Source organism: Actinophytocola algeriensis (assembly GCF_014203735.1).
Taxonomy (GTDB): Bacteria; Actinomycetota; Actinomycetes; order Mycobacteriales; family Pseudonocardiaceae; genus Actinophytocola; species Actinophytocola algeriensis.
In genome coordinates this window covers 793,607-906,065 of sequence record NZ_JACHJQ010000003.1, presented here as the reverse complement: position 1 = coordinate 906,065, position 112,459 = coordinate 793,607, and the positions used below count along the sequence as shown (strand labels likewise).

Sequence of the window (112,459 nt, the reverse complement as noted above, 5' to 3'; positions counted from 1 at the left end):
CAGATGGCGATGACGCCGGCGATCATCAGGATCACCGCCGCGATCGACCAGCGCACTCCGTTGCCCACTACGCGCGTCCCGGCTTGTACCCGTTGTGCACGCGTTCTGCCAGGTCGATGAGGTGCGGCGCCTCCGGCCCCTTGACCAGCTTGACCGCCTCCTCGAACTCCGTCGGCCCTGCGCCGAACGACGGGCAGTCCTTGGCGAGCACGCACGCGCCGCAGGCGGGCTTGCGCGCGTGGCACACGCGGCGGCCGTGGAAGATCACCCAGTGGGACAGCATCGTCCAGTCCTTCTTGGGGATCAGCTCGCCGATCTCGTGCTCGACCTTGACCGGGTCCTCCTCCTTGGTCCACTCCCAGCGGCGGACCAGGCGGCCGAAGTGCGTGTCGACGGTGATGCCGGGGATGCCGAACGCGTTGCCGAGGATCACGTTGGCGGTCTTGCGGCCGACGCCCGGCAGTGTGACCAGGTCCGCCAGCTTGTTCGGCACCTCGCCGCCGAACCGCTCGACGAGCGCGGTCCCGAGACCGATCAGCGACGTCGTCTTGTTCCGGTAGAAGCCGGTCGGGCGGATCAGCTCCTCCATCTCCAGCCGGTCGGCGCCCGCGTAGTCCGCGGCCGTCACGTAACGCTTGAACAGGGCGGGAGTGGTCAGGTTGACCCGCGCGTCGGTGCTCTGCGCGGACAGGATCGTGGCGACGGCGAGTTCGAGCGGGTTGGTGAAGTCCAGCTCGCAGTGCGCGTCGGGGAACGCCTCGGCCAGCACTCTCGTCATCCGCCGGGCACGGCGGACCAGCGTGGTGGGGGGCGGTGTTTCGGGGGTCGCGGCACGGGGTAGCTGTCGAGTGGCGGGCGGCACCCCGCTAGCCTACGGGCCGCCGCACAACCACATCCGTGCCATGGACGTCCATCAAGTGAGGGACACGCCGGACCCCGGGTCCGCGTCGCCCGACCCGAGTTGAGCGAGGATCAACACACTATGGCTGTCTGGTTCGTGTTCGCCGTTCCGATCGTCGTGATGTTCTTCGCCCTGTTCATGGAACGGGTGGAGGCCAGGCTCCGGCACGTCGCCGTCCAGGAGGACGAGGTCGAGGCGTTCCTGGACAACCCCCGACCGGATGAAGTTCGCGCGCTGTACGGCCACGGCATCGGCCGCGCGCTGGAGCTGTTCCGGCTGCGCCGGAAGGGCAAGGTTCCCGCGCGTGTCAGGAAGGTCATGAACGCGCCGACCGTGCGCATCTCCAGGGCCGACCTCCCCAAGAAACTCGGCTGACGACATACCCGTGGTACGCCCTACGAGGTGATCCACCGCACACGCTCTACACTTCCCAAGGGTGATCAGGGCGCCGTTGCCGCTGTTCACCGCACGAGTCTGATTGGGAGGGACGCAGGTGGACGAGACCCTTGCCAGGGCCGGCATCTTCCAGGGTGTCGAACCGGCTGCCGCTGAAGCGCTCGCTCAGACGCTGGAGACCGTCGAGTTTCCGCGTGGGCACGTGATCTTCGCGGAGGGCGAGCCCGGCGACCGTCTTTACATCATCCAGTCGGGCAAGGTGAAGCTCGGCCGCAAGTCACCGGACGGTCGCGAGAACCTGCTGGGCATCATGGGGCCCGCCGACATGTTCGGCGAGCTGTCGATCTTCGACCCGGGCCCCCGGACGTCGACCGCGACGACGGTCACCGAGGTCGTCGCGCGCACCATGGACCGCCCGGCGCTGCGCCAGTGGATCGCGACCCGCCCGGAGATCGCGGAACAGCTGCTGCGGGTCATCGCCCGCCGCCTGCGCAGGACGAACGGCATGCTGGCGGACCTGATCTTCACCGACGTGCCCGGCCGGGTGGCGAAGGCGCTGCTGCAGTTCGCACAGCGGTTCGGCAGCCAGGAGGCGGGCCTGCTGCGGGTCATGCACGACCTCACGCAGGAAGAGATCGCCCAGTACGTCGGCGCGTCCCGCGAGACGGTCAACAAGGCCCTCGCGGACTTCGCGCACCGCGGCTGGCTGCGGCTGGAAGGCAAGAGCGTGCTGATCCTCGACCCGGAGCGGCTGGCCCGCCGCGCCAGATGAGTCACGCCTGAAAAGGCCCGCGCCGTCCCGGTGCCGGGTCTTTTCGCATGCCCGGGTTTCGGCCTCCGGCCTGCCCTTGGACAGCAAAGGAGCCGGGCGCCGCCCCCGACGCGGCGCACCGGCTCCTTGCCTTGCGTGAACCATCCCCCGACGGCCCACGCTCCCCGCCCTCCGAACCATTAGGCCCCGACCCATGTCTGCCGGAGGGAGCTTCTTCAGTTGAACGCGGCTCCTCGGCGATTCGTTACCCGCCTGCGGGAGCTTTCACATACGAGGACTGGTTCGAGTACCCATCCGTTGTGCCGTTATCCCGTCTCGTTACCGAACCGTTACCGATGAATCGATTGGTACGCAAGTACCAAAATTTGTCATACTGGTACGCGTGTCCCACTCCGCCGGTCTAGCCGACTTCCGCGCTGCGCTGACCACGCCAGGCGCGCGCACTCCCGTACTCACCTCTCTGCTGGCCAGGATGCCGATCGCCATGGTCGGCCTTTCGCTGCTGCTGTACGTGCAGCGCGAGACCGGCTCGTTCACGGTCGCCGGCCTCGTCTCCGCCGGCTCGCTCATCGGCGTCGCCATCGGCGCGGTCGCGCAGGGGCGCATCATGGACCGGCTCGGCCCGACCCGGCCGCTGCTCATCGCGTCCGGCCTGCTCGTGGCGACCGTCACAGCCGCGATCATCGCCATCGAGACCGGTCAGTCCGGCCCCGCGATGGTCGCGCTGGGCTGGCTCATCGGCCTCACCGAACCGATGGTCGGCGCCGCGTCGCGGGCGCTGTGGACACACCTGGTCCCGCCAGGGCCGATCCGCCACGCCGCGTTCGCCTACGAAGCGATCAGCCTCGAGGTCTTCTTCATCCTCGGGCCCGCGCTCGCGGGCATCATGGTCGCGGCGCCGTGGGCAGGCACGGGACTCGTGTTCAGCGCGGCGTGCATGGTGGTCGGCGGCGTCGGTTTCGCACTCACCACCGCCGTCCGATCCGTGCGGCCCGCACCGCGCCGCGGCGGGCGCCTCCTCGGCGCGCTCGCCACACCGGGCATGCGCACGGTGGCGCTGGCCGCGCTCGGGTTCGGCGTGACCGTCGGGTTCGTCGAGGTCGCCATCCCCGCGGCCGCGACGAACGCGGGCCACGCGCCGCTCGGCGGCGTCATGCTGGCCGCGTGGTCGCTGACCTCGGTGGTCTTCGGCGTGTACTACGCGGGCCGCCCGTGGCCGCGGTCGATGGCGCTGCGGCTGCCGTTCCTGCTGGGCATGTTCGCGCTGTTCGTGATCCCCCTCGCCAGCACGTCGAACCTGCTCTGGCTGGCGGTGCTGTCGCTGGCCGCGGGCATGTGGATCACTCCGCAGTCCACGACGCACTCGACCGCGATCGAGCTGGTGGCGCCGGAGGGCACGGCCACGGAGGCGTTCGGCTGGATCGTCACGTCGGTGACGCTGGGTCTCGCGGCGGGCCAGTCGGCCAGCGGTTACCTGGTGGAGCACGTCGGCGTGTGGTCGGCGTTCATCGCGGCCGGCGTCGCGGGCCTGCTGATCGCCGGGCTGGTCCTGGCCCGCAGGAACACGTTCACCGAGCAGCACGATCCGGCGCCGGAACTGGTCGCCGTGAGCTGACGCGGAAATTGTCGGTGGCCGGGTCTACCTTGTGGCCATGGACGTCACCGTCACCACAGCGGCACTCGCCGGCGCGGCATCCGCGCTGGTCAAGCTGGTTCCCGGCAGGCTGATCGACCCGGTGCTGTCCGGGCTGCTGCTCACCGCGACGGCCGAGGGGGTCTCCCTCGCGGCCAACGACCGGGAGCGGGCGGCCCGGGTGCACCGGGACGCGCTCGTGCACACCGAGGGCCGCGTGCTGGTGCCCGCGAAGCCGCTCGCCGACACGTTACGTGCGCTCGAGCAGGAACAGGTCCGCCTCGTGGTGGAGGGGTCGAAGCTGGCGATCCGCGCGCCGGGCGCCCGCTACGCGCTGCCACTGCTGGACGCGGACGTCCACCCCGGAGTCGGCTCGGCGCCGACGGCGGCGGGGACCGTCGACGGCGCGATGTTCGCGTCCGCTCTGGCCACGACGGTGCTGGCGGCGTCGCGGGACGACGCGTTACCCATGTTCACCGGCGTCCGGGTCCGCTCGGAGGACGACCGGTTGATCATGGTCGCGACCGACCGCTACCAGATGGCGCTCGCGTCGCTGCCCTGGCACGCGCAGGGCTCGGTCGACGCGCTGGTCCCGGCGAACCTGCTGAGCGAGCTGGCGCGCCGGCTCCCGGCGACGGAGGTCACGGTGTACGCCGACCGCGACCGGTTCGGCCTGGGCTGGCACGGCGCGCTGACCACGACCGCGGTGCTCGACGGCTCGTTCCTGCACGAGTCGAAGATCCACCTGTCGGACGTCGACACGACGGTGACCGTGGACGCGGACGCACTGGCGGGTGCGGTCCGCCGGGTCGGCATCTACACGGACGCCCGCGGTGTCCTGCTGGTGGAGATCGGCGATGGCGAGATCCGCCTGCGCGGCGCGGACGCGAAGGCCGGTGAGGCGGAGGAGTCCGTGAAGGCGACTGTGGACGGTGGCCGCACCGGCCAGGCCTACCAGTCCCGCTTCCTCACCGACGCGCTCCGCTGCTTCGGGGGTCAGCAGGTCCGCATGGAGATCCAGCCGGGCATGCGCGCGACCGTCTTCTCAGCTGTCGAACCGACGGAACCAACCGTCCGCTACGTGGTGATGCCCATGCTGCCGCCCAAATAACGCGGTCAGAACACCTCACCGGTGGTGGCGAGGTAGTCGAGCTGTGTGCGGACCGACCACTCGGCCGGTCCCCACAGCGACTCGTCCACGTCGCGGTAGACGTGCTCGACGACCTGGCGTGCGGTGGCGCCGGGGCCGAGCTCGCGCAGCGCCGCGCGCACCTGGTCGAGTCGCGCCTCGCGGTGGCCGAGGTACTCCCGCGCGGTCGCGGCGATGTCCGGCAGCTCCGGACCGTGACCGGGCAGGGCGACGGTGCCGGCCGGCATCGTGATGAGGCGGCGGAGCGTCCCCAGGTACGCACCCAGGTCCGAGATCACGGTGGTGCCGCGGCCGAGCACGGTGTCACCGGTGAGCAAAGCCCCGTCGACGGCGAGGCACACCGAGTCGTCGGTGTGGCCGGGCGTGTGCAGCACGCGGATCGAGATGCCGGCGGCTTCGACGACCTCGTCGTCGGTGAGAGCGCCCGCGTCCGCGCACAGGGCCGGGTCGAACGCACGGATCGGTGCCCCGGCCCGGCGGGCGAGCCAGGGCGCGCCCCGCACGTGGTCCGGGTGGTGGTGGGTCACGAGGATCAGCGCGACCTCACCCGCCGCCTCGACGACCCGGGTCAGGTGCGGCTCGTCCTCGTAGCCGGGGTCGACGACGACGCACGCCGGTGAGCCGGGGGCACGCAGCAGCCAGGTGTTGGTGCCTTCGAGCGTCATCGGGCCGGGGTTGTCCTCGAGCAGGACGGCGGCCGTGTCCGTGACCGCCCGAAGCTCGCCGTACGCGGGGTGCCCGCTCATCGCCCGATCCGGTCGTCGGGCCGCGCGTCGAGGTGTGCTGGTGAGCCGTCGTACAGCGGATCACCGGGCAGGACGATGCGCAGGGTGTCGCCGTCGCGCGCCACCTTGGGCATGAGCACGCTGATCTCCCGCTCGACGACCATCGCCTCGGCGACGGTCCCGCAGTCCTCCAGCTCGGCGAGGGTGGTCCACGTGGGAGGCAGGAGCCCGTCGCGCCCGGCCTTCCAGTCGTCGAGCGCGTCACCGGGCCGCTGCCAGCGCGTATCCGAGGCCTCGGAGGTCTCGCCGTCGGCCAGCTGCCCCTCGGGCAGCCGGGCGAGGAAGAACCGGGTGTCGAACCGCCGGGTCTCCTGCTCGGGCGTGAGCCAGTTGGCCCAGGGCCGAAGCAGGTCGGCCCGCAGCACCAGCCCGGCCTCAGCGAGGAACCCGGCCAGCGAAAGCTCCCGGTTCACGAGCTGCTCCCGGGCCGCCGCGAACGGCCGCACGTCGGCGACGACGCTGTCCCCGTCCGGCCCGGCGAGCAGCACCCCGGACTCCTCGAACGTCTCGCGCACGGCAGCACACACCAGTGCCCGGGCGAGCCCCACATCGCAGAAGAACCGCTCAGCCCACCACTCCGGCGCGGGCCCATGCCAAGCGATGGACGTGTCCGCGTCCCGCCGATCGACCCCACCACCGGGAAAGACAGTCATCCCCCCGGCGAAAGCCATGCCACGAACCCGTCGCTGCAGGAAGACCTCGAGCCCGGCGGCGGTGTCCCGAACGAGCATCACGGTGGCCGCGTCCTTGGGCGTCACCGGCGGGTCGGGCGGTTCAGGAGGCACCAACCCGGACGGCAGGGTCAACTCCTTCGGCAGCTCACGCACAGGGGGAGCCTACTTCGGCACCACGGCCGAAGAGCCCCACGATGAGGCGCAGCCCACGAACGTCCGTCCCCCGCGCGGATGCCGCCACGCCCACCCGCAAAGCCCCGGCCCAGGCGCCGGGGCGGCCTCCGGCCCCCCGAAATCCAGCGTAACGACAACCACCGACAAAACCGCCCCGCGAGGCACGCACCTGTGGACAACCCGGCCGCGGACACCCGGCCTGTGGACAACTGCCTTACGCAGCACGGAAATGTCGGCACCCCAAGCTAGGGTGGAAATCGGGGGCCGGAGGCCAAGCCCGGCCACGGGCGTCATGCCGCGAGCTGGAAACCGCGCCAGAGCGACAGCCTCCCTGTGAACCCGAGGGGATGCCGTCCGTGACGCTGGAGTCGCTGGTTTGAGGGCCTCGCCCGGCGTCCCCGGGTGCCTTCACCCCTCACCCCGAGCTGGGCCGCCGCCGGACGAGAGCGCGTGCGGACACGTCTCGCGGCCGACCTCACCCGCAGGCTTCACCCCAAGCCCGCCGTGGCGGGACGGGACTCGCTACGCAAGCGGGCTCGCCAGGTGACGTCACGTGCTGGGCGGCAGCAGCCGCCCACAGTCCTGTTTCCGAGGAGGCTCCGCGTGAACACCTCGGGATGGCGAAAGGTCGGCCGGAGACCGCGCGCGGCAGGATGGGCCCATGAGTGAAGACGTGCTGCGTATGGGGCTTGTCGGGGCTGGGCAGTGGGCGCACAAGGTGCATGGGCCAGGAATCGCGGCTCACCCGCGGACCGAGCTGGTCGCCACCTGGGCCCGGCGCCCGGAAGCGGCGGCCGAGGTCGCGGCGTTGGGCAAGGCGACACCGTTCGCCGACTTCGACGAGTTCCTCCAGCACGTCGACGCGGTCGCGTTCGCGGTGCCACCCGCCGTGCAGGCGCCGCTCGCGACGCGGGCGGCGCAAGCCGGGAAGCACCTCGTGCTCGAGAAGCCCGTGGCGCCTTCGGCCGACGAGGCGGCGCGCCTCGCGCAGGCCGTGGCGGACGCCGGGGTCACCTCGATCATGATGCTCACCTTCCGGTACGACCCCGCGACCCGCGAGTGGCTGGACGAGGTGCACCGGACCGGCGAGTGGGACGGCGGGCTGGCGCGCTGGTTCTCCGGCACCCTGCTCGACACCAAGTACGAAAACTCCCAGTGGCGGCACGACGGCGGTGCGCTCGCCGACATCGGGCCGCACGTGTTCGACCTGCTCGACGCCGCGCTCGGGCCGGTCGTCAGCGTCGAGCAGGTGCGGTTCGACCGCCAGGTCTGGCACGTCCTGCTGGGCCACGAAACCGGCCGGCTCAGCGCCGCGACGCTGTCGATGCACACGCCTGTGTTCCCGGCCGTCACCGACTTCGCCGTGCACGGGCCGCACGGGTTCCTCGCGTTCGACGCCAGCGGGGACGCGACGTCGCGGTACGCGGTGTTGCTCGACGACTTCGTTCGGCTGGTCGGCGGCAAAACGGCCGAGCACCCGCTGGACGTGCGGCGTGGGCTGCACCTTCAGCGGCTGCTCGGCCGTGTGACCGATCAGTTGGCGGGCGGGTAACCCCGGCCCTCCGCGTGCGGCGGGACCCCGTTGATGATCATCGGGCCCGTCGTCTGGTTCGGGTGGTCGAAGGGGCCGGCCGTGGCGGGTTTGCCGTGGCGGCCGGACCTGTCGACGGTCCACGAACCGGTGTTCTGCGCAGGCGGTTCCTGCTGCTCGCGCCGCGCCAGCTCATCCTGGAGCTCGCGCAGGAGGTTGCGCTCCTGCGTGTTGAGGATGTCGTCGACGAACGCCTGTGAGTGCTTGTCCACCCCGTTCGCCGGGGCGAGATGGGGGCGGGACGGCGGCTCCTGCGGCGGCTGCTCGTCCTGCGGCGGCTCGACGCGGTCAGCACGGTCAGCACGGCGGCGCGGCGTCGGCGACGGCTGCGAGTCCGTGCGGGTCTCCTCGCGCAGCGCGGACGGCGGCGGGACCGGCGCGGGCGGCGGCTCCTCCGGCATCCGCTCCTGCTCGAACTGCGGCGCGGACTGGGCCGGCCGCTCGAACGGGTCGTTGCGCACCGCCTCGACGCGCGGAGGCTCCTGCTCCTCGAGGCCACCGGCCGCCGGGGTCATCATCGTCGGCGGGTCGACGCGCGGGCCCTCGTGCGGCGGCTCCGTGAACGCGGGCTGGTCGCTGAACGGCGGGTCCTTGCGGACGGGCAGCGAGTCGACCCTCGGCGCGTCGACCGCGGGCGGGTCGATGCGCTCCGCCTGCACGGCGCTCACCCTCGGCGGCTCCGGCTGGACCGCGGACAGTCGCGGCAGCTCCGGGGCCGGTTCCGGACGGCTCGGCGGCTCGGGCATCGAGGACAGCGCAGGCATCGCCATCCGAGGCGGCTCCGGCGCGGGCGTCAGTCGCGGTGGCTCGACGCGGGGCGGGTCGATCCTCGACGGCTCTGGCACCGCCGACATCCTCGGCGGCTCGACCCTGGCCGGTTCCACGCGAGCGCGTGCCGGCTCGATCCGCGGCGCCTCGTACGCCGGCTCCACCCGCGGCCTTCCGGAGCCGTGACCATCAAAAGGGACCTGTCGCGCGCTCCGCATCGCCTCCCGGTGGTACTCGCCGGGCTCGACGCCGTCCATCAGGACCTCGACCGACGCGCGGATACCGGCGCGCCGCAACGCTTCGTCGACGCGGTAGGCCGTCGCCGGCGCGAAACCGCCGGGACCGATGCCCACCAGGACCAGCAGGTGCGGGACCGGGCCGGACGCCGGGCCTGCCGGGGTCAGGCGCCACACGCACCACATCGACCGCACGTCCGGCAGCACGCCGAGCACCGAGCGCGCCGCGTCGGCGACGCCGCGCTCCGGCTCCCGGCCGTCGACCGAGCCGAACGCGAACCGGTGCCTGCCGGCCTCGACGCGGTCGGTGACCATCACGCGGTCGATGACCGACGGGTCGAGGTACATGTCGGCGAACAGCGACTCCAGCTCCGTGTGCTGCTCCCGGGTCAGCACGATCCGGCCTGCCGCCAGGCAGCCGGCCATGAACTCGAGCGACCGGTCCAGCTCGGCGGACGCCAGCATCTGGCGCACGTCGCCCAGCGCGTCGTCGTCGAGCCGCCCTGCGAGCGTCAGCACCAGATCATGTATTCGGATCGGCAACGCGATACCCGGCCGGTTCGCGCCACCTGGTCCTACCCCCCGCGCGACCTGTGTCACGTCGGCTCCTTCCCAGCTCTCGTCGGCATCGACGGCTTGTGCTGGGGAGCAGATTCACCCCTGGTGCACGATCACCCCGGGCAGCAGCGGCTCGGAGGCCGCCAGTGCCGCACGGTGATAGGGCGGGAGGTCGATGCCTTCCGGCATGACCTCGACGCCAGGCTCGTGCGTTCCAAGAGCACGCAGCACTCGCTGCAGCTCCCCGGTCAACCGAGCGCAGTCCGTCGATGCCGTGACGAGCACGATCCTGGTGGTCGGTCCCATCCCGGATCGGTGTCGCCGCCAGCTCCCACGCACGTCGACCAACTCGGAACGACCGTGGAGGACCGCTCCGAGCACTACTGCTTCGGAGTCCCCCGCGTTCACCCGTTCGGGCGACTCCGAGGTGAATGTGTAGTCGACTTCGTCGATTTGGTCCACCCAGGGCACCGCGTGTAGCCGTCCGGCGTCGGCTCCTGAGTCGAGCAGGGCCGTGTTGAGCAGCAGTGATTCACGCGCTGTGATCGCGACCCGTTCTCTGAGCAAAGTCAGCGGCAGCGCGCGGGCCAGCGCGTCGATGGCGCCACCCGCGAGCCAGTCACGCAGCCGCCACAGCTGCCGGTCGGGCAGCCGGCCCGCCAACCGGAGCAACAGTTCGTGGCACGCGTCGTTGCGCTCGTCCACATCCGTCATGACGCCCCCTCGCAGGCTCGGTGCCGTCCTCCGCATCGATGACTCGCTCCGCAAGCTCCGCTCATGCGCTCTCCCCAACCTCGACAGTCAGCTCGACCTCGACCGGCACACCGAGCGGCAGCTCGGCGACCCCGACCGCGGAGCGGGCGTGCTTGCCTGCGTCCCCGAACACCTCACCGAGCAGCTCGGACGCCCCGTTGACGACCGCGGGCTGGCCGGTGAAGCCCTCCGCGGACGCGACGAACCCGACGACCTTCACGACGCGCACGACCCGGTCGAGACCGACGAGCGCGTCCACGGCCGCCAGCGCGTTCAGCGCACAGGTGCGGGCGTGCGCCTTCGCCTCCTCGGGGCTGATCTCGCGGCCGACCTTGCCGGTCGCGGCGATCTTCCCGTCGACGAAGGGCACCTGGCCCGCCGTGAACACCAGGTTCCCCGACTGGACCGCCGGCACGTACGCACCGGCGGGCGCGGGCACCGAGGGCAGCTCGACGCCCAGCTCCGCGAGCCGGCCCGTCCAGGTCATGACCGCTCCTCGCAGGCTCCGAGCGGTCCCTGCGCCAATCGATTCGCTCCGCAAGCTCCGCTCATGACGCCTTCGGCCGCTTCAGGTAGGCGACCATCTGCTCACCGGTCGGCCCTGGCAGCACGGTGACGAGCTCCCAGCCGTCCTCGCCCCACTGGTCGAGGATCTGCTTGGTCGCGTGGATCAGCAGCGGCACCGTGGCGTACTCCCACTTGGTCATGGTCCGCGACTCTAGCCGCCGTCCCGGTACGGTGTGGCGCGTGGAGGGTTGGCGGCTGATAGCGGGCGCGCTGCTGGCGATGGCCGGGATCGTGCTGATGCTGCTCACGATGGCGAAGGTGCGCGAGCGGAACGGCTCGACCGGTGGCGACGTCGCGGTGGCGGGCGCGATCTCGTTCGTGGTGCTGCTGATCCTGGTCGGGCTCGTGCTGCTCGTGCTGCCCGCGACCATCGCGTGGGGCGTCGTCGTTGTGGTCGGCGGCACTGTGACCGTGATGATGCTCGCTAGTTGAGCCGGTCCATGAGCGCAGGCCGGTTCTGTCCACTTACTCTGAAAACGTGAGCACTCCCGTCGTCGGTTGGACCGACCAGGTCGCGCGGGCGCGGCTGCACGTGGTCACCGGCAAGGGCGGAACCGGCAAGACCACCGTGGCGGCCGCGCTGGCGCTGGCGCTCGCCACGGGCGGGCGCCGGGTACTGCTGGTCGAGGTGGAGGGCCGCCAGGGCATCGCGCAGCTCTTCGACACCAACCCGCTGCCCTACGAGGAGCGCAGGATCGCGTCCGCGCCCGGTGGCGGCGAGGTCCGCGCGCTGCACGTGGACGCGGAAGAGGCGCTGCTCGAGTACTTCGCGATGTTCTACAACCTGGGTTTCGCAGGCCGGACGCTGCGCAGGATGGGTGCGATCGAGTTCGCCACCACCCTCGCGCCGGGCCTGCGGGACGTGCTGCTGACCGGCAAGGTCAAGGAGACCGTCGGCCGCACCGACGACAACGGCCGCCACATGTACGACGCGGTGGTGCTCGACGCGCCGCCGACCGGCCGGATCGTGAAGTTCCTCGACGTCACCAAGGCCATGGCCGAGCTGGCGAAGGTTGGCCCGATCAAGGGCCAGAGCGACGGCGTGGTCCGGCTGCTGCACTCCGGCGACACCGCGGTGCACCTGGTGACGCTGCTGGAGGAGATGCCGGTCCGCGAGACCATCGAGGCGGTCGCCGAGCTGGACGGCGCGGACCTGCGGCCGGGCGTGGTGTTCCTGAACCGGGTGCGCCCGCCCCGCCTGCCGGCGCGGTCCGTGACCCCGGCCGCCGGTGGCCGCGTGGACGCGTCCCGGGTGCGCAACGGGCTCACCTCCGCCGGGCTGGACCTGTCCGAGGAGGACCTGGACGGCCTGGTCGAGGAGACCGTCGAGCACGCGATCCGGGTGCTGGCCGAGCAGAACGCCCGCGAGCAGATCGCCGAGGTGGACCTGCCCGCCGTCGAGCTGCCCGACGTCACGGAGGGCATCGACACCGCAGCCCTGTACGAGCTGGCCGAGGCCATGGTCGAGCAGGGGGTGCGATGACCGAGCAGCTGGACGTCGACTCGCTGATCGACAACCCCGACATCCAGGTGATCGTCTGCTGTGGCTCCGGTGGCGTCGGCAAGACCACCACCGCCGCGGCGATCGCGGTGCGTGCCGCCGAACGCGGCCGCAAGACCGTGGTGCTGACGATCGACCCGGCGCGCCGGCTCGCGCAGGCGCTCGGGCTCCGCGAGCTGGGCAACACCCCGAAAGAGGTGGAGGTCGACGGCTTCGAGCCGGACGGCCAGCTCTCGGCGATGATGCTCGACATGCGCCGCACGTTCGACGACATGGTGCTGGCGCACGCGGGTGAGAAGCGGGCGCAGGAGGTGCTCGCCAACCCGTTCTACAAGACGATCTCCTCGTCGTTCTCCGGCACGCAGGAGTACATGGCGATGGAGAAGCTGGGCCAGCTCGCGGGTGAGGGCCGGTGGGACCTGATCGTCGTCGACACCCCGCCGAGCCGCTCCGCGCTGGACTTCCTCGACGCGCCGCAGCGCATGTCGACCGCACTGGACGGCCGGATGATCCGCCTGCTGTCCGGGCCCGCGCGCAGTGGCGGCTGGGGCATCCGCAAGGTCGTCGGCGCCGGGGTGATGCTGTTCGCGAAGGCCGTGTCGACCATCGTCGGCGGGCAGCTGCTGGCCGACGCGTCGGCGTTCGTGCAGGCCTTCGACTCGATGTTCGGCGGCTTCAAGCAGCGCGCACGCAAGACCTACGAGCTGCTGCGCTCGTCCGGCACGTCGTTCGTGGTGGTGGCCTCGCCGGAGCCGGACGCGCTGCGCGAGGCGAGCTACTTCGTGGAGCGGCTGGCGTCCGAGTCGATGCCGCTCGCCGGTCTCGTGATCAACCGGACGCACCCGGTGCTGGCCGGGCTGTCGGCGACCAAGGCGACAGCGGCCGCCGACGGGCTCGATTCCCGCGGCGCGTCACCGCTCGCCGCGGCCGTGCTGCGCCTGCACGCGGACCGGGTGGCCGTGCGGGAGCGCGAACGCCGGTTGCTGGCACGGTTCACGAAGGCGCACCCGAGCGTCCCGGCGGTCAGCGTGCCGGCCATGCCGTCGGACGTGCACGACCTGCCCGGTCTGCGCACGATCGGCGAGCAACTGGCCGGGACTGGGCTGCCTGCCCGGAATTGAGGTGCTGGTCCCGACCCTGGTGTCCTGAGTGGTTGGCTCAGGACACTGGGCCTCTGGACCTAGCCGACGCGGACTTCTTCTTCCTCGTCCACGTCCAGGTGCTGACGCTTCGCCTCCGTCAGCAGCTCCTGCCAGGACGAGACGTCCGGGCGACGACGGAGCAGAGCCCGTCGCTCACGCTCGGTCATCCCGCCCCACACTCCGAACTCGATGCGGCCGTCCAGCGCCTCGGCGAGACATTCCGTGCGCACCGGGCACGCGATGCACACCAGCTTGGCCTTGCGCTGCTCCTTGCCCCGGACGAACAGCCCGTCGGGGTCCTCGTCGCGGCACGACGCGTTGACTCGCCAGTCCGCCTTCTCAATCTGCTGCATAACCCCCGCCCCTAACCTGTCTCGACCCAATCCACCCCGGGTCCCCCCTTAGGCCCCGGAGCGCCGGCGGTCGGCCACCTTGTCGTGGTCGCCCTGCCCGGCTCATGTCGTTTGAGACGTTGACGGACTCTAGGGCCCACCGGTTCCCACGAGAACGCCCGGGGGCACAGGCGTTACAGAAAGTCAATAACTCCCTCGGCCAAACCGGCGGGTTGTGGGGCCCTCCGCGTACTCTGACCTCCGTGCGAGTCGGAGACGGTCTGCTGAAGATGTTCGGCCTCTGCCTGTTGGCCGGTGTCCTGATGGCGGGGATGCTCTTCCCGGTCGTCGGCGCCCTCGGGGTGGCGTCCAACCGCGCGAGCGACACGATCGACAGTGTCTCCGCGGACCTGGTCACCACGGACCCGCCGCTGATCACGCGGATCACGGACTCGCAGGGCAACGACATCGCGTACCTCTACAACCAGTACCGCCTGCCGGTGACGTCCGAGCAGATCTCGCCGACCATGAAGGCGGCGCTGATCTCGATCGAGGACCGCCGGTTCTACGAGCACCACGGCGTGGACTGGAAGGGCACGATCCGCGCCGCCATCAGCAACTCGTCGTCCTCCGACACGCAGGGCGCGTCGACGCTCACACAGCAGTACGTCAAGAACTACCTGATCAACGTGGTCTACCGGGACCAGATGGGGGCCGAGGAGGACCCGGAGAAGGAGATCGGGCGGCAGCGGGCGCAGGAGCAGACCGTCACCCGCAAGCTGCGCGAGGCGCGCCTCTCGATCCAGCTCGAGCAGAAGATGTCCAAGGAGGAGATCCTCACCGGCTACCTCAACGTCGTCGAGTTCACCGACCGGGTGTTCGGCGTCGGGGCGGCCGCGAAGGCCTACTTCGACACCACGCCGGACAAGCTGACCGTCCCCCAGTCCGCGCTGCTCGCGGGCATGGTCAACAACCCGAGCCTGTACAACCCGTGGAAGCGGCCGGAGGAGACACTCAAGCGCCGCAACCTGGTCATCGACACGATGGTCCAGACGAACAGGCTGTCCGAGGAGGACGCGGCGGCGGCGAAGAAGGAGGCGCTGGGCGTCCGGCCGGAGGGGCCGAAGAAGCCTGCCGCGAACTGCGTCGGCGCGGGCCCGGAGTACGGCTTCTTCTGCCAGTACGTCGAGGACTACCTGATGAAGATCGGGATGTTCTCCGAGGACCAGCTGTACTCCGGCGGCTACACGATCAAGACGACGTTCGACGCGCGGGCCACGCAGATCGCGAAGGCGGCCGTCGAGCACCAGGTGCCGAAGAACACCGAGGGCATCGCCAACACGATGTCGATCGTCCGGCCCGGCAAGACGCGCCACGAGGTGGTCGCGCTGGTCGCCAACCGCGACTACGGCCTCAACGGCGACGCGGGCCAGACCACGATCTCCTACCCGTACGGCGTGATGAACAAGTTCGGCGCCGGGTCGACGTACAAGATCTTCACCGCGGCCGCGTACCTGGAGAAGGGCGGCGGCATCAACCACGTCATCGACACGCCCAGCTTCCACTCGTCGAGGCTGTTCTTCGGTGGCGCCGAGCGGTGCCCGGGCACCGGCAAACCGAACACCCGGTGGTACTGCCTGTCGAACGCCACCGACAACTACCCGTCGAAGATGACGCTGCAGGAGGCGCTCGCGACCTCGCCGAACACGGGTTTCGTCATCCTCGAGGAGCGGCTCGGCAGCACCGACCCGGTCGTCGAGATGGCCAGCAGGCTCGGTCTGCGCGAGACGATGGCCACCAACATGAGCGGCCAGACCCCGGACCCGGCGTCGAAGAACCCGAACGTCAACCAGACCCAGTCGCAGTTCTTCCGCAGCAAGCCGGGCAACCCGGGCAACGCGTCGTTCACGCTCAGCCCGGCGCCGGTGAGCACGCTGGAGATGGCGAACGTGGGCGCCACCATCATGAGCGGTGGCGTGTGGTGCCCACCGACTCCGCTGATGGAGATCCTGGACCGCCGCGGCAAGAAGCTTGACATCACCCAGTACGAGGAGCCGTGCGAGCAGGTCGTCGCCGAGCCGCTCGCCAGGTCGCTCGCCCAGGGCCTGAGCAAGGACGATGTCGGCAGCGGCACCTCAGCGGGCGCCGCGCGGATGTTCAACTGGACGCGTCCGATGATCGGCAAGACCGGCACGACGCAGAACTACCGGTCCGCCGCGTTCGTCGGTGCCACCCCGCAGCTGGCCGCGTCGACGATGACCTTCAACGACGGACCCCGGCCGAGAACCATCTGCGACTCGACCGTGTCCGGCAAGCCGCCGTCCCTGTGCGGTGACGGGATCATCTACGGCGGCCGGGCCCCGGCGAGAACGTGGTTCGAGGCCATGAGCCAGATCCTCGGTGACGCACCCGCGCTGCCAATACCGCCGGGCGACCCGCGCTACATGGACGGCGGACCGGAGAGCCGGGTGCCGAACGTCGTCGGCGACGGCGAGGCCGATGCGATCGCGACCCTGCAGAACGCCGGCTACAAGGTGACGGTCAAGCGCACCAACCGCTCCGACCCGAAGGGCACCGTCGTCAACCAGACGCCCCGCGGCGCGGCACTGCCCGGCGAAACGATCACGATCTACGTGAGCACCGGTTACGTCCCGCCCGTCCAGACCGAGGAGCCCTCGGCACCGCCGAGCAGCGGGACACCACCGCCGAGCAGCGGCACGCCACCGCCTGGTGGCGGGGGTGGGGGCCCCGGCGGCGGGGGCGGTCCAGGCGGCGGGGGCGGCGGCACTCCGCCGGGTGGCAGACCGGGCGGCGGCTGACAGTCAGGAGGCCGGGGACTCGAACGAGTCCCCGGCCTCTTCGTCACTTCTGCAGGAGTGCCTTCACGGCGGCGGCCACCCGGCCACCCTCGGCGCGGCCCGCGACCTTCGCGTTGGCGGCCTTCATGACCTGGCCCATCTGCCGGGGACCGGGCGCCTCGCCGAGCTGCCCGGTCACCTCGGCGACGGCGTCGGAGACCAGCGCGGACAGCTCGTCGTCGGACAGCTGCTTCGGCAGGTAGTCGGTGAGCACGGCGGCCTCGTCCCGCTCGGCCTGCGCCTGCTCGACGCGCCCGGCGCCCGCGAACGCCTCGGCGGCCTCCTTGCGCTTCTTCACCTCGCGGGTCAGCACCTTCTCCACCTCGCCGTCCGACAGCTCGCGAGCCTCGTCCCCCGCCACCTCCTCGGTGGTGATCGACGCCAGCGCCATGCGCAACGCCGCCATCCGGGTCGTTTCCCGGGACTTTATGGCCGCGGCCAGGTCCGTCCGCAGCCGTGCCTTGAGGTCAGCCATGGCGGGAACACTACTGGTCAGCGGGATCCTGCTCACGGCGGTTTCCGGTCACCCCGGCCGCGCATCTAGGCTCGGGGACGTGGGTAACTTCGCGCGCAACATCGGCCGGACGGCACTCGGCGCGACCGCGGTCGGCACCGCGACGCTCGCGTATGCCGCGGGGATCGAACGCAGGCACTGGACGCTGCGACAGGCCACCCTGCCTGTGCTCGCCGAAGGCGCCCGGCCGCTCAAGGTCCTGCACATCTCCGACCTGCACATGACGCCCAACCAGACCTCCAAGCAGCGCTGGGTCGCCTCGCTCGCGTCGCTCGAGCCCGACCTGGTGGTCAACACCGGCGACAACCTGGCGCACCAGAACGCCGTGCCCGCCGTGCTCCGCGCCCTCGGGCCGCTGCTGGACGTGCCGGGTGTGTTCGTCTTCGGCAGCAACGACTACTACGCGCCGCGCCCCAAGAACCCGGTGCGGTACATCACGAAGTCGAAGAAGCGCATCCACGGCATCCCCCTCCCGTGGCGCGACCTGCGCGCGGCCCTGGTCGAGCGCGGGTGGCACGACCTGACGCACGTGCGCCGCCTGCTGGCCATCGAAGGCCAGACCATCGCCGTCGCCGGCGTCGACGACCCCCACCTGCGGCGTGACCGGTACTCGGACATCGCGGGGAAGCCGGACCGCACCGCCACCCTGCGGCTCGGCGTGACGCACTCCCCCGAACCCCGGGTCCTGGACTCCTTCGCCGACGACGGGTACGACCTGGTCATGGCCGGCCACACCCACGGCGGGCAGCTGCGGGTACCCGGGTACGGAGCGCTGGTGACCAACTGCCAGCTGGACCGCACCCGAGCACGCGGCGCGTCCCGGTGGGGCGCGCACACGTGGCTCCACGTGTCGGCCGGCCTGGGCACGTCACCGTACGCACCGGTGCGGTTCGCGTGCCCGCCGGAAGCGTCGCTGCTGACCCTCGTACCCCGCCCTACCAGCGGATCTGGGCGGGACGGTGCGGCAGACAGTGCCCGCTTCGGAGCCGGCGCGGACGTCGGCTAGACTTCTTCCCGTACCACCGGGGTGTGGCGCAGCTTGGTAGCGCACTTCGTTCGGGACGAAGGGGTCGCAGGTTCAAATCCTGTCACCCCGACGGTGGCAAAACAACAGATCAGGGCCGGTTTCCGTGACGTGGAAACCGGCCCTGATTCCGTTGCGGGCCTTGGCCGGGAGAATCCGGAACAGCGCGCAGACAGCCTGAATGTGCCGCGGTTGTGCGTGGGTCAGGAACAATCAGTGAGTGGTGACCGTCCTCTCGGCGGTGTCGCTCCTGTTCGCCGTGGTGCTCCGGTTCGCGCACCGGCGTGCTCGGGTCGGCCCGGAACTGACCCCGGCGACCGCGGGGTTGCTCGCGAGTGGGTCCAAGCGCGCGCTCCAGGCGGCACTCATGACCATGCGTCTCCGCGGGGAGATCGGTATCGAGAAGCCGGTGTCCTGCGGCGCGCGGGCGGGCTGGCCGAGACTGATGACGCGCTCGAACGCTCCGTTTTCCGGGTTCTCGCCTACCCGCTCGGGCTCTCGGCGATCCGCGCCCACCGGCGCACGATCGAGACGTTCGACGCGGTCCGGCGCAGCCTGGTCAGGGCCGGGTTGCTGCTGCCCAGATCCGGCTGGTGGCTACTGCGTCTCCTGGCGGCTGCGGCACTTGGCCTGAGCGTCGCCGGGTTCGTCGCGGGTGACCGCGCGGTCGCCGGTGTCGTCGCGGGACTCGCCGTGGTCAACCTGTTGTTGCCCCGCCGCACCCTTGCTGGGTCGCGGCTGCTCCGCGAACTGGACCGGGCGTTGCCCGGTGAAGACGAGCGGCTCGACCCCGCCACCGCCGGTATCGCGGTGGCGCTCCACGGCATCGGCGCCGTGCCCGGCCTGCGCGGCTTCGTCGAGCGCGGCGGAATTGTCGACGGCGGCAGCTCGAACAGCACCGCCGGCACGGACCCGACGATCAACTCGCCGAACGTCCCGCTGAACGCGGATCCCAACCGCTGACCGACGGACTCGTCGGACGGACACTGTCCATTCGCCTGTCCCGCGCCTCTCGTGGTTGTGATCTTGTTGAGCCTTCTGGGTGATCGGAGGTTGCTTCCTGTAACGGGGGTGAGTGGGGGCGCGACGTGGGCTGTGGTGTCGGCTTACGGGAGTGGATGGGGCTATGCGCAGAGCGCTCGTCGCGGTTCTTGTTGTGCTTGCCGGGCTTGTGGTGCCTGGCGTGGCCGTCGCCGCTCCGCCTGATCCCAGTGCTGTCACCCTCGGGGCAGGCGACGTGGCTCCCGGCGGCACCTTCACCGCGTCCGTCGAGCTGTACAACCCACAGAACTTCACCGTGACCGGGGCCAACGCCCAGTTGCGGGTCGTCGAGGCACCCATCACGTCGGTGTTCGAACTGGTTTCTTGTTCTGGTGGGGCCTGTTACGAGTACTCGCCCACCAGTTACCGCGGGGTGGTCGGGGACATCGCGCCAGACGCCGGCGCCACCGTGATCTTCACGTTCCGGGTGAAGCACGACGCTCCGCTCGGGAACTACACGCTCGAGCACCAGTTCGTGGGCGGTAACTACTCGTTCGCGGCCGGCACCGGGCCCGTGGTTTCCGTTGTGGGGGCGGCCCAGATCGCTGATCTCGCGGTTTCACTCGGCGCCTCGCCGCGGGGGATTCTCACCTCGCGGATCACGTACACCGTCTCCGTGGTGAACAACGGGCCTGCCGACGCTTCCTCGGTCCGCATCGGCGGCACCTACGCCGCCGGGCTCGCCTGGAACAGTGGCAACGGGTGCGCTCGGGACGGGAGCCGGAGCGTGGTGTGTGCATTCGCGTCGATCCCGGTGGGACAGACCGCTTCCGCTTCGTTCTCCGTCAACGCCGGGCTGCTGACCATCGGGTCGTTCTCCGCCTCCGTTGCCCGGGTTTCTTCCTCTCCTTCCGATCCCGACAGTGGTAACGACAGTGCTCGCCGGTCCTGCGCGGCCTTGACTGGGCTACTCGTGCGGTGCTGACGGATCGATCCCTGACCAGGCCCCGGCCGCGTTCTTCGCGGGCGGGGCCTGGTCGTTTCGCGGGCGACCCGATCACTACGACGTGCTCGACCCCGAGGGGAACGAGTTCTGCGTGTTCTAGTCCTCGTCGAGCTGTCCTTGCTTCCTGGCGCGTTCCACCAGCTTGCGCACGTTCTCCACGCTGCCGCAGCCCGCGTCGATCTGGCGCTGGCGTTCCGCCAGGAACTCACGGCCGAGTTCCGCCCGCACCTGGGGGCCGACCTCGTCGCGGGCCGGGTTGAGGATCGTCAGCTCCTCTTCCGCGATGTGGTGGTTGATCTTGCCGGACAGCTCCTCGACGGCGTCGGAGAAGGCTTTGGTGTCCGTTCCCTTGAGTTCGAGCACCTCCAGCAGGGCCTCGTGGCCCTCCGCGTGCTCCTCTTCGCCGTGTTCGGCTTCCTCCTCACCGACGGCGTGGCGTTTGCGCAGCTTCGGGTAGACGAACCTCTCCTCCGCCTCCGCGTGGGCCACGAGCACCGTGGCCAGCGCGGTGCGGACCTCGTCGCGGTCCGAGGACGCGTCGCGCAGCGCACGCAGCAGTTCCTCGAACAAGCGGTGGTCGGTCAGGATCAGGTCGATGACGTCGCCCGCTACTGGGCGGTGCAGGTCCAGGACATACCCCATGCCGGTGATTACCCGGGAAACACGATCACTAACTCGCGTCCACCACGAAAGTCCGGACGTCCTTCACCGTCGACTCCCACGGGCGGGTCAGCTCCGCCAGCACCTCGTGGCGGCCCGCGGCCGCGACCAGCAGGACGAAGACGCGCTCACCCGCCCCGCCGGGGGCGGTGCCGGACGGGAAGTACTCGTCCGACACCACCGCCAGCGGGCTGGTCAGGCGCCAGCGGAAGCCGGTGGCCGGGTTCTCCGGCAACGCCAGGGTCACCGTCCCACCGACCCGTGCCGTGATCACACCAGGAGCTGGTCGATCCGGCCGGCGGCGTCCTCGTGGTAGTCCACCGGCAGGTTGCGGTCCGTCGCGAGGGTCGCGAGCAGGCACAGGTGGCTGTGCCCGTGCTCCGACACCGGCGACAGGCGCTTCCAGCCGATGCCGTCGACCCACACCCAGACACCGGTCACGGCGTCGTAGGACCACAGATGGGTGATCATGCGGTGGTGGACCCAGCCGACGGTCAGACCGTCGCCGATCGCGATGCCCTGCTCGTCGAGCGACGGGGGCGCGGGCGCCAGCATGTCCTGCGCCGTCGTCGCTGCCGCCATCATCGCCGCCGGTGCGGGCGGCGGGGTGTCCGGGCCTGCCTCGGCGGTCGCCGGCGCGGGCGGGGCCTGCGCCGCCTCGGCGGCCGTCACCGTCGCCGGGACCGCCTTGCGTGGTTTGCGGGCAACCGGTGTCGCCATGTCGATCAGGTCCTCTCAGTCGGCGACGAGCACCGAGCTCAGCTCGGCGCCGTTGATGAACGGGCTGACCTGGTGACCCGTGCCCCGCGCGTGGGTCAGCTCGGCCAGCTTGTTGGTCGTGGTGTGGGCACCACCCGCGAGGTGCGCCCAGCCGTAGTTCTCCAGGTACGCCCAGCCGTTGGCGTCGTTGGCCGTGGCGAACAGCCGCAGCGTGCGCTGCGCGGGCAGCCACGCCCGCAACGTCACCGACGTGCAGCCGAACACCGTCGGCCGCGTGCCCGGGTAGTCCTCGATGAACGAGTCGCCGTACGCGATGCGGAAGAACCCGCCGTCACCCCAGCCGGTGCCCCAGGAGTTCTTGCCGAGCCAGCAGCCCGCGGCGTCGTCCCAGCCGATCAGCGCGACGCAGTGGCCACCGGCGACGTCCTCGGTCGTGTGCCGGTAGACGCCGCTGCGGTAGTGGAAGAAGTCGTTGTAGACGACGAAGCACGCGACCACGCCGCCGTAGCTGTAGATGTGCTGCTTGATGGCGGCCGGGTTGCCCGTCAGGTTCGCCGTGCCGACCGCCTTCGCCAGGCGGTTCGGCCAGTCCGCGTTCACGGCACCGGTACCGGCGTCGCTGTACGGGTAGTAGTCCTCGAACGTGACGCCCTTAGTCACGCAGTCGGAGTACAGGTCGTCCGGCCACGAACCGGACGCGCACGTGTAGCCGCGCGCCTTCGCGTGCACGAAGTACAGGTGCGCCTCGGACAGGTTCAGCGCAAGGCCGGGCGCGCCCCGCGTGTACGACGCGGTGCTCTCCATCGACGCGAGCGTGCCGAACGCCACGCACGAACCACATCCGCCCTGGTCACGGATGCCGGTGACGTACGAGCGGCCACCGACGTCGCGCAGGTCGAACGCCGAGGGCAGCGACGCGCTCGGTGCGCCCAGCGCGGACACGGACTGGCCTGCGGCGCCCCGCGCTGCCGCTGCCATCGACTCCGGCTGACCCGCCCGCTCGGCGATCTCGTCGCTGGTCGGTGCGGGTACGCCCAACCGGGCCGCCCGCCAGTCCTCCGGCAGTCTGCTCATCCGGGTCTCCGCCGCCTGCCACGGGTTGCCGCGCTCGGCGAGCGTGGACCGGACGGCGGCGAGTTCTGCGATGTGAGGTCGTTCTGGACTCATGGCTCCTCCCCTTCGGGGGATGGGGGTGGACACCTGATTAGAGCCCCGTCCACCTGCTATGGATACCGATATCCCTTGTGCAATAAGGGTTTTCCCCATACCGGCGGTCACGAGCGGCGATTCACCGACGAGGTGTGCGCTACATCTGGACTGGCTGTCCGAACTGCCTGCGGTTTGGCAGGATCAGGGGGTGAGCAACCACCCGCCCGCCGAGGTGCCCGACCGACTGTTCGCCGACGACGCCGCCGAGACCCGGTGGCGTGACCGGTTCACCGCGGCCCGCGTGTCCCTGCCCGACTGGGCACGCGACGCGCCGGACCGGAACATCTACGTCTCCAACGCGAGCGGCGTGTTCGAGATCTACGCGTGGGACCGCGCGACCGACACGCACCGCAAGGTCACCGACCGGCCCAACGGCACCTACAACGGCGCCATCAGCCCGGACGGCGAGCACGTGTGGTGGTTCTCCGACAAGGACGGCGACGAGTTCGGCAGCTGGGTGCGTGAGCCGTTCGCCGGCAGGCCCGCCACCGAGGAGCCGGCGGCCGCGGTGCCCGGCGGTGTGCCCGGCTACCCCGCCGGCCTCGGCATCGGCAGGACCGTGATCGCGCTCGGCGTGTCCGGCGACGACGGCACCACGGTGTTCGTCACCAGGAACGGCGCGCCGGCCGAGGTCGTGTACCGGAACGAGCACGACGGCGGCGTCGCCGCGCTGTCCCGCGACGAGACGCTGCTCGCCATCGAGCACTCCGAGCACGGCGACAACCGGCACTCGGCGCTGCGGATCCTCGCGGTGGCCGACGGCGCCGAGGTCGCCGAGAAGTGGGACGGCGAGGGCAAGGGCCTCGACGCGATCGGCTTCAGCCCGATCGCGGGCGACCAGCGCCTGCTGGTCCGCCACGAGCGCCGCGGCCGCGACGAGCTGCTGGTCTGGGACGTGACGGCCGACACCGAGGTCGAGCTGGCCATCGACCTGCCCGGTGAGCTGACCGCCGACTGGTACCCGGACGGCAGCGCGATCGTCGTCGTGCACACGCACGAGGCCCGCAACACCGTGTACCGCCACGACCTGCGTTCCGGCGAGCTGACCAAGCTCGCCACCCCGCCGGGCACGATCGGGGCCGTGGACGTGCGGCCGGACCACACGGTCGAGTACTCCTGGTCCAACGCCGCCAAGCCGGGCGTGGTGCGGGCGCTGTACACCGACGGCACCGAACGCGTGCTGCTGGCGCCGCCGGGCCACCGCGCGCCGGAGTCGACCGAGCTGCTGGACGTGTTCGTGCCGAGCGAGGGCGGCGAGGTGCACGCGCTGTACGCGCGGCCCGCCCACGCACCCGACGGGCCGCTGCCGACGGTGTTCGCGCTGCACGGCGGGCCGCACTCGCACGACGAGGACCGGTTCTCCGCGTACCGGGCGGTGTGGCTGGACGCCGGGTTCGCGGTCGTGCACGTCAACTACCGCGGCTCGTCCGGGTACGGCTCGAAGTGGCGGGACGCCATCGAGGGCAGGCCGGGGCTGACGGAGCTCGCGGACGTGGCCGCGGTGCACGAGTGGGCGGTGGAGAAGGGCCTGGCCGACCCGGCGAAGTGCGTGGTCAACGGCGCCTCGTGGGGCGGTTACCTGACGCTCCTGGCGATGGGGACGCAGCCGGGGCTGTGGGCCGCGGGGGTGGCCGGGGTGCCGGTGGCGGACTACCTCGCCGCGTACGAGGACGAGATGGAGCCGCTGCGGGCGTTCGACCGGGCGCTGTTCGGGGGTTCACCCGAGGAGGTGGCCGACCGCTACGTCGAGTGCTCGCCGATCACGTACGTCGAGCACGTGGCGGCGCCCGTGCTGGTGGTGGCCGGGGAGAACGACCCGCGCTGCCCGATCCGCCAGATCGAGAACTACCTCGAGAAGCTGGCGGACCGGGACAGCCCGTACGAGGTGTACCGGTACGACGCGGGCCACGGGTCGCTCGTGGTGGCCGAGACGATCAAGCAGACGGCGATCGAAGTCCACTTCGTCCGCCGTCACCTGGGCATGCCCTGAAAGCGTCTTTCAGGGCATTGGGCGCCGGGTCAGGCGGTCTGGGCCTGCCACATCCAGTGCTGCTTCTCGAGCTCGGCCGCGATCTCGATCAGCAGGTCCTGGGTGACCAGGTCGGTCTTGTCGGTCTCCTCGATGCGCTCGCGCAGGCGCTTGATGACCTCGCCGAGGATCTCGACGATCGCGGCGACGGTGGCCTCGACGGTCTGCCAGTTGGCGGGGTAGTCCGGGATGCCGGAGGACTTGACGACGGTCTTGGCCTTGCCGTTCGGGGAGACGCCGATGGCGTTGGCGCGCTCGGCCACGTCGTCGGTGTACTGCCTTGCGGCCGACACCAGCTCGTCGAGCTGCAGGTGCGCGCTGCGAAAGTTCTGGCCCACGACGTTCCAGTGGGCCTGCTTCGCGATCAGGGAGAGGTCGATCAGGTCGACGAGCGTCGCCTGGAGCACTGCGCCGGTGGCTTCCTTCTCGGCGTCACCGAGCGGGCTCGTGATGGGGGACTTGGTCATCTCACATACCTCCTCAGTACACCTGTGCAAACCGTGGTGTACCCAAGGGGATTCCTGGTCACACGCGTGCTGTGGCGAACTCCACGACCTGCAACCCGATCGTGCGGAGGTTCTCGGCGACCTGCTCGTCGGAGCAGTCGCCGTCCGGCCCGAACAGCACGTGCGCGGAGTTCACCGCCGCGCCGAGCGGGGTCGGCCAGCCGCGCAGCGCGTGCACGATCGAGCGCAGCGAGGTGAGCGTGGTGACGGCCGCCTGCCAGCCGCGCGCGGCCGCGACGCAGCCGACGGCCCGGCCGTCGAGGTACGGGCGCGAGTCCTCGCGGAGGTCCTCCACGTAGTCGAGTGCGTTCTTGACCAGGCCGGAGACGGTGCCGTGGTAGCCGGGCGAGACGAGGACCACGCCGTCGGCGCCGCGCAGCTCCTCGACCAGCCGGTACGCGGCCGGGCTGCGGCCGGGTTCCGCTGGATCGTAGAACGGCAGGACCAGGTCGGCGCCGGTGATGACCGTGGTCTTGGCGCCCGCGCGCTCCGCGCCGTCGAGCGCGATGCGCAGTGCGCGTTCGGACTGCGAGTCCGTCCGCAACGAACCGCCGATGCCCACCACGCTGACAGTCACCGTTCTCCTTCCGTCACCCAGATCATCCTCCATTCTGGCGACCGATGGCTCCACTCCCGGTAGTTCCACCGGCGGTCTGGCCACGGCGGGGAACCCGTGGTAGTGGAGTTTCGGCACGGCGGGTGACCATGGACACGTTCACCGGATAGCCTCCACCCGTAGCCGCCCGGGGAGGCGTTATGGCGAGTGTGATGGACAGGGTTCCGCTGCCGGTCCAAGGCGCGGCGCTGCACGCGGTGTTCGCGTTGCCTCGGCCGCTGCGGCGGCTGATCGCGGGGGCGCCGATCAGGAGGGACGGGCTGGAGCTGGCGCTCGACGCGCAGCTGCTGCTGCGCATGCTGGCCCTCACCGACACCAGCCTCGCGGGCGGGGACCACCTCGACGCGCGGGCACAGCTGGAGCTGCGGCGCGGGCTGGTCGGTCCCGGGGTCACCGGCGTACGGACCCGCGACCTCGACATCCCGTCCGACTCCGGTGGACCGGTGCCCGCCCGGCTGTACGAGCCCGTGAGCCTCGGCACCGGGTCACCGCTGCTCGTGTACCTGCACGGCGGCGGCTGGGTGATCGGCAGCATCGAGACGCACGACGCGACCTGCCGCTACCTGGCCCGCAACGCCCAGGTCCGGGTGCTGTCGATCGGGTACCGGCTCGCGCCGGAGCACCACTTCCCCGCTGCCGCGGAGGACGCGCTCACCGCGTTCCGGTTCGCCGCGCGCAACGCCGAGTCGCTGGGCGCGGACCCGTCGGCCATCGCGATCGGCGGCGACAGCGCCGGCGCGAACCTGGCCGCGTCCGTGTGCCTGCAGACAGCGCAGACCATGGGCAAGGGCCCTCGGCCGGTCTTCCAGCTGCTCTTCTACCCCGCCACGGACGGGACCACCCGCCGCCGGTCGCGGGACCTGTTCGCCGACGGCTTCTTCCTGACCGACGACGACATGACGTGGTTCCTCGACCACTACTGCCCGGACCTCGACCTGCGGTCCGACCCCCGGCTGTCGGTGCTGCTCGCCGACGACCTGCGCGGGCTGCCGCCCGCCTACGTGGCGACCGCGGGGTTCGACCCGCTGCGTGACGAGGGCAACGCGTTCGCCGACCGGCTGCGGGAGGCGGGGGTGCCGGTGGTGAAACGGCAGCACGACGACCTCATCCACGGGTTCGTCAGTTTCGTGAAGCTCGGGACGCGCTTCCGGGAGGCGATGTCGGAAGCGGCGGGTGCGTTGCGCACGGGTCTCGCGCTGCGGTCCCGCGCGAATGTCGTCGACCTGTTCCGGCCGACCGCGTAGAACGACTCCCCGGGCCTATTCGGAACGGGGTCCCGTGTGGTTGCCCGGCCGGCAGTCCGGGCAGACGCCCCAGAAGACCACCTCGGCCTCGTCGATCACGAACCCGGCCGACGCGGTCGGGCCGACGCAGGGCGCCTCGCCGACGACGTGGTCGACGTCCTCCGTGCGGCCGCAGACCCGGCACACGATGTGGTGGTGGTCGTCCCTGACGCGGGTCTCGAACCGGGCGGGTGAGCCAGCGGGTTCGATGCGCCGCAGCAGGCCGGTCTGGGTGCACGCGTTCAGCACGTCGTAGATCGCCTGCGTGGACACCGACCCGAGCCGGGCCCGCACGCCCTTCGCCACCTGGTCGGCGGTCGCGTGCGGGTGGGCGGCCAGCCAGTCGAGGGTGGCGACCCGCGGCGCGGTGACCCGCAACCCCACGGCCCGCAGCTGTTCGGCCCGGCTGTCGTTCATGTCTCCACGACACCATCTTCTCTGGAACAGGTCAAGAAACGTGCGGAACTGTCGGTGACCGGTCGTAAATTAGTTGCCGATCGTCGTCGCGAGAGGTCACATCCAACCATGCAGTTCTACCGCCGAACGCTTGCCCTGCCCGGCGTCCGGACCCTCCTGGTGCTCGTGTTCTTCGCCCGCATCCCGGGCACGGCCGCCGGCATGGCCCTGACCCTGCACATCGCCGTGACGATGGACCGCGGCTACGGGGCGGCGGGCACGGTCGGCGCGGTCGCGACCATCGGCATCGCGCTCGGGGCACCGGTGCTGGGGCGGGTCGTCGACCGGTACGGGCTGCGGCCGATGCTGGTGGTCACCACGATCGGCGAGGCCACGTTCTGGGTGTTCGCGCGGTTCATGTCGTACCCGATGCTGCTGGTGTGCGGGTTCGTCGGGGGCCTGCTGGTGCTGCCCGCGATGTCGATCGGGCGGCAGGCGATCGCCGCGCTGGTACCGGAGGACCTGCGGCGCACGGCGTACTCGATGGACTCGGTGTCCACCGAGCTGTCGTTCATGGTCGGCCCGGCCGCCGCGGTGCTCGTCTCGACGCAGTTCTCCACGCAGACCGCGCTGATGGCGATGGCGGTGGGGATCGTGGTCGTCGGGTGCGCGCTGTACGTGGTGAACCCGGCGGTGCGCAGCAAGGCGGAGAAGGCCGCGGTGGAGAAGGTGCCGCGCCGGGTGTGGCTCACGCCGCGGCTGGTGGGTGTCCTGCTCGTCGGTGCGGGCGCGGTGTTCATCCTCGCGGGCACCGAGGTCGCGATCGTCGCGCAGATGCAGCACAGCGGCGAGCTGTCGTGGACGGGCGTCGTGGTGATCGTGTGGTCGGCGGGGTCCGCGGTGGGCGGTCTCGTGTACGGCGCGCTGACGCGGTCGTACCGCCAGGCGACGCTGATGGCGTGGCTGGGTGTGCTGACGATCCCGATCGGGCTGGCGGGCGGGGAGTGGTGGTGGCTGATGCTGGCGCTGGTGCCCGCCGCGTTCCTGTGCGCCCCGACCATCGCCGCGACGGGTGAGGAGGTGGCGCGGCTGGCGCCGCCCGCCGCCCGTGGGGAGGCGACCGGGTTGCAGTCGTCGGCGTTCACGCTCGGCGCGGCGGCCGGTGCGCCGCTGGTCGGGTTCGTGGTGGACCACGCGTCGCCGGGGTGGGGTTTCGCGATCGCGGGCATCGGCGGTGTCCTGGTCGCCGGCCTCGCGTGGGTGCTGGCCGCGCGGCAGAAGGAGGAGGCGCCGATCGTCGTCAGCCCGGACACGGTCGCGGCCAAGCACTGAGCCCCCGGCGAGGCTGGGTGGCGCCAGTCAGGTGATCGCTCTGCGGAGGCGGACGTAGCCGGTGCCCTGGTGACCCGGGCGGGTGTGGCCGTCCGGGCGCCAGCCGTGGCTTTCGTAGAACTCGCGGGTGGTCTCGTCGGCGGACGGGAGTTCCACCACCCCGACGGTGACGCCGCGCGCTCGCCACGTGGTCAGGCACGCGTCGTGCAGGCGGGCGCCGATGCCCTGGCCGCGGTGGCCAGCACGCACCTCGAGCCGGTACAGCTCGCCGACCCACGGGCCGAAGATGCCGCGCGGCGGGCCCGCCATCGCCGTGCCGACCACCTCGCCGTCGACCTCCGCGTGCCACACGTCGCGGGTGAAGCGGCCGTCCAGGTCGCCGAAGTGGGCTCGGCGGAGTTCGTCGTGGCCCGCCTGGGTGTGCGTGATCTTCATTCCGTGCCGCTCACCACCGTGTTCCTCCCGGCGCGCTTCGCCCGGTACATCCGCTCGTCCGCCGCGTGGACCAGGCCGTCGACCGTGACCGACGCGTCCGGGAAGCATGCCACGCCCACCGACGCGGAGAGATCGGTGATCTCGTGGGTCGCGTCGCCGACCGACACCGTCACCGTCAGGTCGCCGACGGCGGTGCGGATGCGTTCGGCCACATCGCAGGCGCCCTGTTCGGCGATCTGCGGCAGCAGCACGACGAACTCCTCGCCACCCCAGCGGCCGACGGAATCGTAGGCGCGCAGCTGGCCGGTGATCGTCGTCGCGACGGTGCGCAGTACGGCGTCGCCCGCGACGTGGCCGTAGGTGTCGTTGACCTTCTTGAAGCGGTCCAGGTCCACCATCAGGACACCGAACGGCTCGCGGGTCCGCGCATTGCGGACCAGTTCGGCCGCCACTCGCGTCTGCCACTCCTCTGCGGTGAGGAGCCCGGTCTTCGAGTCCTGCGCGGCCTTCTCCTCCAACTGGCGCATGAGGACGTTGCGGTGCAACACGATCACCGGCAACAGCATGAACGCCACCAGGGCAGGCTGTGTCACGAGGACGATCGCGGTGACGCCGCCGAGGCTCAGCGTCGCCAGCTCGAGCGCGTTCTCCGCCTTGGTGCCGAACGTCTTCCGCCACGGCCGGGCCGGGTGGTGCAGCTTCACGGCGACCGCGACCGGTGCCCCGTTGACCGTCGTGTACACCAGCAACGACACCACGAGCGCCAGCAGGACCCGGCTGCCCTGCCAGTCGGCGCGGAGCACGTCGTCCGCGCCGAACAGGCGCAGCACCGGCTGCACCGAAAGTACCGCCAGCAGAACCGTGGCCGCGGAGAACACGACGCGGTACGCGGGCCTGCCCTGGATGGGCCACCACACCCGCAGCCACAGGTGCAGGTACGTGATCACGGTCAGCGCGACCGCCATCGCCGCGGGCAGCACGACCGCGCCGCCGAACATCCACGCCGACGTCATGTTGATGTGCGGCCGGTCGGCGAGGTAGCGGCGCGCCTTCTCGGTGCCGAGCGACAACTCGGTCTGCAGACACGAAACCACAAGCAGCGCAAGGGAACGCACCCAGTCCTGGTCCGTCGGCGCGTGCCCGGGGAACGCGGCGACGAGCACGACCGCCGCCAGCCCGACACCCAGGTACAGCGGCAGCACTCCCCGCGGCGCTTCGAGGATCGCCCACCGGCCCCGTGGTCGGGTTGCGGTCATGCTCGTCGCTCCACGGTGTTCTCGTCCCCGAGCCAGAAGGCCTGAAGGTACCGGAAACCCCGTGTGCCTCACCGTCTTGGGCGACGGTCACCAACCATTCGGATTAACGCCGCGCGGAAAATGGAACTGGCGGGCACCACCGTCGCGGACTTGCGCGACGGGGTGGACCCGCCAGTACCCGAACTCGGAAGAACAGACCAGGGAGTGGCTCGCTCAGCGCTGAGCGAGCGCCTCCGCGATCTCGTACGTGTTGAGCGCGGCACCCTTGCGGAGGTTGTCGCCGCACACGAAGAAGTCGAGGGTGTTCGGGAAGTCCAGCGCCTGCCGGATGCGGCCCACGTACGTCGGGTCGCCGCCGACCACGTCGGCCGGGGTCGGGAACACGCCGTTCTCCGGATCGTCCTGGAGCACGATCGACGGCTGCGCCTCGAAGACCTCGCGCGCGGCCGCGACCGTCACCTCGGACGCGAACGTCGCGTGGACCGCGAGCGAGTGCGTGGTCACCACCGGCACGCGCACGCAGGTCGCCGACACCTTCAACTCCGGGATGCCGAGGATCTTCCGCGACTCGTTGCGGACCTTCAGCTCCTCGGAGTACCAGCCGTCACCCTTGTAGGACCCGGCCGACGGGACCACGTTCAGCGCGAGCGGGGCCGGGAACGGCGAGTCCGCCAGCGGCAGCCCCGCGGCTTCGAGAGCCTCTCGCACGTCCCCCGCACGCAGGCCGACGCCCTTGCCGACCACCGCGGCCAGCTCGGCGTACAGCCGCTCGACACCGGCGACGCCCGCGCCGGACACGGCCTGGTACGACGCGACGACCAGTTCCTTCAGCTCGAACGACCGGTGCAGCGCGCCGAGCGCGGCCATCATCGACAGCGTCGTGCAGTTCGGGTTCGCGATGATCCCGCGCGGCCGTTCGTGGATCTTGTCGAGGTTGCACTCCGGCACGACGAGCGGCACGTCGTCGTCCATGCGGAACGCACCCGAGTTGTCGACCACCACGGCACCGCGCGCGGCGGCGATCGGGGCCCACTCGGCGGAGATCTCGTCCGGCACGTCGAACATCGCGATGTCGACGCCGTCGAACGCCTCCGGCGACAGCGCGACGACCGTCTTCTCCTCGCCGCGCACGGTGAGCTTCCTGCCTGCCGACCGCTGCGACGCGATCAGCCGCACGTCGCCGAACGGGAAGTCCGGCCGCCCGTTCATGATGTCGATCATCACCGAACCGACCGCGCCGGTGGCGCCGACGAGAGCCAGACGGGGCTGCTGCGGGACACCCGCACCCGGGGTAGCCATCAGCGACCACTCCCCGCGTACACCTGGGCGATCTCGTCGCCGCCGAGCCCGAAGGCCGAGTGGATGGCCTGCACGGCCTCGTCGAGCTGCGTGTCCCTGATCAGCACCGAGATGCGGATCTCCGAGGTGTTGATGATCTCGATGTTCACCCCCGCCTTCGCGAGCGCCTCGCAGAACGAGGCCGTGACGCCGGGGTGCGACCGCATGCCCGCGCCGACCAGCGACACCTTGCCGACGTGGTCGTCGTAGAGCACCGACTTGAAGCCCAGCTCTTCCTTGATCTTCTCCAGCGCCGCCACCGCGGTCGGGCCGTTGTCCTTGGAGAGCGTGAACGTGATGTCGGTGCGGCCGGAGACCGTGCTCGACACGTTCTGCAGCACCATGTCGATGTCGATCTCGGCGTCGGCGACCACCCGGAAGATGCGGGCCGCGAAGCCCGCCTGGTCCGGCACGCCGACGACGGTGACCTTCGCCTCCGAGCGGTCGTGGGCGACGCCGGTGATCATGGCCTGTTCCACGGGAATGTCCTCCGTTGAGCCGGTGACGATGGTGCCCGGCTTGTTGGTGTACGACGAGCGGACGTGGATGGGGACGCCGTAGCGGCGGGCGTACTCGACGCAGCGCAGCATCAGGACCTTCGCCCCGGACGCCGCCATCTCCAGCATCTCCTCGTACGGGACCCGGTCGAGCTTGCGCGCGTTCGCGACGATCCTCGGGTCCGCGGTGTAGACGCCGTCCACGTCGGTGTAGATCTCGCACACGTCCGCGTTCAGCGCGGCGGCCAGCGCGACGGCGGTGGTGTCCGAGCCGCCCCGGCCGAGCGTGGTGATGTCCTTGGTGTCCTGGCTGACGCCCTGGAAGCCGGCGACGAGGCAGATGAAGCCGTCGTCGAGCGCCTGCTGCACGCGGCTGGGCGTGACGTCGATGATGCGGGCGCGGCCGTGCGTCGAGTCGGTGACCACGCCGGCCTGCGAGCCGGTGAACGACAGGGCCTCCGCGCCGAGCGCGCTGACGGCCATCGCGACGAGCGAGTTCGAGATGCGCTCCCCCGCGGTGAGCAGCATGTCCATCTCGCGTTCCGGCGGGACCGGGTTCACCCGCTGCGCGAGGTCGAGCAGTTCGTCGGTGGTGTCTCCCATCGCGGAGCACACGACCACCACGTCGTTGCCCGCCTTGCGCGTCGCCACGATCCGCTCGGCCACACGTTTGATCCGGTCCGCGTTCTCGAGTGATGAACCGCCGTACTTCTGGACCACGAGCGCCACTGTCGGCTACCTCCCGTTCCGGCCGCTCCTCGCAGGCTCCGAGCGGCCGCTGTGTCAATGCTCGCTCCGCAAGCTCCGCTCGAAGAGTCGAGACGAGCCTAACCGAGGATGCGAATCGATTCGGTCCTGCGTGTGGCGCCCGCCACGTGCGGGAACAGCCGCCCTACCCTGTAACCCGAGAGCCAGCCGAGGTGGGCGGAAGGATCGGGGTGTCGGCGACGGACGTGACGCGTGCCGAGGCGGAGGAGTCCTCCGTTCCGGACGACGTACCGGTTGAGTCCAGTCAGCGCGAGCACGGGTGGACCGTCCGGAGAGTCGGCGCGCTCCTCGCGCCTGCGCTGATCTTCCTCGGCATCCGTGAGCTCGGGCTGCTGGTGCTCACGTGGATGGCGAGCCGCAACTTCGGTTCGGTGTCCGAGGCACTGCGGTCGTGGGACGGGCAGTGGTTCCTGGCGATCGCGGGCGGCGGCTACGACGGAGTGCCGGAGGGCCTTGTCGACGCGTTCGGGCAGCGCAGCGCCGAGACGCCGCTGGCCTTCTTCCCCGGCTACCCGATGGTCGTGCGGTGGTTCGCCGCGGTCGACGGGCCGGGCGGGATCGGCCTGGTCACCTCGGCCCTGACCGTGACGATCGTCTCCGGCGTCGTGTGTTCCTACGCACTCGCGCGGCTCGGGCAGCACATCCGCGGCGGTTCGCGCCGGACCGGCCTGATCCTGGTGGCGCTGTTCGCGGCGACGCCGATGTCGGTCGTGCTGTCGATGGCCTACTCGGAGGCGATGTTCTGCGCGCTCGCCGCGTGGGCGCTGGTCGGGGTGCTCGAGAAGCGGTGGCTGCTCGCCGGGGTGTGCTGCACGCTGGCCGGGCTGGTCCGGTCGACCGGCGCGGCGCTGGTCCTGGCGGTCGCGCTGGCCGCGCTGCTCGTGGTGATCAGGAACCCGAGGTCCTGGCGGGCGTGGCTCGGCGGGGCGATCGCACCGCTCGGGCTGGTCGGGTACCTGGTGTGGGTCGGGACGCGGACCGGCGAGTGGAACGGCTGGTTCGCGCTGCAGGAGCGCGGGTGGGGCACCGGGTTCGACGGCGGTGCCGCGACGCTGCGGTTCTCCCTGGACGCACTGGCCGACGCCCGGTCCGTGCTGGAGGTCACGACCGTCGGGCTGATCGTCGTGGCCCTGGTCCTGCTGGTGATCATGATCGTGCGGAAGGTCGAGTGGCCGCTGATCGCCTACTCGGCCGCCGTGCTGGCGATGGACCTGACGTCGAACGGGCTGATGAACTCGAAGGCGCGCCTGATGGTGCCCGCCTTCACGCTGCTGATCCCGATCGCGCTGGCCCTGGCGAAACGGCGGGTGTCGACGTTCGTGGTGGCGTTGTGCGCGCTCGCCGTGGTCAGCTCCTGGTTCGGGGCATACGCACTGACGTCGTGGGGTTACGCCATCTGATGAGCGACAGCGATGACTGACAAGGACGCCGAGACGAGCGTGCCCATCCACCCGCTGCTGGCGGCCAGGTGGAGCCCCCGCGCGCTGGACCCGGCCGGGGTGGTGACCGACGAGCAGCTGCGTGCGGTGCTCGAGGCCGCGCGGTGGGCGCCGTCGAACGGGAACACCCAGCCCGCGCGGTACCTGGTGGGGCGGCGCGGCGACGAGACCTACGCGCGGCTGTTCGACCTGCTGTCCAGGCGCAACCAGGGGTGGGCGCACCCGGCCGCGATGCTGGTGCTGGTGTGCGCGGTGACGGTCAACGAGAAGGGCACGATCCCGATGCCCGAGTACGGCGTCGGGCTCGCGGCCGAGAACCTGGTACTGCAGGCGGTGGCCGAAGGCCTGGTCGCGCACCAGATGGGCGGGTTCAACCGGGAGGGCGCGAAGCTCGTGTTCTCGCTGCCCGCCGACGTCGAGCCGCAGACGGTGATCGCGCTGGGCACGCTCGGCGACCCCGCGCTGCTGGACGAGGAGCGGCGCGCGAAAGAACTCGCGCCGCGGCGGCGGCTGGCCCTGGACGAGATCGCGTTCACGGGTGAGTGGGGAAACCCGGTGTTCTAGTGGCCCGCGACGAGCTCCGCGAGTTCCTTCGCTCACGGCGCGCGCGGCTGACGCCCGCCGACGTGGGCATGCCGTCGGCCGGCACGCGCCGCACGCCGGGGCTGCGGCGTGAGGAGGTCGCGGTGCTCGCCGGGGTGGGGGTGTCCTGGTACACGTGGCTGGAGCAGGGCCGGGACATCAACGTGTCGGCGGAGGTGCTCGACGCGATCGCCCGCGTGCTGCGGCTGACCGAGCCGGAGCGGGCGCACCTGTACCTGCTGGCCGGGCTCAACCCGCCGCGTGCTTCGCGCTCGGACGCGGCTGTCACGCCGGAGCTGCGGCGGCTGCTCGACGCGTGGCCGCACCCGGCGCTGCTGCGGGACCGGCAGTGGAACCTGCTGGCGGTCAACGAGCGGGCGCGGTCGGTGTTCGGGCTCGACGGCGACCGCAACTGCCTGGTCGCGTTCTTCACCAACGAGCGGTACCGCGACCTGCACGTCAACTGGGCGGCGGTGGCGCCGGGCGTGGTCGCGGCGTACCGGGCCGACGCGGTGCACACGGACGGGGTGGTGGCGGAGCTCGCGGCGGCGAGCCCGGAGTTCGCGGCGCTGTGGGCGCGGCACGACGTGGCCGCGTCGGAGCAGATGGTGAAGTCGGTGCGGTCGGCAGAGGGTGAGCTGCACTTCGACCTGACCACGCTGGCGGTGACCGACCACCCGGGCTGGTACGTGGAGCTGTACAACCTGGTGGTGGCAGACCCACGATGACTGCGCCCTGTCAGGGGCGCGTGCGGGTGTCCACGCTGGACCCATGACACGTTTCGACGGCAGGACCGCGCTGGTCACGGGTGGCACGAGCGGAATCGGAATGGCCACGGCACAGCGGTTGCGGGCCGAGGGCGCACAGGTGATCGTCACGGGCCGCGACAAGTCCCGGTTGGAGTCGTCGGAGTTCGTCGCGGTGCCCGGCGATGTGGCGAACCTGGCCGATCTGGACACGCTCGCGGCGGTGGTCCGGGAGCGGTTCGGACGGCTGGACGTGGTGTTCGCGAACGCGGGCGTGGCGACCTTCGGCCCGTTCGCCGAGGTCACGGAGGCCGAGTACGACCGGGTCATGGGGATCAACGTGAAGGGCGTGTACTTCACGCTGCAGAAGCTGGCCCCGCTGCTGGCCGAGAACGCCGCGGTGGTGATCAACGCGTCGTGGACGCTGCACCGCGGCCTGGCGGGCGGCTCCCTGTACTCGGCGACCAAGGCTGCGGTGCACAACCTGACCCACACGCTGGCGGCCGAACTGGCGCCGGTCCGGGTGAACTCGGTGTCGCCCGGCTACATCGCGACCCCGATGTTCCACGCGAACGTCGAGGTGGCGGCCCAGCCGGGGGTCCGGTCCGCGATCCCGCTGGACCGCTTCGGCACCGCGGAGGACGTCGCCGGAGCGGTGGCTTTCCTGGCGTCACCGGAAGCGTCCTACATCACGGGCCAGGACCTGATCATCGACGGTGGCCTGGTCACCACGCCGTGGTGACCATCGCGGCTCGGGCCGCGGCACCTGTCGGCTTCCCGAAATCAGCCTCGTGCTGTGTCCACATTCGTTGGCCGGGTTCGGTTGGTCTTCTGGTCTGGTTTGTCCTCGAACCCACCCGGCCAACCTAAGTGGACACAGCACTAGCCACCACCGACAATCCGGCGAGTTGTCCACAGGCCGCCACCGCGTAACCCCGAAAATGTCGGTGGCCCGTGAGAGGCTGGTCACCGGGGGCCGGGGGCCAGGCCTGCCAGCAGGTCCTGCAGCAGTCGCCAGCTCTCGTCGTCGTCCGCCGAGCCGTCGTGCGGGCGGGCGAAGCCCGCCGCGAACTCGGTCAGGTCGGTCAGGTCCCAGTGCAGGCGGTACATCGCCAGCAGGTCCGGCTCCGGCCGCACGCCGGTCGCTTCCTCATACGCCGCAAGGGTTTCCGGGGTCGCCAGGTGCCACAGGTCGCGTTCCGGTGGGGCGATCTTCGCGGTGTCCCAGTCGATCAGGCGCCAGCCGTCCGCGGTCAGCATCGTGTTGCCAGGGTGCGGTTCTCCGTGGGTGAGGACCATCCGGGACCGGTCGACCCGCGCGGCCAGCTCCCATAATCGGGTGTGTGCCCACGCGATCGCCGACGCGTGCGAGGTCAGCAGAGCCGCGGCCGGTCGCGAGTACGGGCCCTCGTCCATCGGGATCGGCGGCAGCGCCACGGTGCAGTCGTCGGTCAACGCGTGCCGTGCGGGGGTGCGGTGCACCGCCAGCACCAGGTCCAGCGCGGCCCGCAGATGGGCGGCGTCCCGGAACTCACCCCACTCGAACGACTCGCCCGCCACGAACGGGTACACCGTCACCGCGAACCGGCCCGCCCGCACCAGCGGTTCCCCATCACGCGTGAACAGTGGCGCCACCGCCACCGGGACGTCCGCCGCCGACCGCAGTGACGCCTCGAGCTGCCGGAAGTCGGGGTCCTCGTCGACCGTCACGAAATGGTCCCCGGCCGTCCAGTGGTGGCTGCCGAACCCCACCGGCTGGTACTGGACCGGGCCGTCGACACCCCATGCCGCCAGCGCCGCCACCAGGTCAGACGACGTGAAACCGCTCGGCGGGCTCAGCACTCAGGCACCGTAGACCGGCACCTCCGGCGGCGTCTTCGCGATCAGCGCCGCCACCGCGGCGCCGACCTCGTCGACCGGCCACCGGCTGCCTCTGTCCACTGTGGTCACCCGCTGGTGCCCGGACACCACGGTGATCTTCCCGGCCTCCACCTCGAACACCCGGCCCGTCACCCCCACCGACTCCGTCGAACCCAGCCACACCACCAGCGGCGCGACGTCCTCCGGCCCCGGCAGGTCGGGGAACAGCTCCTCCGTCATCCGCGTCCGCGCGGACGGGGCGATCGCGTTCACCGTCACGCCGTACCGCGCCAGCTCCGCCGCCGCGACCAGCGTCAGCCCAAGGATGCCCGCCTTCGCCGCCGAGTAGTTCGCCTGGCCGACGCTGCCGAACAGGCCCGCGCCCGAACTGGTGTTGATCACCCGCGCGGAGACCTCCTCACCTGCCTTCGACCGCGAGCGCCAGTGCTCCGCCGCGTGCCGCATCGTGAGGAAATGGGCCTTGAGGTGCACGCGCACCACGTCGTCCCACTCCTGCTCACTGGTCGACACCAGCATGCGGTCCCGCACGATCCCCGCGTTGTTGACCAGCACGTCGAGCCGCCCGTGACGCGAGACCGCCAGGTCAACCAACGACTTCGCACCGTCCCACGTGGACACGTCGGCGTGGTGGTCGCCGCCGTCGACGTCGTTCACCACCACGTGCGCGCCCTGGCGCCGGAACTCCTCCGCGTGCGCAGCGCCGATCCCGCGCGCGGCACCGGTGATCGCCACGACCCGCCCCGCGCAGATCACGATGGCTCCACGGCGTTCGAGGCCGCCAGGAACGCGGGCCGCTCGCCGCCGCCGTGCACGGTGATCGTGCTGCCGCTGACGTACGCGGCGCCCGGCGACGCCAGCCACAGGCACGCCTGCGCCACGTCCGCGGGCACCGCCATGCGCCCCAGCGGGATCGTCGAGCCGACCGAGGAGACTCCGGCCGCGTCGCCGTAGTGCAGGTGTGACTGCTCGGTGTCGACCGGCCCCACCACCACCGTGTTGACCCGCACCTTCGGCGCCCACTCGACCGCGAGCGACGTCGCGAGGTTCGCCAGGCCCGCCTTCGCCGCGCCGTACGCGGCCGTGCCAGGTGACGGCCGGGTGCCGCTCACGCTGCCGATCATCACGATCACGCCACCCGTTTCCTGTTGCTGCATCACGGTGTTCGCGCGCTGCGACACGTGCAGCGGCGCGACCAGGTTCAGCTCGATGATCTTCGCGTGCAGGCGCGGGGACGCGGTGGCGGCGTCGACCGGCGGCGCGCCACCGGCGTTGTTGACCACGACGTCGAGCGTCCCGTACCGGCTGAGCACGGCGGACACCAGACCGTCCACTTGCGACAGATCGCGCACGTCCGCCTTGATGAACTCCGCCTCGCCCATGTCGTTCGTCGGCTCGTGCCTGCTGCACGTCACCACGTCGTAGCCCGCGTCGAGGAACCCGCGCACGATCCCCAGCCCGACGCCGCGTGCGCCGCCGGTCACCAGCACGGTCGTCACAGGCGCTCCAGGATCGTCACGTTGGCCTGCCCGCCGCCCTCGCACATGGTCTGCAGCCCGTACCGGCCGCCGGTGCGCTCCAGCCCGGCGAGCAGTGTGGTCATCAGCCGCGCGCCGGTCGCGCCGAGCGGGTGGCCGAGTGCGATCGCCCCACCCGCGGGGTTCACGCGGTCCGGATCGGCGCCGGTCTCCTTGAGCCAGGCCAGGACCACGCTCGCGAACGCCTCGTTGATCTCCACGAGGTCGATGTCGTCGATGGACAGCCCGGCGCGGCGCAGCGCGTGGCCGGTGGCGGCGATCGGCGCGTCGAGCATCACGACCGGGTCGCCGCCGCGGGCCGACAGGTGGTGCACACGGGCCCTCGGCGTGAGCCCGTGCTCGGCGAGGGCCCGTTCGGACACGACCAGCAGCGCGGCGGCGCCGTCGGAGATCTGGCTGGCCAGCGCGGCGGTCAGGCGGCCGTCCGGCAGCAGCGTCGTCAAGCCCGCCATCTTCGACGGTGACGTGTCACGGCGCGGGCACTCGTCGGCGACGACGCCCTCCAGGGCCGCGAGCTCGCCGTCGAACCAGCCGCCGTCGATGGCCGCCACCGCGCGGGTGTGGCTGCGCAGCGCGAACTCCTCCATGTCGCCGCGCGAGATGTCCCACTTCGCGGCGATCATCTCGGCGCCGCGGAACTGGGAGATCTCCTGGTCGCCGTAGCGGGCGAGCCAGCCCTTCGACGTGGAGAACGGGTCGGGGAAGCCGTGGTCGCGGCCCGCGTACATGGCCGCCGAGATCGGGATGGCGCTCATGTTCTGCACGCCACCGGCGACGACGACGTCCGCGGTCCCGCTCAGCACCGCCTGCGCGGCGAAGTGCACGGCCTGCTGCGACGACCCGCACTGCCGGTCCACGGTCACGCCCGGCACCTCCTCGGGCAGCCCGGCCGCGAGCCAGCACGTCCGTGCCACGTCCCCGGCCTGTGGACCGATCGTGTCGACGCAGCCGAAGACCACGTCGTCGACCACAGCGGGGTCGAGCGGGGTTCTGTCGAACAGCGCACGCAGCACGTGCGCGCCGAGGTCAGCCGGATGGACACCCGCGAGTCCGCCGCCGCGCCGGCCTACCGGCGTGCGGACCGCGTCGACGATGTACGCGTCTGCCACGGTGCTAGGCTACCAAGCTAGCGCTTGGGTGCGGGAGTGGAGAACATGACGGAAACGCGCGGCAAGCCCTCGGCACGGCGTGCCGACCTGGTGCGCATCGCGGCGGAGCTGTTCGCGGAACGCGGCTACCGGGCCACGACGGTCCGGCACATCGGCGACGCCGCCGGCGTGCTGTCCGGCAGCCTGTACCACCACTTCGACTCCAAGGAGACGATCCTCGACGAGCTGCTGTCGAGCTACCTCGACGAGCTGCTCACCACGTACCGGGAGATCGCGGGCGCCGAGCCGGTCACCGCGCTGCGCGGCCTGGTCACCGAGGCCTTCCGCTCGCTGGGCGAGCACCGCGCGGCGATCACCGTGCTGCAGAACGAACGCACCTACCTGCGCTCGCTCCCCCGCTTCGGCTACCTCACCAAGGCCGACGACGAGGTCCGCCGCATCTGGACCACCGTGCTGCGCGACGGCATCGAGGCTGGCGCCTTCCGCGCGGACCTCGACCCGGCGATCACGTACCGCTTCCTGCGCGACTCGGTGTGGGTGGCGGTGCGCTGGTTCCGCCAGGACGGCAGGCTCTCCCCCGAGGAACTGGCCGAGCAATACCTGAAGATGATTCTGGACGGCATCACCGCCTGACTACGATCACGCCGTGACCGGGGACGAGACCCTCAGCGCCAAGCAGGCGTCGATCGGTGGCCCCTGGTCGCGGGGGATGCTCCGCTCCTGCGCCGTGCTGCTCTGGCTCTCGTCCGCGATCCCGCTGGCCATGGCCTTCGCCGAGGGCATGCCGTGGTGGGCGACAGTGCTCGTCGAGGTGCTGCTGCTGGTGACCATCGTCCCGCTCGGGTTCGTGCTCTGGTTCGACGCGGCGGAGCACCGCGAGCACACCGCGCGGCTGCGGCGGGCCGGCCGCCCCGCGGTCGCGGAGATCACCGACGTGGAGCACGTCGACCCCGGCGACGACACCGGCACCGTCGTCGTGCTGCGCCTGCGGATCAGCGGTGACGACGTGCCCCCGTTCGCGGCGACCTACCGCGGCAGGCCCGACCCGGAGTACCGCGTCGGCGGGCTGCTGTACGCGACCGTCGACCCGGCGGACAACCTGTTCACGCTCCGGCGTCTCTGAGCACCCGCTTGAGCACCTTGCCGGACGCGTTGCGCGGCAGCGCTTCGGTGAACTCGACCTGCCTCGGCACCTTGTAGTTGGCGAGCAGGCGCCTGCAGTGCGCGATCACGTCCTCAGTGGACAGTCCATTCGCGACGACGAACGCCTTGCCCACCTCGCCGAGCCGCTCGTCCGGCACGCCAACCACCGCGGACTCCGTGACGCCGGGCAGCCTGGCGAGCACCTGCTCGACCTCCGCGGGGTACACGTTGAAGCCGCCGCTGATGTACATGTCCTTGAGGCGGTCGGTGATCGTGAGGTGGCCGCGGTCGCCGACGGTACCCACGTCACCGGTGTGCAGCCAGCCGTCGGCGTCCACGGCCTGCGCTGTCGCGTGTGGGTCGTCGAGGTAGCCGAGCATGACGTTCGGGCCGCGCAGGAGGATCTCGCCCTGGTCACCGATGCGCAGCTCGAACCCGGCGGTGGGCCGGCCGCACGTGGTCGCGACGGTCTCGGCGTCGTCGTCGGGGCCGCACATCGTGGCGACGACCGCCTCGGTGAGCCCGTAGGCGGTGAGGACGGTGCCGAACTCGCGTTGCATGCGTTCGACGAGCGTCACCGGCACGACCGCGGCGCCGGTGACGGCGAGGCGCAGCGTCCTCAGGTCGGCGCCGGGCAGGTCGAGCATGGACTGGAAGATCGTCGGCGGGCCGGGCATCACCGTGATCCGCTCGCGCCGGACCAGCTCGGCGGCCTGTTTCACGTCGAAGGTCAGCTGCGGGACGATCGTGGCGCCGGTGAGGAGGCAGACGAGGATGCCCGCCTTGTAGCCGAAGCTGTGGAAGAACGGGTTGATCACGAGGTAGCGGTCGTCCTGCGTGACACCGCCGAGTCCGGCCCATGCCCTGGCGACGCCCAGCGCCTGGCGGTGTGCGCTCATCGCGCCCTTGCTGCGGCCGGTGGTGCCGGAGGTGAAGAGGATGTCGCTGACGTCGTCCGGGCCGGTCCCGACGTCGGGTGCCGCGTGGTCGAGCGGCTGCCACGGCGTGCCGGGGTCGATGGTCATGACGTGGCCGGGGATCCGGTGGCCGTCGTCGCGGAGTTCGCGGAGCCGGTCCCTCCCGAGGAACTCACCGACCACGACCAGGGACTTCGCGCGGGTGCGGTCGAGAATGTCGGCCGTCTCGGCTGCGGTGAAGCGGGTGTTGACCGGGACCAGGGTGGCGCCCGCGGTGAGCGCGCCGAGAGCCGCGAGCACCCAGTGGTGGGTGTTGGGGGCGCAGACGGCGACCCGGTCGCCGGGCTGGACCCCGTTCTCGGCGAACAGTCCGGCGGCAGCGCGGACCTGGGCCCCCAGCTCACGCCAAGACATCCGCACGGGCCCGTCGACCAGGGCCTCCGCGTCGCCGAACCGGTGAGCCGCCGCGGCGACGACAGCCGGAATCGTGTCCACGGATCAACTAGAACACGTTCTATAAAGTGTGCGCAAGACCCGGTGGCGCCCCCCACCAGAGGGCGCCACCGGCGAACGCTCACCACGCCCGGACGGCCGGCAGCAGGACTGGGAACCCCCGACTGGCACCCAGGACAGTTGCGCGACTCACGCCAGGCGTCGGATCAGGCGTGACAAAACCGAGGACACGATCAGCCAGAACAGCGCCGCGAGCCCGTAGTTCACGAGCACCCGCAGCTGCGTGTTCTCCGGGGTGAAGAGGTCCTTGAACGCCAGCGCGAGCGGTTCCGCGACGGACGAGAAGAACCGCGTGATGCCGTTCGCCGGATTGGCGTTGCCCACCGTGAGGAGAACGTGCACCACCAGTACGACGGCGAATGCCAGTCCGGCCCAGCGGACGGCGCCTGCCAGGACTCCCACCACGTTCGACCGGGTCACGGTGGCCATGGTGGGAGTCTGGCACGTTCGTCATCAGGATACGACTCGCGCGATCAAGCCGGCGACGAGCAGCCAGAACACGGCGGCGAGACCGTAGTTCACGATTGTCTCGAGCGACTTGTTGGCGAAGGTGAACAAACCGGGGAAGAACAGCGCCAGCGGTTCTGCCATCGACTGGATGAAACGGAAGAAGGCGTTGCCCGCGTTCGCGCCGAACAGGTTCAGCAGGATGTAGACGACCTCGATGAGCGCGAAGACCGCCCCGATGAGCTGGACGACACGCGCAGCGGTCCCACTTCCCGTGCGGCTCCATCTACGAGTTGTCATGCAGGGTGGATGCCCAGCATGCGTGTGACGAAACTCTTTCACCGGAGCAATCCGGGTAGTCCGTTCGGCCCACGATGTGAGAGGGCCGCTTCGTGTTCGCAGCGATCCCTGGCTAGGCTGTCGGCCGTGGCACGTGCTCTCCTCCTTCGTTGCCGCGACGGGGCCTGACCAGACCGGCTCCCCGCCGCGGGGCGAAGCCTTGCCGGTCGTTCGTCCGTAGACCCGCAAGCAGGAGCTTTCCGACATCATGAGCATTCCCGACGTACAGCGCGCCGCCACCAGCAACATCCGGATGCCGAGCAGGCCCGCGCCCGACAACCAGCCCACGTGGAACACCCAGCGGGGCACGTCGATGCCGGTCCACCGCTACCAGCCCTTCGCCCAGCTCATCGAGCCGATCTCGGTGCCCGACCGCACCTGGCCGGACAAGGTGATCACCAAGGCGCCCCAGTGGTGCGCGGTCGACCTGCGCGACGGCAACCAGGCCCTGATCGACCCCATGTCGCCCGCGCGCAAGCGGCGCATGTTCGACCTGCTCGTGCGCATGGGCTACAAGGAGATCGAGGTCGGCTTCCCCGCCGCCTCGCAGACCGACTTCGACTTCGTGCGCGAGATCATCAACGACGGCGCGGTCCCGGACGACGTGTCCATCCAGGTGCTGTCGCAGTGCCGCCCCGAGCTGATCGAGCGCACCTTCGAGGCGCTGCAGGGCGCGCGCAAGGCGATCGTCCACATCTACAACTCGACCTCGATCCTCCAGCGGCGCGTGGTGTTCCGCGAGGAGCGCGAGGGCATCAAGAAGATCGCCACCTCCGCCGCCGAGATGGTCCAGGAGCTGGCGGGCAAGTACTCCGACACCGACTTCCGGTTCGAGTACTCCCCCGAGTCCTACACCGGCACCGAACTGTCCTACGCGGCCGAGGTGTGCAACGCGGTCACCGAGATCTGGCGGCCGACGCCCGACCGCCCGGTGATCATCAACCTGCCCGCCACCGTCGAGATGGCGACACCGAACGTGTACGCCGACTCCATCGAGTGGATGAACCGCAACCTGGAACGTCGTGACTCCGTGGTGCTGTCGCTGCACCCGCACAACGACCGCGGCACCGGGGTGGCCGCCGCCGAGCTGGGCTACCAGGCCGGCGCGGACCGCATCGAGGGCTGCCTGTTCGGCAACGGCGAGCGCACCGGCAACGTGTGCCTGGTGACGCTGGGCATGAACCTGTTCAGCCAGGGCATCGACCCGCAGATCGACTTCTCCGACATCGACGAGATCCGCCGCACGGTCGAGTACTGCAACCAGCTGCCGGTCGGCGAGCGCCACCCGTGGGGCGGCGACCTGGTGTTCACGGCGTTCTCCGGCTCGCACCAGGACGCGATCAACAAGGGCCTGGACGCGTTGCAGGACGCGGCGGATCGGGCGGGTCACCCGGTCGAGGACCACCCGTGGGAGGTCCCGTACCTGCCGATCGACCCGAAGGACGTCGGCCGCACGTACGAGGCCGTGATCCGCGTGAACTCGCAGTCCGGCAAGGGCGGCGTCGCGTACGTGATGAAGACCGAGCACCAGCTCGAGCTGCCGCGCCGCCTGCAGATCGAGTTCTCGCAGGTCGTGCAGCGGTACACGGACACGGAGGGCGGCGAGGTGTCGCCCGCGCTCATGTGGTCGACGTTCTCCTCGGAGTACCTGGAGCACGGGGCGCCACTGGTGCTGCGTGAGCACCGCATCTCCGGCTCCGACCCCTCGGACGGCCGCGGCCACGACGAGATCAGCGCGGTCGTCGAGGTCGAGGGCGACCGGCACGAGATCACCGGTGCCGGCAACGGCCCGATCGCCGCGTTCGTCGACGCGCTGGCCTCGGTCGGCTTCGACGTGCGGGTCCTGGACTACACCGAGCACGCGCTCACGGCGGGTGACGACGCCCGCGCGGCGGCGTACGTGGAGTGCTCGATCGGCGAGCGCACGCTCTGGGGCGTCGGCGTCCACAGCTCGATCGTGACGGCGTCGCTGCGTGCGGTCGTCTCGGCGGTCAACCGCTTCTCGCGCTGACGCGCTTGGGGGCGGGCCCGGCAACCCCTTACGAGACCCGCCCCCGCGCGTGATCGTTCCGGTTCGCGCTGGAGATCCAGTCGAGCGCCGCAAGTGCCGCGGGGTACGGGGCACCACCATGCCGCCAGGACTGGTCCGGACCGGATGTCCATCCCGGCGACTCCCGTTCGTAGTGGAGGCATGATCCTCGACTGGACCCGCGACGAACGCCTCAGCCTGGCCGACCTCTTCGACAGCCTCACCGACCACGAGTGGCAGGCGCCCTCCCTGTGCGACGGCTGGACCGTGCTGCACGTCGCCGCCCACATGACCATGTCGACACGCACCACCGGGTTCGTGATGTTCACGGGCATGCTGAAGGCCATGGGCGACTTCGACCGCATGGTGGACAACTTCGCGCGCGACCGCGTGGCCCGTTTCAGCAGGCAGGAGCTGATCGCGCAGCTGAGGGAGACCGCGGGCTCGGCCCGCCGCACTCCCGGCGCCGCGCCGCTGGACCCGCTGGTCGACGCGATCGTGCACGGCCAGGACGTGGCCCGGCCGCTCGGCGTCGCCCGCCCGATGCCGGTCGAACAGACTACCGCCGCACTGGAACACGTCCGGACCAGCAGGTTCTACGGCGCCCGCAAACGGTTCACAGGCGTGCGCCTGGTCGCCACCGACTGCGACTGGTCCGCGGGTGACGGCCCCCGCGAGCTGCGCGGCCCGGTCGGCGACCTGCTGCTGGTCGCCACCGGCCGGCCTGCCGGCCTCGCCACGCTCACCGGCTCAGGCGTCGGCCTGGTGACGGCCGCCCTGTGACCGGCCGCTTCGCCCGCGGCGGGTTCCTGCGCCGGGCCCCGGCCGGTGGGTGGCTCCACCGGCCGGGTGCCAGGCACATCGTCGCGGTCAGGGGCCGAGCGTCTCCGTGACGGACGCGGGGCCGGCCAGCGAGGCGTCGTCCGGGGCGTCCCATTCCATCTCGACCAGCTCGGGCTTCACCTCGTGTGCCCGGATCTTGCCGTCGCGGATGTCCTCGGCCCAGTGGCACGCCACGCGGTGGCCCGGCGTGATCTCGCGCAGCGCAGGCCGCTCGGTGTCGCACTTCTCCGCCTGCTTCCAGGGGCAGCGCGTGTGGAACCGGCAGCCTGTCGGCGGGCGCGCGGGCGAGGGCAGGTCGCCGGCCAGGAGGATGCGCTCGCGGCGGTCCTCGACCACCGGGTCCGGCACCGGCACGGCCGACAGCAGCGCCCGCGTGTACGGGTGCAGCGGCTCGGCGTACAGGTCGTCGGACGTCGCCTCCTCGACCAGGCCGCCCAGGTACATCACGCCGACGCGGTCGGAGATGTGCCGGACGACCGCCAGGTCGTGGGCGATCACCAGGTAGGTGAGGCCGAACTCGTCCTGCAGGTCCTCCAGCAGGTTGATCACCTGCGCCTGCACGGACACGTCCAGCGCCGACACCGGCTCGTCCGCGACGATCAGGTCCGGCTCGACCGTCAGCGCGCGGGCGATGCCGATGCGCTGGCGCTGGCCGCCGGAGAACTCGTGCGGGTACTTGCGCAGCGCGGTGCTCGGCAGGCCGACCGCCGACAGCAGCTCCCGCAAACGCTTGCCGGTCGACTCCTTGCCCTTGTCGAGGTTGTGCGCGCGCATGCCCTCGACCAGCAGCGACTCCACCGACTGGCGCGGGTCCAGCGACGACATCGGGTCCTGGAAGACCATCTGCATGCGCCGCCGCATGGTGCGCAGCTTCTCGCCCTTCATGGCCGACAGGTCGACCCCGTCGAACAGGACCCTGCCGCTGGTCGGCTCGGTGAGCTTCAGCATCGCGCGGCCGAGCGTGGACTTGCCGCAGCCGGACTCGCCGACCAGGCCGTACGTCTCACCCCGGTTGACCACCAGGTCGACACCGTCGACCGCGTACACGTGGCCGACGGTCCGGTCCAGCACGATCCCGCGCTTGATCGGGAAGTGCACCTTGATGTCGTCGGCCTCGATGAGGGGGTGTGCGGCCGGTGCGGCCGGCTCTGTGGCTGGCGCGGTCACGCGGGCACCTCCTGGGCAACCGGGTTGTGGCAGCGCAGCAACCGCTCGCCCCGCACGGAACCAGCACCGTCGGGCACCATCTCGGGCGTCACCTCGACGCACGTGTCGGTCGCGTTCGGGCACCGGGGCGCGAACGCGCAGCCCGACGTCCACGGGATGTTGTCCTGCACCGACCCTCGGATCGGCGACAGGCGCTCGCCCTTCGGCGCGTCCAGCCTGGGGATCGACTGCAGCAGGCCGTAGGTGTACGGGTGCCGGGGCACCTGGAACAGGTCGTGCCGCCCGCCGCGCTCGACCACGCGGCCGCCGTACAGCACGTTGACCTCGTCGCACAGGCCCGCGACCACGCCCAGGTCGTGCGTGATCATGATCAGTGCGGTGCCGGAGTCGCGCACCAGCTCCGCGAGCAGCGCCAGGATCTGCGCCTGGATGGTCACGTCCAGCGCGGTGGTCGGCTCGTCCGCGATCAGCAGCCGGGGCTGGCACGCCAGCGCGATCGCGATGAGCGCGCGCTGCCGCATGCCGCCGGACAGCTGGTGCGGGTACTCGTCGAGCCGCCGCCTCGGGTCCGGGATGCCGACCCTGTCGAGCAGGTCCGCCGCCTCGACCATGGCCTTGCGGCGGGACATGTCGCGGTGCCGCTCGAGCACCTCGGTGACCTGCAGGCCGATCGGGATGACCGGGTTCAGCGACGACAGCGGGTCCTGGAACACCATGGCCAGGTCGCGGCCGCGCCGGTCCCGCATCTGCCGGTCGGACAGCGTGAGCAGCTCGGTGTCCTCGAACTTCGCCGAGCCGGTGACCTTGTTGCCGCGCTTGGGCAGCAGACCCATGATCGACATCGCGGTCACGGACTTGCCACAGCCGGACTCGCCGACCAGGCCGACCGTCTGCCCCGGCTCGACGTCGAAGTCGACGCCGTCGACCGCGGTGAACGGCACCTCGCCCTTGCGCTGGAAGACGACCCGCAGGTCGCGTACTTCGAGTAGAGCCACTATCGGTTCCTCCTCGCAGGCTCCGAGGAACCGCGGTGCTGATGGTTCGCTCCGCAAGCTCCGCTCACTAGCGCCTGCTCTTCGGGTCGAGGGCCTCGCGCAGCGACTCACCCATGAGCGTGAAGCCGAGCGCCACCACGATGATGCAACCGGCAGGCCAGAAGGCGAGCTGCGGGTGGCTGTCGATCACGTTCTGCGCCCGGCCGAGCATCTGCCCCCACTCCGGGATCCGGTCGTCGGGGTTGCCGAGACCGAGGAACGACAGGCCCGCCGCCTCGATGATGGAGATCGCGAGGACCAGCGTGGACTGGACGATCACCGGGCCGAGCGAGTTCGGCAGCATGTGCCGGAACACGATGGCCCGCTGTTTCACGCCGAGCGCACGCGCGGCCAGCACGTGGTCGCTGTGCCGTTGCGCGAGCATGGAGCCCCGCAACAGGCGCGCGAAGATCGGTATCTGCACCGTCGCGACGGCGACGATCAGCGTGTAGATGTTCGGTTGCGCGAACAGCGCACCGATCGACACCGCCAGCAGCAGGCCCGGGATCGACAGCATGACGTCGACCGCGCGCATGACCAGGCTGTCGACCCAGCCGCCGAGCGCACCGGCCAGTGTGCCGAGGATCAGCCCGCCCGTGAGCCCGATCAGCGTGGCCAGCACGCCGACCAGCAACGTCTGCTGTGAGCCGACCAGAAGCCGGGACAGCAGGTCGCGGCCCACCTGGTCACCCCCGAGGGGGTGCCCCTCCTGCGACTCCGGGATCTGGTTGCGGGCCTTGACGACCTGGTCGCCCAGCATCGGGTCGGTCGGGTCGTGCGGCGCGATGAACGGCGCCAGGATCGCCAGCACGATGAACGCGGTGATGATCACCGCGCCGGTGAGGAACACCGGGTTGCGGCGCAGCCTGCGCCACGCGGCGGCGGCCACGCTCACGCCGGGGTCGTCGCCGATCTTGCCCGCGGTCGCCGCGAGCGCGTCGATCTTGGACTTCGTGCTCATCACCGGGCACCACCTGCCGTGCGGATGCGCGGATCGATCAACGCGTAGGACAGGTCGACCAGCATGTTGATCAGCACGAACACCCCGGCGGCACAGAGGATCAGCAACAACAGCACCGGATAGTCACGGCGTTCGAACCCGAGCGCCAGCGCCTGCCCGATACCGGGGAACGCGAACACCTTCTCGGTCAGCACCGCGCCGGCGAGCAACGCACCGGTCTGCAGGCCGATGGTGGTGACCACCGGCAGCATCGCGTTGCGCAGCACGTGGCGGCGGCGGATGACCGGGGTGGTGAGGCCCTTGGACTCCGCGGTGCGGATGAAGTCCTCGTCGAGGACGTCGAGCACCGCCGCGCGGGTGATCCGGAAGATCACCGAGAACGGGATGCTCGACAACGCGATCGCGGGCAGGATCAGATGTCTGATCGCGTCCCACGCCGCGTCCCACTCCTGCGTCAGGACCCCGTCGAGGACGAAGAACCCGGTTACGCGCGTGGCGTCGAGGCCGCCCTCCTGGCGTCCCGCCGTCGGGAACCAGCCGAGGTCGACGGCCAGCACCTGCTTGAGCACGAACGCGAGGAAGAAGACCGGCACCGCGACGCCGACGAGCGAGCCGACGATCGACAGGTTGTCGAGCCAGCCACCTCGGCGGCGGGCGGCGAGGTAACCGAGAGGGATGCCGACGGCGATCGCGATGACGATCGCCAGGAACGACAGCTCCAGCGTCGCGGGGAACCGCTGGAGGAAGATCTCGGACGCGGTGTCACCGGGCTGCACGCCCGTCGACACCCCGAAGTCCCCCGACGCGGCACGCGTGAGGAACTTCCAGTACTGGACGAATATCGGCTGGTCCAGACCCAGCTCTTGGGTGAGCCGGGCCCGGCTCGCAGCGGTCGCCCGCTCGCCCAGGAGGGCCGAGACCGGCCCTCCTGGGAGCGAGCGGAGCCACGCGAACAGCAGCAGCGACAGCACCCCGACGACGATTACGAGCTGCAGCAACCGCCGAACCGTGTAGCGAAGCACCTAACTTTGTCCTGTGGTGGTGGGAGCTGGACTTCGTCAGCCGAGGCTGACGGAGTCGAAGCGCTCGTCGGTGAGCGGGCTGGCGACCAGCCCCTTCACGTTCTCGGCGACGACGATCGCAGGCGGACCGTGCGAGATCGGGATGGCAGGCAGGTACTCCGCCTTCAGCTTCTTGTTCAGCTCCTCGTACATGCCGTTGCGCTTCTCCTCGTCGGGCTCCGAGTCGGCGGCCTGGATCTCCTGGGACAACGTCGCGCCCCACGGCGAGTTGCCGGTGCCGAAGCGGTTGTTCGGGTCGGAGAAGAAGTTGCCGATGAAGTTGTCCGCCGTGTTGTAGTCACCGTTCCAGCCGAGCAGGAACAGGTCGGCCTTGCCGGAGTCCACGTCCTCCAGGTAGCCACCGTTCCACGGCTTGCTGACCACGTTCAGCTTGATGCCGACGGCCTCCAGGTTGCCCCGGATGAAGCCGAACATGTCCTGCGGGTTCGGCATGTACGGACGGGTGACCTCGGTCGGCCAGTAGATGTTGACCGTCAGGTTCGACTGGCCCGCGTCGGCGAGCAGCTGCTTGGCCTTCTCCGGGTCGTAGTCGTACTTCTCGACGTCGTCGGTCCAGCCGTCGACCGTCTTCGGGTAGAAGTTCTCCGCGACCTCGGAACCCTCGGGCAGCTGCTGCTTGACCAGGCCCTCGCGGTCGATCGCGTGGGCGATCGCCTGGCGGACCTTCAGGTCGCGCAGCGCGGGCACGTTCTTCTGGCCGATGCCCAGGTAGAAGACGTTGAACGCCGGGCGGATCATGACGTTGTAGCCGTCGTCCTTGAGGCCCTGCCAGTCGGCGGGCGACGGGAGGTCGTAGCCGTCGACGTCACCGGACTGCAGCGCCTGCTTGCGGGCGGTCTCGTCCGGGATGGCGCGCAGGATCAGCTTGTCCAGCTTGGCCTTCTCGCCCCAGTAGTCCTCGTTGCGGACCAGCTCGACGGTGCCGTTCGCCTCGTCGTACTTCGAGAACTTGAACGCGCCGGTGCCGGTCGGGTGGTCGGTCGCGTACTCGGGGTACACGAACGAGTCACCCTGCGCCTGGACGTCGTCGGCCTTGTACTGCTCGAGCGCCGTCGGGCTCTGCATCGCGAACGACGGCAGGCCCAGGATGTCCGGGAACTTCGAGGTGGAGCGGGTCAGCGTCACGACGGCCTTGTTGCCCTCCGCGACGCACGACTTGAACAGCGACGGGGTCGCACCGTCGGAGAAGCCACCGAAGTTGTCCTGCCAGTAGCCGGACACGGCCGGGCTCTGGCCCGCGCCCTTCTGGTTGTACCAGCGGTCGAAGTTGGCGCAGACGGCCTCGGCGTTGAACTCGGAGCCGTCGTGGAACTTCACGCCCTCGCGGAGCTCGAAGTTCCAGGTGAGGCCGTCCTCGCTGTGGTCCCACTTGGTCGCCAGCGCGGGCTCGGCATCGGCGGTGCCTGCCTTGAACTCGATCAGACCCTCGAAGATCTGCTGTGAGGTGCGGAAGGTGGCACCGTCGGTGGCGAAGAAGGGGTCGAACAGCTTCGGCGCACCCTCGGTCGCGAAGGTCAGTGTGCCGCCGGTCTGGCCGCCACCTTCGTCCTGGGAGTCGCGCTGGGATTCAGCGCACGCGGTCAGCGCGACAGCGGCGGCGAAGCCGAGTGCCGCCAAGCGGACCGTGCGGGGGTTGACCATTACGCACCTCAGAGGGTTGTGTCTCACACTTTGGTCGCCGACCTTATCCCCTCGGGGTGCTCGGACGTGAAGTCCTGCTCTGTAACGACTCGGTATCCGATCAGCTGTTCACCACGTCCGCACGCGCTTTGGTCTGGTCCACCGCGAACCAGCCGCGCTCAAACGCCTGCCAGGTCAGCAGGTGTTTCCTGACCTGTTCCCCGTCCCGGGCCACCGCCCGTTCCAGTCGAGTGGTCTCGTCAGGAAGCTCACACCAGACCAGCAGGGACAGCGTGTCGGAGATCGATCCGCGACCGGCCGAAACACCCTCGATGACCAGCACTTCCGGTACTTCGATCCGGCGTTCCGCGCCGAGGAAGGGCTTGCCGTCCGCCCACTCCGTCCGCCGATAGGTGGCGGTTTTTCCCAGTTTTATGGGAATGAGGACGTCTTGTACCAGGCGTGGCCACCACGACACGGGCTGTTCCCAGGTCGCGAAGTCGTCGGTGCTCACGACCGTCGCGCCAAGCTCTGCCGCCAGCCGTGCCGCGTAGTGGGTCTTGCCGGAACCGGACGGCCCGTCGACCGCGATCAACGTGGTGCGGCCGAGGCGCGGCGGCCGCACACGGTGATCCAACGCTCGCTCCGCTGTTCGCTCCGCTCAGACCGCGCGACGCCCGGTCAGCGCCCGGCCCAGCGTCAGCTCGTCGGCGAACTCGAGGTCGCCGCCCATCGGCAGGCCCGACGCGAGCCGGGTGACCGTGAGTCCGGGGAAGTCGCGCAGCATCCGCACCAGGTAGGTGGCGGTCGCCTCGCCCTCGGTGTTCGGGTCGGTCGCCAGGATGACCTCGGTGATCTCCTGCCCGCCGATGCGCTGCAGCAGCTCACGCACCCGCAGCTGGTCGGGACCGATGCCGGACAACGGGTCCAGGGCGCCACCCAGCACGTGGTAGCGGCCCTTGAACTCGCGGGTCTTCTCGATGGCCAGGACGTCCTTGGGCTCCTCGACCACGCACACCGCGGACGGGTCGCGGCGCGCGTCGCGGCAGATGCGGCAGGTCGGCTCCTCGGAGACGTTGCCGCAGATGTCGCAGAAGACCACGCCCTCCTTCACCTTCTGCAGCGCGAGCTGCAGCCGGGCGATGTCGGCGGGGTCGGCGCCGAGCAGGTGGAACGCGATGCGCTGCGCGCTCTTCGGACCGACGCCGGGGAGTCGCCCCAGCTCGTCGATCAGGTCCTGGACCGGTCCCTCGTACATGCCGGGATCACATACCGGGCAGGCCGAGCCCGCCCATGCCACCCGCGAGCGGCCCCATCGCGTCGGCGGCCAGCTGCTGCGCCTTGCCACTCGCGTCGCGGACCGCGGCGACCACCAGGTCGGCCAGCGTCTCCACGTCGTCCGGGTCGACGACCTTCGGGTCGATCGTGAGGGACTTCAGCTCACCGGAACCGGACACGACCGCCGTGACGAGACCACCGCCGGCCGAGCCGGTCGCCTCCGCGTTGGCCAGCTCCTCCTGCGCGGACATGAGCTGTTCCTGCATCTTCTGCGCCTGCTGCAGGATCTGCTGCATGTCGGGCATGCCACCACCGGGTTGCACCATGGTGTCCTCTCGTCGGTTGCTCCCAGCGTAGTCGCGCTTCCCTGTGGCAGGGTGAGCGCCGTGCGGAGACCTGTACTCGCGGTGATCGCCCTGCTGGCGCTCGCCGCGTGCGGCGACCAGCCACCGGCCGCCCCGTCCACGACGACGACCACGACGGTCACCTCCGCCAGCACGACCACGACGTCGCCACCGCCGCCGGTCACCACGACGACGACCACCACCACTGCGCCGGCCACGACGGCGCCACCCGGGAAGCCCGCACCGGTGGTGGTCCTCGACCCCGGCCACAACGGCGCGAACGCGGCGAACCCCGGCGAGATCAACCGCCAGGTCCCCGCAGGCCGCGGCCGCGTGAAGGCCTGCAACACGACCGGCACCGCCACCAACGCCGGCTACCCGGAGCACGCGTTCACGTGGGACGTGGCGGTGCGGGTCCGCGACCAGCTCACCGCGCAGGGCGTGCGGGTCGTGCTGACCAGGCCGGACGACGACGGCGTCGGCCCGTGCGTCGACCGCCGCGCGGCCATCGGCAACGAGTCGGGCGCGGCGGCCGTCGTGTCGATCCACGCGGACGGCTCGACGAACCCGTCCGCGCACGGCTTCCACATCGCCTACTCGGCCCCGCCGCTGAACGACGCGCAGGGCGAGCCGTCCATGCGCCTGGCCACGACCATGCGGGACACGTTGGTGGCCAAGGGTTTCGCGACGTCCACCTACATCGGGTCGGCGGGCCTGTCGCCCCGTGACGACCTGGGCGGTCTCAACCTGTCGGAGCGCCCCGCGGTGCTCGTGGAGTGCGGCAACATGCGCAACGCCACCGAGGCGGCCGCGTTCAGCACCCCGGACGGCCGGGCGTCGTACGCGACGGCCATCGCGGCCGGGGTCCTGGCGTACCTGAACTAGCGCTTGATGATCGGGCGCGCACCGAGCTTGTCGGTGAGGAGCTTGACCATGTCCTCTTCCGGGTTGCTCTCCGGCTCGGGCGGCGCGGCGGTCGTCGGGACGCCGTCGTCCTCGTAGTAGTCGTCGTCCGGTGGCTCCGGCAGCGGTGGCTCGTCAGCGGGCGGCGGCGGAGCCGGCACGGCGGGCCGGGGCGGCGGCGGTTCCTGGTGCTGTTGCGGCGCCGGTTGCTGTTGCTGCGGCGCGGCGGCGGGCTGGTTGGGCCGCGTGAACGTGGGCGGATCGTTGCGCGGCTTCTGCTGCACCGACTGGGTGGCGGTGTTCTGCGCGGCGTGCACGCACTTGACCTGCCACTGCCCGCCGAGCACCTCTCCGAGCGCCTTGGCGATGGCGTCCACGTTGCGTGGCTCACCCAGCCGCCGGGCCAGCGGCGCAGCGGTGTGCGCGATCGTGACCGTGTCGCCCTCGATGGACTGCACGGTCGCGTTGGTCAGCATGGCCTCGGTGCTGCGGCTGTTCTTGCGAACCGCACCGAGCAGCTCCGACCACAGCCTGCGCACCGCGGTCGCGTCGATGGCCCCACTCGCGGCGGGCGCGGGCGCGGGGGCAGCCGCGGGCGCGGGTGCCGGTGCCGAGGTGGTGACCGGAGGCGGCGGCGCCACCGGTGCCCGGTCGGCGGGCGTAGGAGCGGGCTGACTCGCGGCGGGCGTCCGAGCCTCTGGCCACTCGGCGGGCGGCGGCGCGGCAGGTGCCGGTGCGGCCTGTGCCGGTGTGGCGGGGGCCGCCTGTGGCGCGGGGGCCGCCTGCGGTGCGGCGGGCGGAGCCTGGGCGGGCGCGGGTGCCGCGGCCGTCTGCCCGGCGGTCACCCGCCGCTCCATGCGCTCGAGCCGCTGGAGCACCGCCGAGTCGGCGGCCGCGTCGGTGGGCACCGCACCCGGCAGCAACATCCGCGCGCACAGCAACTCGAGCAGCAGCCGAGGCGCGGTGGCGCCACGCATGTCGATCAACCCGGTGTGCACGATCTCCGCGTACCGCGTCAACGTGGCGGGCCCGAGCCGCTGCGCCTGCTCCTGCATGCGCTCCAGCTCGTCCCCGGGCACCGCCACCAGCCCACGCGCCCCGGCGTCGGGCACCGCACGCAGCAACACCAGGTCACGCAGCCGGTCGAGCAGGTCGGAAGCGAACCGCCGGGGGTCGTGCCCGGCGTCCACCAGCCTGTCCACGGTCCCGTACACGGCGGCCGCGTCGTCGGCGGCGAGCCCGTCGACCATGTCGTCGATCAACGCGACGTCGGTGACCCCGAGCAGGGCGACCGCACGCTCATACGTGACGCCCTCGGCTCCCGCCCCGGCCAGCAACTGGTCAAGGATCGACTGCGTGTCCCGGGCCGACCCCCCACCAGCCCGGATGACCAGCGGATACACCGGAGGAGCGACAGTGGCGCCCTCGTCGGCGACGTTCCGTTCGAGCAGCTCCCGCATCGCGCTCGGCGGGATCAACCGGAACGGGTAGTGGTGCGTCCGGGACCGGATCGTCCCCAGCACCTTCTCCGGCTCGGTCGTCGCGAAGATGAAGACGAGGTGCTCCGGCGGCTCCTCCACGATCTTCAGCAGAGCGTTGAAACCCTGCGTGGTGACCATGTGCGCCTCATCGATGATGAACACCCGATAACGCGACGACGCCGGTGCGTAGAACGCGCGGTCCCGCAGCTCACGGGCGTCGTCCACACCACCGTGACTGGCGGCGTCCAGCTCCACCACATCGACGTTGCCCGGCCCCTCGGGCGCCAGCGAGATGCACGAGTCACACTCGCCGCACGGATCCGGCGTCGGCCCCTGCTCACAGTTCAGCGAACGGGCAAGAATCCGGGCGGACGACGTCTTGCCACACCCACGCGGCCCGGAGAACAGGTAGGCGTGGTTCACCCGCTTCGCGGCCAGCGCCGTCCGAAGCGGATCGGTGACGTGTTCCTGCCCGACGACCTCGGCGAAGGTAGCCGGCCGGTACTTGCGGTAAAGGGCGAGCGCCACGCCAGGACCATACCCGCCACCACCGACAGGCCGGCCCCCAAGGCCGCCCGGTACACTGAACGCGGACCCCATGCGGCGTTCATCTCGTGAACCTCCCCAGGGCCGGAAGGCAGCAAGGATAAGCGAGCTCTGACGGGTGCGTGGGGTCCCTCGACCTCTGGCCGACCCTGCTCGGTGCTTTGCACCTTCGCGGGGTCGGTCTTCGTCGTTGTTTGGGGGGCCGAGCCCCCCAAGCCCCCCACGGTGCGGTTGCTTGCCGACCCAGCGTGGGCCCGCACCCCTCCTCTCTCTCGCGCCCACCGTGCGGTTGCTTGCCGACCCAGCTTGGGCCCGCACCCCCACCTCTCACGCCCCCACCGTGCGGTTGCTGCCGACCCAGCTTGGGCACGTATTTCGCGCCTGTCCTCCACAGCGTGGGTGCTTGCTGACCCAGCGTGGGAATGGGGTGGGCCTCGTCCTGCCTGTGCGGTCTTCTTGCCCGGGTTCGCTTCCTTGGGCCGGTGGAGTTGGTGGTGGGGGCGTTCGGGTGGTGGATCACGCTCTGTGGGTGGGTGTGGTTCGGCTGGTCGGGCGATCACTGGCATCGTTCGGGTGTTTCTTCCTGGTGGGGGTTGGCTCGCCGGATTCGCTTTGGTTGCCTGCTTGTGGGTCGCCACGGCGGAAGGGGCGTTATGCAGCCGTTCGAATTGCCGGAGTTCTACATGCCTTATCCGGCGCGGATCAATCCGCATCTCGAGCGGGCGCGTGAGCACAGCAAAGCCTGGGCCTACGAGATGGACATGATCGACGTCCCCCAGAACGGCACCAAGATCTGGGACGAGCACGACTTCGACTCCCACGACTACGCACTCCTGTGCGCATACACGCACCCCGACTGCACCGGCGCCGACCTCGACCTCGTCACCGACTGGTACGTCTGGGTCTTCTACTTCGACGACCACTTCCTCGAACTGTTCAAACGAACCCGCGACCTCCCCGCCGCGCACGCGTACCTCGAGCGGCTGGCCCTGTTCATGCCGGTCGACGGCGAGATCACCGAAGAACCGGGAAACCCCGTCGAACGCGGGCTCGCCGACCTCTGGGGACGCACCGTCCCCGCGCATTCCCTCGATTTCCGGCAACGGTTCGTCGTCAGCACCAAAAACCTCCTCGACGAATCCCTGTGGGAACTCGCCAACATCAGCGAAGGCCGGGTTTCGAACCCGATCGAGTACGTCGAGATGCGGCGGAAGGTCGGCGGCGCGCCATGGTCCGCCAACCTCATCGAACACGCCGTCGGCGCCGAGGTGCCCGCCTCCATCGCGGGCAGCCGCGCGCTGACCGTCCTCCGCGACACCTTCGCCGACGCCGTCCACCTGCGCAACGACATCTTCTCCTACGAGCGCGAGGTGCTCGACGAAGGCGAACTGTCCAACGGGATCCTCGTGTTCGAGAAGTTCCTCGGACTGTCCACACAGGAGGCCGCCGACGCGGTCAACGAACTGCTCACCTCGCGCCTGCACCAGTTCGAACACACCGCGCTGACCGAAGTACCGCCGCTGCTCGCCACCCACGGCGAGGACCCGTTCGGTGTCGCCGCGTACGTGAAAGGCCTGCAGGACTGGCAGTCCGGCGGCCACGAGTGGCACCTGCGCTCGTCGCGGTACATGAACTCCGCCGCCCGGCCGCTCGACGGGCCGGCAGGGCTCGGCACGTCGGCGGCACGCATCGTGCGATCGCTGACCGGGACCGCGCCGCAGCGGGCGCGCGCGTTCAGCCACACGCCGTACGAACGGGTCGGCAGCGTCGAACTGCCGGAGATGTACATCCCGTTCGACCTGACGCTGTCACCGCACCTCGACGCCGCACGGCAGAACCTGGTCACGTGGTGCCAGTCGATGGGCCTCCTGTCCGAAGGCATCTGGACCGAACAGACACTGCTGGACGCCGACCTGCCGCTGTGCGGCGCGGGCATCCACCCCTCGGCGACACCCGAAGGACTGGACCTGACCTCCAAGTGGCTGGCCTGGGGCACCTACGGTGACGACCTCTACCCGAAGGTGTACGGCCTGACCGGTGACGCGGCGGGTGCGCACGTGAGCAACGAGCGCCTCAAGGCGTTGATGCCGGTGGAACTGACCGTGCCGTCGGTGCTGCCGGCCACCGCACTGGAACGCAGTCTGGCGGACCTGTGGGTGCGGACAGCGGGACCCATGGTCATCGAGGCACGCGGCCAGTTCCGGACGGCGATCGACAAGATGCTCGACAGCTGGCTGTGGGAGCTGGACAACCAGCGGCTGAACCGGATCCCGGACCCCGTGGACTACGTGGAGATGCGGCGCAGCACGTTCGGCTCGGACCTGACGATGAGCCTGTCGCGGATCGCGCACCTCGGGGTGCTGCCGGAGTGGGTGTACCGGACGCGGCCCGTCCAGTCGCTGGAGAACTCGGCCATGGACTCGGCGTGCCTGATCAACGACATGTTCTCGTACCGCAAGGAGATCGAGTTCGAGGGCGAGGTCCACAACGCGGTGCTGGTGGTGCGGAACTTCCTGTCGTGCTCGCAGGAGCGGGCGTTCGAGGTGGTGCGCGACCTGCAGGCCGCGCGGACGCGGCAGTTCGAACACGTGGTGGACAAGGAACTGCCCGCGGTCCTCGGCGAACTGACCGGGGACGCCCACTCGGCGATGCTGGAGTACGTGCAGGAACTGCGTGACTGGCTCGCGGGCATCCTGAACTGGCACCAGGGGGTCAGGCGGTACAAGGACGAGACGCTGGAGCAGCCGGTGCGCGTCGGTGCACTGACCGGCCTTGGCACGTCGGCGGCGAGGTATCTGGTGTCCTGAACGTGGTCGCGCTGGACGGCAGCTGGGGTGACGCAGTACCGAAAGGGCACGACCTACGGCCACGTAGAGTGGTGAACAGCAACCCCCGAACCGAAACCGGCCGGTACCCAACCCCCACCCTGCCCCGGGGGCGCGCTGGGACCAGGCCGCGGTCAACGCCGTCCACGACGAGGCGAAGACCGCCGACGACACCGACTGGCCGCAGCTCCTCGCCCTGTACGGGGTGCTGCGCGGCATCTCAGAGAACCTGATGGTCGCGCTCAACCACGCCGTCGCGTTCGCGATGATCCACGGCCCGGCCGCCGGGCTCGACCTGCTCACCACCATCGCCGCCGACAAGCGGATCGCGGGCCACCACCGGCTCACGCGGTCCGCGCGCACCTGCTGGAGATGGCCGACGACCACACCGCGGCGGCCGAGGAGTACCGGATCGCCGCGAGCCGCACCACGAGCGTGCCCGAGCAGCGCTACCTGACGCTGCGCGCCGCCCGGACCGCCCGCCGTCAGTCGATCAGCCGGGACGGCGGCTCACCGAGCGCCGGCGCCAAGCCGTGCACGACGGCCTGGTCCGGGGCGCCGATGTAGTGGCCGTCCGCGTCGAAGATGACCGTGAACAGCCTGCCTTCGTAGTCCGGGAGGCTGTAGCCGGTGCCCTTCTCGCCGAGCACGTTCGCCGTGTCCGGCTGGGTCTGGATGCCCGGCAGCAACTTCACCGCCTCCTCGAGCGCGACCTCCAGGTCCGCGGGCACACCGTTGCCGGTCAGCAGCCGCCGCAGGAAGTTCAGCTCCAGGTAGGCGAGGTTCCCCGCGGAGAACGTCTTGTCGTCGGCCGAGAAGTCGCCGCCCGGACCGGTCCGCCGCGCCTCCTCGGCGACCGCCTCGTCGTGCAACTGCTGCACGATCGCCTCAGGGTCACGTGGCGCGTTCGCGAGGAAGTCCAGCGTCGGGTTGAACCACGACCCGGGCGCCGTGCACTTCTCGTCGGACGCCGTCACAGCCGGGTAGCAGACCCCCGACTCGGGCGCCAGGACCGTCATGGAGCTGTCGGGCACGACCCGGCCATCCACGACCTTCAGGCCGCCGACGATCTTCTGCCGCCACGCGTCCGTGCGTGCCTTCCCCTGCCACAGCTCGACTTCCGCGAGGTTCTCGCCGGGCACACCGCTCACCACCCGCGAGTAGTACACCTCCGGTGCCTGCCCGACGACGGCGTCCTGCCGCTGCGGCCCACCGTCACCCGGCAAGAGCACGACACCGGCCACCACCAGCCCGACGACCGCGGCCGCGGCGGCAGTCACCGGCATGACCCAGCCCCGCCGCGGCGTCGGCGCGGCAGCGGTCAGCGGCGGGCACGGCACGTCGGGCACCTCGCCCGCGCGACGCCGCAGGGCGGCGGCGAGGTCCTTCTCGAGGTCAGTGCTCATCGTTGGTGTCCTTCATGCGGCGGCGCAGGGTGTTCAGGGCTCGGTGGGCGGCGGCCTTCACGGTGCCGGCGGAAACGCCCAGGGTCGCGGCGGTCTCGGCTTCGGACAACTCGCAGTAGTAGCGGAGGACGATCACCTCGCGCTGGCGGGCGGGCAGCAGGTCGACGTGGCGCAGCAGCTCCCGGTGCCGCTCGGCGGCCAGCAGCTCCCGCTCAGCGGACGGCACGTCCCGGGGTTTGGTCAGCCCCATGAGGTACCGGTTGACCGTCCGCTGCCGCCGCAGCCGCGACCGCGCCCGGTTGATGACCGCCTTGCGCAGGTAGGCGACGAGGTGCGCGGTGTCGTCGACGTCCGGCCGCAGCCGAAGCACACCCTCGAGACAGTCCTGCACGACGTCCCGCGCCGCGTCCGCGTCCCCGGTCAGCAGCGCCGCCAGCCGCACGAGCGGCATCCACTGCTCCTCGAGCACAGCAACGAGCGACGGCGGCGGCACGACCGGCCGCACGTTCACGTCCGCGGCCATGCCGGTCCCCGTGATCTCATGCTCAGGACACGCCCCAGCCCACAGATGGTTACTCCGGTGTGGCCCAGGTCACCCCACCCAGCCGCTTTGGGCCCACCCGACCCCCTCCGGTACCCTCACCGGCGGAGGATTCGCATAGTGGCCTAGTGCGCACGATTGGAAATCGTGTTGGGTGTTAAAGCCCTCGCGGGTTCAAATCCCGCATCCTCCGCGCTCTGAACAGGCAGAACGCCCGGTGTCCGTGATCATGGACACCGGGCGTTCGTCGTCTCACAGGGGTGCTGGGTCTCGGTTTGGGTCTCAGTCGCCCTTGAGGTCGACTCACCCTGCTCGGTCCGCGCCAAACAGCGGGACTGCAGTTCTCTCCACAGGCGTAACACCTTGCCGCCGGCGAGGCAGCCAGGCACCTCCAGTGCGTGGAACCTCAGCCCCTGGTTCGACCCCGCGGTAGGCGGGCACAACCACCCTGAAGCAGCCTGTCGATCGACCTTCGCCCAAGCGTTGCGCTCTCCGCCTCCCCCCCAGATGGGGTATGGCGCCTTGCCAGGTGCCAGATTACACTCAGGATCGTGGACGACGGGACTCAGTACCAGCTGCACGTTCGCCTTACCGAGGGCGAGATCGCCACCTTGGAAGCGATGGGAGATGTCATCCGCTTCCCAAAAGGCAACATCCTCATGGGCGAAGGGGAGACGACCACGTTTGTGCTTCTAATCCGCAAGGGGCACGTCAAGGTGGTTGCCGGCACTCCCCGTCGAGTGGTTGCCATACGTGGTCCAGGTGACTTGATTGGCGAGATGGCGGCAATCCGAAACAAGCCCCGGTCGGCCAGTGTCTTTGCACTTGAAGATGTTGAAGCGCTCCACCTTTCCGCCAGCAAGTGGTTCAGCTTCCTAGAGACCAATTTCCGCGCGACGTTGGCCCTGATATACACGGTGCAAGAACGCTTGGCGGAGTCCACGCATTTGACGGTTGAATCCCAGCTAGCTGGAGCACAAAAGCTTGCAAAAGCGCTTGTCGATCTGTGCACGAAAGGACTGGGGGTTACCTCCGCCGGGAAGACGACCCTCGGGTTCAGCCAGGTCGACCTCGCCGAACTCGCTGGCATATCGACTGACTCAGTCAAGAAGATCGTTCGGCCGCTACGCGAAAAAGGAATCTTGTCCGTAGGGCGTCAAACCATCACGGTACTTGATCTAGCAAAACTGGAGTCTATCGCCAGAGGCGACACTCCGACCTCATAAGGTATAAGGTTTGCCACAGGGAGCCGGAATCATGCCGCCGAGCAGAATCTTGTTTGATCCGAGTTCACATCCGTTGTTCAGTCGACTCGCCGAACTTGACCTCGACCGTGAGAACTTTGCCATTTTTGGCAGTGCACCACTGTACGCGCGAGGCATGATCTCACAAATCAGCGATTTGGATATCATTGCCCGAGGCGCTGCATGGAACAAGGCTCGCCAGTTGGGCACGTCCGCATTCGGGCCGCTACGCAGCATTCCGATCATCCAGTTCTGGGGCGGGAAGATCGAGATATTCAGCGAGTGGCTACCAAGGATCTGGGACACGGACTTTCTCATTGATCAGTCCGAGTGGCTCAGCGGATTCCGATTCGTCCGACTTGAGTGTGTACTGACGTATAAATGGGTACTCAACCGGCCAAAAGATCTTGTTCACATGGAACAGGTTCGCGGCTGCCTTGCGCACCAGAGCGCGTCGCCAAGGTTGGGAAGGTAGCTCAACTCGTCATTTGGGCGAGCTTTGGACGCGTCAAGGTTGGTTGAATAACCACGCTCTGAAGCAGTTCCTAAACATCGCAACCCATAGCTCCCTAACCGGACATCCGCGTCAACCGCCTACCGCCGCACTGTAATTATCCAATCTGTTAAGCGAGGTTGACATGATGCCACCGTGGACATCCGAAAAGGTCGTACTGCAGCCGTACGATCCTCGCTGGATTGACCGCGCAAGGACGGAAAACGACCGGGTTGAAGAATTATTGGAGCCTTGGCTTGTTGATGGCGTCCAGCATATCGGCTCCACTGCGGTGGTCGGACTCATCGCGAAGCCAATTATTGACTTAATCGCATCGGTGCGCGACTTGTCGAACATTTCCCTCGTCGCCTCAGGAAGACTTACGGCAGAGGGTTGGACGTATGTGGACCCGGAGTTCGACGCACAGCCTTGGCGCCGGTTCTTCATCAAAACGGACACATCCGGCCGCCATCGCCAATCTCATCTGCACATTGTCCAGGCCGGAGGGTCGAAGTGGGTAGAGATGATTAGTTTCAGAGACGCACTTCGCCATGACCATGTTCTTGCGAGGCGATATGAAGACCTCAAGGTTCGACTCGCGGAACAGCATAAATACGATCGCAAAGCCTACACTATGGCAAAAACGGAATTTGTGATGGCCGCACTGAGAGCGCTGCCAGCAGACAGGCAGATGAAGTCCTCGCGCGCATAGTTATACCACCAAGAGGACTTGCGAGACCATTCACGGACACACGGATTTTTTTTCCTGATCGCAAACCGGATCACCACGGATCCAATTGTGGTAACTTGCTAACAACCGGTCAATAATACCCGTAACACGAGCGCTCCAAACCCTTCTCCAGCGCAGGCACAATGCCCATCTAGTCGTCGTAAAAGTTGGCCCACATCAACCCACCCACTTGGTTCGCGATAGCACTCAAGAACTCACTCGGCACGTGCATGTAACGCTTCGCGATTGAGGCATCCGACCAACCCATGATCTCCATAACGGCTGGCAACGGCACCTTGAGCACCAGGAGCATGGTCGCGGCCGTGTGCCGGGCGTCGTGCAATCGCGCGTCCCGTACTTTCGCCGCGCGCAGTAGGGCTTTCCACGCTTCGTGGTCCACGGTCGGGTGGACCGGGCCGCCGAGTCGGCTGGTGAACACCCATCCTTCCTCGCGCCACAGGTTCGCAGCGTGCGCGCGTTCGACGGCTTGCTGTTCCCGGTGCCGCTCGATCTCGTGTACCAACGGCGCGGGGATGCCGACCGTGCGGCGACCGGCGCGGGACTTCACGTCCGTGGTGACCACTCCCCCGCTGTGCCGTTGCGGGCAGTGCGCGCCGTACCTTCGGCCGCACGGTTTGGCGTCTGCGCAGCCGTGCTGCCAGACGAACTGCTGGACTGCGCGTCGGATGGTCATCGTGGCGGTCTTCAGTTGACGGTCTGGGCAGAGTTGCGCGGCCGCTCCGCGGCACTCGCTGTCCTTCTCGCAGCCGTGCTGCCACTTGATGTCCAGGTCCGACCACTTCAGCCCGAGAGCCTCGCCGCGCCGTAGGCCGAGTGTCAGCGCGACCACGAACCGTGCACCGTTGCGCACGTCCGCGGCCGTGGCGAGAATTCGGCGCGCTTCCTCCACGGTGAACGGCACGATCTCGTCTTCTTCGACCTTCGGCGGCTTCGCGACCTTCGCCACGTTCTCGACGACGTGCCGACGCTTGACCGCCTCACCGAGCGCAACCCGCACGGTCCGATGCGCCAGGTGCACCGTCCCTGCCGCGAGTCCCTTCCCTCCCTTGTCCTTCGGGACTTGCAGCTTCGCGTACAGCCTTTCGAGGTGTTCCGGCTCCAGCTTGTCCAGCCGGTGCGCACCGACCCCCGGGATCAGGTGGTTGTAGACCGACGAGCGGTAGCCCACCATCGTGGTCCGGCGCACGGTCGGGGCCGCGATGTTCTCGACCCAGTGCCGCAGCCACTTCTCCACCGTCCACCCGCGACCCGGTTTCCGCACCTTGCCCGCGTCGCGCTGCTTCTCCAGCTCGCGGACAGCGCGGATCGCGTCCGCTTCGGTGTTGCGCTTGACGTGACGACGGTCCGGCCGGCCGTCGTCGCGGACGCCCATCGTCACGCGGCCGTGCCACTTCCCGTCACTGCCGAGGTAGATGGACGATGCCCCGTTGGGGTTACGGGTTCCCTCTGCGCGCTTCCTGCGTGCCACTTCTGTGGTTCCTCTCATCGCTGCTTTTGGGCATGGCTCCGCCCGAGCGGTTTGCGTTTGCGGTAAACCGGCTGGTCAGGCGGCGTTCTGGTCGGTGAGCAAGCGCGTCATGAACGCGTCCAGTGCGCCTACCGGGATGCGGCGGAGTCGGCCGACGCGCACCGACATGACCTCTCCGGCCTTGATGAGCGCGTACATGCGGGTGCGGCTGATGGAGAGCAGCTCAGCCGCTGCCTCGACGGTGATCAGCAGCCGCGGCGGCTCGCTGTCGCCTGTCGGGGTAACCATGGTGGGCACCTCTCCCCTCGTGTCGACGTGACCGGTCCTCGTGGGTGTCACTGGCGTTGTCACAGCGATTCCTCCTGTTCAGAAGGGGTGGAGTGACTGAGTGACAGGTGTGACAGCGGTGACGTGTCACGGGCCTGGTCACTCGACTGGTCGCCCGGTTCGGGTGGGTAGTAGGCCCCACCAGGCGCGACGCGGAGTTGGCCCTGTTCGGCCATCCGCGAGAGGGTCTTGCGCACCGTGGCCGGTGGCTTGTCGAGGGCCTTCGCCAGGTCGGCGGGCTTGCTGCCGGGGCACTCGCGCACCAACCGCATCAGCAGGGCGCGCGTGTCGCGCATCTCGTAGTCCGACGCGGGGCCGTCGAGCTTGCTCCAGAACGTCCCGTCGAACGTCATGGCGTAGTCGCTCTCCACCACGTCGCGGCCGGTGACGTGCAGGACGCCGTCCGCCTGCCCGCGCGAACGCTCGAGTACGAGCGTGGCGTCCACCGCACCGGTCAGGCCGTTGGTGCCGGACACGAGGTCCTGCCAGTCCTCGGCGGCCTGCTTGCGGACGTGGTGGATCAGCAGGATCGGCACGCCGTAGTTGTCCGCGATGGTCTTGAACCGGCCAGCCGCGGCGTAGTCGGCCGCGTACGCGGACACGCCCTGCGGGTTGCGACCGCGCATCTTCTCGAAGGTGTCGACGATGATCAGCCGGGCGTTCGGGTTCTCCTCGATCCACTCGACGATGACCGCGTCACCGCCGTTCGGCATGGTCGGGCAGGCCGTCTCCAGCGTCAGCAACGGCGCGGCCCGACCGCCAGCAGCGAGCATCTGCCGGCGGCGGGACTGCAACCGGCGGCCGGTGTCCTCCAACGCGCAGTACAGGACCGGGCCGCGCTCGACCTCGATCCCGCCCAACGCCGGATCACCGTTCGCGATGGACGCGCCGATGCCGAGCGAGAGCCAGGACTTGCCCAGCTTCGGCGCACCGGCCAGCAGGTTGAGTCCTTCGCACAGTAGCCCGGGTACGGCCCACCGCGGCGGCGGGAACTCCTGGTTCAACAGCTGGTCGTCGGTCCACCGCGTCCGCCGTTCCGGCGAGGCCGGGACCGCATGCAGGGCACGAGCTGGTGCCGTGTTCATCACGCGGCCTCCCGAATGGCGTGGCTAAGAAGAGCGGTAAGCGCGGTCCGGCGGCTGGGGTAGTCGAGATCTGTGCTCCAGCGCGCGGCGCTGTCGCCGTCCTCTCGCCAGCAGGCCCACCAACGTCGGCCGCCGTAGCGCCAGCCGCGCCACGGTCGGCCGTCACCGACCCAGCCGACCCACCGACCCGCGACCAGCACGCGGTAGGCGACCGTTCCGCCACCGTGCAGGCCGTCTGTCCGCTCCAGACGCGTGTCAGCGCTCATCAGGCCACCTGCCGGGGCTGCTGTGCACCTGCGTCCAGACCGGAGCGGATGGTGGCCATGGCCTGGCCCTGGCTGTACGCACCGACCGAGATGTGTGTCCACGCAGCGGCGAACAGCTCGTTGACCGCCTGGTCCTCGCGCAGCGCGCCACCGGCCACGAGCTGACCGAGCGACTTGGCCGCGACGAACAGGCGCGCATTGCGCTGCCCTTCGCGGGCCTGCTCGACCTGCGCGCACTCCAGGCTCACGGCCGCATCCACGTACCGAGACCGGCGGCCAGCAGCCACCCGCACCGGATGGTCCGGCACCACCGAACGTGGCGCGGGCCGGAGCAGCATCACGAGCCAGGCAGGCAACGGCGCGACGGGCAGATCGAGCAGCACGCGGTAGCGGCGGCCGTCCACTGCCGACTCTGGCGCGACGACATAGCCGCCGTGCGCGCGGGTGTCCACTTTCCACCCGAGCGTGCCCGCCGTGTTCCGCAGCTCGACGCCGTCCGGCGCGCGGTAGTACAGGTGCAGGCCACCGGACGGGGTGGCCACGGTGAACGTGTCGACCGGTACCGGCTCACCAGCACGGTCGGCAAGCACCGCGAGCACGTCCTGTCCATCCCGGACACCTGGCATGTCCCAGTCGGCCGGGCAGGGGTCGTCTTCGGGCTTGGGGGTGTCGAGATCGAGCACCACGAGACCGGACGGACCGGTTGCGGTGCCGACGTTGAAGCGGCCGGCCGACCACGCGGACCGGATGCGGTCGGAGTCTGTAGTGGCGCGCTGCTCCCATCCCCGGTGACCGTCGCGGCAAGCGTCGGTGCGCGGGCAGCGGGCCTTGCGGTGCAGGGCCGGGACCTTGCTGCCTGGACGGAGCGGGAAGACGTGCCAACCGCGGGCCGCGGCCGTGAGCGCGGCCGTCAACATGTCTGAGTCAGTAGCCATGGTGATCCCTCCGAAGTAGACGGTCAGTGGCGGCGCATGGCGCGCAGGTGGTTGATCAGTCGGCGGCCGACACGCAGACGACGGCCGGTGCCGTCGCAACGTCGGCAGCGCCAGAGACGCCGGGCGTCGGAGTGGCGGCAGGAGGTGAAGGGGAAGAGCCAGCAGCGGACGAAGTAGCCAGCGGTGACGATCGCCAGGGCGACCACCACGACCGAGACCAGACCAGCAATGCTGTGATCCTGGGTAGCAGCGTCGGGAATGCCGGTAGCGGCAAGCGTGGACATAGGTGTCTCCAGAGAGCCTGTTTTGGGCAGCGTCGACCAGGGCCGCTATCCGCTACCTGCGGAAATAGCGCCTGATCAGATGTGTTGTGAGTGGTAGCGGGGTGGGGTAGCGGTGCCGCTACCGGTAGCGCGACAGCCGCTACCCCACCGATCCGCTCGGATCACTCGCGACGGTTACCGTGTGTGAGATTCGCGGCGCGTCATGGCCGCGTGGATGTCGTCGGCCTTCGCGCCCTTGAGCACCTGGCCGTCCCACTTGACGTTCACGCTCGACACGCCCAGCGCACGGAGTTGGGCACTGATCGCGTCGGCCGTGATGTCGCCGTAGTGCTCTGGCGCGTGCTCGACCAGGCGGCCGGCGAGGATCTGCCAGGGCAGGCGGCCGGAGCCGTTGAACACGGCCAACGCGTCCGCCAGGACGTCCCGCACCTCGCGTGCGATCTCCTCGCCGGCGGCCTGCCCGGTGAGCGTGCCGACTCGTTCACGGTGCTTGCGGGCCGCCAGCAGGATCTTCTCCGCGTCGGTGTGGTCGGCCAGGAACGTGCTGGTCGTCGGAGTGTGGTCGGACTGTCCGTACAGCAGGCCCAGGCCCAGGTACTCCTCGCCTACCGGCAGGCTGGACGCGTCGTAGCCCTCGGCGTACGCATCACCACCCAGCACCGCCTCACTGACGGTGCGGTTGCCGCACTTGAGCGCGAAGCGAACCGCGTGGTTGTCGCGGTAGCGGTTGAACAACCGGCCCACGTCACCCGCACCGACCCCGGACGGCTTCTGCGAGCTGGACAGGATGACCACACCGGCCGACGGTCCGACTGCCTGAATCCTCGACAGCTTGGCCGCGATCTCCTTGTTCACGGCCTGGTCCTCGGTCTCGAAGTAGACCTGAAACTCCTCCATGACCAGCACCAGCACCCGCAGGTCCGGGTACCGCGGATCGCGCGCAAGCTCCTCGGTCAGCTTCCCTTCTGGACAGACGGAGACCGGCAGGCTCGCGAGGATCTGGTTCACCCGCTCGATGTGCGCGAGCACCTCGTCCAGCACCGCCAGCAGGTGCCCGATCGGGTCGTCGTCGTTCGGGTTGGGGTGCGTGCCGAAGATGATCCGGTGCGCAACCAGCCGGAACTTCGCCCAGTCCGGCGAGTTCTTCCCGTCGACCACGATCAGCTTCACGTAAGGGTCCAGCGCGGCGTGCAGCGCGATCAGGCGCGCGGTGAACGTCTTGCCCTTGCGCGGCTGCGCGCCGATCAGGATGGACACCCACATCAGCGCCAGCTCGACGAGGTTCCCGCGCTCGTCCTTGCCGAACCGCAACGGCCGCCAGATCGAGCGCGGCTTGCAGTCCAGCATGTCCGTCCGACCGGCAGGCACCGCCAGCGGATCGCGGTCCGCCACGAACAGCATGTGCCGGCGGCTGGACGTCTTGTCCGGCGAGAGGAACACCTGGTTGACGTGCACGTCCAAACCGGACGCGATCTTCTCCCGCGCGTTCATCACGTCCGACCAGCCCTTGCCGTACGGCAGATCGATCACGACCTGGGAACCGGTGTTCCGCGCATCGCGCGACATTGGTGAACCGAACTGGATCTGCTGTTCTGGCTTGCTGAGGTTGCCCAGACCGGCGGCGTAGTAGGCGCGCAGCACGATGTCCGAGTTGAGCTTGCGGAACCGCGGTGCCACCACCGCCGTGCCGATCAGCGTCCGGCCAGCCGGACGGCCGTAGTGCGCCAGCCCGGCAACCGCACCCGTGCCGACGAGCAGCAGCCACGCGGCGGGCACCAGCGCCAGCATGATCGGCAGACCGATCACCAGCGCCAGCGTCTCGGCGGCCAGGACGATGCCGCGCCACATGCGGGTAGCCTTAACCTCCCGGTGCACCCGCTGCCACTCCAGCAGTTGGTTGGTGTTCGCGGCGTGCTGCTCCATCGAGTACGCGCCCGGCACCCACCACCACCGGATCTGACCACCCGCCACTCGCAGCACACCGCGTGCCGCGTAGTAGGCCAGCCTCACGACGTACCAAGGCAAGCGAACCGCGTGGAACGCGGACACGTGCGCGGCGCGGCCACCCGCGCGGCGGGCCGTGGCCTTGAGATTCTGCGGCCGTAGCTGCGGCGGGATGATCGGACGACGCTTCCCGTCCGCGGCCTGCACCGGCACGGCCGACGCGATGTCGACCGGCAGCGGCGTGGCGGCTGGCCGCGACTCGTCCAGCTCGACCTCGTAAGCGGTGTCCGCTCCCCCGGTCCGGGCTTCACCGTTGACGATCCTGCGCGACTGCAACGGGATCACGTTGCCGTTCACGGGCTGGTGCTCGTGAACGTCCTTTGCGTTGTTCATGAACTCCCCCGTGTCGGTCTCGTGAATGCCGCCGTGAACGTGTTCGTGAACGTCACGGCGCGGGCCGCCGTCGGATGTTGGGATCTTCATCAGGCGGCCTCCTGCCCGTCGGCGGACCGCACAGCGGGGTGCGTCGTGGTGATCTCGTCGCGGAGCGCGGCAGCCACCTTCGGAGACAGGCCCGCGGAACAGCCGCTGGCGCGGCGTGCCCATGCCGGAGTGATCTCGACGCCCGGCGACCACGAGGCCCGCGCGTCGTTCACGTAGTCCGCGAGCAGCTTCCGGCTCGCCTTGCGCACCTTGCGGCCAGCAGAGCGCTTGCGCTCGGACTTGGCGGGCTCCGACGTAACCGTGTCGGCCGTCTCGGGCACCGGCTCCAGCCCGTGCCTACGGCTGAGCGTGAACGTGCCGGTCGTGAACACCAGCCGCGCCGTTCCGTCCTCCTCGATCCGGGCCACGGCCGTACGCACGGCTACCCGCTGAACACGGGCCACCTTGCGCGCCACCCGTGCGGCCATCCTCGCGGCGTCCCGCTCGCTGCGGGACCGGCGCGGCGACGCGGTCACCAACTGGTGCGCGATCACTCCGGCCACGCTTGCCAGGCCCATCACGATGCCGTCGAACACGCTGCCGGTGGCCTGCCAGCCGTGGCCGAAGTTCACGCCGAAACCGGCCGCGGTGAACGTCCACACGCCGACCTGCAATGCCCACACCGGACGCTCCGGGTGTCGGTGGCGGGTCACGTGCACCGCGATCGAGAAGGCCCACATGCCCAGCTCGGTGATGAAGAACAGCGCGAGCCCGGTCGCGGAGTCGTACAGGCTGTACCCGTAGGCGGCCATGGCAGGTACCGCCATCACGGCGGACACCAGCGCCAGCGGGTAGATCAGCAGATCCACCACGTGTGCACTGGCCCAGCCACGCATGGCCGCAACGCGAGCAGTGCGCCGAGCGCGTGCCGTCGCACGTCGGGCGTTCTTCTCCGCGCGGGCCTGCTGACGCAGCCGGACACGGTGTTCCGCGTCTGCGCGCTCTCGCTCTGCTCGCGCGGCGTCCTTCGCGGTCTCGATCTCCGCGAGCACCCGCGCGTTCCTGCGCGCTTCCTCGGCTCGCGCGGCCTCGTCCAACCGGCGCTGTTCCCGCCGATCGGGCGCGTAGCCCGGGATGTAGCTGGTGCCTACGATTGGGGCCTCTCCACTTCCTTGCAGGTGGTTGGGAGACCCGACCCGGTGGGGGTTGCTTGCCGACGTCACCACCGGGCCGGGGTTGAACTGGTGTTGGGGCGTCATCACGCCACCTCTCCGGTCACGTCGGAGATGCCGAAGCGGGTCGGCAACGTCCGCAGCACCGTCCGGTCCTCCCGGCGACGTGCCCGACGTGCCCGCGTCTGGTCGGTGAACACTCGCGTGAGCCGCACGGTCTCGCGCTGCTCGGCGGCAGCCCACTCGCGCTCGGCTTCCTCGACGAGGGCGTCGATCTCGGCAACCTCGGCCGCTGCGGCTTCCTCTTCCGCGACGGCGGCAATGTCGGCGTCCAGCTGCGGGATCAGCGCTTCGGTGACTCGCCTGTCGGTGATCTTCAGCGAAAACATCGGTCTCCTCAGGTCACATCTGGACTAGGCCAGATTGGAATAATGAGGCAGTAAGTAGTCCAGATACGAGATGTCAAGTTCTGGCCTAGGCCAGCTAAGATCGGGTGTTGACTAGGGGACGGCGTGGAGATGCCGGCGAAGGGGGACTAATGCCTGGTCGCAAGGACATTGCCGCGACGCTCAGAGACCGGATCCGAGCCGGTGAGTACCCGGTCGGGAGCAAGATGCCGAGCACGCGCGAGATCACGACCGAACTCGGCGGCTCGCGAGCGACGACCAGCGCTGCCCTGCACTTGCTCGCGGACGAGGGTTTCCTGACCCTCAAGGACAAGAGCACCGCCGTGGTGCGCTCCCCCGAGGCAACGGACGAGACTCCCGAGTCCCGCCTTGCGGATGTGCGGGCGGAGCTGCTGGCGCTCCGCGGAGACGTGGCCGACGTACAACAGCGGCTCGACGACGTGACCGAACGGCTCTCGAACGCGCTGGACAAACTGAGGACCTGACAGTGCGAGCGTCAGCCGCCGAACTGCCAAACGAAGGTCCACAGTCGCTCGATCACATCGACGAGTGCGCCCCCGAGTGCCTTGACCATGGCGGCCGCCTCGCTCGGGTGCTTCACCGCGATCACGAGAAGCGCGACAGCGACAAACGCACTGACCAACTTGGGCAGGGTCTTGCCGCCGGTCGGCAGCGGCATGTGGGTCTTGGCCATGGCTTCCTCCTGTGTGTCCGGTTGTCGCCGTGTGTGCCATGGCTCTATGAAACCGCCACCTGACCTGCGCAAACAGGGCACACTAGGGGGCACACTTGATCAGTCGGGGCACAGTCGGGGGACGTGATGGCGGGTAATGAGCACCCTCGAAGCGGTGATGTTGGCGGCCGGTTTCCTGCGAGAAGACGGCACGGTCGGCCTCAAGGTCTTCGGCCGCGCGGTGAGCCGTCACGCAGGCCGGGACCTCAACCACACGTACGTACGCCGCTGGCTCAACGGGATGGTGCCGCGGGAGGAGAAGGTGCGCCGCGCCATCATGCAGGCCCTCGGCGAGAAGCTCGGCCGGCCGGTCAGCCTCGACGAGGTCGGATTCGGCAAGTCCAAGAAGGTGCCTGCCGACCTGGGTCTGTCCTACCCGGACAAAGCGGCAGACGGAATCGCCGCGGTCACCGACCTGTGGCAGGCGGATCTCGCTGGCGCGTCGACGCTCGTCACGGCACCCGCGAACGTCGGAGCGTGGAACGACGCGTCGCTGTCCTGGCTGGTGTCGGCCAGGCACGACGAGACGCACAGCACCGGGAGTCGCCGAGTCGGGCCGGGGGACATCGCAGGTGTCCGCAGCACGACCGACATGTTCGACCACCTCGACGGCCAGCATGGCGGCGGCCACGCGCGAACAGCGCTGATCCAGTTCCTGCGTACCGACCTGGCCGGCCTGCTGCGCGGGGCGTACAGCGACGAGATCGGCCGCGAGCTGTTCAAGGCCGCAGCACAGGCGACGCTTCTTGGCGCGTGGATGTCCTATGACGCCGGGCTTCACGGCCTGGCCCAGCGGTACTTCATTCAGGCGCTACGACTCGCCGAGTCGTCCGGTGACCGGCTGCTCGGCGCGAGCATCCTCGACGCCATGAGCCACCAGGCCACGTTCCTCGGCCGGTACCGTGAGGCGGCCAACCTGGCGCGAGCCGCTCGACTGGGTACGACGACGGCCGGATCGGCGAGCGCCGCGGCGCACTTCTACGCGATGGAGGCTCGCGCCCTGGCACGTCTCGGTGACGCGGCGGCATGCGACGAGGCCATGTCGGGCGCGGTTCGCGAGTTCGAACGACGGAACACCAAGAGCGACCCCGCCGAGTGGTTCGCCTACTTCAACGACGCGGAGCTGGCGGCGGAGCTTGGCCACTGCAACCGCGACCTCGGGCGCGCCGTGGACGCCAGCACGTACGCCACGCAGTCGCTCGGACTGACTCCCAGCGGCTATGTCCGCAGCGACTTCTTCGCGACGATGGTCCTCGCGGATTCGTACCTTGAGCAGGGCGAACTAGAGGAAGCCTGCCGAGTGGCGCTGAGCGCGCTGGAGATCGGCGAGCAACTGAAGTCCGCCCGCTGCGGTGCCTACGTGAAGGAGTTCCGAGAACGGCTCACGCGCGTCGGTGACACGGCAACCGTCAGGGAGTTCGAGGAGCAGGCGTCCGGTACTCGCCTCTGGACTCCCCAGGACGCTAGAACGGTGCCCAGTCCCGACGACTTCCGCCAGACCTGATCGACTCCACGCGCTTGTGTACCTCGGCGGCCGCCTTCTCGTCGGCGTCGGCCTTGCCTGCGAGCCACAACGTCATCGAGATCTCGCGGTAGCCGGCCAGGACGCGGTACCCGGACCACGACATGATGTCGAACCCGTACACGTCGACGAATGTCCGGTACTCCTCTTCCGTGTGCCACCCGAACCGCTCGTAGAACAGGGCCGTCTGCACCAGATCCCACTCGCGCGGGCCGACAGCGAAACCGTCGAGATCGATCAGCACGGGGTCACCGTCGCGGCTCAGGATCACGTTGCCAACGTTCGCGTCACCGTGAATCACGCCCGGCGGCAGCGGGAACTCCAAGGTGTCGTACCGGTTCCGCAGCTCTCCGATCAGCTCGCGGAGGAAGTCGGCGTCCGCGGTGTCGAGGTTCGCGAGCACGGACAGACGGTTGTCCAGGTCGGCGAACGGTTGCGCGGCTGGGAGCGTGAAACTCGGCGGTTCGAGGTCATGCAGTCGCCGGATCAGATCGGCAACCTGCCGGATCGGCGCGTACTTCTCGCTCTCGGAGACCGAGACCCAGAAGGTGGCAGGGTGCCCGTCGGCGTCAACGGGCTGATCGACGTCGAGCGCGCGAGTGGCCGGGTAGCCAGCCTGCTCCAACCATCGCGCCACCTGGACTTGCCGCGTGACGTTCTCCACCGTGTCCGCGTCGCGACTGATCCGCACGATGACTGGTTCGGCGAGCCGGTACACCGCGTTCGACCCCAGCCGGACGAGCTTCGCGTCGGTCGGGTCCACCCTGACCTGTTCGCAGGCTTTCACCAGGAAGTCGTGCGCCGTCTCTTCGGTCAGAGCCGCTCTGCTGCTCAATGTCTGCGATCCCTTTCGCTGAACCAGCCGATGTCTAGTGTCCGCCAAAGCCAGCGTCTCCGGCTCATGTACCCCGGACGGGGTTCCTATGGCGATGGTTGCGGTCCGCCTCCCGGGATGGCGTAGGGGGACGGGAGGCGGACCGCGCCCAGCTACGCGGGGAAGGAGGCACCCGTAGCTGGGTGATCAGGGGAGCTAATGCCGGTGTGGGGTTCTCATGGCCGGCCGAATCACGAGGTTCGGGTTGTTCGGCGTGCGCACGCTCTCTGTGAGGCCGTGCCGAAACGCGGGCGGTAGCGCGCAACCAGGCGGAGGCGTCACCAGCGGCCGCTGTACCCGTTCCTTGCCGTATTCGTCCCAGGTGAGCGCGGCCCTGAGCGCGTGCACCGGTACGCCGCTGTCCCACTCGGTGACTAACTCGGGCACGAACACGTCCCGACACGGCGGCGTCCGGTAGGCAACGGCACCCGTCCTGCGCACGAGAACGACGTCAGCGGCACCGTCGTCCCAGAAGAACGCGGCACCGCGCACCTCAGGTTCGGAGCCGGAGCTGTGGCCCCACTCGTACAACGTCCACCCTCGACGCGTCATCTTGTCCAGCAGAAGGCGGATCTCGATGTCCCCGACCTGCGGCACGTCCATGGCCACTCCCTTGTTCGGGCCGGTGGGACAGCAGAGAGGCGCTCGTTAACCGTCGAATCGCGGAGCGCCCCTCAGCGGGAGCACCCGAACCCTGCCCCACCGACAGACAGGAAACTACACCGGAATTTCCGGTTGGAGTTGGCAAGAACTAAAGTTGCACCGAACGGAGTACTTGCGGTACACGGTGAGTGAGCACCACGGGAGAATGCCCGCCATGACCACAGCGGACGAGGGCGACAACAACCCCGGCGCAGAGGCGGACCTGGGTCCGTTCGTTCAGCGGATCTTGCTGGGTGCCCGGCTGCGCGCCGCCCGCGAGTCGATCGAGCTGAGCAGCACCGAGGCGACCAAGGCCCTCGGCTGGTACGCAGGCAAGCTGTCCAAGATCGAGCAGGGCGACGTCCCGACGAGCGACAAGGATCTGGCGGCGGCGATCCGCGCGTTCAAGATCGGCCCGAAGGAGGCCGGCGAGCTGCAACGGCTCGCGAGCCTCGCCCGCCGCAAGCTCCCGCCGAGTCGCGTCGCCGAGTGGGCAGCCAAGTACGTGCACCTCGTCGCGGCGGCCCGCGAGCTGAAGCTGTGGAACGCGGACGCGTTCCCAGGCACGGTGCAGACGGCCGACTACGCCCGTGCCCAGCTTGAACGCGTGGTCACCGTGCGGCCGGCCGACGTCGAGCCGATGGCACAGGACCGCGCGAAGCGAGTCGAGCGCCTGCGTGCGCCAGGTGCTCCGCGGCTGTGGCTCGTCGTCGGCGAGGAGGCGCTGCACCGCTCCATCGGCGGCCCCGAGACGCTGCGCGGGCAGCTCGAACAGGTCCGCGACCTCGCCGAGCTAGAGAACGTGTCCGTCCAGGTGATGCCGTTCAGCGCGGGAGCGCACGCGTCACACGGCGTGTCCTTCTCCATCGTCAACCTGATGGAAGGCCGACCGGGCCTCGTCTACGTGGCCGGACTGACCACGTCCGACTACCTCGGCCGCGAGCACCAGCGGGTATATGACCTGGTCTTCGACAAGCTACGAGCCGACGCGCTCAGCCCTCAGGGGACAATCGAGCTGATCAACCGTCGGATCGCAGAGCTGTAGGAGTACCACCGATGCAGTCACCCGCCCCAATGCCTGACAACGCACAGTGGCGAAAGAGCACGAGGAGTGACCAGGGAGAGAACTGCGTGGAGTTGTGGCGCAGCTCCGACCAGGCCGCCGTACGCGACTCGAAGAACGCGGCTGGCTCCGCGCTGAACCTGCCGACATCCGCGCTGGACTCTCTCCTAGAGATCGTGACGAAGTAGCAGCGCGGCGCGAGAAGCCCCCGGAACCGGTCCCGGGGGCTTGCGGTTCGGCGCGTAATCAGACTCAACTCCTTCACTCCCTGCGCAGGTCCCCGCGTGGGGTGCATCCACGGCCCTAGTTCACAGTCGGCGCGCGAGCCGACGAAGACAGGCCGCCCGTGTAACACCTGCCACTCTGTCACGACAGATCATCTGACCTGCAAAGACTGTCGTGACAGCCGAGTGACACGTTCGCAGGTGTCGCCTTCCACTCTCTATGTCACTGGAGGCATCACAGAGCAAGGCTGAACCATCTTCATCGGAGGGCTCCAGATGGCCCTAATGCCACCGGCTGCTGCAGACTGTGCGCCGCCTATTGGAACTGCGCGCACGGGCGAACTCGCGCCCGGCGTCCAACATTCATCCTCGAACGAGCCTAAGGAGCCTTGTGAGCACCCTCGGTAGTTTCATCTGGTCGATCGCCGACCAGCTTCGAGGTCCCTACCGCCCCAACCAGTACGGCAACGTGATCCTCCCACTCACGATCCTGCGCCGCCTCGACTGCATCCTTGAGCCCGACCGTGAGACGGTGCGCAATCTGGCGGCGAAGTACGACAATCCGAACCGGCTCAGGATCGAGATCAAGAAGGCGACCGGCAGGCCGTTCTACAACACCTCGAACTACTCCTTCGCCAACCTGCTGGCTGACGCCGACGGGCTGGCGGACAACCTGACCGACTACATCGACCGGTTCTCGCCCGATGTCGACGTGTTCGAGTACTTCGACTTCAGAAATGAGATCCTCGCCCTGGAGAAGGCAGCGCTCCTGCGCGAAGTCATCACGTCTTTCAAGGCCGTCAACCTGCATCCGGACGCCGTCTCCAACGCCGATATGGGCGATGCGTTTGAGTACATCATCCGCAAGTTCAATGAGGCCGCGAACGAGACTTCCGGTGACCATTACACGCCGCGAGACGCGATCCGGCTGCTAGTCGATCTGCTCTTCGCCGAGAAGAACGTCGACCTGACCGAGGCCGGCATCGTCCGCACGCTGTACGACCCCACTGCCGGCACTGGCGGCATGCTCGCCTTGGCCGAGGAGCACCTGCTCGGGCAGAACCCCGACGCGAAGCTGAACCTGTACGGCCAGGAGTACAACCCCCAGTCGTATGCGATCTGCAAGTCCGACCTGCTGGCCAAGGGCCACGACGCGACCAACATCGCCTTCGGCAACACCCTGACCGATGACGCGTTCAAGGGCCGCCAGTTCGACTTCTGCATGTCCAACCCGCCATACGGCGTCGACTGGAAGCAATACGCGAAGGCGGTCACGAAAGAGCGCGACGAAGCGGGCCCTTACGGCCGGTTCGCTCCCGGCCTCCCGGCAACTTCGGATGGGCAGATGCTCTTCCTGCTCCACCTGGTCCACAAGATGCGGGCGCCGGAGGACGGCGGCGGCCGCGTCGGGATCGTGATGAACGGCTCGCCGCTCTTCAATGGAGGCGCCGAGTCTGGGCCCTCCAATATCCGCAAGTGGCTGCTGGAGAACGACCTGGTCGATGCCATCGTCGCGCTACCGACGAACATGTTCTTCAACACCGGCATTGCCACCTACATCTGGATCCTCGACAACACCAAGCACCCCGATCGCAAAGGCTTGGTCCAGCTCATCGACGGCACCTCGTTCTGGACCAAGATGCGCAAGAGTCTCGGGTCGAAGAATCGTGAGCTCAGCGAGGCGGACCGGGCCAATGTGGTGAAGTTGTATGCCGACTTCCTCGATGCCGACCCCGACTACTCCAAGGTGCTGCGCAACGACGCGTTCGGCTACTGGGCCATCACCATCGAGCGTCCGCTGCTCGATGGATCCGGCAGCCCTGTGGTCGACCGCAAGGGCAAGCCCAAGCCGGATACGAAGAAGCGTGACACCGAGAACGTCCCGTTCACCTACGGCGGCTCGACCGCCGGCCCTGCCTGCAAGGTCGAGGTCATCCAGGCGTATTTCGACGCCGAGGTGAAGCCGCACGTCCCCGACGCCTGGATCGACTGGGCCAAGGTCAAGATGGGCTACGAGATCCCCTTCACCCGCCAGTTCTACAAGTACGTCCCACCGCGTCCCCTCGCCGAGATCGATGCCGACCTGGAGAAGCAGGTCGTCAAGATCCTCGACCTCCTGCAGGAGGTCGAGGACTGATGCAGTCCTACGCCGAGATGACGACAGCAAACTCCCCGTGGCTGGACGAGGTGCCAGCACATTGGGACCTCAGTCGTTTCCGCTATGAGGCGGTGATCAACGGCGGACAGGTCGATCCTCGCGAAGAGCCTTGGAGCGGGATGACACTGATCGCTCCTAACCACATCGAGAGCAACACAGGACGGATCGTCAGCGTCGAAACGGCAGACGAGCAGGGCGCCGATAGCGGTAAATATCTTGTCAAGCAGGGCCAAATCGTGTATTCGAAAATTCGACCCGCGCTGAATAAGGCGGTGATCGCTGAGACGCAAGCGCTATGCAGCGCGGATATGTACGCGATGTCATTCAGTGACAGGGTCGAGCCCCGATTCGCGCTCTACTACCTTTTGGCGCGGCCGTTCCACACGTTTGCGACGATCATCTCGACGCGCGTCAAGATGCCAAAGGTCAACCGCGAGGAGTTGGCCGATGCACCGTGGCTGGTTCCCCCGCTGGACGAGCAGCGGGCCATCGCCGATTACCTCGACCGCGAGACCGCGCGCATCGACACGCTCATCGAGGAGCAGCAGCGCCTGATCGAGATGCTCCGCGAGCGCCGTCGTGTGCTGGCGACCCGCGCCGTCTGCTTCGGGGTGGACGAGGATGTCGAACTCCGCGACAGTGGTGACCCTGTGGTCGGTCTGGTACCGCGCCATTGGACGGTCAAGGCCGTCCGATACTGGCTGGAGAGTCTCGACGGACGACGCATCCCACTGAGCGGCGAGGAGCGTGCCGACCGTCGCGGTGACTTCGATTACTACGGAGCATCCGGAGTGATCGATCGGGTCAACGACTACTTGTTCGATGAACCGCTCGTGTTGGTCTCTGAGGACGGCGCCAATCTCTTGATGCGCTCCACGCCGATAGCCTTTGCTGCCAAGGGGCGCTATTGGGTGAACAACCACGCCCACGTCCTTCGCCCCCTGAGCGATGGTGACGTCGACTTCTGGGCCCAGCGACTGGAGGCGCTCGATGTCACTACCGTCGTTTCTGGAGCGGCGCAGCCCAAGTTGACCGCCGGAGCACTGATGGGGCTCCGGGTTTCTGCACCCGACGACGTCGACGAGCAGCGAAGGATCGCTGCGTATCTGGCTAAGCAGACCTCGAAGATTGACACGCTAATCACAGAGTCGGAACTGTTCGTTGAACTATCACGCGAGCGGCGGGCAGCGCTGATCACGGCGGCGGTGACGGGGCAGATCGACGTACGGGAGATGTTGTGACGGCGGACCACCACGAGGGTGTCTTCGAGACCGAAATTTGCGAGTACCTGTCCGGCCATGGGTGGCTCTACTCAGCCGATGACTCCGGATACGACCGGGAGCGAGCACTCGTTCCAGAGGATCTGTTCGCCTGGCTAGAGGAGACCCAGCAGGCAGCCTACGAGAAGGCGTTAAAGGCCGCGGGGTCGGTGGCGAAGTTCCTCGACGTGCTGACCACGGCGCTCGACAAACCTCTTGAACATGGCGGCGGGACGTTGAACATCCTGCGCAACGGGGTGCAGTACATCGGTGGTGGCCGCTTGAAGATGGCACAGTTCCGTCCCGAAACCAGCCTGAATGCGACGACCAACGAGCAGTACGCGGCGATGCGAGTGCGGGTGATGCGGCAAGTACACTTCTCCACCGCTGACCAGCGCAGCATCGACCTGGTCCTCTTCGTCAACGGGCTCCCGGTCGCCACCGTGGAGCTGAAGACCGACTTCACCCAGTCGCTGGACCAGGCGATCAACCAGTACCGAAAGAACCGGCACCCGCTGACCAACGGGCGGCCGGAGCCGCTGCTGTCGTTCGGGCACCGGGCTTTGGTGCACTTTGCCGTCTCCAACGATCTGGCCGCCATGACCACTCGACTCGAAGGCGATACAACGCACTTCCTGCCGTTCAACATGGGCCACGACAGTGGCGAGGGAAACCCACCGGGTAAGGATGGGCGGTCGGCGACGGCGTACTTGTGGGAGCGAGTCTGGGAGAGACATGCCTGGCTCAACATCATCGGCCGGCTGATGATCGTGGAGACCAAGGAGGAATGGAACGTCGCCACCGGCACGTCGGTGCGGCATACGAGCATGCTCTTCCCACGCTTCCACCAGTGGGAGGCCGTGACAAACATCGTGGCTGCGGTGCGCGAGGAGGGCGTGGGTCAGCGCTACCTGATCGAGCACTCGGCGGGCTCGGGGAAGACGAATACCATCGCCTGGACCGCGCACCGGCTGGCGCGGCTGCACGTGAACGACAAGAAGCTTTTCGACTCGGTAATCGTGGTCGTGGACCGCACTGTGCTCGACGGACAGCTCCAGGAGGCGATCCGTCAGATCGACGGGTCGGGAAAGATCGTGGCCACGATCAGCCCGGAGGACGTGCGCAAGTCGGGGGCCAAGTCGAAGTCCGGGCTGCTGGCGACCGCGTTGAAGGCCGGGGAACTAATCATCGCGGTGACGGTGCAGACCTTCCCGTTCGCACTCGACGAGATCCGGGCCGACAAGGGTCTGAAGGGTAAGCGGTTCGCAGTGATCGCCGACGAGGCGCACTCCTCACAGTCTGGACAAACCTCTTCGAAGCTCAAGGCCGTGCTGACCGCGGAGGAGGTCAAGGAGATCGAGGAGGGCGGTGAGATCGACGCCGAGACGATCCTGGCCTCGGAGATGACCGAACGGGCCGAGTCAAAGAACATCTCCTACTTTGCATTCACCGCGACGCCGAAGAACAAGACGTTGGAACTCTTCGGCCGCAAGGGGCCTGACGGCAAGCCTGTCGAGTTCCACCTCTACTCGATGCGGCAGGCCATCGAGGAGGGCTACATCCTCGATGTGCTCAAGGGCTACCAGACCTACGACACCGCGCTAAAGATCGCCGGACAGGCCGAAAGCAGCGACGGTAGTGAGGTGGTGGAGGAGGCCGCAGCGAGGAAAGGGCTGATGCGGTGGGTGAAGCTGCACCCGACCAACATCAGCCAGAAGGTGCAGATCATCGTCGAGCACTTCCATGTCAACGTCGCCCGTCTGCTGGAAGGCAAGGCGAAGGCGATGGTCGTGACCGACTCTCGTAAGGCCGCGGTGAAGTACAAGAAGGCGATTGACGCCTACATCGCCAAACGCGCCGCCAAGGACGCCTCGTACAACTACCGCACCCTGGTCGCCTTCTCCGGCTCAGTGACGATGGCTGAGGACGAGGAGTGGGCCTCGGACTGGGGGCCGCACCCGGGCAAGGACGACGAGTTCACCGAGGCCAACCTGAACCCCGGTGCCGGCTCGGACCTGGCCGCCGCCTTCAAGGGCGAGACGTACAAGATCATGCTGGTCGCCAACAAGTTTCAGACAGGGTTCGACCAGCCGCTGCTCTCGGCAATGTACGTCGACAAGAAGCTCTCCGGGGTCACTGCCGTGCAGACGCTCTCCCGGCTCAACCGCACCCATCGCACTGCGGGCGGCGAGCAGAAGCGCAAGACGTTCGTCATCGATTTCGTGAACAAGCCCGAGGACATCCGGAGCGCGTTCGAGCCTTACTTCACCAACGCCACCCTCGAGACCGAGACCGACCCGTACGTCGTCGTCCACCTCACCAACAAGCTCGCCCAGGCGGGGATCTACACGCCTGAGCAGGTGCGTGAGGTTGCCGGACTGTGGGTCGGCCGTAAAGGCAACAACGCGCTCTCCGCCGCGATCAGTCCGGCCAAGAACGAGTTCGCCCGCCGCTACGCGGCTGCGATCGAGGCCGACGACAGGGTCACTCTCACCACCCTCGACCTGTTCCGCAAGGACGTCTCCACCTATGTCCGGCTCTACGACTTCATGAGCCAGATCATCGACTACGGCGACCCGTACATGGAGATGCTGTCGATCTTCCTGCGACTTCTGGAGAAGGTCATCGCAGACTCGTCGTGGGCCGCGGAAGTCGACCTCTCCGACGTGGTCCTGGTCGGCGTCAAGCACACCAAGGGGACCGCGGTCGACATCTCGCTGACCGGCGACGGTGAACTGAAGGGGATCGGCGCAGCGGGCACCGGGGCGCGAAAGGAACCGAAGTACGTCGCGCTCCAAGTCGTCATCGACAAGATGAACGATCTCTTCGGCGCCGAATCGTTCACAGCGTCGCAGGTCCGGGAGTTCGTGCAGGGCCTGGTGCAGCGACTGCTCGCCTACCCGGACCTAGTCAACCAGACCAAGGTGAACTCGAAGAAGCAGTTCATGGAATCACAGGACTTTCAAACCGCGGTCACTGAAGCAGTCGTCGAGAACCAGGAAGCCCACAACACCATGGCCGACTACTTCTTCAGCGACGGCCCCGCTGTCAGCGCCGTCATCATGGCGCTCGCGGACGCCTTCTACGAGGCCGCGATCGGCCAGGGAACGGACGAGTGAGCATGTAGGGCGGTACCGTCGAGCAGCCACAAACCGCAACGCCATCGTCACCGGCGGACGAGGTTCGTCGGTGACCTCTGCTGATGGTTCAGCTTCTTTTGGGTCTCAGTTCGGGTCTCAGTTCCGTTCGATCCGGCAGGGTTCCAAACGGATGCCACGCTCGCGTTGACCTGCCGAAACGACGTGACTGAACCCCTCTGGACGAGTCGAAGCGGAATTGGAAATCGTGTTGGGTGTTAAAGCCCTCGCGGGTTCAAATCCCGCATCCTCCGCCAGGCGATGGGTGGCGTGTGCCCACGGAGAGCGTGGGCCTCGTCGCCTGGCCATCCTCTTGGGGGTGCAACCCCCAAGCCCCGCCCGGCTGGGCTTCGCCCCCCGGACCCCCGCGTTTGGTGCCGCTGATCTCTCGCGTCGCCGCTCGACTTCGGTGCTCCGCGCGCTCGGCTCGCTTCGCTTCGCCTTCGTGGGTGACCCCCGTCGGAGAGTTCTGCCCTCAGCTCGGGCTGCTCGCTTCTTGTCGCTCGCGGTTTCTCGCCCGGTTTCTCTTGACCTTTCGCTGTGCGTCCTCCTGGTCCTCTTCCGGTTCTCGTCCGGTCGAGCCGTTTCTTTTTCTCGTCTCGCTCTCGGCTCGCTTCCCACTCGCCTGCTCGTCCCGCTGCGCCTTCCTGTTGTATGTCCCCGTTGCGTCTCCACTCTGCCTTTCCGGCTGCACCTTCCCAGCTTTCCCGCGCCTTGCTGTTGGCGCTCGTCCTTGGCCTGACTCCTTGCCGCTTTGGGTATCTGGCTGGGTTTCCGCTGCTCTCGGTTCGTGGTTGGTCGTTGTCTCTCGTGTGTTTGTCAGGCTTCCTGTTGTTTGTGCTCGTCTACTTGCTTCGGTTGCTGGCTTGGGAGGCTCTGCTCTGGTTTGCGGTTCGGTTGACTTCTAATCTACCTCTGGGAGGGGTTTCGTCTAAGCGTTTGGTTTGGTGTGGTCGAGCGAGAGTCCCATTCGCTCGGGTGGGCGGGGGCCGCACATGCGAGAGCGCCGGCCACCAAGGTGGCCGGCGCTCTCGCGATCTTTGTTCAGTCCTCTTCCGGGCGGGCGTGGTCTGCCTGGCCTGGGGTCGGATCGCGATCCAGGTTGATCAGTGGGTGCCGCTCCGCCCCCTCCGGCGCCGCGTGCCTCCCCTGCCTCTGCTCAGGTTGCTGCTGGTCGGGCATGACGTCCTCCTCGTTTCTCCCACGTCAGCCCAGGCAGTATCGCTCATTCCGCGAGGCTCAGCCGCACCACCTGCGGGTCGTGATCGCTGGCCTGGTTCGCGAACTCCGCGTTGACGTGCACGACGTCGTAGTCCAGCCCCGCGATCCGGCCGCCGACCAGCACGTGGTCCAGCGTTTGCGAGTTTCCTTCATAGATGTAGCTGTACCGCTCGTCCCTCGGCAGCAGGTTGATCAGGTCCAGCAGCGGCGGCGACAGCTCATCGAGGGCCTGCGAGAACTGGAAATCGTTCAAACCGCCCAGAACGACCGTATTGGCCCGGCGTGGCAGCTCCTTCACGAACTCGCGGACCTCCTTCGCCTGCGCGAGCCGCTGCGTCTCGCTCGACCGCGTCGGGGGCTGGTGCCGCCCGTAGAGAGGCTCATCGCCGCCCTTGGAGTTGAAGTGGTTCGCCACCACGAACACCGTGCGCCCGCGGAACGTGAACTCGCCCGCCAGCGGCTTGCGGCTGTCCGCCCACGCCTCGCTCCCCGGGTCGATCCGGCCCGGTGACACCGACAGGTGCCCGTCGACCACCTCGACCGGCGTGGTCGCGTCGCCGCCGGGCCGGTCCACGAACGACACCCGCGACGGGTCGAACAGGAACGCGACCCGGATGTTGCCGCCCGGCTGGCCGCCATCGGCACCGTCCACCGGGTCGATCTGCCGCCACTCGTACCTCGGCCCGCCCGCCGCGACGACCGCGTCGACGAACCGCCGCAGCGTCTGCCCGGCCGTCACGACCTGGTCGTCCGTGGCGCCGTTGTCGTCCTGGATCTCCTCGAGCGACAGGATGTCCGGGCTCGCCAGGTGGTCGACCACACCCTGCGCGAGCCGCTGGAACTTCGAGGCCGGGTCCGTCGGCGACAGGTTCTCCACGTTGTACGTGCCGACCGCCAGCTCACCGTCCCGCTGGCGGCGCGTGACCTCCGGCCGCAACCCGCCCGGCTGGAGCTCCCCGATCGCCGTCGCCTGGATGACGTACCCGCCGAACTCGTCGTAGTCGAGCGGCCCGGACGTCTCACCCGCGAGCGTGTCCCGCACGTTGGCCTGCGGGAACGGGTGCTGCGAGAACGGGATCAGCGACTCGACCTTGATCCGGCCGGTGTTGTCCGCGCGGTAGCCCCAGTACAGCACCCCGCCGCGCGCGGTCCGGTTCTCGCGCGGCCTGCTGGTCAGCCACACCTCGTTGTACTGCGTCGTCGGGCCGACCACCGGCGCGTCGTCGAGCCGCACCCGCATGCCCTCGAGCGACTCGTAGTAGTCCAGCGCGTACCGGCGCGGCCGCAGCGGCGTGCGCTCGATGTCGCCGTTCGCGGTGAGGTCGCGCGGCACGTCCAGCACCTCGGCGTCCGGCAGCGCGTGCCCGCTCGACTCGACCGTCCACGTGGCACGCACCAGCTCGGTCGTCGACTGGTGCACGGCGGTGTCCGGCGGGCCGTCCGGGTAGTACTCGTCGACCGTCCCAGCCACCGAAACCTGGTCACCCACCGCAACCGTCGGCGACACCGAACCGGTGAAGACCAGCAGACCTTCGCTGGTCGCTGAACTACTGTCCGGAGTCGGATCCTGAATCCAGAACCCGCGCGCCGAGCCGAACGCCCGCACCGCGGTGACGATCCCCCGGACCTCGGACACCTGCTGCCCGTCGTACGGCGACAGTCTCGTCGTGCCCTGGATGTCGTGAATCCGCAGGTCATCCGCTACCGCGTGCGCCGCGGGTGGCGCACACAGCGCCAGGGCGGTCGCCCCGACCAGAACCAACCCTTCTCGCCTCACCAATCCGCCTTCCGTTCCTGAACCCCCGAGTTCGGGACACGGGGCATACTCCCCTGATCGGGTGAACGAGAGAAGGGTTCACGAGCACACTCGGTGCGGACGCACACGCCCCGCCGCCTCTGTGCAGACCGCCGCGAGCCGTCCGGTATCGTTCCCGTCGGTAGCGTGTCCGAGCGGCCGAAGGAGCGCGCCTCGAAAGCGCGTGAGGGTTCACGCCCTCCGTGGGTTCAAATCCCACCGCTACCGCTCTGAACAAGCGTGATGCCGGGTACATCGATCTTCGATGTACCCGGCATCACGCTTTGGACATACCCTGGCGTTCTCACGCGGCCTCAATTGATGGTTACTCTTTCGCGGGTAAAATACGCCTGAATGACGTAATCAGGGTGGTTGTTTTCTCCCTTATCCTGGTGTGGACCGCCTGTCGTGCCGGCTCACCGGCAGGCGGTCGCGCTTTCCTCAGAGCGCGGGGAGGAGTGTGGAATCCATGGTTACAGATTACCTCTCTTTCCGGCCGTGGGTGATTGCCGGGATCACGGCGCTGACAGTTGCCGCCATATTGATGGCACTTCTCGGAAATGGCGGACCGCGGGTCGCGGCAACTGTCGTCGCCATTGTGTGCGCGGCCGGGGTCGTCGGCGCGTTCCTCGTCGAGTCCCGGGCGGCCCGGCTGGCCGCGCGGGACTGCGGTCAGCTGGTCACGCGGTACTGCGACTTCGTGGTGGGCAACGAGTCCGCTGCCCGGCAGGGGTTGCTGGCCTCCGTGGAGATCTGGCACCAGAAGGTGCACATCCTGCCCAACGGCGACGTGCGCGAGATCGTCGTGCTCGAGGCCGTCGCCGAACGGGACGAGTTGTATTTCATCAGGTTCCACCTCGGCAGCGAGTGGGACCAGCCGGAGAAGTACCGCCGGAATGTCCTGGTGAATGCCGACAACATCGAGATCGACGGGCGGTCGACCAGGCATTGGAGTATAACGAACTCGTGGCTCACAGCCGCCCGGCTGACATCGATAGTGCACTTTCATTCGCCAGTGCGCATGGGTCAGGTCATCCGAATGGAGATGACGCGTTTCTGGCCCGCCAAATGCCTGCCGCTCATGCGCCGCGGCGCGGCGGAACAGTTCGTCTTCCGCACCACCGATCTGCTGCGCATCCGGCACCTGGAATACCACGTCACGTTGCCGTCCGGCTTCGACGCCGTCTACGAGCCGGTCGGCTTCACACCGCCCGACCACCGGATGTCGGTCGACGGCTACACCGACGTCGGCGGGCGTCGCGTGTTCATCTGCCGGGTCACGGAGCTGCCGGAGCGGCTCACCGTGGGCATGCGCCTGGCACTGACCTGACCCGGTGCCGTCAGGTGCCGCCCCGCTGCGGTTCACCCGATGGGGTGGCGGAAACCCCCCGGCTTTTGTCGGTGCCCCTTGCTAGCTTCGCCGCCATGGAGTTCCCCCGGATCCAGCGACACGAAGCCGACGAGGTCGTCGCCTTCCTGACCGCCGAGGAGTGGCCGTTCCACACCGAGCCGAAGACCGACGGTGCCGCCGTGCACGCCCGGGTCGCCGGTGGGGCGTACGACGACGCCTTCTGGATCAGTGAAGGACCGGACCGGCTGGGGCTCGTCCGGTTACTGGACCTCGACGACGGGACTCCCCTGTTCGACTTACGTGTGCGTGCGTCGGCACGCGGGCGTGGGGCCGGGACCGCCGCGGTGCGGTGGCTGACCTCGCACGTCTTCACCAACCACGACACCAACCGGATCGAAGGGACGACACGGGAGGACAACCACGCCATGCGGCGGATCTTCACCAAGGCCGGGTACGCCAAGGAGGCCCATTACCGGGACGCCTGGCCGGGCCCTGATCGCTGGTACGCCTCGGTCGGCTACGCGATCCTGCGCCAGGACTGGCAGACCGGCACGGTGACGGCGGTCGACTGGTCCGGCTAGCCGGACCGGTGGGTGGCGAAGAACTCGTCCAGCAGCGCGGCGCACTCGTCGGCCAGCACCCCGCCCACCACCTCAGGGCGGTGTGTCAGCCTGCGGTCACGCACCACGTCCCACAAGGACCCGACCGCGCCCGTCTTCGGCTCCCACGCGCCGAACACGACGCGGGCGACGCGGGCGAGCACGAGCGCGCCCGCGCACATGGTGCACGGCTCGACCGTGACGACGAGCGTGCAGCCGGTGAGGCGCCAGCCGTCGCCGTGGCGGGCGGCCGCCTCGCGCAGCGCGAGGACCTCGGCATGTGCGGTGGGGTCGCCGAGGGCCTCGCGGGCGTTGCGGGCGGCGGCCAGCTCGGTGCCGTCCGGGGCGAGCACGAGCGCGCCGATCGGCACGTCGCCGCTCGCGGAGGCACCTCTCGCGACCTCGATGGCCGCGCGGACCAGGTCCTCGTCGGCGGCGAGGCGCGCGGGGCTCATCCGGTGGGCTCCGGGCTCGGTCCGGGGTGCGTTCCGGGGCTCGGTCCTGGGGTCGGTCCTGGGGTCACTGGGTGATGCTGTCCATGGTGTCGAGGAGCTTGCCCAGCTCGTCGGCGAAGCCACACCGCTGCGCGATCATCTGCAGCTGCTCGTCGGGGTAGAGGTCCACCTCGCCGATGATCACCTGCAGCTCGGCGGCGGGCAGGCCGATGTCGGCGAGGACGTCCAGCGCGCCCTCCGGCCAGACCTCGTCGTCGTCGTAGTCGGTGGGCGGGTCCACGCGCAGCAGGTCCAGCGCGTCCGCGGCGATGTCGTAGTCGAGTGCCGCGGCCGAGTCGGACAGCAGCAGCTGCACGCCGCCCGGGCTCGGGCGCACGATGAGGAAGAACTGGTCATCCACGTCGAACAGGCCGAACACCGCCCCGGTTGACCTGGTCTTGCGCAGCGCGGTGATCGCCGTGTCGAGCTCGGACAACGCCGCGCTCTCCATGGTCGTGCAACGCCACTTTCCTTCTTCGCGAACGACAGCGATCGCGAAGCCCGTAACCGGGTCCTGCTCGGACATGGTGGACACGGTATTCCTCAAGTTCGGCCGCAGGAAGAAGCAGTAGCCGGAGTGTTGCGCGATCATCAATGGATGACCACCGCGACGCTCTCCGACGACCCGAGGTTCACCGGCCTGTTCGAGGCCGCCCGTGCACTGCAGCCGAGGACGGTGTCGCTGCGCAGGCAGCTGCACAAACACCCGGAAGAGGGCCTCGACCTGCCGAAGACGCAGGCCGCGGTGCTGCACGCGCTCGAGGGCCTCGGCCTGCACATCAGCACCGGTGAGGCGTGCAGTTCGGTGATCGCGGTGATGAACGGCGAGAAGTCGGGGCCGACCGTGCTGCTGCGCGGCGACATGGACGCGCTGCCGTTGCGGGAGGACAGCGGCCTGGCGTTCGCGTCGGAGACCGACGGGTCGATGCACGCGTGCGGTCACGACACGCACACGGCGATGCTCGTGTCGGCCGCCCGGCTGCTGAACAGCAGGCGGGACGCGCTGGCGGGCAAGGTCGTGTTCATGTTCCAGCCAGGAGAGGAGGGTCAGCACGGCGCCAGGTACATGCTGGAGGAGGGCGTGCTGGAGGCGGGCGGTCGGCCGGTGGAGCAGGCGTTCGCGCTGCACATCACGTCGACGGCGCAGTCCGGGGTGGTGATGTGCCGCCCTGGTCCGATGATGGCGAGCGCCGACGCGTACACGGTGACGGTCACCGGCAAGGGTGGCCACGGCGCGATGCCCGACCGCGCGATCGACCCGGTGCCGGCCGCGGCGGCGATGGTCGGTGCGCTGCAGACCATGGTGACCCGCCGGTTCAGCGTCTTCGACCCCGCGGTGCTGACGGTCGGCCGGATCACGGCGGGCACGACGTCCAACATCATCCCGGAGACCGCCGAGCTGGAAGGCACCGTGCGCACGCTGTCCGACCAGACCCGCAAGCTCGTGCAGGCGGAGATCCCGAAGGTGTGCGGGCACATCGCGGCCGCGCACGGCTGCACGGCCACCTTCAAGATCAACACCGGTTACCCGCCCACGAACAACGACGGCACGGTCGCCGGCCGGGTCCTCGACCTGGCCAGCGTGGTGCTGGGCAGCAGGAACAGCGCGCTCATGCCGGAACCGCTGATGGCGTCCGAGGACTTCTCCTACGTGCTGCAGCAGGTCCCCGGCGCGCTGGCGTTCCTCGGCGCGTGCCCGCCGGGAGTGACCCCGGACGAGGCGGCCCCGAACCACTCGAACCGCGTTCACTTCGACGAGTCCGCGTTCGCCCACGGGGTGGCGCTGTACGCGGCGTTCGCGCTGGACGCACTGCGGTGAAGGATGGACACGTGCGACCTGTATGTGTGCTCGGCCTCGGCCTGATCGGTGGCTCGGTGCTGAAGGCGGCGACGAGAGCCGGCCGGGACGCGTTCGGCGCGACCACGGAGCCGGTGTCGGATCCGCGCGTCGAACCGAGCGTGGCCGCGGCGCTCGAGCGCGCCGCGGCGACCGACGCGCTGATCGTCGTGGCCGTGCCGCTGCCCGCCGTCGAGGACGTGCTGCGCGAAGTGGCGGCGCACGCCCCGGACTGCCTGCTCACCGACGTCGTGAGCGTGAAGCAGCCGGTGGCCGACGCGGTGGCGAGACGCCTCCCGGACACGCGGTACGCGGGCGGGCACCCGATGGCCGGCAAGTCGGCGTCGGGCTGGGCCGCTGCCACGGAGACGCTGTTCGACGGGGCCGCGTGGGTGGTCACGACCGACGAGGACACGCCGCAGGACGCGTGGCGGGCGGCCGTGGAGCTGGCGCTGGCGTGCGGCGCGCACGTGGTCCCGACCACGACCAGGGAGCACGACGCGGCGGTCGCCCGGATCTCGCACCTGCCGCACATCCTGGCCGCGGTGCTGGCGTCGACGGGCGCGGACGGCGGGTCATTGGCGCTGGCGCTGGCCGCGGGCTCCTTCCGCGACGGGACGAGGGTGATGTCGACGCGGCCGGAGCTGGTGCTCGCCATGTGCGAGGGGAACCGGGGCCCGCTGCTCGAGGCGGTGGACGAGGCGCTGGGCCGGCTGGGCGCGGCCCGGGGCGCGCTGGCGTCGACGGGTGGCCTGGCCGCCACGGTCCGGGCCGGTCACGAAGGCAGGCAGGCGCTCGAAGACCTGCGGAACGCGGACCAGGAGGAAATTCCGATCGACCTGACGGATCCGGAAGCCTTTGAAACTCTCCGTGACCTCGGCACGGCGGGCGGGCGGGTACTCCGTGTGGAAGGAGACACTGCGATTGGCGCACTTCCGGCCTAAACTCGAAGCACGTAACAGGATCGCTGGAGTCGCGAAGAACAACACATCCGGCGATTGCTACGGGTCAGCACGACCCGTAACATCGATAATTCGCCAGGTGACACATCGGCGGAGGGACGCGAGCAATGCACACGAGTTCCGAGGCGACGATGACAGAGGCCGAGCAGAACGAATCGGTAATCGATCAGTCACCGAAACGAGTCGTCGGAGATCGAGTTTATGTCTCGGTTCCCGGGCCGGTGCCGATGGTGCGCGTGAAAAAGCGGCGGTCAGCCAGGGTCTAGGACGAACTCGGCCGCTTTCTGCAGGCTGCCGATCAGTTCGTCGTAGTGCGCCGCCTTCAGGCGCTTGATGATGGAGACCTCCTCGGGATCGGGTTCCTTGCCGTCCTCGAGGTCGGTCACCAGATGCGTCGAGTTGAGCGTGATGGCGCCGATGGTCAGGATGTCGGCCGGTTCGCCGTTGATGTTCTTGTCGCTGCCGCTCGCGACCAGGAGCACCGGCGCCGCCACCACGCCCCGCCAGATCTGCGAGGTCGGTGAGGGCACGACGTTCGCCACCTGCCTGCTGCCCTGGAAGATGGCCTGCGCGGCGCTGAACGGCGTGTCGGCCGAGACGGGCACTTCGCGCCGCATCGACCACTCCTCACGGTGCGTGAACGCGGACGTGCCGACCATGCACAGTGAGTAGGACTCCCTGGTCGCCAGTGATTCGCGGGTCCGCAACCACAACGAGAGGCCGAAGTTCTCGCCGCCCGGTCCGCCGAGTTTCGTGTTCCGGTAGAGCGGGCTCAGGCGTTTGAGCACGTCGAGTGGGCCGCCGGGGGCGTTCAACGCCTGGTAGAGCCGGTCGTTGAAGGCGACGCCCGCCTCGCCGTAGGGCACCCAGTCGTCCGGGCCACAGCCGATCGCGGTGTAGCACATGTCGAGCGCGCGGCTGAGCCGCTCGTTGTACACCAGCGAACCGTCGGTCAGGTACCGGTCGGGTTCCACCGAGGCGAGCGCGAGGTCGGAGATCACCTGGTTGAGCTGCGAGTAGGACCGCAGGAAGATCGGCCGCAGGTTCAGCTTCTCCTCGAGGTACCGCGCCGACCCGATCGCGTACCGCGCGGACTCCTCGACCGACGCGCCGGCCTCCAGGCCAGGCACCACCAGCGCGAACCGCGGCGACGAGGACTTCGCGCTCTGGTACAGCGGGCCGATCAGGTTCGGGTCGGACATGCTCAGGCCGACGAAGATCGTGCAGGCGCCGTCGATGGTGTCGGATATCGCGGCGCGCACGCGGGAGCCGTACTTGAGGAACTGCGACTCGGTCAGGATTATCGGTTCCTCCGGGTCCTTCCCCTGCCGGACAAGGCCGTGGAGGTGCATGACCCCGATGTTCCCGTTCGTGCGGCCCCATTCCGCCCACGCGTCCACCTGGGAAATCGAATAGGAACCCACGCGGGAAATGTCGAAATACCCGTACAGCGCCTTTTCGATGATGTCGTCGAAGTTCGTGGTCAGTACTTTGACGTGGCTTCGGTGCGTGTAGATGAGGCGTGCCAGCGAGTTCGCGAGCTGACCTGGCACGACGGTGGCGTTCTTGTGGTACAGGGCGTCCCGGATCACCTCGTGGTCCTGCACGTTCACGTTGCCCTGTTTCACGAGGTTCAGGACGATCTCGGCTTTGCGCATGGGATCGGAGGAATCGCGCACGGCCATCCTCCGCAGGGCCTCGTCGTCGATGGCGCCTGCCATCTTGGTGATCAGCGAACGCCAGGATGGGAGGCTGGCGTTCATCGAGACCCCGGCCCCCAGTACGAGAACCAGCGGTAACCTGCCGCTCGCGACCGCCTCGAACAGATCCCGCAGGTAGGGCTGCGACTGAAATGAGAAGGTGTGCCCGTCAACGAAGGTACTGGGGTCGACAATGTTCGACATCAATTACCTCATCGTCCGGCGTACAGCAAACAATTCAGAATAACACCCGGACGCACCCGATGGCGGCGATGGCAGATTCTGTCACGTAACTGACCATCACATAACCGACCTGGGAAAGGGCGCACACAGTACGCCCACCTTCCACATATAGCGCAATGGGAGGCCTGCGGCAAGACCCGGGCAGTGCCACCGAATCACCGACCGAACCCGCTCGCCCGCACGCGAACCGCCCGTACCCAACCCCCACCCTGTCCCGGGGGCGTCCCGCCTTGCCAGTCTACCAGGTGGAGGTCACGATTCAAGGGGTGTGGGGCGAACTGTGGATAACTCGGTGCCCTGTGGACAACTCAGAGGCGCTGTGCGACGTCCGGGTATGTGACCGGGAGGCCGTCCTTGTCGACGGCGATGTCGGCGCTGCGGTGGGTGTCCGTGTAGTTGATGATCGCGCCGGTGTCGGTGATGGACACCGTGCGGTAGGTCTGGCGGACCAGGGTGATCGTGAGGTCCGGCATCGACACGTACAGGACCGGGAGTTCCACTTCCGCGGCCCTGCGGTGGAGGCCGAGGCGGCGGATGGGGAGCGCGGTGAAGGTGACCGAGCCCGCGACGTCCACGTCGACGGCACCTTCGAACTCGTCGCGGGCCGTCGCGCCGTTGCCGTCGTCGATCAGCCAGATCCCGTCTTCGGTGCGGCCGACCGAGATGGAGCGTTCGGTGTCGGCGGCCGTGGTGCGCAGCAGGCCGCGGCCGACGTCGCCGGAGCGGGCGGCCGTGAACTCGAACGACGCGCTGTAGGGCGTCTCGGTGGCGACGATGAGCCGCCCGGACGCGCGCAGTCTGCCATCGGACACGAACAGCCGGACCGACTCGAGGCTAGTCCGGTTCGTCCCCTGCCATGTCACGATGATCGGCTTGCGTGAGCCGGGCGGCGTCGTCGTCACTGCTGGCTGCTCGGCTTCTCCGGGATGGCGTCCTGGATCTTGTCCACGACCTTGTCCACCTGCTCGTCGTGGCCGAACTTGTTCTTGGCGAACTCGCCGGCCTTCTCCACGCCGGCCTCGATCTTGTCGCCATGCTGCTCGACGAGGTCCGCCGCCTTGTTCTTCAGGGCGTCGAAGTCAATCCCCACGACTGGCCCTCCTTCCACGCACTCGGTCCAACCTATACGGCTGTTGGTGGCCGCTTCCACAAAAGCGGCCACCAACCGAGGACCCTACGTCGCGCGGATCAGGCGCGCTTGCGGTGACGCTGGAACAGCAGGGCGCCGATGCCGGCACCGACGAGCACCACACCGATCATGATCGGCGCGAAGATCGACGCGCCGGTCTCGGCCAGGTCGTCGCTGGCGTTCTTCGGCTGCGGGGCCGGGGTGTCCGAGGTGGTCTCGGTCGTCGGCGCGGCCTCCGTGGTCGACGGCGGCACCTCGGTCGTCGAGCTCGGCGGCGTCGTGGGCGCCTCGGTCCACTTGCCACCCGCGGCCGCGACGATCTCGCTCTTCTCGGAGGTCGCCACGATCAGCGACTGCGTCTTCTTCGTCTTTCCGTACTGCTCGCCGACGAACAGGCGGCCGGTGTCGACGCCCGCCGTCGCGGTCAGCTCGAACGTGCCGTCGCCCGGCGCGGTGCCCGCGGGCACGTCCAGGTACAGCTGCGCGCCGTTCTTGATCTTCTCGGCGGTGAACTCGACGCCGTCGACGTCGGTGACCTTGACGCCCTCCGGCAGGTTCGTCGTCAGCTTCTCGATGTCACCGGTGGTGTTCACGGTGAACGGGCCAACGCGGGAGCCCGCCACGCCGGACAGGTCGTTCGGCGCGACCTGGAGGGCCGGGGTCGGCTGGTCGCCGATACCGACGTTCGCGTCACCGGTCAGGTAGTCGTACAGCGCGAGCACGTCCGCCTTGGAGTCGAACGGGCCCTTCGGCAGCGGGGTGTCCCGGTCGAGGTCGGTGCCGTCGCTGAAGTGCCACACCGCGGCCTGCGTCGCGGAGATGGCCTCCTTCTCGTCGATCCCGTTCTTGAGCGTCGCGCCCTGCTCGGTGAGGACCTCGGTGAGCTGCTCGGCGTCGACCACCGGGAAGCCGTTGTGCAGCACCCAGTTGATCTTGTCGCGGTTCTCGTGGAACGGGGAGTCCTCGTTCGGGTACTGGTCCCACGGCCGCTCGGTCATCTGGTGCTTGTTGTCGATGGGCGTCTCGATCTCGACGCAGTACATCTGAAGCTCTGTGCCGTCGGTGAGCTTGAAGCTGATCAGGCTCGCGTTGATGTCCGTGTTCTCGCCACCCACGTTGACGTGGTGGCCGTGGACGTAGTTCTCCGGGTCCACCTTGCCCGTGGCGGATTCGGCGCCGGCCGGGATGGCCGCCGTCATCATCAACGCAACTGAGGCGCCCGCGACCGCGGCTCCGGCGCGCGCGTACTTCAACCGACTGGCCATGACACTCCTTCTCGTCCGAACGACACTTGGCTCAGGCCTCTCACCCATCTCGGTGACAGGAGAGTCGATCAGGCGAGGGCGCACTCTACTCAGGGGTTGTAATTCCCCAACTACGGGGGGTGGCTATACCTTGTGCCGGGGCATACTTTCGCGACTTCCGGCAGCGGATTGTTTCGGCGGGATATCTGCCCGAGCACACGGTGTTCCGGCTATCGTCCTGGCTGTGACCGGATGGCAAGGGAATGACGGTGGTCAGGGCGGCTGGAACCCCCAGTCATTCGGACCCGATCCGGGGACGAACAAGTACGGCACCGACCCGTACGTGAACCAGTACGGCTCCGACCCGTACAACGATCCGTACGCCCAGGCCGACCCCTACGCCCAGTACCAGCAGCCCGGCTACCAGACCGGCGGCTTCCCGGCCCAGGGCTACCCGCCGACGGGCGGGTTCCCGGCGCAGGGCTACCCGCCACCACCACCGCCGAAGCGGTCCAAGCTGCCGATGATCCTGAGCCTCGTGGCCATCGTGATCATCATCGGCGCGGTCGTGGCCATCGTGCTGGTGAACCGCAAGGACACCCAGACCGCGGAGCCACAGCCGACGAGCACCTCGAAGGAGGACCCCGGGCCGTCGTCGAAGGAGTCCACGTCGTCGTCCGAGGAGCCGCCACCCACCACGGGCGGCACGCACGACGACTGGATCACCATCGACAACACCGCAGACGCCGGGCTGACCTACCAGGTGCCACCGGAGTGGAAGGAGTCCCCGGCCACCCGCGCGAGCGGCCTGGACGTGGACTTCACCGGGGACGCCGACTACGGCGTGTACGACTGCGGCGGCGCCAGCTACGTCCGCACGTTCGCCGCGAGCGGTGACGTGCAGGGCAAGAACGGCAAGGACCTCGACCTCGCGGCCACGGTGAGCGACTTCGCCAAGTCGTTCGCGACGACCTACTACGGTGCCGACGCCAAGGTGGACGCGCCCGCGCCGACCGAGGTCGCCGTCGGGGACAAGACCGCGATGACGCTGACCGCGACGGTCACGCCGAACACCACCAAGCCCGACTGCCAGGCGACGGCGGGCGAGGTCGGGATCGTGGGCGTGCTGCTCGAGTCGGAGGGCCAGCCCAACGGTGTCGCCATGCTGGTCGTGGTGAACGACCTGGACGGTGGCCCCGACGACCCGAAGCCGCTGGACGGCTCGGTGACGCAGGAGATCCTGAAGACGGTCAGCGCGGGCTGAAGGGCGCCTTCGGGACGCTCGACATCCCGAAGGGCGCCTTCATGGCGTCACACCGCCCAGGCCGTCACCACGTCGGCCAGCACCGCCAGCGGCAGCGAACCGTTGCCGAGCACCACGTCGTGGAACGCGCGGATGTCGAACCGGTCGCCGAGCGCCTCCTCCGCGACACCGCGCAGGCGCTGGATCTCCAGGCGCCCCACCATGTACGACAGCGCCTGCCCCGGGTACGCGATGTACCGGTCGATCTCGTTGGCGATGTCGAGGCCGGACATCGGGGTGTTCTCCCGCAGGAAGTCCACGGCCTGCTGACGGCTCCAGCCAAGGGCGTGCATACCGGTGTCGACGACGAGCCGGCCGGCGCGCATCGAGTCCATGGCGAGCATGCCGAGCCGGTAGGTGTCCGACGAGTACAGGCCCATCTCCTCGGCCAGCCGCTCGGTGTACAGGCCCCAGCCCTCGGCGTACGCGTTCGGGTTGACCACGCGGCGGAACATCGGCAGGTGGGTCAGCTCCTGCGCGAGCTGGATCTGGAAGTGGTGCCCCGGCACGGCCTCGTGGAACGCCATCACCTCGGACACGAACCGGTCGCGTTCCTCGGCCTTGTGGGTGTTCGCGAAGTAGATGCCCGGCCGCTGCCCGTCCATCGACGGCCACAGGTAGAACGCGGCGGGCGCACCGGGTGCGTCGGCCGCCGGGACCGCTTCGATCTTGCACTGCTGCGACGCGAGGCGCCCGAACCAGCCGGGCACCGCGGCCTCCGCGCGGGAGACGGCCTCCTGGGCCGAGGCCAGCAGCTCGTCCGCGTCGCGCCAGCGCATGGCCGGGTCGGTGGTCATGCGCGCGAAGATCTCCGTGCGGTCGCGGGTGCCGAACACCCGCTCACCGACCTCGGCGTACTCCTCGGTGAGCCGCTCGATGATGTCGAGACCGGTCTGGTGCAGGTCGTCTGGCGTGCGGTCGGTGGTCGTGTGCACGCGGGCGAGCGTGCGGTACAGCTCGTCGCCGCCGGGCAGGTGGCACACGCCGACCTTGTCGTCCGGCCTGCCGTGCTGCAGGAACTCGTCGGCCAGCGCCTGCTTGTACGCGGCGAACGCCGGGCGCACGACCGTCGCGAGCACCTCCTCGCGCGCGGCCGCGAACGCCTCCGGCACCTCCTGGCGCGCGAGCGGGTCGGTCTCCGGCGCGGCGAGGTAGCGGTCCAGGTGCGCGATCGCGTTGCGGACCAGCCGCTCGACCGGCACGCGTCCGGCGGCCACGCCCTCGCGGTGCCGCGCGGCCACGGACTCGAGGTACGCGGGCACCGCGCGCAGCCGCGCGAGGTAGTCGTCGCGGGCCTCGTCGTCGTTCAGCGGCACCATCGGCAGCGTCATGATCAGCTCGGCCGCCGGCGCGATGAACAGGTCGCTGATCGTGAACTCGATCTGGCGCGAGTCGATCTCGTCGATCATCTGGCCGGCGTGGTGGATGACCATCGCCCTGGTCACGGCGTCGTCGACGGACAGGCCTGCCGGGTCGACGGCGGTGGTCCTGGCGGCGACGTCCTCGATCCGCACACGGAGGTCGTCCTGGGCGGCGGCGGACCGGTCGGCCAGCTCACGGCCGTGGCCGGGGACGCCCAGGATGGAGGCGTACATCGGGTCGGCGCGGAAGACCAACTGGAGGAGCTCGTCAGCGAGCTGCGGCACGGTGTTCGTCACGGCGGCCACGCTACCTGGGCGGGGCCTGCTGGTACTCCCGCCATTTCCGCATCAGTTCCGGCATCTGCTCCCGGAGGAACTCGAAGAACTGGCGGCTGGTCTCCAGCCGCCGGCCCGCATTCGTGTCGTGGCCGACCGCGGCCACGCCCTCGGCCATGACCTCGGCCCACGTCTTCATCTGCGTGTCCCGGTTGGCGAACGCCTCGTACCAGAGGTCCTCGGTGACCTCGTAGTGATCGCGCCGCTCGCCCGGGTCGCGGCGGCGCACGATCAGGCCGACCTGCACGAGGTAACGCACAGCGCCCGAGATGGCGGCCGGGCTCACCCGGAGGTTGTCGGCCAGCGCGCCCGCGGTCAGCTTGCCGTCGTCGGTCACGAGCAGCGCGCCGAAGACCCGTGACGGCATGCGCCCGAGACCGGCGTCGGCCAGCAACAGGGCGAACCGTTCGACGAACCGGTCGACGTCGCTGGGCTGGTCCTCGGGAGCACTGGTCACGTTCTGCATCTTCTCCTCCGGCCGTGTGATCGCCATCAGTTTATACGTTTTCTTAACTTCACAACTTTGTGAAGCAACACTACGGTCCGAAGCATGACAACCGCAATTTCCGTGTCCGGTCTGGTCAAGACCTTCGGCCGGACGCGCGCGCTCGACGGACTCGATCTGACGGTGCGCACCGGGGAGGTACACGGCTTCCTCGGCCCCAACGGGTCAGGCAAGTCCACCACCATCCGGGTGCTGCTGGGCCTGCTCCGTGCCGACGCGGGCGAGACCCGCCTGCTCGGCGGGGACCCGTGGGCGGACGCCACCTCCCTGCACCGCCGCCTGGCCTACGTGCCGGGTGACGTGTCGCTGTGGCCGAACCTGTCCGGCGGTGAGGTCATCGACCTGCTGGGCCGCCTGCGCGGCGGCCTCGACACGCGGCGCAGGGCCGACCTGCTCGAGCGCTTCGACCTGGACCCGACCAAGAAGGGCCGGACCTACTCGAAGGGCAACCGGCAGAAGGTCGCCCTGGTCGCGGCGCTCGCGTCGAACGTGGAGCTGCTGATCCTCGACGAGCCGACCTCGGGGCTGGACCCGCTGATGGAGGCCGTCTTCCAGGACTGCGTCACCGAGGAGCGCGAGCGCGGCCGCACCGTGCTGCTGTCGAGCCACATCCTCGCCGAGGTCGAGTCGCTGTGCGACCGGGTGAGCATCATCCGGCTGGGGCGCACGGTCGAGACCGGCACGCTGTCCGAGCTGCGCCACCTCACCCGCACGTCGATCGCCGCGGAACTGGCGGCCGCCCCGAACGGCATCGCCGACCACCCCGGCGTGCACGACCTCAAGGTCGACGGCTCGCAGGTGAGGTTCGACGTGGACACCAAGGAGCTGGACAGCGTCCTCAAGCGGTTGACCTCGGTCGGCGTGCGCAGCCTGACCAGTCAGCCGCCGACGCTGGAGGAGCTGTTCCTCCGCCACTACGAGGCGGACATGGCCGCCGAGAACGGCAGGCACGGGGGAGCGCGGAGCGACCAGAACAACACAGGGGTGGCGAAGTGACCGCGACCCTTGCCCCACCCGTCACCGCGCCCGCGACCCGGCAGCACGAAGGGTTCGCCGGCACGGGCACGCTGCTGCGGCTCGCGCTGCGCCGGGACCGGATCGTCGCGAGCATCTGGATCCTGCTGTTCGTGATCATGGCGGCCAGCTCGTCGTCGGCGTCGCAGGACCTCTACACCACGCTCGAGTCGCGGGTGCGGGCCGCGAACGCGGTCAACGACACCCCCGCCACGCTCGCCCTGTACGGCCGGGTGTTCGACCCGACCTCGCTCGGCGCCGTGTCGCTGATCAAGCTCGGCGCGATGGGGGCCGCGCTGGTCGCACTGGTCGCGATCTTCACGGTGGTGCGGCACACCCGCGCCGAAGAGGAAGCGGGCCGCCTGGAGCTGCTGGGCGCGGCCGTGGTCGGCCGGTACGCGTCGCTGACCGCCGCGCTGCTGCTGGCCACCGGCACCTCGCTGGTGCTGGCGCTGCTGACCGGGCTCAGCCTCATGGGCACGGGCCTGCCGGCGGCGGGTGCGCTCGCGTTCGGGCTGTCCTGGGCCGGTGCCGGGATCGCGTTCGCCGCGGTCGGTGCGCTGGCCGCGCAGGTCACCGAGAGTGCGCGGACCGCACGCGGCCTCGCGGCGGCCGTGCTCGCGGCGGCCTACCTGCTGCGGGCGGCGGGTGACGCGACCGGCACCGACACGTCGACCTGGCTGTCGTGGGTGTCGCCGATCGGCTGGGCGCAGCAGGTGCGGCCGTTCGCCGGGGACCGCTGGTGGGTGCTGATGTACCTCGTCGCGTTCGCCGTGCTGGTGGCCGCCGGGGCGTACGCGCTGGCCGCCCGGCGCGACCACGGCGCGGGCCTGCTCGCGCAGAAGCCGGGCAGGGCGACGGCGAGCCCGTCGCTGTCGAGCCCGCTGGCGCTGGCCGTGCGGCTGCAGCGCGGCAGCGTGGTCGGCTGGCTGGTCGGCATGGCCATCGGCGGTCTGGTGCTGGGCAGCATCGCGTCGCAGGTCGGCGAGTTCCTCGACACCGACCAGGCCCGCGACATGATCATGAAGCTGGGCGGGGAGCGCGGGATCGTCGACGCGTTCCTGTCGGCGGAGATGGGGATCCTCGCCGTGGTCGTGTCCGCCTTCGGGATCTCGTCGGCCATGCGGCTGCGGTCGGAGGAGACCGCGCTGCGCGTCGAGCCGATCCTCGCGACCAGGATCGGCAGGTTCCGCTGGGCGGCGAGCCACGTGGTCGTGGCGCTCGCCGGGACGACCCTGCTGATGATCGCGGTCGGCGTGTTCGGCGGGTTCGCGCACGGCGCCGCGAGCGGTGACATGGGGGCGATGGGCCGCGTGGTGGTGGCCGCGCTGGTGCAGCTGCCGTCGGTGTGGGTGCTGACGGGGATCACCGTGCTGGTGTTCGGCGCCGCGCCGGGGCTCGTCATGGCCGGCTGGGGCGCGCTCGTGGCGTTCCTGCTGCTGGGGCAGCTGGGGCCGATCTTCGAACTGCCGCAGTGGGCGATGGACATCTCACCGTTCACGCACACGCCGAAGCTGCCGGGCGCGGAGTTCACGGCCACGCCGCTGGTGTGGCTGACGGTGGTGGCCGCGGCGCTGGTCGCGGCCGGGCTGGCGGCCTTCCGCCGCCGGGACGTCGGTTGACCCGTGTGAAGGAGGCCCGGGGAGCCGGGCCCCTTCACACCGTGCCGATCCGGCTCACCTTCCAGCCGTCGTCGGTGCGCTCGAGGTCGGCGGTCACGCGGGTCTGTTTCCTCGTCGGCTGCTGTCCGTCGACGGTGACCTCGACGGACACGGCGGCGATCAGGTGCGCGGTGCCCGCCCGCTCGTCGAGCTCGGTGAGACCCGCGTCGAGCACGTCGGCGGTGGACGTGGACTTCGCGTCCGCGATCCGGGTGGCGTTCTGCTCCCGGGTGTCCCGCAGCTCGGTCAGCAGCTCGCCGGTCGCGACGGACTCCCAGCGGTCCAGGCCCGCCTCGACCTCGCGGTGGTCGAGGGTGTTGAACACCTCGACGGCCGCCTCGCCGTCGGCCAGCGCGGTGTCCCGCTCCTCGGCGAACCGGGTGTCGGCGGCCTCCGCCGAGGTCGTCGGCGCCTGCTCGCTCGTACCGCTCTCCCTCGTGGACACGACGACGATCGCCAGGACGCCGCCGACCACGAGCAGCGCGGCGATACCGATGATCGCGAACAGGTTCGCCCGGCTCTTCCTGGGCGGCGGGTAGGTCATCGATCCTCGTAGAGGTCGATGCCGGCGAACTTCCATTCGCCGTCGACGCGGTGCATCGTGGCGCGGAACGCCGCCGTGCTCGCGGTCTTCCGCCCGGTGGCGGCGCTGCCGGCCTCCTGGTCGAGGAACACGAGCACCCCTGCGCTGTCGTCGTTCAGCACCTGCACGGCCGACTCGACGACCGTGCTGGTCAAGGTCAGCTGCTGTGCTGTCGCCTGCGTGCCGACCGCCGAGAACAGCTCGCCGTACCGGCTGCTGAACGCGCCGGTGGTGAGGCGGCCGAACGTGGCCTCGTGCGCCGCGAGGTCGGTGTAGGTGTACGAGAACAGGTCCTCGCTGATCGAGGTCGCCGCGTCGATCGCCGCGCTGGTGGCGGCCGCGTCGATGAGGGCGCGGTTGCCCGGCCCCACGTCCTCCTCCTGTGCGGCGCTCGACACGGCAGCGATCGGCGACGTGCCAAGGACGACGGCCAACACCACGGCCGACCGACTGATCCCCCAGCGTGACATGCGAGCTTGTATATCAGGAATGAAGCACGGACCTGGGCGGTTGACGCAGTTCGGGTCACGACGACGCTGATGGGGGTGGTGGCGGTTTCCGCGCCGAAGGAGCGACTGCCCAGCGAGGTGTGGGTGCTCGTCGCGGCCAACTTCGTCATCGCCGCCGGGTTCGGGCTGGTCGCGCCGGCGCTGCCGACGTTCGCCAGGTCCTTCGACGTCAGCGTCACCGCCGCGTCGGTGGTCGTCAGCGCGTTCGCGGTGGCGCGGCTGATCTTCGCGCCTGCCAGCGGGCGGCTCGTCTCGATGCTCGGTGAACGTCGCGTGTACCTGACGGGAATCACGATCGTCGCCATCTCGACCGGTGTGTGCGCGTTCGCCGCGAACTACTGGCAGCTGCTGCTGTTCCGGTCGCTGGGCGGGATCGGGTCGACCATGTTCACGGTGTCGGCGATCGCGCTGCTGATCCGGCTGACGCCCACGCCGCTGCGGGGCCGCGCCTCCGGGCTGTGGGGCACCGGGTTCCTGACGGGCAGTGTGGCCGGGCCGTTGCTCGGCGGCGGCCTCCTGACCATCTCCCTGCGTGCCCCGTTCCTCGTGTACGCGGCGTTGCTGCTGCTCGCGGTACTCATCGTGTGGTGGTTCCTGCGCAACTCGACCCTGGCGGCGAAGGCGGACGCCGAGTCGTCGACGTTCACGGTGCGGGAGGCGCTGCGGCACCGGGCGTACGTGGCGGCGCTGGGTTCGTCGTTCGCGAACGGCTGGGCCGTGTTCGGCGTGCGGGTGTCGCTGGTGCCGCTGTTCGTGGAGGAGGTCCTGCGGCGGGACGGTGCGTTCGCGGGCACCGCGCTGGCCGTGTTCGCCGTGGGCAACGTGCTGATGCTGCTGGTGTCGGGCCGGATGGCCGACTCGTGGGGCCGCAAACCGACGGTGCTGCTCGGGCTGCTCATCTCGGCGGGCGGCACCATCTGGGTCGGTTTCACGGCCGACGTGCCGACGTTCCTGATCGCGACCGTGGTGGCGGGCCTCGGGGCCGGGCTGTTGTCGCCGCCGCTGCAGGCGACGGTCGCGGACGTGATCGGGTCCAGGGGCCGTGGCGGTCCGGTGCTGGCGACGTTCCAGATGACGGCCGACATCGGTGCCGTGCTGGGACCGATCGTGGCGGGCCTGCTGGCGGACGGGCTGTCGTACGGGGCGGCGTTCGCGGTGACGGGGTCGTTGTGCGCGGTGGCCGCGTTCGCCTGGTTGCCCGCACCGGAAACCCTGCCTGCCAAGACGACACCCGAGCCTGCGCCCTCGGTGTCCTGAACGGTCGCACGAGCACCACGTTCTGCCTTGCGGGGCAGGGCGGCTGCCCGGCGCGGAGCCACGGGAAGCGTGTCCGCGCCGGAAGTGGTTCCCCCGTGTGCACGAACGCCCGACGCGACCTCGCACCGCGCTGCCGCGGTGTTGTACTCGCCGATATGGAACGCGCCGACCGCTCGCCACTACGCCCCGGTCCCTCGCTGGCCGCCGTGCTCGCGCTGTCGGCCACGGTGCTCGTCGTCCCGGTCACGGCGCCGCCCGCGCCCGGCACGCCACCCTCGGCCGCCGACAACCCGGCGGTCCCGGACGGCACAGTCCCGGACGGTACGGTCCCGGACGGTACGGCGGGATGGCCCAACGCGACCGCGCCGGAGGCGGTCGTCCCGTTGCCGATCAGCAGGGTCAGTCCGGGCGGGAGCGCGGCCACCGGACCGTACTCGGGACTGGCCGGGATTCCCGCGAGCGTCTACCCGGCGTACACCCGGGCGGCGGCCCACTTCGCGACGACACAACCGGACTGCGGGCTGCCCTCGGTCCTGCTGGCCGCGATCGGGCGCGTGGAGTCGGGACACGCACGGGGTGGCCGGGTCGACTCGCGGGGCACGACGCTCACCCCGATCCTCGGCCCCCGGCTGGACGGCGGTCCGGCGCTGGCGGCCATCCCCGACACCGACGGCGGGGGCTACGACGGTGACACGGTGTGGGACCGCGCGGTGGGCCCCATGCAGTTCATCCCCGGCACCTGGCGCGGCTGGGCAGCCGACGGGAACGGCGACGGCGTGGCCGACCCGCACAACGTCCACGACGCGGCCCGCGCCGCCGGCGCCTACCTGTGCGCGGACGGCCGCGACCTGTCCACGGAGCAAGGGCTGCGGGCGGGCGTGCTGAGTTACAACCGGTCGGAGTCCTACCTGCACCTGATCCGGCGCTGGATGGCCGTGTACGAGCGAGGCGTCGTCATCGGACCGGTGGGGCCCGCCGGACCGTCGGCCCCCGAGGCGGGTGCCGGCAGCCCCGGCTCGGCGACCGGCACCCCGGTGACGGCTCCGGCGCCGCGGCCCGCCACGCCGCCGGCGACGCGTCCCGGGCCGCCGGAGCCCGCGCCCACCACCCCGGCCACGCCGCCGCCGTCCCCGTCTCCTTCCCCGTCCCCGGACCCTGCCGGGCCGGTCACGACCACGGTGACCGACGTCGTCGCAGGGACCCTGTGCCTGGTCGACGGGATCGTGGTGTCGGTGACCACGACCACCACCAGCCTGCTGGGCGGCCTGCTCGGGCAGCCGGTCAGTCCCGGACCCGCCGAGGGGTGTCCGAGGGCGAGCTGACCCCGTGCTCTGCCGCGACCACGTCCTCCCACCCACCGGTGGGTGCGCCGCCGTGCACGAGCCGGGTGGCGAGGTGGAGCGCGAGCCGCTCGTCCGGGTCGTTCATCTCGACGTCGAGCAGCGTCCGGATCCGGTCCAGGCGCGCCAGCACGGTGTTGCGGTGCACCCCGAGGCTCAGCGCGGTCGCGGTCGCGGACGACTCGTTGTCCAGGTAGCAGGACAGGGTGATCGTCAGGTACCCGGACATGTCCGCGGACGTGAGTGGCAGCAGCAGCCGCTCGGCGAGGTCGACCTGCGACGGGGTCGCGTGCTGGTCGGACAGCAACCTCTTGACGCTGCTCGCACCGATGCGTTCGACCGCGCCCGCGACGTTGCGCGCGGCGGCCATCGTGCAAGCCCGCCGCGCGTCCTGCAGCGAGTCGCGCAGTCCCCCGGTGCCGTTTCCCGGCACGCCGACCCCCGCGCACATCCGCACACCGGGGCAGGACCGCTCGACGTCGAGCAGGACACCCCGCATCGTCCGCAACAGCGTGCCGTCCTCGTCCGGGTCGAGGTCGGTGAACCACACCACCCAGCCGTCGTCGCGGGGCACCGGGTCCGCGGCCAGGTCACGGGCCTCGAGCGCGGCCCGCAGGCGGTACCGGACCGCCATCCCGGTCGGCTCGTGTCCCGTCGCCCGGACGTGGACGCCGGTGTGCCTGCCACCCAGGCGCCAGCCTGCCGCGGTCGCCTGCTCCAGCACCTCGGAGCTCGGCGCGTCCGCCTCGGCGAGCAGCCTGGCCAGCAGCCCAGCGCGGGGCTGCTGCTGCCGCTCCAGTACGACGGCGACGGTGGCGAGGTGCGCGACGAACGCCCACGCCGCGACGCTGAGGGACACGCTGGTGGTGCGCGCGTAGGCGACCGGCCCGTTGGGCACCACCGCCACGAGCCGCAGGTTCAGCGGGCCCGTCGGTCCGAGCCGTACTGGCTGGATGATCAACAGCGAGTCGTCGTCCAGCGCGCGCACCTGCTGGGTGTGCCCGCCTCCCCCGGCCGACGGCCCGCACGCGCGCCGGAACGCCTGCGACCGCACCACCTCCGCGGGCAGGTTGCCGACGGCCAGCCGCCCCTCCGCGTCGAGCAGGCCGACCCGGCAGCGCAGGGTGGTGGACAGGACCCGCACCATGCCCTCCGCGTCCGACACCGTCGAGCACAACCGGTGGGACACCGTGTTGATCAACGCCGCGTCCGGCAGGTCCGGGGACCGCACGAACCGGTCCATGGCGGTCACGAGTCTTCGCACGTCGACGTTCTGCCCGGTCAGGACGAGTGGCAGGCCGGACCGCGCGACCAGCTCCCGGGTGGTCGCCGGGAGCTGGTCGGCGGATCCGTTCACCAGCAGGCCGCTGGCCCCCTGGCTCGCGGCGCGGACGATCGTCCCGGCCAGGTTCGGGTCGGACGCGGCGAACCGGGTGTGGTCGAGGACGGCGAACTCCCCCGGCCGCAGCCCGGCGATCTCGTCGTGGGCGCTCACCGCGACGACGGAGCGCACGACGCGGTGCGCCAGGTCGCCGGTGGTCACCACCTCGTGCCCAGGAAGGAAACCGAACGCGAGCAGGTTGCTGAGCGTCATCGACACGACCGCGACTCCTCACTCCTCGCGATCCGCCCTGCGTCATTCGATTGTCATGTCGACCGCTGGGCAACACCGACCAGCGCCGGATCAGCCGTTCGCACGACCATTCCGGCACTCGAAAAGCGGCGGATCATCATCACACGTCCGGCATAACGAGCACCGAGGCGCGCGGTTACGCTCACGCCCAGGTCAGCACGCCCCGCACCGGTGTGACGGACCCCGCCGCCGCTTTTGCGCGGAATCGACGCGGGAATCGACGGGCCGGTGTCGCGACGGTTTCGGTAATCGGAACAACTGCTTTCTTCATTCGTGATGATTTCGTGGCCCACACGGTGTTGCGCCGACTCAGATCAGCCCTTCCCGCATCGCGAACGCCACCGCGTGCGTGCGGTTGCGGAGGTGGAACCGGCTGACCACGTCGTGCAGCGCGTTCTTGATCGTGCGTTCCGAATAGGACAGCTCCTGGGCGATCTCGCGGACCTCCATGCCCTGGGAGATCATCCGGAGCACCGCGGCCTCGCGGTCGGACAGGCCGGTGAACTTCAGCCCCTTGGGTGCCAGCACCTGGTGCTGCAGGCGGTTGACCTGCTCGAGGAGGCGACCGACGAGCTTCGGCGAGAGCACCCCGCCCATGGTCGACGCCTGGGTCACCGCCGTCACGAGTCTCTCCGGCGTCGCGTCCGCTCTCGCGACCACGCCGCACGCACCCGTCTCGATGACCGACAGCAGCGCGGCGTCGTCGATCGTGGACACCACGAGGATCACCTGCCGGTTGCCGTGGGCCCGCAGTTCCCGCGCCAGCTGGAGCACCTGGTCGTCGACGATGTCGTGGACGACGACGCAGACCGCCGCGGGCGACGGGTCGGCGACGAGCTCGACCTCCGGGCGGGAGCGCAGCTGTGTGGCGACCCCGGTCCGCAGGATCGGGTCGGTCGACGTCACGTGAACGGGGATTCGGAGAGCCATGATTCACCTCGTGATCGACGGGGAGCGGTGCACGTCCACTGTCGACACGGTGCTCAACACGCGCTCAACACGGCTGCACACGCGCTCACCGCGCTCACTCACCGGACGAGGGCCGCCGTGAAGTCGCCCGTCGGTGTGCACGGGTCCCTGCGGTTCGTGCACACGACCGCGAGCGTGATCCGCTCCCCCGGGCCGACCAGCGGCGGGTCGTCCGGCACGAAGGTCAGCTCGTCGTTGCCGTCGCGGTTGATCACGGCCAGGTCCACCGTGCCGACGACCGAGGAGCCGTGCCTGATCTGGAGCTGCCCGGTGTCGGCGGCGGGGTTGCGCAGGACAACGGACAGCACGCGGTACCGCACCCCGGCCGGAACCACGTAGGAGAACAGCTGCGGCCCGCCGCCCACGTTCGGGTACGCCCGCGTCTCGATGCGGAACCGGCCGGTCACCGCCCTGCCCCCGGTGGGCGCCGACACGCTCGGCCCGCCGCCACCCGCCACCCGGCTCGTGCCCGGCGCCGAGCTCGGCGCGGAACTGGCGGTCGTCGACGCGGCGGAACCGGTGGTGGTGGTCACCGCCGAGCTGGACGGCCGCTCCGGCGAGGGGCCCGCGATGGAGACCGGCTGCTGGCGCAGCAGCAACGTCACGATGATCACCAGGACCATGAGCAGCCCGAAGAGGATGGACACCAGCCAGAACACCCGCCGCGGGATCAGTGCCTTCTGGTCGAGGCGGGCGTCGAGCTCGATCTCCTGCGCGTCCGGCACCGCCACGACGATCTTGAACGGCAGCGGGACGTTCTCGCCCTTCCAGAAGTACTTCCTCGGCCGGGCGTCGACGCGCGCGAAGGTCGTGTGGCCCAGCGGCAGTTCGAGGCGCGCGGGTTTGTGCCGGAAGGTGAGGCGCTCGTCCTTGTCGACCGCGCCCACCTCGACCTTGACGGGGTGGTTGCCCAGGTTGTCCAGCGCGAGGGTGTGCCTGCCGATCCGGCGTGCCGTCGACGTCTCCGGCACCACCCCGGCGGCGACCTCGGTGAACGGCTCGACGGTGACCACGCCCTCCTGCACGACCGAGCCCGCCGGATCCTCCCGCGAGGCGATCCGCAGCGCGAACGGGTGTTCGCCGGCGGGCACCTCGTGGGACCGGGGTGGCCGGAAGGTCAGCTCGACGCTGACCTCCTGCCTCGGCATCAGGTTGGCGACGGCAGGCTTGATCTCGGTCCAGTCCGCGGGGGCGCCGCGGACGGTGAAGACGAACTGGTCCACCACCGCGGAGTTGTTGCGGATCAGCACATGGCACCGTGCGGCCCCGCCGGGGGCGACCACGACCGCACTGGTGCGGAGGAGCGCGCTGACAGCCATGCGTCACAGCATGTCCTCGGCCCGCGCGCCAGGGCAGCCGCCGCCGAACCAGTCGCCGGGACACGATCCGCTGACCTGACGGGCACGTCCGCCCAGCGGCGAAGGCACCCGTTCGGCGCATCGCGCGTGGCCACACGCGATGTGCGAGTTGCCCACGGCGACCCGCTCCGGTGGGCAGATCGTCTGCTGACCGGTCCCGCCGCGACAGGCACAGTCGCTGGTGTGCTCAACAGTGACGCCCACAAGGCCACCACACCCCGCGGCGGCCTGCTCGACCGGAACGCGGTGCTCGACGACCTCAACGCCGCGGCCGGGACGCGGCTCCGCCTGCTCACCGGGCCCGCGGGCGCCGGCAAGTCGGTCCTGGCCGGCCAGCTCGCGGCCGCGGGCGGTCCGCGTCATCTCCTGGTCAGGTGCACGCACCCGGCCAGGACCGGCCTGGTGCGTGCGCTCGCCCCCCTCATCGACTCGCAGGCACGCGACATCGAGGGCCTGCTCACCGACCTCGGCCGGGACGACCGCCCCACGACCGTCGTGGTGGACGACGCCCACGCCTTGCACACCACGCCGGATCTCGGCGACCTGAACCGGTTGCTCACCGAGGCACCGGACCACGTGCGGTTCGTCGTCACCATCCGGGACGCCCGGCCGCTCGACCTCTCCGACGTGCCGGGGTCCGTGCACCGGCTGGGCTACCAGCAGCTGAGGTTCACCGCGCAGGACGTCGCCCTGCTGTTCGACACCGTCTACCACGCGCCGGTCCCCGACCCGGAAGCGTTGTGCGAACAGGTCGAGGGACTGCCCGTCGCGTTGCGGCACCTGCACCTGGACACGGTCAGGATGTCCGGTGCGGAGCGGAACGCGGTGCTGCGCGACCCGGTGAACGGCTCGGAACGCCTGCGCGAGTTCCTCACCCGCGCCGTGCTCGGCGTGCTGCCGGGGGACCTGCGGGACTTCATGGTCGACGTCAGCCCGCTCGGCAGGCTGAGCGGCAGGCTGTGCGACGCGCTGCTCGGCGCGGAGGACAGCGAGGAGCGCCTGACCGAGCTCGCCGCGCGGGAGGCACTGACGTTCCACGTGGGGTTGACCGAGTTCCGGTTCCACGCCCTGTTGCGCGGCCTGCTCGAACTCCAGCTCGCCGAACGCCGCGGCCCGCACCTGACCCGCCAGACCTACCAGACGGCCGTGGCGCTCCTGACCGACGCGGGCAAGCTGACCGACGCCTACCGCTGCGCGGCCCGCGCCGAGGACTGGGTCACCGCCGCCCGCCTCGCCCACGAGTACGGCCTGCCCACCACCGGTCTCGACGATCCGTGGGTCGTCCTCGCGGAGGCGCGGCGGCTGCGTGCGGCAGGCCACTTCGCCGAGGCCCACGCGCGCTACGCCGAGGCCGCCGCCCGGCTGCCGGAGGGCCCGCTGCGCTGGCAGTGCGAACACGAACGGATCGCGGCCTCGCACTCGATGCGCGACCAGCCGGACGCGGGCGTCCCGGTGGCGTCCGACGTGGTGGGCCACCTGACCGAGGCGCTGCGGGAGCACCCGGCCAGGATGGTGGCGCTCGCGGTGCCGTCCGCGAGCCCGGAGTGGGTCCTCGCCCGCGCGGTGGCCGCC

Annotated in this window: 111 protein-coding genes, 3 tRNA genes and 1 other RNA gene (2 of these 115 cut by a window edge); 50 read left to right on the top strand and 65 right to left on the bottom strand. The window is 69.6% G+C overall.

Annotation, left to right across the window (positions count from 1 at the left end; genetic code table 11):
• Together FHR82_RS16645 and nth are read right to left on the bottom strand one after the other, a co-directional pair.
• Positions 1-68, bottom strand: partial view of a TlpA family protein disulfide reductase gene (locus FHR82_RS16645; protein WP_311771112.1) — the 5' portion only. Its footprint begins 532 nt before the window's first position; the window shows 68 of its 600 coding nt (coding positions 1-68); its start codon is at positions 66-68; the stop codon falls past the left edge of the window.
• The gene (gene nth, locus FHR82_RS16640) at positions 68-778 is read right to left on the bottom strand and encodes an endonuclease III (protein WP_184811272.1); all 711 of its coding nucleotides are present in this window, start codon (positions 776-778) and stop codon (positions 68-70) included. The genes FHR82_RS16645 and nth overlap by 1 nt, the downstream gene beginning before the upstream one ends.
• Positions 779-982: 204 nt before the next feature.
• On the opposite strand from nth, the gene FHR82_RS16635 reads away from it, so the two are divergent.
• The 4 genes from FHR82_RS16635 to dnaN all read left to right on the top strand — a co-directional run bounded on the left by FHR82_RS16635 (position 983) and on the right by dnaN (position 4,813).
• Positions 983-1,276, top strand: a complete 294-nt coding sequence (locus FHR82_RS16635; RefSeq protein ID WP_184811271.1) for a hypothetical protein — start codon at positions 983-985, stop codon at positions 1,274-1,276.
• A gap of 118 nt (positions 1,277-1,394) precedes the next feature.
• Positions 1,395-2,069 carry a Crp/Fnr family transcriptional regulator gene (locus tag FHR82_RS16630; RefSeq protein WP_184811270.1) on the top strand — a complete coding sequence of 225 codons (675 nt, stop codon included), beginning with the start codon at positions 1,395-1,397 and terminating at the stop codon, positions 2,067-2,069.
• Between the two features lie 382 nt (positions 2,070-2,451).
• Positions 2,452-3,684 carry an MFS transporter gene (locus FHR82_RS16625; RefSeq protein WP_184811269.1) on the top strand — a complete coding sequence of 411 codons (1,233 nt, stop codon included), beginning with the start codon at positions 2,452-2,454 and terminating at the stop codon, positions 3,682-3,684.
• 37 nt (positions 3,685-3,721) lie between these two features.
• Positions 3,722-4,813 (top strand): DNA polymerase III subunit beta, encoded by a 1,092-nt coding sequence (dnaN, locus tag FHR82_RS16620; protein WP_184811268.1) that lies wholly within the window; start codon positions 3,722-3,724, stop codon positions 4,811-4,813.
• A gap of 5 nt (positions 4,814-4,818) precedes the next feature.
• Here the strand turns inward: dnaN and FHR82_RS16615 are convergent, their stop codons facing one another.
• The gene (locus tag FHR82_RS16615) at positions 4,819-5,598 is read right to left on the bottom strand and encodes an MBL fold metallo-hydrolase (protein ID WP_184811267.1); all 780 of its coding nucleotides are present in this window, start codon (positions 5,596-5,598) and stop codon (positions 4,819-4,821) included.
• The gene (locus FHR82_RS16610; RefSeq protein ID WP_221463944.1) at positions 5,595-6,455 is read right to left on the bottom strand and encodes an NUDIX hydrolase; all 861 of its coding nucleotides are present in this window, start codon (positions 6,453-6,455) and stop codon (positions 5,595-5,597) included. Before FHR82_RS16610 ends, FHR82_RS16615 begins: the two co-directional genes overlap by 4 nt.
• Positions 6,456-7,146: 691 nt before the next feature.
• On the opposite strand from FHR82_RS16610, the gene FHR82_RS16605 reads away from it, so the two are divergent.
• The gene (locus tag FHR82_RS16605; protein ID WP_184811265.1) at positions 7,147-8,037 is read left to right on the top strand and encodes a Gfo/Idh/MocA family protein; all 891 of its coding nucleotides are present in this window, start codon (positions 7,147-7,149) and stop codon (positions 8,035-8,037) included.
• On the opposite strand, the gene FHR82_RS16600 is transcribed toward FHR82_RS16605, so the two are convergent.
• From FHR82_RS16600 to sp36, 4 genes are all read right to left on the bottom strand, one after another.
• Positions 8,019-9,680: a hypothetical protein gene (locus FHR82_RS16600; RefSeq protein ID WP_184811264.1), complete on the bottom strand. Its 1,662-nt coding sequence runs from the start codon at positions 9,678-9,680 to the stop codon at positions 8,019-8,021. The two genes, FHR82_RS16605 and FHR82_RS16600, sit on opposite strands and share 19 nt — an antisense overlap.
• Before the next feature lie 54 nt (positions 9,681-9,734).
• Positions 9,735-10,352: a hypothetical protein gene (locus FHR82_RS16595; protein WP_184811263.1), complete on the bottom strand. Its 618-nt coding sequence runs from the start codon at positions 10,350-10,352 to the stop codon at positions 9,735-9,737.
• 61 nt (positions 10,353-10,413) lie between these two features.
• A complete protein-coding gene (locus FHR82_RS16590; protein ID WP_184811262.1) occupies positions 10,414-10,878 on the bottom strand; it encodes a RidA family protein in 465 nt (154 codons plus the stop codon).
• A gap of 61 nt (positions 10,879-10,939) precedes the next feature.
• The gene (sp36, locus tag FHR82_RS16585; protein WP_184811261.1) at positions 10,940-11,098 is read right to left on the bottom strand and encodes a Sp36 family protein; all 159 of its coding nucleotides are present in this window, start codon (positions 11,096-11,098) and stop codon (positions 10,940-10,942) included.
• 40 nt (positions 11,099-11,138) lie between these two features.
• On the opposite strand from sp36, the gene FHR82_RS16580 reads away from it, so the two are divergent.
• Genes FHR82_RS16580 through bagB form a run of 3 tightly spaced genes read left to right on the top strand, consistent with a single transcriptional unit; the run spans position 11,139 to position 13,580 of the window.
• The gene (locus tag FHR82_RS16580; protein ID WP_184811260.1) at positions 11,139-11,390 is read left to right on the top strand and encodes a hypothetical protein; all 252 of its coding nucleotides are present in this window, start codon (positions 11,139-11,141) and stop codon (positions 11,388-11,390) included.
• A gap of 46 nt (positions 11,391-11,436) precedes the next feature.
• Complete coding sequence (bagA, locus tag FHR82_RS16575; protein WP_184811259.1) at positions 11,437-12,441, top strand: ATPase BagA; 1,005 nt, start codon at positions 11,437-11,439, stop codon at positions 12,439-12,441.
• Positions 12,438-13,580 (top strand): ATPase BagB, encoded by a 1,143-nt coding sequence (gene bagB / locus FHR82_RS16570; protein WP_184811258.1) that lies wholly within the window; start codon positions 12,438-12,440, stop codon positions 13,578-13,580. The genes bagA and bagB overlap by 4 nt, the downstream gene beginning before the upstream one ends.
• A gap of 59 nt (positions 13,581-13,639) precedes the next feature.
• Here bagB and FHR82_RS16565 read toward each other — a convergent pair whose 3' ends face one another.
• Positions 13,640-13,954, bottom strand: coding sequence for a WhiB family transcriptional regulator (locus tag FHR82_RS16565; RefSeq protein WP_184811257.1), 315 nt, complete (start codon positions 13,952-13,954; stop codon positions 13,640-13,642).
• Positions 13,955-14,196: 242 nt separating this feature from the next.
• Between FHR82_RS16565 and FHR82_RS16560 the strand changes: the two genes are divergently transcribed.
• Positions 14,197-16,752, top strand: coding sequence for a penicillin-binding protein (locus FHR82_RS16560; protein ID WP_184811256.1), 2,556 nt, complete (start codon positions 14,197-14,199; stop codon positions 16,750-16,752).
• A gap of 43 nt (positions 16,753-16,795) precedes the next feature.
• Here the strand turns inward: FHR82_RS16560 and FHR82_RS16555 are convergent, their stop codons facing one another.
• Positions 16,796-17,266: a GatB/YqeY domain-containing protein gene (locus tag FHR82_RS16555; protein ID WP_184811255.1), complete on the bottom strand. Its 471-nt coding sequence runs from the start codon at positions 17,264-17,266 to the stop codon at positions 16,796-16,798.
• A 79-nt stretch (positions 17,267-17,345) separates the two neighbouring features.
• Between FHR82_RS16555 and FHR82_RS16550 the strand changes: the two genes are divergently transcribed.
• From FHR82_RS16550 to FHR82_RS16535, 4 genes are all read left to right on the top strand, one after another.
• On the top strand, positions 17,346-18,311 hold the full coding sequence (locus FHR82_RS16550; protein ID WP_311771111.1) for a metallophosphoesterase: 966 nt from the start codon (positions 17,346-17,348) through the stop codon (positions 18,309-18,311).
• Positions 18,312-18,328: 17 nt separating this feature from the next.
• A tRNA-Pro gene (locus FHR82_RS16545) sits at positions 18,329-18,402 on the top strand.
• A gap of 2 nt (positions 18,403-18,404) precedes the next feature.
• Entirely contained in the window at positions 18,405-19,292 is an 888-nt protein-coding gene (locus FHR82_RS16540) for a TIGR04222 domain-containing membrane protein (protein WP_184811253.1), read from the top strand.
• A 220-nt stretch (positions 19,293-19,512) separates the two neighbouring features.
• Positions 19,513-20,295, top strand: a complete 783-nt coding sequence (locus FHR82_RS16535) for a COG1361 family protein (protein WP_184811252.1) — start codon at positions 19,513-19,515, stop codon at positions 20,293-20,295.
• 117 nt (positions 20,296-20,412) lie between these two features.
• Here FHR82_RS16535 and FHR82_RS16530 read toward each other — a convergent pair whose 3' ends face one another.
• From FHR82_RS16530 to FHR82_RS16515, 4 genes are read right to left on the bottom strand one after another with little or no spacing between them, the layout of a single operon-like run.
• Complete coding sequence (locus FHR82_RS16530; protein ID WP_184811251.1) at positions 20,413-20,958, bottom strand: hemerythrin domain-containing protein; 546 nt, start codon at positions 20,956-20,958, stop codon at positions 20,413-20,415.
• Positions 20,959-20,986: 28 nt separating this feature from the next.
• A complete protein-coding gene (locus tag FHR82_RS16525; RefSeq protein WP_184811250.1) occupies positions 20,987-21,250 on the bottom strand; it encodes a protease inhibitor I42 family protein in 264 nt (87 codons plus the stop codon).
• A complete protein-coding gene (locus tag FHR82_RS16520; protein WP_184811249.1) occupies positions 21,247-21,696 on the bottom strand; it encodes a hypothetical protein in 450 nt (149 codons plus the stop codon). Before FHR82_RS16520 ends, FHR82_RS16525 begins: the two co-directional genes overlap by 4 nt.
• Before the next feature lie 15 nt (positions 21,697-21,711).
• Entirely contained in the window at positions 21,712-22,863 is a 1,152-nt protein-coding gene (locus FHR82_RS16515; RefSeq protein WP_184811248.1) for a C1 family peptidase, read from the bottom strand.
• A 190-nt stretch (positions 22,864-23,053) separates the two neighbouring features.
• On the opposite strand from FHR82_RS16515, the gene FHR82_RS16510 reads away from it, so the two are divergent.
• Positions 23,054-24,895, top strand: coding sequence for a S9 family peptidase (locus FHR82_RS16510; protein WP_311771110.1), 1,842 nt, complete (start codon positions 23,054-23,056; stop codon positions 24,893-24,895).
• Between the two features lie 29 nt (positions 24,896-24,924).
• On the opposite strand, the gene FHR82_RS16505 is transcribed toward FHR82_RS16510, so the two are convergent.
• Both FHR82_RS16505 and FHR82_RS16500 read right to left on the bottom strand, forming a co-directional pair.
• Entirely contained in the window at positions 24,925-25,401 is a 477-nt protein-coding gene (locus tag FHR82_RS16505; RefSeq protein WP_184811246.1) for a Dps family protein, read from the bottom strand.
• A gap of 58 nt (positions 25,402-25,459) precedes the next feature.
• Entirely contained in the window at positions 25,460-26,017 is a 558-nt protein-coding gene (locus FHR82_RS16500; protein ID WP_184811245.1) for an NADPH-dependent FMN reductase, read from the bottom strand.
• Positions 26,018-26,208: 191 nt separating this feature from the next.
• Here FHR82_RS16500 and FHR82_RS16495 point away from each other — a divergent pair, with 191 nt between their 5' ends.
• Entirely contained in the window at positions 26,209-27,300 is a 1,092-nt protein-coding gene (locus FHR82_RS16495; protein WP_184811244.1) for an alpha/beta hydrolase, read from the top strand.
• Positions 27,301-27,315: 15 nt separating this feature from the next.
• On the opposite strand, the gene FHR82_RS16490 is transcribed toward FHR82_RS16495, so the two are convergent.
• Positions 27,316-27,756 (bottom strand): Fur family transcriptional regulator, encoded by a 441-nt coding sequence (locus FHR82_RS16490; RefSeq protein WP_184811243.1) that lies wholly within the window; start codon positions 27,754-27,756, stop codon positions 27,316-27,318.
• A gap of 108 nt (positions 27,757-27,864) precedes the next feature.
• Between FHR82_RS16490 and FHR82_RS16485 the strand changes: the two genes are divergently transcribed.
• A complete protein-coding gene (locus tag FHR82_RS16485; protein WP_184811242.1) occupies positions 27,865-29,067 on the top strand; it encodes an MFS transporter in 1,203 nt (400 codons plus the stop codon).
• A gap of 27 nt (positions 29,068-29,094) precedes the next feature.
• On the opposite strand, the gene FHR82_RS16480 is transcribed toward FHR82_RS16485, so the two are convergent.
• The 4 genes from FHR82_RS16480 to FHR82_RS16465 all read right to left on the bottom strand — a co-directional run bounded on the left by FHR82_RS16480 (position 29,095) and on the right by FHR82_RS16465 (position 33,322).
• A complete protein-coding gene (locus FHR82_RS16480; protein ID WP_184811241.1) occupies positions 29,095-29,502 on the bottom strand; it encodes a GNAT family N-acetyltransferase in 408 nt (135 codons plus the stop codon).
• Positions 29,499-30,758, bottom strand: coding sequence for a sensor domain-containing diguanylate cyclase (locus tag FHR82_RS16475; protein ID WP_184811240.1), 1,260 nt, complete (start codon positions 30,756-30,758; stop codon positions 29,499-29,501). The genes FHR82_RS16480 and FHR82_RS16475 overlap by 4 nt, the downstream gene beginning before the upstream one ends.
• A gap of 213 nt (positions 30,759-30,971) precedes the next feature.
• A complete protein-coding gene (locus tag FHR82_RS16470) occupies positions 30,972-32,057 on the bottom strand; it encodes an aspartate-semialdehyde dehydrogenase (protein ID WP_184811239.1) in 1,086 nt (361 codons plus the stop codon).
• The gene (locus FHR82_RS16465; protein WP_184811238.1) at positions 32,057-33,322 is read right to left on the bottom strand and encodes an aspartate kinase; all 1,266 of its coding nucleotides are present in this window, start codon (positions 33,320-33,322) and stop codon (positions 32,057-32,059) included. Before FHR82_RS16465 ends, FHR82_RS16470 begins: the two co-directional genes overlap by 1 nt.
• Before the next feature lie 209 nt (positions 33,323-33,531).
• Between FHR82_RS16465 and FHR82_RS16460 the strand changes: the two genes are divergently transcribed.
• The 4 genes from FHR82_RS16460 to FHR82_RS16445 are packed head-to-tail and all read left to right on the top strand — an operon-like array spanning position 33,532 to position 36,870.
• Positions 33,532-34,761, top strand: a complete 1,230-nt coding sequence (locus tag FHR82_RS16460; RefSeq protein ID WP_260418058.1) for a glycosyltransferase family protein — start codon at positions 33,532-33,534, stop codon at positions 34,759-34,761.
• A 12-nt stretch (positions 34,762-34,773) separates the two neighbouring features.
• A complete protein-coding gene (locus FHR82_RS16455) occupies positions 34,774-35,364 on the top strand; it encodes a nitroreductase family protein (protein ID WP_184811237.1) in 591 nt (196 codons plus the stop codon).
• The gene (locus tag FHR82_RS16450) at positions 35,364-36,110 is read left to right on the top strand and encodes a helix-turn-helix transcriptional regulator (protein ID WP_311771109.1); all 747 of its coding nucleotides are present in this window, start codon (positions 35,364-35,366) and stop codon (positions 36,108-36,110) included. Before FHR82_RS16455 ends, FHR82_RS16450 begins: the two co-directional genes overlap by 1 nt.
• A 43-nt stretch (positions 36,111-36,153) precedes the next feature.
• On the top strand, positions 36,154-36,870 hold the full coding sequence (locus tag FHR82_RS16445; RefSeq protein WP_184811236.1) for an SDR family oxidoreductase: 717 nt from the start codon (positions 36,154-36,156) through the stop codon (positions 36,868-36,870).
• A gap of 224 nt (positions 36,871-37,094) precedes the next feature.
• On the opposite strand, the gene FHR82_RS16440 is transcribed toward FHR82_RS16445, so the two are convergent.
• The 4 genes from FHR82_RS16440 to FHR82_RS16425 are packed head-to-tail and all read right to left on the bottom strand — an operon-like array spanning position 37,095 to position 40,653.
• Entirely contained in the window at positions 37,095-37,970 is an 876-nt protein-coding gene (locus tag FHR82_RS16440) for a phosphotransferase (RefSeq protein ID WP_184811235.1), read from the bottom strand.
• Positions 37,971-38,765, bottom strand: coding sequence for an SDR family NAD(P)-dependent oxidoreductase (locus FHR82_RS16435; RefSeq protein WP_184811566.1), 795 nt, complete (start codon positions 38,763-38,765; stop codon positions 37,971-37,973).
• A complete protein-coding gene (locus FHR82_RS16430; protein WP_184811234.1) occupies positions 38,759-39,505 on the bottom strand; it encodes an SDR family oxidoreductase in 747 nt (248 codons plus the stop codon). The genes FHR82_RS16435 and FHR82_RS16430 overlap by 7 nt, the downstream gene beginning before the upstream one ends.
• Complete coding sequence (locus FHR82_RS16425; RefSeq protein ID WP_184811233.1) at positions 39,502-40,653, bottom strand: acetyl-CoA C-acetyltransferase; 1,152 nt, start codon at positions 40,651-40,653, stop codon at positions 39,502-39,504. The genes FHR82_RS16430 and FHR82_RS16425 overlap by 4 nt, the downstream gene beginning before the upstream one ends.
• 45 nt (positions 40,654-40,698) lie before the next feature.
• Here FHR82_RS16425 and FHR82_RS16420 point away from each other — a divergent pair, with 45 nt between their 5' ends.
• A complete protein-coding gene (locus FHR82_RS16420; protein WP_184811232.1) occupies positions 40,699-41,286 on the top strand; it encodes a TetR/AcrR family transcriptional regulator in 588 nt (195 codons plus the stop codon).
• Between the two features lie 13 nt (positions 41,287-41,299).
• Entirely contained in the window at positions 41,300-41,776 is a 477-nt protein-coding gene (locus tag FHR82_RS16415) for a DUF3592 domain-containing protein (protein WP_184811231.1), read from the top strand.
• On the opposite strand, the gene FHR82_RS16410 is transcribed toward FHR82_RS16415, so the two are convergent.
• The 3 genes from FHR82_RS16410 to FHR82_RS16400 form a co-directional block, all read right to left on the bottom strand.
• Entirely contained in the window at positions 41,757-43,208 is a 1,452-nt protein-coding gene (locus FHR82_RS16410; RefSeq protein WP_184811230.1) for a FadD3 family acyl-CoA ligase, read from the bottom strand. The two genes, FHR82_RS16415 and FHR82_RS16410, sit on opposite strands and share 20 nt — an antisense overlap.
• Positions 43,209-43,355: 147 nt before the next feature.
• Positions 43,356-43,655, bottom strand: coding sequence for a hypothetical protein (locus FHR82_RS16405; RefSeq protein ID WP_184811229.1), 300 nt, complete (start codon positions 43,653-43,655; stop codon positions 43,356-43,358).
• A 24-nt stretch (positions 43,656-43,679) separates the two neighbouring features.
• On the bottom strand, positions 43,680-43,973 hold the full coding sequence (locus tag FHR82_RS16400; protein ID WP_184811228.1) for a hypothetical protein: 294 nt from the start codon (positions 43,971-43,973) through the stop codon (positions 43,680-43,682).
• A 247-nt stretch (positions 43,974-44,220) separates the two neighbouring features.
• Here FHR82_RS16400 and leuA point away from each other — a divergent pair, with 247 nt between their 5' ends.
• Complete coding sequence (gene leuA, locus FHR82_RS16395) at positions 44,221-46,023, top strand: 2-isopropylmalate synthase (protein ID WP_184811227.1); 1,803 nt, start codon at positions 44,221-44,223, stop codon at positions 46,021-46,023.
• A gap of 180 nt (positions 46,024-46,203) precedes the next feature.
• On the top strand, positions 46,204-46,824 hold the full coding sequence (locus FHR82_RS16390; RefSeq protein ID WP_184811226.1) for a maleylpyruvate isomerase family mycothiol-dependent enzyme: 621 nt from the start codon (positions 46,204-46,206) through the stop codon (positions 46,822-46,824).
• An 87-nt stretch (positions 46,825-46,911) separates the two neighbouring features.
• Here FHR82_RS16390 and FHR82_RS16385 read toward each other — a convergent pair whose 3' ends face one another.
• The 8 genes from FHR82_RS16385 to FHR82_RS16350 all read right to left on the bottom strand — a co-directional run bounded on the left by FHR82_RS16385 (position 46,912) and on the right by FHR82_RS16350 (position 54,352).
• Positions 46,912-48,051: an ABC transporter ATP-binding protein gene (locus FHR82_RS16385; RefSeq protein ID WP_184811225.1), complete on the bottom strand. Its 1,140-nt coding sequence runs from the start codon at positions 48,049-48,051 to the stop codon at positions 46,912-46,914.
• The gene (locus FHR82_RS16380; RefSeq protein WP_184811224.1) at positions 48,048-49,046 is read right to left on the bottom strand and encodes an ABC transporter ATP-binding protein; all 999 of its coding nucleotides are present in this window, start codon (positions 49,044-49,046) and stop codon (positions 48,048-48,050) included. Before FHR82_RS16380 ends, FHR82_RS16385 begins: the two co-directional genes overlap by 4 nt.
• Positions 49,047-49,113: 67 nt before the next feature.
• Entirely contained in the window at positions 49,114-50,046 is a 933-nt protein-coding gene (locus tag FHR82_RS16375) for an ABC transporter permease (RefSeq protein WP_184811223.1), read from the bottom strand.
• Positions 50,046-51,068 (bottom strand): ABC transporter permease, encoded by a 1,023-nt coding sequence (locus FHR82_RS16370; protein WP_184811222.1) that lies wholly within the window; start codon positions 51,066-51,068, stop codon positions 50,046-50,048. The genes FHR82_RS16375 and FHR82_RS16370 overlap by 1 nt, the downstream gene beginning before the upstream one ends.
• 36 nt (positions 51,069-51,104) lie before the next feature.
• Complete coding sequence (locus FHR82_RS16365) at positions 51,105-52,769, bottom strand: ABC transporter substrate-binding protein (RefSeq protein WP_184811221.1); 1,665 nt, start codon at positions 52,767-52,769, stop codon at positions 51,105-51,107.
• A gap of 100 nt (positions 52,770-52,869) precedes the next feature.
• Positions 52,870-53,373 carry a uridine kinase family protein gene (locus tag FHR82_RS16360; protein ID WP_311771107.1) on the bottom strand — a complete coding sequence of 168 codons (504 nt, stop codon included), beginning with the start codon at positions 53,371-53,373 and terminating at the stop codon, positions 52,870-52,872.
• A 36-nt stretch (positions 53,374-53,409) separates the two neighbouring features.
• Positions 53,410-54,006: a recombination mediator RecR gene (gene recR, locus FHR82_RS16355; protein ID WP_184811219.1), complete on the bottom strand. Its 597-nt coding sequence runs from the start codon at positions 54,004-54,006 to the stop codon at positions 53,410-53,412.
• A 7-nt stretch (positions 54,007-54,013) separates the two neighbouring features.
• Positions 54,014-54,352: a YbaB/EbfC family nucleoid-associated protein gene (locus FHR82_RS16350; RefSeq protein ID WP_184811218.1), complete on the bottom strand. Its 339-nt coding sequence runs from the start codon at positions 54,350-54,352 to the stop codon at positions 54,014-54,016.
• A 60-nt stretch (positions 54,353-54,412) separates the two neighbouring features.
• On the opposite strand from FHR82_RS16350, the gene FHR82_RS16345 reads away from it, so the two are divergent.
• Positions 54,413-55,255 (top strand): N-acetylmuramoyl-L-alanine amidase, encoded by an 843-nt coding sequence (locus tag FHR82_RS16345; RefSeq protein ID WP_376706416.1) that lies wholly within the window; start codon positions 54,413-54,415, stop codon positions 55,253-55,255.
• Here the strand turns inward: FHR82_RS16345 and FHR82_RS16340 are convergent.
• Positions 55,252-57,282: a DNA polymerase III subunit gamma and tau gene (locus tag FHR82_RS16340; RefSeq protein WP_184811216.1), complete on the bottom strand. Its 2,031-nt coding sequence runs from the start codon at positions 57,280-57,282 to the stop codon at positions 55,252-55,254. The genes FHR82_RS16345 and FHR82_RS16340 overlap by 4 nt on opposite strands.
• A 60-nt stretch (positions 57,283-57,342) precedes the next feature.
• On the opposite strand from FHR82_RS16340, the gene ffs reads away from it, so the two are divergent.
• The 3 genes from ffs (at position 57,343) to FHR82_RS16325 (ending at position 60,582) form a co-directional block, all read left to right on the top strand.
• Positions 57,343-57,437, top strand: an RNA gene (gene ffs / locus FHR82_RS16335) — signal recognition particle sRNA small type.
• A 516-nt stretch (positions 57,438-57,953) separates the two neighbouring features.
• Positions 57,954-60,107, top strand: coding sequence for a terpene synthase family protein (locus tag FHR82_RS16330; RefSeq protein WP_184811215.1), 2,154 nt, complete (start codon positions 57,954-57,956; stop codon positions 60,105-60,107).
• Positions 60,108-60,330: 223 nt separating this feature from the next.
• On the top strand, positions 60,331-60,582 hold the full coding sequence (locus FHR82_RS16325; protein WP_184811214.1) for a hypothetical protein: 252 nt from the start codon (positions 60,331-60,333) through the stop codon (positions 60,580-60,582).
• A gap of 28 nt (positions 60,583-60,610) precedes the next feature.
• Here FHR82_RS16325 and FHR82_RS16320 read toward each other — a convergent pair whose 3' ends face one another.
• Both FHR82_RS16320 and FHR82_RS16315 read right to left on the bottom strand, forming a co-directional pair.
• Positions 60,611-61,531 carry a hypothetical protein gene (locus tag FHR82_RS16320; protein ID WP_184811213.1) on the bottom strand — a complete coding sequence of 307 codons (921 nt, stop codon included), beginning with the start codon at positions 61,529-61,531 and terminating at the stop codon, positions 60,611-60,613.
• Complete coding sequence (locus FHR82_RS16315) at positions 61,521-62,054, bottom strand: RNA polymerase sigma factor (protein ID WP_225944033.1); 534 nt, start codon at positions 62,052-62,054, stop codon at positions 61,521-61,523. Before FHR82_RS16315 ends, FHR82_RS16320 begins: the two co-directional genes overlap by 11 nt.
• A gap of 124 nt (positions 62,055-62,178) precedes the next feature.
• On the opposite strand from FHR82_RS16315, the gene FHR82_RS16310 reads away from it, so the two are divergent.
• The 4 genes from FHR82_RS16310 (at position 62,179) to FHR82_RS16295 (ending at position 64,521) form a co-directional block, all read left to right on the top strand.
• Positions 62,179-62,265 (top strand) — tRNA-Ser (locus FHR82_RS16310).
• Between the two features lie 358 nt (positions 62,266-62,623).
• A complete protein-coding gene (locus FHR82_RS16305; RefSeq protein ID WP_184811212.1) occupies positions 62,624-63,298 on the top strand; it encodes a Crp/Fnr family transcriptional regulator in 675 nt (224 codons plus the stop codon).
• A 31-nt stretch (positions 63,299-63,329) separates the two neighbouring features.
• Positions 63,330-63,791 carry a hypothetical protein gene (locus tag FHR82_RS16300; RefSeq protein WP_184811211.1) on the top strand — a complete coding sequence of 154 codons (462 nt, stop codon included), beginning with the start codon at positions 63,330-63,332 and terminating at the stop codon, positions 63,789-63,791.
• Positions 63,792-63,954: 163 nt separating this feature from the next.
• Positions 63,955-64,521: a GrpB family protein gene (locus tag FHR82_RS16295; protein WP_184811210.1), complete on the top strand. Its 567-nt coding sequence runs from the start codon at positions 63,955-63,957 to the stop codon at positions 64,519-64,521.
• A gap of 169 nt (positions 64,522-64,690) precedes the next feature.
• Here the strand turns inward: FHR82_RS16295 and FHR82_RS16290 are convergent, their stop codons facing one another.
• The 8 genes from FHR82_RS16290 to FHR82_RS16255 form a co-directional block, all read right to left on the bottom strand.
• The gene (locus FHR82_RS16290; protein ID WP_184811209.1) at positions 64,691-66,028 is read right to left on the bottom strand and encodes a tyrosine-type recombinase/integrase; all 1,338 of its coding nucleotides are present in this window, start codon (positions 66,026-66,028) and stop codon (positions 64,691-64,693) included.
• A gap of 75 nt (positions 66,029-66,103) precedes the next feature.
• Positions 66,104-66,316 (bottom strand): helix-turn-helix domain-containing protein, encoded by a 213-nt coding sequence (locus FHR82_RS16285; protein ID WP_184811208.1) that lies wholly within the window; start codon positions 66,314-66,316, stop codon positions 66,104-66,106.
• A 59-nt stretch (positions 66,317-66,375) separates the two neighbouring features.
• Positions 66,376-67,440, bottom strand: coding sequence for an AAA family ATPase (locus FHR82_RS16280; protein ID WP_184811207.1), 1,065 nt, complete (start codon positions 67,438-67,440; stop codon positions 66,376-66,378).
• 265 nt (positions 67,441-67,705) lie between these two features.
• Complete coding sequence (locus FHR82_RS16275; RefSeq protein WP_184811206.1) at positions 67,706-68,641, bottom strand: bifunctional DNA primase/polymerase; 936 nt, start codon at positions 68,639-68,641, stop codon at positions 67,706-67,708.
• 23 nt (positions 68,642-68,664) lie between these two features.
• The gene (locus FHR82_RS16270; protein ID WP_221463984.1) at positions 68,665-68,925 is read right to left on the bottom strand and encodes a hypothetical protein; all 261 of its coding nucleotides are present in this window, start codon (positions 68,923-68,925) and stop codon (positions 68,665-68,667) included.
• Positions 68,926-69,099: 174 nt separating this feature from the next.
• On the bottom strand, positions 69,100-71,262 hold the full coding sequence (locus tag FHR82_RS16265; RefSeq protein ID WP_221463799.1) for a hypothetical protein: 2,163 nt from the start codon (positions 71,260-71,262) through the stop codon (positions 69,100-69,102).
• Positions 71,263-71,351: 89 nt separating this feature from the next.
• Positions 71,352-72,551 (bottom strand): hypothetical protein, encoded by a 1,200-nt coding sequence (locus FHR82_RS16260; protein ID WP_184811205.1) that lies wholly within the window; start codon positions 72,549-72,551, stop codon positions 71,352-71,354.
• Positions 72,551-72,853, bottom strand: coding sequence for a hypothetical protein (locus FHR82_RS16255; protein ID WP_184811204.1), 303 nt, complete (start codon positions 72,851-72,853; stop codon positions 72,551-72,553). Before FHR82_RS16255 ends, FHR82_RS16260 begins: the two co-directional genes overlap by 1 nt.
• A 149-nt stretch (positions 72,854-73,002) precedes the next feature.
• Here FHR82_RS16255 and FHR82_RS16250 point away from each other — a divergent pair, with 149 nt between their 5' ends.
• Entirely contained in the window at positions 73,003-73,356 is a 354-nt protein-coding gene (locus tag FHR82_RS16250) for a winged helix-turn-helix domain-containing protein (protein ID WP_184811203.1), read from the top strand.
• Positions 73,357-73,367: 11 nt separating this feature from the next.
• On the opposite strand, the gene FHR82_RS16245 is transcribed toward FHR82_RS16250, so the two are convergent.
• Positions 73,368-73,565, bottom strand: a complete 198-nt coding sequence (locus tag FHR82_RS16245) for a hypothetical protein (protein WP_184811202.1) — start codon at positions 73,563-73,565, stop codon at positions 73,368-73,370.
• Between the two features lie 136 nt (positions 73,566-73,701).
• Between FHR82_RS16245 and FHR82_RS46115 the strand changes: the two genes are divergently transcribed.
• A complete protein-coding gene (locus FHR82_RS46115) occupies positions 73,702-75,108 on the top strand; it encodes an NsdA family TPR-like regulatory protein (RefSeq protein ID WP_184811201.1) in 1,407 nt (468 codons plus the stop codon).
• Here FHR82_RS46115 and FHR82_RS16235 read toward each other — a convergent pair.
• Both FHR82_RS16235 and FHR82_RS16230 read right to left on the bottom strand, forming a co-directional pair.
• Positions 75,068-75,961, bottom strand: a complete 894-nt coding sequence (locus FHR82_RS16235; protein WP_184811200.1) for an aminoglycoside phosphotransferase family protein — start codon at positions 75,959-75,961, stop codon at positions 75,068-75,070. The two genes, FHR82_RS46115 and FHR82_RS16235, sit on opposite strands and share 41 nt — an antisense overlap.
• Before the next feature lie 195 nt (positions 75,962-76,156).
• Positions 76,157-76,603: a hypothetical protein gene (locus FHR82_RS16230; RefSeq protein ID WP_184811199.1), complete on the bottom strand. Its 447-nt coding sequence runs from the start codon at positions 76,601-76,603 to the stop codon at positions 76,157-76,159.
• Positions 76,604-76,817: 214 nt separating this feature from the next.
• Between FHR82_RS16230 and FHR82_RS16225 the strand changes: the two genes are divergently transcribed.
• From FHR82_RS16225 to FHR82_RS16205, 5 genes are all read left to right on the top strand, one after another.
• Entirely contained in the window at positions 76,818-77,687 is an 870-nt protein-coding gene (locus FHR82_RS16225) for a helix-turn-helix domain-containing protein (RefSeq protein ID WP_184811198.1), read from the top strand.
• Between the two features lie 11 nt (positions 77,688-77,698).
• Complete coding sequence (locus FHR82_RS16220; RefSeq protein WP_311771105.1) at positions 77,699-77,893, top strand: DUF397 domain-containing protein; 195 nt, start codon at positions 77,699-77,701, stop codon at positions 77,891-77,893.
• 427 nt (positions 77,894-78,320) lie between these two features.
• Complete coding sequence (locus FHR82_RS16215) at positions 78,321-80,066, top strand: type I restriction-modification system subunit M (protein ID WP_184811196.1); 1,746 nt, start codon at positions 78,321-78,323, stop codon at positions 80,064-80,066.
• A complete protein-coding gene (locus tag FHR82_RS16210) occupies positions 80,066-81,328 on the top strand; it encodes a restriction endonuclease subunit S (RefSeq protein ID WP_184811195.1) in 1,263 nt (420 codons plus the stop codon). Before FHR82_RS16215 ends, FHR82_RS16210 begins: the two co-directional genes overlap by 1 nt.
• Complete coding sequence (locus FHR82_RS16205; RefSeq protein ID WP_184811194.1) at positions 81,325-84,465, top strand: type I restriction endonuclease subunit R; 3,141 nt, start codon at positions 81,325-81,327, stop codon at positions 84,463-84,465. The genes FHR82_RS16210 and FHR82_RS16205 overlap by 4 nt, the downstream gene beginning before the upstream one ends.
• 1,243 nt (positions 84,466-85,708) lie before the next feature.
• On the opposite strand, the gene FHR82_RS16200 is transcribed toward FHR82_RS16205, so the two are convergent.
• Positions 85,709-87,481 carry a DUF8508 domain-containing protein gene (locus FHR82_RS16200; RefSeq protein ID WP_221463798.1) on the bottom strand — a complete coding sequence of 591 codons (1,773 nt, stop codon included), beginning with the start codon at positions 87,479-87,481 and terminating at the stop codon, positions 85,709-85,711.
• A gap of 159 nt (positions 87,482-87,640) precedes the next feature.
• On the opposite strand from FHR82_RS16200, the gene FHR82_RS16195 reads away from it, so the two are divergent.
• The 3 genes from FHR82_RS16195 (at position 87,641) to FHR82_RS16185 (ending at position 89,431) form a co-directional block, all read left to right on the top strand.
• Positions 87,641-87,727 (top strand) — tRNA-Ser (locus tag FHR82_RS16195).
• Between the two features lie 166 nt (positions 87,728-87,893).
• Entirely contained in the window at positions 87,894-88,829 is a 936-nt protein-coding gene (locus FHR82_RS16190; RefSeq protein WP_184811192.1) for a hypothetical protein, read from the top strand.
• Between the two features lie 95 nt (positions 88,830-88,924).
• Positions 88,925-89,431, top strand: a complete 507-nt coding sequence (locus tag FHR82_RS16185; protein WP_184811191.1) for a GNAT family N-acetyltransferase — start codon at positions 88,925-88,927, stop codon at positions 89,429-89,431.
• On the opposite strand, the gene FHR82_RS16180 is transcribed toward FHR82_RS16185, so the two are convergent.
• On the bottom strand, positions 89,428-89,904 hold the full coding sequence (locus FHR82_RS16180; protein ID WP_184811190.1) for a nucleoside deaminase: 477 nt from the start codon (positions 89,902-89,904) through the stop codon (positions 89,428-89,430). The genes FHR82_RS16185 and FHR82_RS16180 overlap by 4 nt on opposite strands.
• A 64-nt stretch (positions 89,905-89,968) precedes the next feature.
• A complete protein-coding gene (locus FHR82_RS16175) occupies positions 89,969-90,469 on the bottom strand; it encodes a tRNA adenosine deaminase-associated protein (protein WP_184811189.1) in 501 nt (166 codons plus the stop codon).
• Between the two features lie 72 nt (positions 90,470-90,541).
• On the opposite strand from FHR82_RS16175, the gene FHR82_RS16170 reads away from it, so the two are divergent.
• Both FHR82_RS16170 and FHR82_RS16165 read left to right on the top strand, forming a co-directional pair.
• Complete coding sequence (locus tag FHR82_RS16170; RefSeq protein WP_184811188.1) at positions 90,542-91,762, top strand: M20 metallopeptidase family protein; 1,221 nt, start codon at positions 90,542-90,544, stop codon at positions 91,760-91,762.
• Between the two features lie 11 nt (positions 91,763-91,773).
• A complete protein-coding gene (locus tag FHR82_RS16165) occupies positions 91,774-92,724 on the top strand; it encodes a prephenate dehydrogenase (RefSeq protein ID WP_184811187.1) in 951 nt (316 codons plus the stop codon).
• A gap of 269 nt (positions 92,725-92,993) precedes the next feature.
• Here the strand turns inward: FHR82_RS16165 and FHR82_RS16160 are convergent, their stop codons facing one another.
• The 4 genes from FHR82_RS16160 to FHR82_RS16145 form a co-directional block, all read right to left on the bottom strand.
• Entirely contained in the window at positions 92,994-94,646 is a 1,653-nt protein-coding gene (locus tag FHR82_RS16160; protein WP_184811186.1) for an SIR2 family protein, read from the bottom strand.
• 347 nt (positions 94,647-94,993) lie between these two features.
• Positions 94,994-95,587 carry a putative glycolipid-binding domain-containing protein gene (locus tag FHR82_RS16155; RefSeq protein ID WP_184811185.1) on the bottom strand — a complete coding sequence of 198 codons (594 nt, stop codon included), beginning with the start codon at positions 95,585-95,587 and terminating at the stop codon, positions 94,994-94,996.
• Entirely contained in the window at positions 95,584-95,775 is a 192-nt protein-coding gene (locus FHR82_RS46110; RefSeq protein WP_184811184.1) for an antitoxin, read from the bottom strand. The genes FHR82_RS16155 and FHR82_RS46110 overlap by 4 nt, the downstream gene beginning before the upstream one ends.
• Positions 95,776-95,873: 98 nt before the next feature.
• Positions 95,874-97,079: a thioester domain-containing protein gene (locus FHR82_RS16145; protein ID WP_184811183.1), complete on the bottom strand. Its 1,206-nt coding sequence runs from the start codon at positions 97,077-97,079 to the stop codon at positions 95,874-95,876.
• A 223-nt stretch (positions 97,080-97,302) separates the two neighbouring features.
• On the opposite strand from FHR82_RS16145, the gene FHR82_RS16140 reads away from it, so the two are divergent.
• Positions 97,303-98,322 (top strand): DUF8017 domain-containing protein, encoded by a 1,020-nt coding sequence (locus FHR82_RS16140; RefSeq protein ID WP_184811182.1) that lies wholly within the window; start codon positions 97,303-97,305, stop codon positions 98,320-98,322.
• 47 nt (positions 98,323-98,369) lie between these two features.
• Here the strand turns inward: FHR82_RS16140 and FHR82_RS16135 are convergent, their stop codons facing one another.
• Both FHR82_RS16135 and FHR82_RS16130 read right to left on the bottom strand, forming a co-directional pair.
• Complete coding sequence (locus tag FHR82_RS16135; protein WP_184811563.1) at positions 98,370-99,956, bottom strand: DUF885 domain-containing protein; 1,587 nt, start codon at positions 99,954-99,956, stop codon at positions 98,370-98,372.
• Between the two features lie 73 nt (positions 99,957-100,029).
• Positions 100,030-100,551: a GbsR/MarR family transcriptional regulator gene (locus FHR82_RS16130; RefSeq protein WP_225944032.1), complete on the bottom strand. Its 522-nt coding sequence runs from the start codon at positions 100,549-100,551 to the stop codon at positions 100,030-100,032.
• A 57-nt stretch (positions 100,552-100,608) separates the two neighbouring features.
• Here FHR82_RS16130 and FHR82_RS16125 point away from each other — a divergent pair, with 57 nt between their 5' ends.
• Together FHR82_RS16125 and FHR82_RS16120 are read left to right on the top strand one after the other, a co-directional pair.
• Complete coding sequence (locus FHR82_RS16125; RefSeq protein ID WP_184811181.1) at positions 100,609-101,559, top strand: ABC transporter ATP-binding protein; 951 nt, start codon at positions 100,609-100,611, stop codon at positions 101,557-101,559.
• Positions 101,556-103,199 (top strand): ABC transporter permease, encoded by a 1,644-nt coding sequence (locus FHR82_RS16120; protein ID WP_311771104.1) that lies wholly within the window; start codon positions 101,556-101,558, stop codon positions 103,197-103,199. Before FHR82_RS16125 ends, FHR82_RS16120 begins: the two co-directional genes overlap by 4 nt.
• A 34-nt stretch (positions 103,200-103,233) precedes the next feature.
• On the opposite strand, the gene FHR82_RS16115 is transcribed toward FHR82_RS16120, so the two are convergent.
• Positions 103,234-103,782, bottom strand: coding sequence for a hypothetical protein (locus tag FHR82_RS16115; RefSeq protein WP_184811180.1), 549 nt, complete (start codon positions 103,780-103,782; stop codon positions 103,234-103,236).
• Complete coding sequence (locus FHR82_RS16110; protein WP_184811179.1) at positions 103,779-104,291, bottom strand: hypothetical protein; 513 nt, start codon at positions 104,289-104,291, stop codon at positions 103,779-103,781. Before FHR82_RS16110 ends, FHR82_RS16115 begins: the two co-directional genes overlap by 4 nt.
• Positions 104,292-104,360: 69 nt before the next feature.
• Here FHR82_RS16110 and FHR82_RS16105 point away from each other — a divergent pair, with 69 nt between their 5' ends.
• Positions 104,361-105,587, top strand: coding sequence for an MFS transporter (locus FHR82_RS16105; RefSeq protein ID WP_184811178.1), 1,227 nt, complete (start codon positions 104,361-104,363; stop codon positions 105,585-105,587).
• A gap of 155 nt (positions 105,588-105,742) precedes the next feature.
• Positions 105,743-106,909, top strand: coding sequence for a lytic transglycosylase domain-containing protein (locus FHR82_RS45220; RefSeq protein ID WP_221463796.1), 1,167 nt, complete (start codon positions 105,743-105,745; stop codon positions 106,907-106,909).
• Here the strand turns inward: FHR82_RS45220 and FHR82_RS16095 are convergent.
• The 4 genes from FHR82_RS16095 to FHR82_RS16080 form a co-directional block, all read right to left on the bottom strand.
• Positions 106,869-108,521, bottom strand: a complete 1,653-nt coding sequence (locus FHR82_RS16095; protein ID WP_192772873.1) for a PucR family transcriptional regulator — start codon at positions 108,519-108,521, stop codon at positions 106,869-106,871. The two genes, FHR82_RS45220 and FHR82_RS16095, sit on opposite strands and share 41 nt — an antisense overlap.
• A 53-nt stretch (positions 108,522-108,574) precedes the next feature.
• Positions 108,575-108,853, bottom strand: a complete 279-nt coding sequence (locus FHR82_RS16090; RefSeq protein WP_184811176.1) for a hypothetical protein — start codon at positions 108,851-108,853, stop codon at positions 108,575-108,577.
• Positions 108,854-108,869: 16 nt separating this feature from the next.
• Positions 108,870-109,490, bottom strand: coding sequence for a helix-turn-helix transcriptional regulator (locus FHR82_RS16085; RefSeq protein ID WP_184811175.1), 621 nt, complete (start codon positions 109,488-109,490; stop codon positions 108,870-108,872).
• A gap of 98 nt (positions 109,491-109,588) precedes the next feature.
• Complete coding sequence (locus tag FHR82_RS16080) at positions 109,589-110,848, bottom strand: COG1470 family protein (protein WP_184811174.1); 1,260 nt, start codon at positions 110,846-110,848, stop codon at positions 109,589-109,591.
• A gap of 222 nt (positions 110,849-111,070) precedes the next feature.
• Here FHR82_RS16080 and FHR82_RS47440 point away from each other — a divergent pair, with 222 nt between their 5' ends.
• Positions 111,071-112,459 carry the 5' portion of an AfsR/SARP family transcriptional regulator gene (locus FHR82_RS47440; protein ID WP_184811173.1) on the top strand. It continues 1,317 nt past the right edge of the window, so 1,389 of the gene's 2,706 nt are visible here — the first part of the coding sequence; its start codon is at positions 111,071-111,073; its stop codon lies beyond the right edge, outside the window.

Coding starts and splice junctions, on each gene's coding strand:
- nth (WP_184811272.1), bottom strand. CDS start 778: ATGACGAGAGTGCTGGCCGAGGCGTTCCCCGACGCGCACTGCGAGCTG.
- FHR82_RS16635 (WP_184811271.1), top strand. CDS start 983: ATGGCTGTCTGGTTCGTGTTCGCCGTTCCGATCGTCGTGATGTTCTTC.
- dnaN (WP_184811268.1), top strand. CDS start 3,722: ATGGACGTCACCGTCACCACAGCGGCACTCGCCGGCGCGGCATCCGCG.
- FHR82_RS16615 (WP_184811267.1), bottom strand. CDS start 5,598: ATGAGCGGGCACCCCGCGTACGGCGAGCTTCGGGCGGTCACGGACACG.
- FHR82_RS16605 (WP_184811265.1), top strand. CDS start 7,147: ATGAGTGAAGACGTGCTGCGTATGGGGCTTGTCGGGGCTGGGCAGTGG.
- FHR82_RS16595 (WP_184811263.1), bottom strand. CDS start 10,352: ATGACGGATGTGGACGAGCGCAACGACGCGTGCCACGAACTGTTGCTC.
- FHR82_RS16590 (WP_184811262.1), bottom strand. CDS start 10,878: ATGACCTGGACGGGCCGGCTCGCGGAGCTGGGCGTCGAGCTGCCCTCG.
- sp36 (WP_184811261.1), bottom strand. CDS start 11,098: ATGACCAAGTGGGAGTACGCCACGGTGCCGCTGCTGATCCACGCGACC.
- bagB (WP_184811258.1), top strand. CDS start 12,438: ATGACCGAGCAGCTGGACGTCGACTCGCTGATCGACAACCCCGACATC.
- FHR82_RS16565 (WP_184811257.1), bottom strand. CDS start 13,954: ATGCAGCAGATTGAGAAGGCGGACTGGCGAGTCAACGCGTCGTGCCGC.
- FHR82_RS16555 (WP_184811255.1), bottom strand. CDS start 17,266: ATGGCTGACCTCAAGGCACGGCTGCGGACGGACCTGGCCGCGGCCATA.
- FHR82_RS16530 (WP_184811251.1), bottom strand. CDS start 20,958: ATGGGGTATGTCCTGGACCTGCACCGCCCAGTAGCGGGCGACGTCATC.
- FHR82_RS16520 (WP_184811249.1), bottom strand. CDS start 21,696: ATGGCGACACCGGTTGCCCGCAAACCACGCAAGGCGGTCCCGGCGACG.
- FHR82_RS16515 (WP_184811248.1), bottom strand. CDS start 22,863: ATGAGTCCAGAACGACCTCACATCGCAGAACTCGCCGCCGTCCGGTCC.
- FHR82_RS16505 (WP_184811246.1), bottom strand. CDS start 25,401: ATGACCAAGTCCCCCATCACGAGCCCGCTCGGTGACGCCGAGAAGGAA.
- FHR82_RS16495 (WP_184811244.1), top strand. CDS start 26,209: ATGGACAGGGTTCCGCTGCCGGTCCAAGGCGCGGCGCTGCACGCGGTG.
- FHR82_RS16490 (WP_184811243.1), bottom strand. CDS start 27,756: ATGAACGACAGCCGGGCCGAACAGCTGCGGGCCGTGGGGTTGCGGGTC.
- FHR82_RS16485 (WP_184811242.1), top strand. CDS start 27,865: ATGCAGTTCTACCGCCGAACGCTTGCCCTGCCCGGCGTCCGGACCCTC.
- FHR82_RS16480 (WP_184811241.1), bottom strand. CDS start 29,502: ATGAAGATCACGCACACCCAGGCGGGCCACGACGAACTCCGCCGAGCC.
- FHR82_RS16475 (WP_184811240.1), bottom strand. CDS start 30,758: ATGACCGCAACCCGACCACGGGGCCGGTGGGCGATCCTCGAAGCGCCG.
- FHR82_RS16470 (WP_184811239.1), bottom strand. CDS start 32,057: ATGGCTACCCCGGGTGCGGGTGTCCCGCAGCAGCCCCGTCTGGCTCTC.
- FHR82_RS16455 (WP_184811237.1), top strand. CDS start 34,774: ATGACTGACAAGGACGCCGAGACGAGCGTGCCCATCCACCCGCTGCTG.
- FHR82_RS16445 (WP_184811236.1), top strand. CDS start 36,154: ATGACACGTTTCGACGGCAGGACCGCGCTGGTCACGGGTGGCACGAGC.
- FHR82_RS16420 (WP_184811232.1), top strand. CDS start 40,699: ATGACGGAAACGCGCGGCAAGCCCTCGGCACGGCGTGCCGACCTGGTG.
- FHR82_RS16405 (WP_184811229.1), bottom strand. CDS start 43,655: ATGGCCACCGTGACCCGGTCGAACGTGGTGGGAGTCCTGGCAGGCGCC.
- FHR82_RS16400 (WP_184811228.1), bottom strand. CDS start 43,973: ATGACAACTCGTAGATGGAGCCGCACGGGAAGTGGGACCGCTGCGCGT.
- leuA (WP_184811227.1), top strand. CDS start 44,221: ATGAGCATTCCCGACGTACAGCGCGCCGCCACCAGCAACATCCGGATG.
- FHR82_RS16390 (WP_184811226.1), top strand. CDS start 46,204: ATGATCCTCGACTGGACCCGCGACGAACGCCTCAGCCTGGCCGACCTC.
- FHR82_RS16375 (WP_184811223.1), bottom strand. CDS start 50,046: ATGAGCACGAAGTCCAAGATCGACGCGCTCGCGGCGACCGCGGGCAAG.
- FHR82_RS16365 (WP_184811221.1), bottom strand. CDS start 52,769: ATGGTCAACCCCCGCACGGTCCGCTTGGCGGCACTCGGCTTCGCCGCC.
- recR (WP_184811219.1), bottom strand. CDS start 54,006: ATGTACGAGGGACCGGTCCAGGACCTGATCGACGAGCTGGGGCGACTC.
- FHR82_RS16350 (WP_184811218.1), bottom strand. CDS start 54,352: ATGGTGCAACCCGGTGGTGGCATGCCCGACATGCAGCAGATCCTGCAG.
- FHR82_RS16330 (WP_184811215.1), top strand. CDS start 57,954: ATGCAGCCGTTCGAATTGCCGGAGTTCTACATGCCTTATCCGGCGCGG.
- FHR82_RS16320 (WP_184811213.1), bottom strand. CDS start 61,531: ATGAGCACTGACCTCGAGAAGGACCTCGCCGCCGCCCTGCGGCGTCGC.
- FHR82_RS16315 (WP_225944033.1), bottom strand. CDS start 62,054: ATGGCCGCGGACGTGAACGTGCGGCCGGTCGTGCCGCCGCCGTCGCTC.
- FHR82_RS16300 (WP_184811211.1), top strand. CDS start 63,330: ATGCCGCCGAGCAGAATCTTGTTTGATCCGAGTTCACATCCGTTGTTC.
- FHR82_RS16295 (WP_184811210.1), top strand. CDS start 63,955: ATGATGCCACCGTGGACATCCGAAAAGGTCGTACTGCAGCCGTACGAT.
- FHR82_RS16285 (WP_184811208.1), bottom strand. CDS start 66,316: ATGGTTACCCCGACAGGCGACAGCGAGCCGCCGCGGCTGCTGATCACC.
- FHR82_RS16280 (WP_184811207.1), bottom strand. CDS start 67,440: ATGAACACGGCACCAGCTCGTGCCCTGCATGCGGTCCCGGCCTCGCCG.
- FHR82_RS16275 (WP_184811206.1), bottom strand. CDS start 68,641: ATGGCTACTGACTCAGACATGTTGACGGCCGCGCTCACGGCCGCGGCC.
- FHR82_RS16270 (WP_221463984.1), bottom strand. CDS start 68,925: ATGTCCACGCTTGCCGCTACCGGCATTCCCGACGCTGCTACCCAGGAT.
- FHR82_RS16265 (WP_221463799.1), bottom strand. CDS start 71,262: ATGAACAACGCAAAGGACGTTCACGAGCACCAGCCCGTGAACGGCAAC.
- FHR82_RS16260 (WP_184811205.1), bottom strand. CDS start 72,551: ATGACGCCCCAACACCAGTTCAACCCCGGCCCGGTGGTGACGTCGGCA.
- FHR82_RS16255 (WP_184811204.1), bottom strand. CDS start 72,853: ATGTTTTCGCTGAAGATCACCGACAGGCGAGTCACCGAAGCGCTGATC.
- FHR82_RS16250 (WP_184811203.1), top strand. CDS start 73,003: ATGCCTGGTCGCAAGGACATTGCCGCGACGCTCAGAGACCGGATCCGA.
- FHR82_RS16245 (WP_184811202.1), bottom strand. CDS start 73,565: ATGGCCAAGACCCACATGCCGCTGCCGACCGGCGGCAAGACCCTGCCC.
- FHR82_RS46115 (WP_184811201.1), top strand. CDS start 73,702: ATGAGCACCCTCGAAGCGGTGATGTTGGCGGCCGGTTTCCTGCGAGAA.
- FHR82_RS16230 (WP_184811199.1), bottom strand. CDS start 76,603: ATGGACGTGCCGCAGGTCGGGGACATCGAGATCCGCCTTCTGCTGGAC.
- FHR82_RS16225 (WP_184811198.1), top strand. CDS start 76,818: ATGACCACAGCGGACGAGGGCGACAACAACCCCGGCGCAGAGGCGGAC.
- FHR82_RS16220 (WP_311771105.1), top strand. CDS start 77,699: ATGCAGTCACCCGCCCCAATGCCTGACAACGCACAGTGGCGAAAGAGC.
- FHR82_RS16210 (WP_184811195.1), top strand. CDS start 80,066: ATGCAGTCCTACGCCGAGATGACGACAGCAAACTCCCCGTGGCTGGAC.
- FHR82_RS16185 (WP_184811191.1), top strand. CDS start 88,925: ATGGAGTTCCCCCGGATCCAGCGACACGAAGCCGACGAGGTCGTCGCC.
- FHR82_RS16180 (WP_184811190.1), bottom strand. CDS start 89,904: ATGAGCCCCGCGCGCCTCGCCGCCGACGAGGACCTGGTCCGCGCGGCC.
- FHR82_RS16175 (WP_184811189.1), bottom strand. CDS start 90,469: ATGTCCGAGCAGGACCCGGTTACGGGCTTCGCGATCGCTGTCGTTCGC.
- FHR82_RS16170 (WP_184811188.1), top strand. CDS start 90,542: ATGACCACCGCGACGCTCTCCGACGACCCGAGGTTCACCGGCCTGTTC.
- FHR82_RS16160 (WP_184811186.1), bottom strand. CDS start 94,646: ATGTCGAACATTGTCGACCCCAGTACCTTCGTTGACGGGCACACCTTC.
- FHR82_RS16145 (WP_184811183.1), bottom strand. CDS start 97,079: ATGGCCAGTCGGTTGAAGTACGCGCGCGCCGGAGCCGCGGTCGCGGGC.
- FHR82_RS16135 (WP_184811563.1), bottom strand. CDS start 99,956: ATGTACGCCTCCATCCTGGGCGTCCCCGGCCACGGCCGTGAGCTGGCC.
- FHR82_RS16130 (WP_225944032.1), bottom strand. CDS start 100,551: ATGGCGATCACACGGCCGGAGGAGAAGATGCAGAACGTGACCAGTGCT.
- FHR82_RS16125 (WP_184811181.1), top strand. CDS start 100,609: ATGACAACCGCAATTTCCGTGTCCGGTCTGGTCAAGACCTTCGGCCGG.
- FHR82_RS16115 (WP_184811180.1), bottom strand. CDS start 103,782: ATGACCTACCCGCCGCCCAGGAAGAGCCGGGCGAACCTGTTCGCGATC.
- FHR82_RS16110 (WP_184811179.1), bottom strand. CDS start 104,291: ATGTCACGCTGGGGGATCAGTCGGTCGGCCGTGGTGTTGGCCGTCGTC.
- FHR82_RS16105 (WP_184811178.1), top strand. CDS start 104,361: ATGGGGGTGGTGGCGGTTTCCGCGCCGAAGGAGCGACTGCCCAGCGAG.
- FHR82_RS45220 (WP_221463796.1), top strand. CDS start 105,743: ATGGAACGCGCCGACCGCTCGCCACTACGCCCCGGTCCCTCGCTGGCC.
- FHR82_RS16095 (WP_192772873.1), bottom strand. CDS start 108,521: ATGACGCTCAGCAACCTGCTCGCGTTCGGTTTCCTTCCTGGGCACGAG.
- FHR82_RS16085 (WP_184811175.1), bottom strand. CDS start 109,490: ATGGCTCTCCGAATCCCCGTTCACGTGACGTCGACCGACCCGATCCTG.
- FHR82_RS16080 (WP_184811174.1), bottom strand. CDS start 110,848: ATGGCTGTCAGCGCGCTCCTCCGCACCAGTGCGGTCGTGGTCGCCCCC.